The sequence below is a fragment of the Microbacterium sp. 22296 genome, from assembly GCF_052045385.1.
In the GTDB taxonomy this organism is placed as follows: domain Bacteria; phylum Actinomycetota; class Actinomycetes; order Actinomycetales; family Microbacteriaceae; genus Microbacterium.
Genome location: NZ_JBQEOS010000010.1, coordinates 7,458 through 119,840, shown reverse-complemented (window position 1 = coordinate 119,840; position 112,383 = coordinate 7,458). Strand labels below are relative to the sequence as shown.

At 69.4% G+C, this 112,383-nt stretch carries 101 protein-coding genes and 1 pseudogene; 54 read left to right on the top strand and 48 right to left on the bottom strand.

Annotated features, from left to right (window positions below):
• From ACTJJP_RS15690 to ACTJJP_RS15640, 11 genes are all read right to left on the bottom strand, one after another.
• On the bottom strand, positions 1-551 hold a 551-nt coding region (locus ACTJJP_RS15690; RefSeq protein WP_440775914.1), incomplete at its 3' end, for a hypothetical protein.
• A gap of 209 nt (positions 552-760) precedes the next feature.
• Positions 761-4,666 (bottom strand): LamG-like jellyroll fold domain-containing protein, encoded by a 3,906-nt coding sequence (locus tag ACTJJP_RS15685; protein WP_440775913.1) that lies wholly within the window; start codon positions 4,664-4,666, stop codon positions 761-763.
• Between the two features lie 341 nt (positions 4,667-5,007).
• Positions 5,008-7,335: a type II toxin-antitoxin system prevent-host-death family antitoxin gene (locus ACTJJP_RS15680; protein ID WP_440775912.1), complete on the bottom strand. Its 2,328-nt coding sequence runs from the start codon at positions 7,333-7,335 to the stop codon at positions 5,008-5,010.
• Positions 7,332-9,113, bottom strand: a complete 1,782-nt coding sequence (locus ACTJJP_RS15675; protein WP_440775911.1) for an amylo-alpha-1,6-glucosidase — start codon at positions 9,111-9,113, stop codon at positions 7,332-7,334. The genes ACTJJP_RS15680 and ACTJJP_RS15675 overlap by 4 nt, the downstream gene beginning before the upstream one ends.
• Positions 9,114-9,138: 25 nt before the next feature.
• A complete protein-coding gene (locus ACTJJP_RS15670; RefSeq protein ID WP_440775910.1) occupies positions 9,139-9,954 on the bottom strand; it encodes a carbohydrate ABC transporter permease in 816 nt (271 codons plus the stop codon).
• A complete protein-coding gene (locus ACTJJP_RS15665) occupies positions 9,954-10,931 on the bottom strand; it encodes a carbohydrate ABC transporter permease (protein ID WP_440775909.1) in 978 nt (325 codons plus the stop codon). Before ACTJJP_RS15665 ends, ACTJJP_RS15670 begins: the two co-directional genes overlap by 1 nt.
• A 28-nt stretch (positions 10,932-10,959) precedes the next feature.
• Positions 10,960-12,210, bottom strand: a complete 1,251-nt coding sequence (locus tag ACTJJP_RS15660; protein WP_440775908.1) for a sugar ABC transporter substrate-binding protein — start codon at positions 12,208-12,210, stop codon at positions 10,960-10,962.
• A 100-nt stretch (positions 12,211-12,310) separates the two neighbouring features.
• Complete coding sequence (locus ACTJJP_RS15655) at positions 12,311-13,312, bottom strand: LacI family DNA-binding transcriptional regulator (protein WP_440775907.1); 1,002 nt, start codon at positions 13,310-13,312, stop codon at positions 12,311-12,313.
• 108 nt (positions 13,313-13,420) lie between these two features.
• Complete coding sequence (locus ACTJJP_RS15650; RefSeq protein WP_440775906.1) at positions 13,421-14,302, bottom strand: carbohydrate ABC transporter permease; 882 nt, start codon at positions 14,300-14,302, stop codon at positions 13,421-13,423.
• A gap of 14 nt (positions 14,303-14,316) precedes the next feature.
• Positions 14,317-15,204 carry a carbohydrate ABC transporter permease gene (locus tag ACTJJP_RS15645; protein WP_440775905.1) on the bottom strand — a complete coding sequence of 296 codons (888 nt, stop codon included), beginning with the start codon at positions 15,202-15,204 and terminating at the stop codon, positions 14,317-14,319.
• 61 nt (positions 15,205-15,265) lie between these two features.
• A complete protein-coding gene (locus ACTJJP_RS15640) occupies positions 15,266-16,567 on the bottom strand; it encodes an ABC transporter substrate-binding protein (protein ID WP_440775904.1) in 1,302 nt (433 codons plus the stop codon).
• A 186-nt stretch (positions 16,568-16,753) separates the two neighbouring features.
• On the opposite strand from ACTJJP_RS15640, the gene ypfJ reads away from it, so the two are divergent.
• Together ypfJ and ACTJJP_RS15630 are read left to right on the top strand one after the other, a co-directional pair.
• Positions 16,754-17,626, top strand: a complete 873-nt coding sequence (gene ypfJ / locus ACTJJP_RS15635) for a KPN_02809 family neutral zinc metallopeptidase (protein ID WP_440775903.1) — start codon at positions 16,754-16,756, stop codon at positions 17,624-17,626.
• A 272-nt stretch (positions 17,627-17,898) separates the two neighbouring features.
• Positions 17,899-18,831 (top strand): hypothetical protein, encoded by a 933-nt coding sequence (locus ACTJJP_RS15630; RefSeq protein ID WP_440775902.1) that lies wholly within the window; start codon positions 17,899-17,901, stop codon positions 18,829-18,831.
• Positions 18,832-19,158: 327 nt separating this feature from the next.
• On the opposite strand, the gene ACTJJP_RS15625 is transcribed toward ACTJJP_RS15630, so the two are convergent.
• The 8 genes from ACTJJP_RS15625 to ACTJJP_RS15590 form a co-directional block, all read right to left on the bottom strand.
• A complete protein-coding gene (locus ACTJJP_RS15625; protein WP_440775901.1) occupies positions 19,159-20,529 on the bottom strand; it encodes a carboxylesterase family protein in 1,371 nt (456 codons plus the stop codon).
• Positions 20,526-22,250, bottom strand: a complete 1,725-nt coding sequence (locus ACTJJP_RS15620; protein ID WP_440775900.1) for an ABC transporter ATP-binding protein — start codon at positions 22,248-22,250, stop codon at positions 20,526-20,528. The genes ACTJJP_RS15625 and ACTJJP_RS15620 overlap by 4 nt, the downstream gene beginning before the upstream one ends.
• Positions 22,247-23,185, bottom strand: coding sequence for an ROK family protein (locus ACTJJP_RS15615; RefSeq protein WP_440775899.1), 939 nt, complete (start codon positions 23,183-23,185; stop codon positions 22,247-22,249). Before ACTJJP_RS15615 ends, ACTJJP_RS15620 begins: the two co-directional genes overlap by 4 nt.
• 49 nt (positions 23,186-23,234) lie before the next feature.
• Positions 23,235-25,715: a glycoside hydrolase family 2 protein gene (locus ACTJJP_RS15610; RefSeq protein ID WP_440775898.1), complete on the bottom strand. Its 2,481-nt coding sequence runs from the start codon at positions 25,713-25,715 to the stop codon at positions 23,235-23,237.
• Positions 25,712-26,614 (bottom strand): carbohydrate ABC transporter permease, encoded by a 903-nt coding sequence (locus tag ACTJJP_RS15605; RefSeq protein WP_440775897.1) that lies wholly within the window; start codon positions 26,612-26,614, stop codon positions 25,712-25,714. Before ACTJJP_RS15605 ends, ACTJJP_RS15610 begins: the two co-directional genes overlap by 4 nt.
• A complete protein-coding gene (locus ACTJJP_RS15600) occupies positions 26,611-27,555 on the bottom strand; it encodes a carbohydrate ABC transporter permease (protein ID WP_440775896.1) in 945 nt (314 codons plus the stop codon). Before ACTJJP_RS15600 ends, ACTJJP_RS15605 begins: the two co-directional genes overlap by 4 nt.
• A 44-nt stretch (positions 27,556-27,599) precedes the next feature.
• Positions 27,600-28,898, bottom strand: coding sequence for an ABC transporter substrate-binding protein (locus ACTJJP_RS15595; RefSeq protein ID WP_440323367.1), 1,299 nt, complete (start codon positions 28,896-28,898; stop codon positions 27,600-27,602).
• A gap of 305 nt (positions 28,899-29,203) precedes the next feature.
• Positions 29,204-30,016, bottom strand: coding sequence for a LacI family DNA-binding transcriptional regulator (locus ACTJJP_RS15590; RefSeq protein ID WP_440775895.1), 813 nt, complete (start codon positions 30,014-30,016; stop codon positions 29,204-29,206).
• Between the two features lie 99 nt (positions 30,017-30,115).
• Between ACTJJP_RS15590 and ACTJJP_RS15585 the strand changes: the two genes are divergently transcribed.
• The gene (locus ACTJJP_RS15585) at positions 30,116-31,342 is read left to right on the top strand and encodes an ROK family protein (protein WP_440775894.1); all 1,227 of its coding nucleotides are present in this window, start codon (positions 30,116-30,118) and stop codon (positions 31,340-31,342) included.
• A gap of 6 nt (positions 31,343-31,348) precedes the next feature.
• On the opposite strand, the gene ACTJJP_RS15580 is transcribed toward ACTJJP_RS15585, so the two are convergent.
• Positions 31,349-32,350 carry a glycosyl hydrolase gene (locus ACTJJP_RS15580; protein ID WP_440775893.1) on the bottom strand — a complete coding sequence of 334 codons (1,002 nt, stop codon included), beginning with the start codon at positions 32,348-32,350 and terminating at the stop codon, positions 31,349-31,351.
• A gap of 354 nt (positions 32,351-32,704) precedes the next feature.
• Here ACTJJP_RS15580 and ACTJJP_RS15575 point away from each other — a divergent pair, with 354 nt between their 5' ends.
• The 4 genes from ACTJJP_RS15575 to ACTJJP_RS15560 all read left to right on the top strand — a co-directional run bounded on the left by ACTJJP_RS15575 (position 32,705) and on the right by ACTJJP_RS15560 (position 39,131).
• Positions 32,705-35,977, top strand: a complete 3,273-nt coding sequence (locus tag ACTJJP_RS15575) for a cellulase family glycosylhydrolase (protein ID WP_440775892.1) — start codon at positions 32,705-32,707, stop codon at positions 35,975-35,977.
• A gap of 34 nt (positions 35,978-36,011) precedes the next feature.
• Positions 36,012-36,632, top strand: coding sequence for a hypothetical protein (locus tag ACTJJP_RS15570; protein WP_440775891.1), 621 nt, complete (start codon positions 36,012-36,014; stop codon positions 36,630-36,632).
• A gap of 107 nt (positions 36,633-36,739) precedes the next feature.
• A complete protein-coding gene (locus ACTJJP_RS15565) occupies positions 36,740-37,996 on the top strand; it encodes an alpha/beta hydrolase family esterase (RefSeq protein ID WP_440775890.1) in 1,257 nt (418 codons plus the stop codon).
• Between the two features lie 22 nt (positions 37,997-38,018).
• Positions 38,019-39,131: a WxL protein peptidoglycan domain-containing protein gene (locus tag ACTJJP_RS15560; RefSeq protein WP_440775889.1), complete on the top strand. Its 1,113-nt coding sequence runs from the start codon at positions 38,019-38,021 to the stop codon at positions 39,129-39,131.
• Between the two features lie 193 nt (positions 39,132-39,324).
• On the opposite strand, the gene ACTJJP_RS15555 is transcribed toward ACTJJP_RS15560, so the two are convergent.
• From ACTJJP_RS15555 to ACTJJP_RS15530, 6 genes are all read right to left on the bottom strand, one after another.
• A complete protein-coding gene (locus ACTJJP_RS15555) occupies positions 39,325-39,903 on the bottom strand; it encodes a copper resistance CopC family protein (protein ID WP_440775888.1) in 579 nt (192 codons plus the stop codon).
• Positions 39,904-39,905: 2 nt separating this feature from the next.
• Positions 39,906-40,652, bottom strand: a complete 747-nt coding sequence (locus ACTJJP_RS15550; RefSeq protein ID WP_440775887.1) for a YcnI family copper-binding membrane protein — start codon at positions 40,650-40,652, stop codon at positions 39,906-39,908.
• A 65-nt stretch (positions 40,653-40,717) separates the two neighbouring features.
• Positions 40,718-41,317 (bottom strand): hypothetical protein, encoded by a 600-nt coding sequence (locus ACTJJP_RS15545; protein WP_440775886.1) that lies wholly within the window; start codon positions 41,315-41,317, stop codon positions 40,718-40,720.
• Positions 41,318-41,423: 106 nt separating this feature from the next.
• Positions 41,424-42,677: a wax ester/triacylglycerol synthase domain-containing protein gene (locus ACTJJP_RS15540; RefSeq protein ID WP_440775885.1), complete on the bottom strand. Its 1,254-nt coding sequence runs from the start codon at positions 42,675-42,677 to the stop codon at positions 41,424-41,426.
• Between the two features lie 113 nt (positions 42,678-42,790).
• A complete protein-coding gene (locus tag ACTJJP_RS15535; protein WP_440775884.1) occupies positions 42,791-43,882 on the bottom strand; it encodes a VanZ family protein in 1,092 nt (363 codons plus the stop codon).
• Between the two features lie 36 nt (positions 43,883-43,918).
• Positions 43,919-44,551, bottom strand: coding sequence for a TetR/AcrR family transcriptional regulator (locus ACTJJP_RS15530; protein WP_440775883.1), 633 nt, complete (start codon positions 44,549-44,551; stop codon positions 43,919-43,921).
• Between the two features lie 95 nt (positions 44,552-44,646).
• On the opposite strand from ACTJJP_RS15530, the gene ACTJJP_RS15525 reads away from it, so the two are divergent.
• The 3 genes from ACTJJP_RS15525 (at position 44,647) to ACTJJP_RS15515 (ending at position 47,469) form a co-directional block, all read left to right on the top strand.
• Complete coding sequence (locus tag ACTJJP_RS15525; RefSeq protein WP_440775882.1) at positions 44,647-45,510, top strand: alpha/beta fold hydrolase; 864 nt, start codon at positions 44,647-44,649, stop codon at positions 45,508-45,510.
• Between the two features lie 41 nt (positions 45,511-45,551).
• Positions 45,552-46,547, top strand: coding sequence for an NADP-dependent oxidoreductase (locus ACTJJP_RS15520; RefSeq protein ID WP_440775881.1), 996 nt, complete (start codon positions 45,552-45,554; stop codon positions 46,545-46,547).
• Positions 46,548-46,608: 61 nt separating this feature from the next.
• On the top strand, positions 46,609-47,469 hold the full coding sequence (locus ACTJJP_RS15515; RefSeq protein ID WP_440775880.1) for an alpha/beta fold hydrolase: 861 nt from the start codon (positions 46,609-46,611) through the stop codon (positions 47,467-47,469).
• A 127-nt stretch (positions 47,470-47,596) separates the two neighbouring features.
• Here the strand turns inward: ACTJJP_RS15515 and ACTJJP_RS15510 are convergent, their stop codons facing one another.
• Positions 47,597-48,229, bottom strand: coding sequence for a TetR/AcrR family transcriptional regulator (locus ACTJJP_RS15510; RefSeq protein WP_440775879.1), 633 nt, complete (start codon positions 48,227-48,229; stop codon positions 47,597-47,599).
• A 132-nt stretch (positions 48,230-48,361) separates the two neighbouring features.
• Here ACTJJP_RS15510 and ACTJJP_RS15505 point away from each other — a divergent pair, with 132 nt between their 5' ends.
• From ACTJJP_RS15505 to ACTJJP_RS15490, 4 genes are all read left to right on the top strand, one after another.
• Positions 48,362-49,438, top strand: coding sequence for an alkene reductase (locus ACTJJP_RS15505; protein ID WP_440775878.1), 1,077 nt, complete (start codon positions 48,362-48,364; stop codon positions 49,436-49,438).
• Between the two features lie 25 nt (positions 49,439-49,463).
• On the top strand, positions 49,464-50,171 hold the full coding sequence (locus ACTJJP_RS15500; protein ID WP_440775877.1) for an SDR family oxidoreductase: 708 nt from the start codon (positions 49,464-49,466) through the stop codon (positions 50,169-50,171).
• A gap of 116 nt (positions 50,172-50,287) precedes the next feature.
• Positions 50,288-51,148: a serine hydrolase domain-containing protein gene (locus ACTJJP_RS15495; protein ID WP_440775876.1), complete on the top strand. Its 861-nt coding sequence runs from the start codon at positions 50,288-50,290 to the stop codon at positions 51,146-51,148.
• Positions 51,149-51,293: 145 nt separating this feature from the next.
• A complete protein-coding gene (locus ACTJJP_RS15490) occupies positions 51,294-53,387 on the top strand; it encodes an APC family permease (RefSeq protein WP_440775875.1) in 2,094 nt (697 codons plus the stop codon).
• A gap of 48 nt (positions 53,388-53,435) precedes the next feature.
• On the opposite strand, the gene ACTJJP_RS15485 is transcribed toward ACTJJP_RS15490, so the two are convergent.
• Positions 53,436-53,906 (bottom strand): hypothetical protein, encoded by a 471-nt coding sequence (locus ACTJJP_RS15485; RefSeq protein WP_440775874.1) that lies wholly within the window; start codon positions 53,904-53,906, stop codon positions 53,436-53,438.
• Between the two features lie 45 nt (positions 53,907-53,951).
• Here ACTJJP_RS15485 and ACTJJP_RS15480 point away from each other — a divergent pair, with 45 nt between their 5' ends.
• Positions 53,952-54,665, top strand: a complete 714-nt coding sequence (locus ACTJJP_RS15480; protein WP_440775873.1) for a Pr6Pr family membrane protein — start codon at positions 53,952-53,954, stop codon at positions 54,663-54,665.
• 42 nt (positions 54,666-54,707) lie between these two features.
• On the opposite strand, the gene arfB is transcribed toward ACTJJP_RS15480, so the two are convergent.
• Entirely contained in the window at positions 54,708-55,127 is a 420-nt protein-coding gene (gene arfB / locus ACTJJP_RS15475) for an alternative ribosome rescue aminoacyl-tRNA hydrolase ArfB (protein WP_440775916.1), read from the bottom strand.
• Positions 55,128-55,496: 369 nt separating this feature from the next.
• Between arfB and ACTJJP_RS15470 the strand changes: the two genes are divergently transcribed.
• The 7 genes from ACTJJP_RS15470 to ACTJJP_RS15440 all read left to right on the top strand — a co-directional run bounded on the left by ACTJJP_RS15470 (position 55,497) and on the right by ACTJJP_RS15440 (position 64,183).
• On the top strand, positions 55,497-55,661 hold the full coding sequence (locus ACTJJP_RS15470) for a hypothetical protein (protein WP_440775872.1): 165 nt from the start codon (positions 55,497-55,499) through the stop codon (positions 55,659-55,661).
• The gene (gene kdpF / locus ACTJJP_RS15465) at positions 55,658-55,747 is read left to right on the top strand and encodes a K(+)-transporting ATPase subunit F (RefSeq protein ID WP_440775871.1); all 90 of its coding nucleotides are present in this window, start codon (positions 55,658-55,660) and stop codon (positions 55,745-55,747) included. Before ACTJJP_RS15470 ends, kdpF begins: the two co-directional genes overlap by 4 nt.
• A 3-nt stretch (positions 55,748-55,750) precedes the next feature.
• Complete coding sequence (kdpA, locus tag ACTJJP_RS15460; RefSeq protein ID WP_440775870.1) at positions 55,751-57,436, top strand: potassium-transporting ATPase subunit KdpA; 1,686 nt, start codon at positions 55,751-55,753, stop codon at positions 57,434-57,436.
• A complete protein-coding gene (gene kdpB / locus ACTJJP_RS15455; protein WP_440775869.1) occupies positions 57,436-59,817 on the top strand; it encodes a potassium-transporting ATPase subunit KdpB in 2,382 nt (793 codons plus the stop codon). The genes kdpA and kdpB overlap by 1 nt, the downstream gene beginning before the upstream one ends.
• Positions 59,818-59,827: 10 nt before the next feature.
• On the top strand, positions 59,828-60,418 hold the full coding sequence (gene kdpC / locus ACTJJP_RS15450) for a K(+)-transporting ATPase subunit C (protein ID WP_440775868.1): 591 nt from the start codon (positions 59,828-59,830) through the stop codon (positions 60,416-60,418).
• A 487-nt stretch (positions 60,419-60,905) separates the two neighbouring features.
• The gene (locus ACTJJP_RS15445; protein WP_440775867.1) at positions 60,906-63,515 is read left to right on the top strand and encodes a DUF4118 domain-containing protein; all 2,610 of its coding nucleotides are present in this window, start codon (positions 60,906-60,908) and stop codon (positions 63,513-63,515) included.
• A complete protein-coding gene (locus ACTJJP_RS15440; RefSeq protein ID WP_440775866.1) occupies positions 63,512-64,183 on the top strand; it encodes a response regulator in 672 nt (223 codons plus the stop codon). The genes ACTJJP_RS15445 and ACTJJP_RS15440 overlap by 4 nt, the downstream gene beginning before the upstream one ends.
• Positions 64,184-64,213: 30 nt before the next feature.
• Here the strand turns inward: ACTJJP_RS15440 and ACTJJP_RS15435 are convergent, their stop codons facing one another.
• Entirely contained in the window at positions 64,214-65,137 is a 924-nt protein-coding gene (locus ACTJJP_RS15435; protein WP_440775865.1) for an ROK family protein, read from the bottom strand.
• Between the two features lie 83 nt (positions 65,138-65,220).
• On the opposite strand from ACTJJP_RS15435, the gene ACTJJP_RS15430 reads away from it, so the two are divergent.
• From ACTJJP_RS15430 to ACTJJP_RS15390, 9 genes are all read left to right on the top strand, one after another.
• Positions 65,221-66,159, top strand: a complete 939-nt coding sequence (locus ACTJJP_RS15430; RefSeq protein ID WP_440775864.1) for a peptidyl-prolyl cis-trans isomerase — start codon at positions 65,221-65,223, stop codon at positions 66,157-66,159.
• 42 nt (positions 66,160-66,201) lie between these two features.
• Entirely contained in the window at positions 66,202-69,297 is a 3,096-nt protein-coding gene (locus ACTJJP_RS15425; RefSeq protein ID WP_440775863.1) for a discoidin domain-containing protein, read from the top strand.
• A gap of 88 nt (positions 69,298-69,385) precedes the next feature.
• Complete coding sequence (locus ACTJJP_RS15420) at positions 69,386-70,009, top strand: hypothetical protein (protein ID WP_440775862.1); 624 nt, start codon at positions 69,386-69,388, stop codon at positions 70,007-70,009.
• Between the two features lie 299 nt (positions 70,010-70,308).
• Entirely contained in the window at positions 70,309-71,643 is a 1,335-nt protein-coding gene (locus tag ACTJJP_RS15415) for a carbohydrate ABC transporter substrate-binding protein (protein ID WP_440775861.1), read from the top strand.
• A gap of 68 nt (positions 71,644-71,711) precedes the next feature.
• The gene (locus ACTJJP_RS15410) at positions 71,712-72,617 is read left to right on the top strand and encodes a carbohydrate ABC transporter permease (protein WP_440775860.1); all 906 of its coding nucleotides are present in this window, start codon (positions 71,712-71,714) and stop codon (positions 72,615-72,617) included.
• The gene (locus tag ACTJJP_RS15405; RefSeq protein WP_440775859.1) at positions 72,617-73,564 is read left to right on the top strand and encodes a carbohydrate ABC transporter permease; all 948 of its coding nucleotides are present in this window, start codon (positions 72,617-72,619) and stop codon (positions 73,562-73,564) included. Before ACTJJP_RS15410 ends, ACTJJP_RS15405 begins: the two co-directional genes overlap by 1 nt.
• Positions 73,561-73,767 carry a DUF6903 family protein gene (locus ACTJJP_RS15400; RefSeq protein ID WP_440775858.1) on the top strand — a complete coding sequence of 69 codons (207 nt, stop codon included), beginning with the start codon at positions 73,561-73,563 and terminating at the stop codon, positions 73,765-73,767. Before ACTJJP_RS15405 ends, ACTJJP_RS15400 begins: the two co-directional genes overlap by 4 nt.
• On the top strand, positions 73,764-75,209 hold the full coding sequence (locus tag ACTJJP_RS15395; protein ID WP_440775857.1) for an alpha-L-fucosidase: 1,446 nt from the start codon (positions 73,764-73,766) through the stop codon (positions 75,207-75,209). Before ACTJJP_RS15400 ends, ACTJJP_RS15395 begins: the two co-directional genes overlap by 4 nt.
• 47 nt (positions 75,210-75,256) lie before the next feature.
• A complete protein-coding gene (locus tag ACTJJP_RS15390; protein WP_440775856.1) occupies positions 75,257-76,279 on the top strand; it encodes a LacI family DNA-binding transcriptional regulator in 1,023 nt (340 codons plus the stop codon).
• 59 nt (positions 76,280-76,338) lie between these two features.
• Here the strand turns inward: ACTJJP_RS15390 and ACTJJP_RS15385 are convergent, their stop codons facing one another.
• The gene (locus ACTJJP_RS15385) at positions 76,339-78,150 is read right to left on the bottom strand and encodes a glycoside hydrolase family 35 protein (RefSeq protein ID WP_440775855.1); all 1,812 of its coding nucleotides are present in this window, start codon (positions 78,148-78,150) and stop codon (positions 76,339-76,341) included.
• A gap of 118 nt (positions 78,151-78,268) precedes the next feature.
• On the opposite strand from ACTJJP_RS15385, the gene ACTJJP_RS15380 reads away from it, so the two are divergent.
• A complete protein-coding gene (locus ACTJJP_RS15380; RefSeq protein ID WP_440775854.1) occupies positions 78,269-79,039 on the top strand; it encodes a glucosamine-6-phosphate deaminase in 771 nt (256 codons plus the stop codon).
• Positions 79,040-79,055: 16 nt separating this feature from the next.
• Here ACTJJP_RS15380 and ACTJJP_RS15375 read toward each other — a convergent pair whose 3' ends face one another.
• On the bottom strand, positions 79,056-79,760 hold the full coding sequence (locus tag ACTJJP_RS15375; protein ID WP_440775853.1) for a FadR/GntR family transcriptional regulator: 705 nt from the start codon (positions 79,758-79,760) through the stop codon (positions 79,056-79,058).
• A 27-nt stretch (positions 79,761-79,787) separates the two neighbouring features.
• Between ACTJJP_RS15375 and ACTJJP_RS15370 the strand changes: the two genes are divergently transcribed.
• Positions 79,788-80,753: an amidohydrolase family protein gene (locus tag ACTJJP_RS15370; protein WP_440775852.1), complete on the top strand. Its 966-nt coding sequence runs from the start codon at positions 79,788-79,790 to the stop codon at positions 80,751-80,753.
• Here the strand turns inward: ACTJJP_RS15370 and ACTJJP_RS15365 are convergent.
• Positions 80,654-81,472 carry an SDR family NAD(P)-dependent oxidoreductase gene (locus ACTJJP_RS15365; protein WP_440775851.1) on the bottom strand — a complete coding sequence of 273 codons (819 nt, stop codon included), beginning with the start codon at positions 81,470-81,472 and terminating at the stop codon, positions 80,654-80,656. The genes ACTJJP_RS15370 and ACTJJP_RS15365 overlap by 100 nt on opposite strands.
• Positions 81,469-82,326, bottom strand: a complete 858-nt coding sequence (locus ACTJJP_RS15360; protein ID WP_440775850.1) for a fumarylacetoacetate hydrolase family protein — start codon at positions 82,324-82,326, stop codon at positions 81,469-81,471. The genes ACTJJP_RS15365 and ACTJJP_RS15360 overlap by 4 nt, the downstream gene beginning before the upstream one ends.
• A 102-nt stretch (positions 82,327-82,428) precedes the next feature.
• On the opposite strand from ACTJJP_RS15360, the gene ACTJJP_RS15355 reads away from it, so the two are divergent.
• The 4 genes from ACTJJP_RS15355 (at position 82,429) to ACTJJP_RS15340 (ending at position 86,075) form a co-directional block, all read left to right on the top strand.
• Positions 82,429-83,715 carry an L-fuconate dehydratase gene (locus ACTJJP_RS15355; RefSeq protein WP_440775849.1) on the top strand — a complete coding sequence of 429 codons (1,287 nt, stop codon included), beginning with the start codon at positions 82,429-82,431 and terminating at the stop codon, positions 83,713-83,715.
• Entirely contained in the window at positions 83,702-84,670 is a 969-nt protein-coding gene (locus ACTJJP_RS15350) for an aldo/keto reductase (protein ID WP_440775848.1), read from the top strand. The genes ACTJJP_RS15355 and ACTJJP_RS15350 overlap by 14 nt, the downstream gene beginning before the upstream one ends.
• A gap of 25 nt (positions 84,671-84,695) precedes the next feature.
• Positions 84,696-85,106, top strand: a complete 411-nt coding sequence (locus ACTJJP_RS15345) for an RbsD/FucU family protein (protein WP_440775847.1) — start codon at positions 84,696-84,698, stop codon at positions 85,104-85,106.
• Between the two features lie 66 nt (positions 85,107-85,172).
• Positions 85,173-86,075 carry an N-acetylglucosamine-6-phosphate deacetylase gene (locus tag ACTJJP_RS15340; protein ID WP_440775846.1) on the top strand — a complete coding sequence of 301 codons (903 nt, stop codon included), beginning with the start codon at positions 85,173-85,175 and terminating at the stop codon, positions 86,073-86,075.
• Between the two features lie 99 nt (positions 86,076-86,174).
• Here the strand turns inward: ACTJJP_RS15340 and ACTJJP_RS15335 are convergent, their stop codons facing one another.
• Positions 86,175-86,651, bottom strand: coding sequence for a hypothetical protein (locus ACTJJP_RS15335; protein ID WP_440775845.1), 477 nt, complete (start codon positions 86,649-86,651; stop codon positions 86,175-86,177).
• Positions 86,652-87,275: 624 nt separating this feature from the next.
• Positions 87,276-87,536, bottom strand: a complete 261-nt coding sequence (locus tag ACTJJP_RS15330; protein WP_440775844.1) for a hypothetical protein — start codon at positions 87,534-87,536, stop codon at positions 87,276-87,278.
• A 295-nt stretch (positions 87,537-87,831) separates the two neighbouring features.
• Between ACTJJP_RS15330 and ACTJJP_RS15325 the strand changes: the two genes are divergently transcribed.
• The 4 genes from ACTJJP_RS15325 (at position 87,832) to fdhA (ending at position 91,219) form a co-directional block, all read left to right on the top strand.
• A complete protein-coding gene (locus ACTJJP_RS15325; protein WP_440775843.1) occupies positions 87,832-89,094 on the top strand; it encodes an aminotransferase class V-fold PLP-dependent enzyme in 1,263 nt (420 codons plus the stop codon).
• The gene (gene sufU / locus ACTJJP_RS15320; RefSeq protein ID WP_440775842.1) at positions 89,091-89,546 is read left to right on the top strand and encodes a Fe-S cluster assembly sulfur transfer protein SufU; all 456 of its coding nucleotides are present in this window, start codon (positions 89,091-89,093) and stop codon (positions 89,544-89,546) included. The genes ACTJJP_RS15325 and sufU overlap by 4 nt, the downstream gene beginning before the upstream one ends.
• A 76-nt stretch (positions 89,547-89,622) precedes the next feature.
• Entirely contained in the window at positions 89,623-89,814 is a 192-nt protein-coding gene (locus ACTJJP_RS15315) for a hypothetical protein (protein WP_440775841.1), read from the top strand.
• Between the two features lie 187 nt (positions 89,815-90,001).
• Positions 90,002-91,219, top strand: coding sequence for a formaldehyde dehydrogenase, glutathione-independent (fdhA, locus tag ACTJJP_RS15310; protein WP_440775840.1), 1,218 nt, complete (start codon positions 90,002-90,004; stop codon positions 91,217-91,219).
• 140 nt (positions 91,220-91,359) lie between these two features.
• Here the strand turns inward: fdhA and ACTJJP_RS15305 are convergent, their stop codons facing one another.
• Entirely contained in the window at positions 91,360-92,337 is a 978-nt protein-coding gene (locus ACTJJP_RS15305; RefSeq protein WP_440775839.1) for an SRPBCC family protein, read from the bottom strand.
• 145 nt (positions 92,338-92,482) lie between these two features.
• A pseudogene (locus ACTJJP_RS15300) lies at positions 92,483-92,821 on the bottom strand (ArsR/SmtB family transcription factor); the annotation flags it as partial.
• 305 nt (positions 92,822-93,126) lie between these two features.
• Between ACTJJP_RS15300 and ACTJJP_RS15295 the strand changes: the two are divergent.
• Together ACTJJP_RS15295 and ACTJJP_RS15290 are read left to right on the top strand one after the other, a co-directional pair.
• Positions 93,127-94,344: an ATP-binding protein gene (locus tag ACTJJP_RS15295; RefSeq protein WP_440775838.1), complete on the top strand. Its 1,218-nt coding sequence runs from the start codon at positions 93,127-93,129 to the stop codon at positions 94,342-94,344.
• A gap of 383 nt (positions 94,345-94,727) precedes the next feature.
• Positions 94,728-95,327: a DUF305 domain-containing protein gene (locus ACTJJP_RS15290; RefSeq protein WP_440775837.1), complete on the top strand. Its 600-nt coding sequence runs from the start codon at positions 94,728-94,730 to the stop codon at positions 95,325-95,327.
• A gap of 69 nt (positions 95,328-95,396) precedes the next feature.
• Here the strand turns inward: ACTJJP_RS15290 and ACTJJP_RS15285 are convergent, their stop codons facing one another.
• From ACTJJP_RS15285 to ACTJJP_RS15275, 3 genes are all read right to left on the bottom strand, one after another.
• The gene (locus tag ACTJJP_RS15285) at positions 95,397-95,705 is read right to left on the bottom strand and encodes a metal-sensitive transcriptional regulator (protein WP_440775836.1); all 309 of its coding nucleotides are present in this window, start codon (positions 95,703-95,705) and stop codon (positions 95,397-95,399) included.
• A complete protein-coding gene (locus ACTJJP_RS15280; protein WP_440775835.1) occupies positions 95,702-97,366 on the bottom strand; it encodes an FAD-dependent oxidoreductase in 1,665 nt (554 codons plus the stop codon). The genes ACTJJP_RS15285 and ACTJJP_RS15280 overlap by 4 nt, the downstream gene beginning before the upstream one ends.
• Positions 97,367-97,618: 252 nt before the next feature.
• Positions 97,619-97,963: an ArsR/SmtB family transcription factor gene (locus ACTJJP_RS15275; RefSeq protein WP_440775834.1), complete on the bottom strand. Its 345-nt coding sequence runs from the start codon at positions 97,961-97,963 to the stop codon at positions 97,619-97,621.
• Between the two features lie 84 nt (positions 97,964-98,047).
• Here ACTJJP_RS15275 and ACTJJP_RS15270 point away from each other — a divergent pair, with 84 nt between their 5' ends.
• The 3 genes from ACTJJP_RS15270 to ACTJJP_RS15260 are packed head-to-tail and all read left to right on the top strand — an operon-like array spanning position 98,048 to position 100,111.
• Positions 98,048-99,325: an NAD(P)-binding domain-containing protein gene (locus tag ACTJJP_RS15270; protein ID WP_440775833.1), complete on the top strand. Its 1,278-nt coding sequence runs from the start codon at positions 98,048-98,050 to the stop codon at positions 99,323-99,325.
• Between the two features lies 1 nt (position 99,326).
• On the top strand, positions 99,327-99,839 hold the full coding sequence (locus tag ACTJJP_RS15265; protein ID WP_440775832.1) for an N-acetyltransferase family protein: 513 nt from the start codon (positions 99,327-99,329) through the stop codon (positions 99,837-99,839).
• Complete coding sequence (locus ACTJJP_RS15260; protein WP_440775831.1) at positions 99,836-100,111, top strand: hypothetical protein; 276 nt, start codon at positions 99,836-99,838, stop codon at positions 100,109-100,111. The genes ACTJJP_RS15265 and ACTJJP_RS15260 overlap by 4 nt, the downstream gene beginning before the upstream one ends.
• On the opposite strand, the gene ACTJJP_RS15255 is transcribed toward ACTJJP_RS15260, so the two are convergent.
• Genes ACTJJP_RS15255 through ACTJJP_RS15245 form a run of 3 tightly spaced genes read right to left on the bottom strand, consistent with a single transcriptional unit; the run spans position 100,108 to position 102,620 of the window.
• The gene (locus ACTJJP_RS15255) at positions 100,108-100,503 is read right to left on the bottom strand and encodes an arsenate-mycothiol transferase ArsC (protein ID WP_440775830.1); all 396 of its coding nucleotides are present in this window, start codon (positions 100,501-100,503) and stop codon (positions 100,108-100,110) included. The two genes, ACTJJP_RS15260 and ACTJJP_RS15255, sit on opposite strands and share 4 nt — an antisense overlap.
• Complete coding sequence (locus ACTJJP_RS15250; RefSeq protein WP_440775829.1) at positions 100,500-101,885, bottom strand: FAD-dependent oxidoreductase; 1,386 nt, start codon at positions 101,883-101,885, stop codon at positions 100,500-100,502. Before ACTJJP_RS15250 ends, ACTJJP_RS15255 begins: the two co-directional genes overlap by 4 nt.
• Before the next feature lie 15 nt (positions 101,886-101,900).
• A complete protein-coding gene (locus ACTJJP_RS15245) occupies positions 101,901-102,620 on the bottom strand; it encodes an aquaporin (protein ID WP_440775828.1) in 720 nt (239 codons plus the stop codon).
• A 49-nt stretch (positions 102,621-102,669) separates the two neighbouring features.
• Here ACTJJP_RS15245 and ACTJJP_RS15240 point away from each other — a divergent pair, with 49 nt between their 5' ends.
• From ACTJJP_RS15240 to ACTJJP_RS15230, 3 genes are all read left to right on the top strand, one after another.
• Positions 102,670-103,335, top strand: a complete 666-nt coding sequence (locus ACTJJP_RS15240; protein WP_440775827.1) for an arsenate reductase/protein-tyrosine-phosphatase family protein — start codon at positions 102,670-102,672, stop codon at positions 103,333-103,335.
• Between the two features lie 14 nt (positions 103,336-103,349).
• Positions 103,350-103,751 carry an arsenate reductase ArsC gene (locus ACTJJP_RS15235; RefSeq protein WP_440775826.1) on the top strand — a complete coding sequence of 134 codons (402 nt, stop codon included), beginning with the start codon at positions 103,350-103,352 and terminating at the stop codon, positions 103,749-103,751.
• A gap of 82 nt (positions 103,752-103,833) precedes the next feature.
• Entirely contained in the window at positions 103,834-105,030 is a 1,197-nt protein-coding gene (locus tag ACTJJP_RS15230; RefSeq protein ID WP_440775825.1) for a Fic family protein, read from the top strand.
• A 52-nt stretch (positions 105,031-105,082) separates the two neighbouring features.
• Here ACTJJP_RS15230 and ACTJJP_RS15225 read toward each other — a convergent pair whose 3' ends face one another.
• Complete coding sequence (locus ACTJJP_RS15225; protein ID WP_440775824.1) at positions 105,083-105,835, bottom strand: DUF429 domain-containing protein; 753 nt, start codon at positions 105,833-105,835, stop codon at positions 105,083-105,085.
• Between the two features lie 101 nt (positions 105,836-105,936).
• Here ACTJJP_RS15225 and ACTJJP_RS15220 point away from each other — a divergent pair, with 101 nt between their 5' ends.
• Complete coding sequence (locus ACTJJP_RS15220) at positions 105,937-106,308, top strand: hypothetical protein (protein ID WP_440775823.1); 372 nt, start codon at positions 105,937-105,939, stop codon at positions 106,306-106,308.
• 32 nt (positions 106,309-106,340) lie between these two features.
• On the opposite strand, the gene ACTJJP_RS15215 is transcribed toward ACTJJP_RS15220, so the two are convergent.
• A complete protein-coding gene (locus ACTJJP_RS15215; protein ID WP_440775822.1) occupies positions 106,341-107,528 on the bottom strand; it encodes a citrate/2-methylcitrate synthase in 1,188 nt (395 codons plus the stop codon).
• Between the two features lie 52 nt (positions 107,529-107,580).
• Between ACTJJP_RS15215 and ACTJJP_RS15210 the strand changes: the two genes are divergently transcribed.
• From ACTJJP_RS15210 to ACTJJP_RS15200, 3 genes are read left to right on the top strand one after another with little or no spacing between them, the layout of a single operon-like run.
• Complete coding sequence (locus ACTJJP_RS15210) at positions 107,581-108,759, top strand: citrate/2-methylcitrate synthase (RefSeq protein ID WP_440775821.1); 1,179 nt, start codon at positions 107,581-107,583, stop codon at positions 108,757-108,759.
• A 37-nt stretch (positions 108,760-108,796) separates the two neighbouring features.
• Positions 108,797-109,048 carry a type II toxin-antitoxin system Phd/YefM family antitoxin gene (locus ACTJJP_RS15205; RefSeq protein ID WP_440775820.1) on the top strand — a complete coding sequence of 84 codons (252 nt, stop codon included), beginning with the start codon at positions 108,797-108,799 and terminating at the stop codon, positions 109,046-109,048.
• A complete protein-coding gene (locus tag ACTJJP_RS15200; RefSeq protein ID WP_440775819.1) occupies positions 109,045-109,440 on the top strand; it encodes a type II toxin-antitoxin system VapC family toxin in 396 nt (131 codons plus the stop codon). The genes ACTJJP_RS15205 and ACTJJP_RS15200 overlap by 4 nt, the downstream gene beginning before the upstream one ends.
• A 46-nt stretch (positions 109,441-109,486) precedes the next feature.
• Here the strand turns inward: ACTJJP_RS15200 and ACTJJP_RS15195 are convergent, their stop codons facing one another.
• Complete coding sequence (locus ACTJJP_RS15195) at positions 109,487-110,320, bottom strand: DUF6457 domain-containing protein (RefSeq protein WP_440775818.1); 834 nt, start codon at positions 110,318-110,320, stop codon at positions 109,487-109,489.
• Positions 110,314-111,501 (bottom strand): molybdopterin molybdotransferase MoeA, encoded by a 1,188-nt coding sequence (locus tag ACTJJP_RS15190; RefSeq protein ID WP_440775817.1) that lies wholly within the window; start codon positions 111,499-111,501, stop codon positions 110,314-110,316. The genes ACTJJP_RS15195 and ACTJJP_RS15190 overlap by 7 nt, the downstream gene beginning before the upstream one ends.
• 366 nt (positions 111,502-111,867) lie before the next feature.
• Here ACTJJP_RS15190 and ACTJJP_RS15185 point away from each other — a divergent pair, with 366 nt between their 5' ends.
• Positions 111,868-112,353: a DUF1990 family protein gene (locus tag ACTJJP_RS15185; RefSeq protein WP_440775816.1), complete on the top strand. Its 486-nt coding sequence runs from the start codon at positions 111,868-111,870 to the stop codon at positions 112,351-112,353.
• Positions 112,354-112,383 lie beyond the last annotated feature (30 nt).

The following is a 112,383-nucleotide window of genomic DNA, read 5'->3' as shown; positions in this document are numbered from 1 at the left end:
GCGTCGGCGGTCCACGAGGACTCCCCGCCTTCCTTCACGGTCTTCGACTCGAGAGCGGTGTACAGCAGCTCCTTGTCGACGAGGCCGACCGCGTCGTCGCCGGTGTCCTCGGAGGTGCCGACCGGCTCGCCCTCGGTCACGAGACCGGTGTCGCCCCCGTCGATGAGCTTCGGGGTCCAGCCGAGGTGGTCGGGGGAGATCGTGGCGCCACCGGGGCCGGTGAACGCCGAGGCCTGACCGACGACGTACCAGAAGTGATCCGCCGGGATGTCGGCGACGTCACGGGTGTCGGTGACGGTCACGGTGGGCAGGGCACCGTCGAACTGGCGCACCTGGGCGTCACCGGATGCCGACTCCGTCAGCGTGGCGGAGGTACCGGCCACCGTCAGGCTCAGGCTGCCCGGGCCCACGACCGGGGCGATCTGCACGTTGACGTCGACGTCGGAGCCGTCGACCTCGGCGGCGAACGCCGCACCCGCCGTGCCCACGAGCACCAGACCACCGGCAGCGGCCACGGCGATACGAGCCGCGGCACCCTTGGAAAACTTCATTGTGTACTCCGTTTCTTCGTCCGACACCGACGTCGAACGATTCGCATCCTCACCGGACGATCCGGCCACTCCAGAAAAACCAGGCACCCCGCCGTACGTCACCGCACCCAGCGGGGCACAGACCACCGCCCACCCGCACGCCGCCGACGTGCGGGGGGGCGGTGGTTCACAAGGGGTGAGGGCGTCACCAACGCCCCCACCCCCATCTCTCAGTTCTGCGCGTTGTAGGCCGCGTCGACGCTCGACGTTGTCTTCTTCCCGTCGATCGTGGCCGTGGCCGTAACCGTGACAGTGCCGGCGGGGATCGTCGCCTTCCCCGTGCCGATGGCCGCGCTGACCGTCTGGCCCGGCTGAACGGTGGCGAACGACTTCTTCCCGTACGCCGTCACGACGTCCATCTGCACCGGCACCGCCGAACGATTGACCGAAGTGACCGTGACATACGCCTTGCCCGCGATCTTCCGGGTGGATGCCGTGGCATCCACCTTCAAAGCGGGCGCGGCCGGACCCGGCTTCATCGCGGTGAAGGTGAGCTTGTCCATGTTGGGTGCCCACTGCGAGCGCAGCCCCAGGGTGGGGAACCGCTCGGAGATGAAGGTGGTGCCGTTGAAGTCCGGCGCCTCCTTCGACGCGAACGACACGGTGTTCTCCCCCGCCTTCAGCTGCACGGGAACGGTCAGCTCCCAGAACTGGTTGGCGTTGTAGCTCTGGGGGAAGAGCACCTGCTGGACGGGACCGCCGTTCACCGAGATGTCGGCTCGTCGCGCCACCGGGTCGGGGTTGTAGTGCGATGCCGGCGACTGTTCCTCGTTCGAGTAGCGCACCGTCATCGCATAGGTCCCCGCCTGCGCCACCGTCACCTTGTGAGTGAGGGTGTTGACGTTGTTCTGGGCACCGCCGATTCCGACGACCGCCTTGCCTCCACTCGCGAGCGAGAGGTCCTGCACCTTCGCGGTCCCGGCCACGACGCCCGCCTCCGCCTCGATCGTCTGCGACGCGAGCTTGCCGCCCGATGCGCCGACGGCGATGCGGTCCAGCGCGAGGGTCCCCGTGCCGCCGACGACCTCGACCTTGTTGACGCCACCGACGAGGAATGCCGGGACGCCCGCGGTGTCGGTGACATCGCCGAGTTCCACGCCGTTGACCTTGACCTTCCCGGTGCCGCCGCCGAGGGTCTTCACCTCGAGCGACTTCTCCGAGTCGTCCTTGTTGTAGATCCAGAAGGTGGCCGACTGCCCGGCGCCGACGGAGACGTAACCCGATCCGGACACGCCACCGCGGTCGTAGGCCGCTTTCGCGTCGTGGAGAACCGCGTTCTCAGCCTCGTAGATGGGCGTGTGGTTCGGGTTGGGCAGGGTCACGTCGATCTTGTCGATGATCGCGGCCCCGGTGGTCGCCTTCGTCCCGTCGAGGCTGCGCGCCGCGAGGGTGATCGTGTTCTTACCGGCGTTGAGGGCGACCTTGGTGTCGGTGTGATCCCAGACGACCCACTTGTAGCCGAGGTCGGCGTAGATCTCCTGCTCGGCCGCGCCGTTGACGCGGAGGAACATGTTGACCGGGCCCTGGGCTTCGTTGCGGGCTTCCTTGTTGTAGGCGTTGGCCAGGACGCTGAGGTCGTAGGTTCCGGCCTGCGGGACGTCCACCTCGAAGTTCAGCGTCAGCGTCGAGTTGGTCTCGATGCCTCCGACGTTTCGCTCCCCCGAGGTGTAGAACTTGCCGACATCCGCCGGCGAGCCCTCGGGACCGTTGTTGTAGTACGGCGCACCCGTGTGAGGCGCGGTCTCCGCTTCGTAGACGCCGCGCCACGAGACGGAGGGCTCCGACGGGGACGTGGTGTCGGTTCCCGGGGTGACGATGATCTCGTACGCCGAATCGGTGCCGAGCGCCGGGAGGTCGCCCTCGCCGAACCCGAGTTCGACCGAACCGTTGCGCACCGGCGCCTCGAATTCCTTCACCGTCTGGGGCTCGGCGGAATCGCCGATCTGCCCCGTCCAGCGGATGTCGCGGATGAGGACGTGGGCGCTGGTCCCGACGTACGACGGCACGTTGTCGACGTACACCTTCTGCGCACCGGCGGATCCGCCGATGAGGGCCTTCACCTGCTGCTTGGCGTCATCGATCGTGGCGACACCCTGCAGGGTGTAGCTCACGTCCGGCTGCGGTGGCGTGACCCGCACGGTGTCACCGGTCATGTTGCCGTAGGAGTTGAGCAGCCACCACTGGCCGTTGCCGCGGTTGGCCTCGACCGCGGAGTCGGAGAGGTTGCCGTCGATGTTCCAGTAGGCGATGTCTGCGTCGATCTTGCTGTCCTCGATCGCGGAGATCCACTGGATCATCTGCGCGGGGACCGAGGTGTGGTAGTTGAAGGCGTACTCGTTGACGTTGATGGGGAGCTCCGTGCCCTCCCACTTCGTCCCCGCGAAGAACCCTCTCTCCCATGTCCGGTAGCGGTCGACGCTGGAGCGGATGGTGGCGGGGTTGCTCAGCTCGTGCCAGGTGACGACCTCAGGAACGGTGTCGTTGGCGACGGCGTGCTTCATGAAGCCCTCGACCTGGTTGTAAAGGATGCTGGTGTTGGGACCGGCGATCCGTGCGTCCGGCAGTTCGGCCTTGATAGCGCGGTACAGATCGTCCCATGCACGGAAGAACCGATCGGGGTTGTCCAGCCAGCTGTACCCCCAGAAGTTCTCGCCTCCGCCGCCGTACATGTTGCCCTCGGGCTCGTTGAACGGCACGAAGACGATGTTGTCCTGGTACTCGGCGGGCAGCTGCTTGACCTGCTTCACCTGGTCGATGACCGACTGCTTGTACCAGGCCTCCTTCTCTGCGCCGGTGTTTCCCGGTACCTGGTAGGGGAAGCCGCGGTTGATGTCGGTCATGTAGATGTACACGTCGCCGTCGGACGAGTCGGCGAGCGGCTTCACGACCTCGAGCGCGTCAGCACCGGGGTGCTGCGGCCCGTCCTGCGCCTTGGTCGAGACGGTGCGGAGCTGGATGCCGTCGATGAGATTGTTCGACGGGAGGCCGGGGCCGTAAAGGCCATACAGCGTGCCCGACGCACCGCCCATGAAAGCGCCGGTGCGATCCGCGGCGTCGATCGACAGCTCGCCCGGGATGACGACCCGCACCTTCGCCGTGACGATCGTGTCCGTTCCGTCGACGGTGCCCTCCACGGTGAACGAACCGCGCTGGGCGTATGCCGTGGCGGGCACGGCGGCCCAGGTGACGGAGGCCAGACGTTGCTGGCCGTCGCTGTACGTCGCTCGCACGCCCGGGAGCGTGGGTGCCGTACCGACATCGGTACGCACCTGCGTCGACGTCTCGAGGACCTCGGTGAGCGTCGGGGCGGCCGATCCCGCCAGATCCCGCACCTGCTGCGGCGTCAGGACGGTGTCGTAGACCTGGAAATCGTCGATGGACCCCTTGAAGAAGGGGTGCACCCCGGTCCAGAAGGGCTGACCGATGTAGCCCGAGTTCGCCGCCGACGCTTCGTACAGCACCTGAGCCACGTCGATACCGACGTTGGTACGGCTGACTTCGAGGCCGTCCAGGTAGTAGATGACGTTGTTCTCGTCGACGGTCGTCGTGACCAGATGCCATCCGTCGGTGGGGAGGGGCGTCGTCGCCCGTGCACCGACCTCTTGGCCGTCCGCCGTGGGCTTGGCGCTGGAGCGGGCCGTGCCGTCTTCGAACTTCGGCGTGTAGAACGTGGCGTTGTTCCGGTCTTTGCCGAGGGTGTAGAGCCATTCGAAGACTTCACCGCCCTCCCACTTGATCCACGACGAGATCGTCGTGCCCTGCAGGTCCTTGAACAGACCCGCGGGGACCGTGATGTACGGCGCTGTGGTGGAAGTGCGCGGTCCGCCAGAGAGCTGCAGGGCCTTTCCGCCGCCCTGACGGTCGACGAGCTTCGCCGAACCGGGGTTGACGAGGGTGCCGTTGCGCCCGTCGCCGGAGGTGTCCTGGACGGTCGCGGAGACGGAACCCGCCCCGTCGAAGTCGTAATCCAGAATCAGGTGGTCCGCGGCCGAAGCCGCCGCCGGAGCAGCCTGCGCGGCCTCGGGAACGGCCGGCTGGCCGATGGCGAGAGCGGCGACCGCCAGTCCCGCTGTCACTACGGCAATGGGCTTGCAGGAGGCAAGCCGCGGAGATGACCTCATGGGGGATTCTCTTCCTCGTCGTTGAGTAGTTCCGGATTCATGACATCGAACCGGTTCGACATTACGATAAACGAGGATGCGGATCCTCGCAAGGAAAACTGTCCAGCTCGAGGAAGCCCCCGCGTACGACTGACCGGTCCACCCGGTCACATTCCGCCCGCCAGCTGCGGAGACTCTCCGCGGCGACGACGATGGAGCGCGACGGTGGCACGCCGGGCGGAGGTCCGGGCGATCGTCCGACGGGACGTCGAACGCGTCCTTTCGAACCGCTTCAGGAGGGCATCCCGCACGGCTCCTCAGACTGCGTCACCTCCGCCGACCGCAGTCGATCCACCGGTGGCGACCCTGTCCCCGTCACGCGATCGCCGGCGATCGGCCAGCCCCTCCGCAGCGAGCAGCACCTCGTACTGCTCGATCGTGATGACCGCCGCAACCGGTCGTCCGCGACGGGTCAACAGCACGGGCTGCTCCTGAACGCTGTCGACGACCGTCGACAACCGCCCGCGCGCCGCCTCGATCGCGAGGCGATGCGCGCTCGCCCCCCTTGCCGACGCGGGTGCACGGGTCATGGCCGAAGAGCCCCCAGCGTTCGACGCGCTCCGTCCCAGGCGTGGGCCGCCTCCCTCGCGGACGAAGAGCGGGATGCGATCGATCGGGGCGTCCACCTCGACCTCGCCGCCCCCGCTCGCCTGCGCACCGGTCCAGAGATCACGCCAATCGACGCCCGACGGCAGCACGACACGGCGCGACCGCGCCCCCGCCTCCATGATCGGGGCGACGAGCAGGTCGGGCCCGAGCAGGAACTGGTCCCGCACCCGCCAACTCCGCGCATCGTCGGGGAAATCGTGGAACTGTCCGCGCAGCACGGGCTGCCCGTCCGTGTGCGCCTCGCGCATGACCGTTCGCAGGTAGGGACGCAGCGCCTCGCGGGTGCGCAGGTAGCGCTCCAGCACGGGGGTCGCGGCATCCCCGAAGCTCCACACCTCATTCGCGCCGCCGGAGGGGGAACGCCGGGAGCCGTCGGCCGCGTGCACCGGGGTCAACGGCATCCGATCGCCGTGCAAACGCATGACCGGGCAGAACGCGCCGAACTGGAACCACCGCACGAGCAGCTCACGGAAGCCCTCGTCATCCGGATCGCCCTGGTGGAAGCCGCCGATGTCGGTGGTGAACCACGGGATACCGGCGACGCCCATGTGGATGCCGGCGGTGACCTGGGCGCGGAGCGCGGCGAAACTCGAGGCGATGTCACCCGACCACACCAGGGCGCCGTAGCGCTGGCTCCCCGCCCACGCGGTGCGCAGCAGGTTGACGACCTCGTTCTCGCCGTCGGCCCACTGCCCCTCGGCGAACGCCCGCGCGAAGTGCTGCGGGTACAGGTTGCCCACCTGCGGGACGGAGCCGGCGTGGTAACGGTAGTTGTCGTAGTCGTAGAGGCCGTACTCGGGCTCGGCCTCGTCCAGCCAGAAGGTCCGGATGCCGTGTCGGCCATAGTTCTCGCGACAGCGCTGCCACACGAACTCCCGCGCGCGGGGGTTCGTCGCGTCGAGGAACGCGCTCGGGCCCTCGAACGACATGTGCACGTCGAGCCCCCGCTCGGCGCGCACGAGAAGGTTCTCCTTCTTCATCACCGCGTAGTTCTCGCTGTCGAGGGCCACTTGCGGCCAGACCGACACCATCAGCTCCACACCGAGTTCGTCGAGCTCGCACACCATCGCGGCCGGGTCCGGCCAGAACTCCTCTTCAAAGCGGAAGTCGCCCATCCGCGGCCAGTGGAAGAAGTCCGCGACGATGACGTCGAGCGGCAGCCCGCGCCGCACGTGTTCGCGCGCGACCTCCAGCAACTCCTCCTGCGACGAGTAGCGCAGCTTGCACTGCCAGAAGCCCAGCCCCCGCTCCGGCATCATCGGGGGGTGCCCGGTGGCGTCGGCGTAAGCGCGGGCGATGTCGCGCGGCGTGGCGCCCGCGGTCACCCAGTAGTCGAGCTGCTCGGTGGACTCCGCCGACCACTGCGTGCCGTTGGCCGCGAAGGTCGCCCGGCCGATCGCGGGGTTGTGCCAGAAGAATCCGTAGCCCCGGCTCGACATCACGAACGGCACGCTCGACTGCGAGTTGCGATGAGCGAGCTCGAACGTGCAGCCCTTCAGATCCAGCACGTCCTGCTGATACTGCCCCATGCCGAAGAGATGCTCGTCGGGGGCGCTGTCGAACGACGCGGTCAGGCGCACGTCTCCCCCCGGGATGGGTCGATGCTCGCGCGCCACCAGAGCGAGGGAGCCACCGGCATCCCTCTCCTGGAAGAGCAACCGCCCGTCGGTGTCGTAGAAGGCCAGATGACAGAAGTTGCGGTCGTACCCCGTCTGCAGCTGGATACCGCTACGCGAGGTCGCCACCACGCGCAGTCGGCCGCACGTCAGCGTCGCCCGGGCGCCGTCGATCTCGATCGTGGCCGCGGTGTCGGACGGGGGCAGGAGCGCCCAGTCGTGGTCGATGACGTCGTGCATGAGCCGCGCCCGCACGCGCACGCTGTCGCGTCCCCAGGCCTCCACGACCACGGTCTCGCCGTCGCCGCGCCACGTGAGTCGTTCGCCCTCGCGACGGAAGTGGGCGAGATCCGACGTCACGCGCGGAACCCGACGCCGGTCCCCGCCCCGCCGACCGCGTCGACCTCGACCTCGGGATGCGGCCGGGACCCGCTTCGGCGCACATGGTCGTCGGCGAAGACGAGGTAGACGCTCGCCGTCCAGGTGTATGCGCGGTCGCGCAGTCCCTCTCCGGTGATCGCGTCGAAGTTCTCGGCGAAGCCCGACTCCTCGCACAGGGCTCGGAAACGCTGATTGACCGTGTCGGCCAGGGCGACGTGCCCGCCACGGCGCAAGCCCTCCTCGATGATCATGGTCGACGGCGCCCAGATCGGTCCGCGCCAGTACCCGTCGCTCTCGTACTCCGGAGTGCCGATCAGCTGCGTGGCCGGGCCCCACGAGGTCAGGTGGTGCGCAATCTGCTCCGCCAGCTGCGTCCCGACCTCGGCGGGGAAGCGGTCGGAGGCGAGGACGGGCAGCAGGGTGAGAAGACTGGTGCGCTTGCTCTCGCGGCGGCTGTGACCGCCGACCGCGAAGAAGCCCTCGGTGTCGCGGAGCTCGGCGAGCAGCGCCTGCTGCACGCGGTCGCGCTCGGCCCGCCACAGGTCACCGTCGAGGCCCAGTTCGTCGGCCAGCTCTGCGACGACGTCGAGTTGGATGACGAGGAAGGCCGCGAGGTCGGGGGCTTCGATCACCCGGTCGTGATCGAAGGTGGTCGCGTTGTCCCAGCCGCTGTCGTTGCCGTGCTCGTAGGACGGCAACGCGCGACCGGGCGACGTCCGGTGATCGAGCCAGAACCGCGACCAGCGCACGAGGTGGCCGTAGACGGTCTCGAGCTCGTCGCGGGTCAGCGGTCGGCCGAGTCGTTCACGCAGCCGCTGGAACGCCCAGCCGTGGATCGGCGGCTTCACGAAGTTGTAGAGCACCTCCGAGTGCGTCACGGAATCCGGCATGGCTCCCGCGGCATCCTGATGGTCGAAGGGGGTCAGGAACTGATCGAGCGCCAGATCGGGCAGACCGGGAGCCAGGGCGAGGGCGTTGAAACAGTGGTCCCAGCTCCAGACCTTGTCCATCCAGTGCTTCGACATCAGGACGGACTCGCGGGTCAGGAAGCCGGCGGGCGCGACCGTCGCCGACCACAGCGTGTATGCGGCCAGGGTCGCCGCCGGGGTCTCGCCGGTGCGCCATCCCGCGACGGCGCCGAGGTAGTCGCTGAACTCGGTCGCCACCCGCTCCGCCACCGCGTCGAAGGACTCGGTCGTCGCGTAGGGGACAGCGGCGGATTCGATCTGCTGGATCGCGACCTCCCACGCCCCGTCGCCGCCGAGAGTCAACGCGCGCGCGTCGTCGCCCAGCGCCTCGGCCCCCCGTGCCGCGCCCGTGCCCGTCAACACGGTGATGCGGTAGCGACGCCCCGTCTCGTAGGAGGTGAAGACGAACGCTCCGTCCGAGGGAGCGCGGAAGAAGTAGGAGCCGGAGAAGGGGGTCAGCACCTCCGCGGCGTCGGCGATGGTGAACTCCCCCGCGTCGCCGGAGAGGCGAATCACGTCGCCTGACTCGAAGACGGCCCGCGCGACCACCCGACCGTTCACCCGCCACGTCAGCACGGCCGGGTCGGCCTCGACGACGGCGGGGAGAACCTCGCCGGACAGGGTGGGGACGAGTCGCAGGACGGCATGCATCCCGGTCACGTGCGAGACGAGGTGCACGTGCTCGGAGTGCGCGTGCAGACCGATCACCGGGGAGAGGTTCATCCACGATCCGCGATAGCTGAAGGGGATTTCCCGCACGTCGAACGAGGGCAGGGTCGAGGAGGTCACGGGGGCCTTTCGGGAGAGGGTGCGGTCAGTCCTTGACGGCGCCGGCGGTGACACCGGCGGCGACGTAGCGCTGGGCGAGGACGAGCAGGACGGCGGCGGGGATGGATGCCACCACGGCGGTGGCCATGATCGCGTTCCACTCCTGGTTGTTGTTGCCGATGTAGCGGTAGATGCCGATGGTGATGGGCTGGAGCTTGCCGCCGCTGTTCAGCGTCGAGGCGAAGATGAAGTCCGACCACGACCACAGGAAGGCGAACAGAGCGACCGTCACCATCGAGTTGCGGCTGACGGGAAGGACGATCGAGCGGAACGTGCGCCACGCGCCGGCGCCGTCGATGCGGGCGGCCGCGAGCAGTTCGTCGGGGATCCCCCGCATGAACGCGGTGAAGATGAGCACGCCGAACGGCACGGCGATCGTCGAATCGGCGAGGATCAGCCCCGGGATCGTGTTCAGGATGCCGAGGTTGAGGTAGATGGCGTAGAACCCCATCGCCATGATGATCCCCGGGATCATCTGCGCGATCAGCAGCGCGAAGCTCAGGGCGTTCCCGCCTCGCGGGCTCAGCTTCGCCAGGGCGAAGGCGGCGGGAGCCGACAGCGCGAGGGTCAGGAGAACCGTGCCGACGCCGATGACGAAGCTCGTGCCGAGGAAGGGCAACTGGTCCGAGAGCACTTTCTCGTACCCCTCGAGGGTGGGGGTGAGCGGAAAGAGGTCCGGGGGCGACTTGCGCATATCGCTCTGCGGGGTGAGCGAGACGTTGACCATCCAATAGACGGGGAACAGCATGATCGCGGTCAGGATCACCCCGACCAGCGTGATCCACCAGGGACGACGTTTCATCAGACTTCCAGACGGCGCTGAGCGCGGATGTAGATGAGCCCGAACACGAGCGCGATGACGATGAGCAGGTTGCCGACGGCGGCCGCAGGGCTCAGGTCGGGCAGGGCCGAGCCGAACCCGAGTCGGTACGACCAGATGGCGAACGTGGTGGACGTCGAGCCCGGGCCGCCCCGGGTCATGATCCAGATGATGTCGAACACCTTCAGCGTGTACACCAGGCCGAGAAGGATCGTGATGGCCGACACCGGGCGCAGCAACGGAAACGTGATGCGCCAGAACTTCTGCCACGCGTTCGCCCCGTCGATGGATGCCGCCTCGTAGATGTCGGTCGAGATGTTCTGCAGCCCGCTGTACAGGATGACGAGGTTGAACGGGATGCCGATCCAGATGTTCGCGATCAACACCGAGATCAGCGACCACTGGGGAGAGGTGAGCCAGTTCACCTGCCCGAGCCCGATCGAGGTGAGGAAGAAATTGACCACGCCCGATTCGGAGTTCAGCATCCACGACCACGCGGAGGCCGAGACCAGCAGGGGCAGGAGCCACGGCACGAGGAAGAGCGCCCGGAGCGTCGCCGACAGGGGGAAGCGCTGGAAGAAGAACACCGCCAGTGCCATGCCGATGGAGTACTGGAAGACGATCGACACCAGGGTGAAGGTCGCCGTGTTCATGAGGGCCGGCCAGAACGTGGCATCCGTGAAGACGGCGATGTAGTTCGCGAACCAGACGAATGGCGCGTTGCCGTCGATGAACGAGCGCACCGTGTAGTCGCGCAGGCTCAGATCCAGGTTGCGATACAGCGGGTAGGCGTAGAAGACGGCCAGGTAGATCACGACCGGGGCGATGAACGCCCAGGCCGCCCACTGGCCCCGCCGCCGAGAACGGCGGGCGGGGCCCGGGAAGACGCCGGCTCCCGCCGACGTCCTCCCTCGACCACCACGAGCCGCTGACTCAGGAGGAGACTGCGTCAGGGTCATGTCGGTTCTCGATTCTCGTGCGGACGGATCAGCCGGCGTCGGCGCTCTGCTGCGCCGCCGCGAGAGCGTCTTGTGCGGACTGCGTGCCCGTGAGGGAGTTCTGTACTGCCGTCCACAGCTGCTCCGAGATCACCGGGTACCGGGTGCCCAGGTTGTCGCCGGTGCGGGCCTGGGCGGCGTTGACCGCTTCGATCCACGGTTCGAGCGTGGCGTCATCCGCCAGTTGCGCCTCCTGCGCGTCGGGCGTCGCCGCGATGTAGTTCAGCGCGTTGTCAGTGGCGACGACGTTGGTGGTGTCGGTCAGGCACGACACGATCTGCGCCGACTTCTCGTAGCGGCCGGTGTCGCTCTGCACCGGGAGGGTGAGGAACTCGCCACCCGTGGGAGCGGCGGCGGGGCCACCGTCCTTGGCGGGGATCGGAATGACCTCGTAGCCTGCCTCGGCGGCCGCGGCCTTCTGCCACGTGCCGTTCTCGGCGAAGGCGAACTCGCCGGTGAGGAACTCCTCCCAGCTCGTGGTCTGGGTGTTGTTGATCACCGAGTTCGGCGCCAAGCCCTTGTTCACCCAGTCCGTCCACAGCTGGACGGCGGAGACGGCGTCGGCTGAGTCGAGCTCGGTCAGCTCCGCGCCCGACCCCCAGAACCAGGGGAGGAACTGGAAGCTGCCCTCCTCGGTACCGATGCCCGAGAACGTGATGCCCTTCTTGCCCGCGGCGACGACCTTCTCCAGGGCCGCGTTCAGGCTCGCCCAGTCCGTCACCGACGCGATGTCCACGCCCGCGGCGCTGAGCACCTGCGGGTTGTAGTAGAGCGCCAGCGTGTTGGCGCCGATCGGGACACCGTAGGTCTGTCCGTCGACCACCGAGGCGCCCAGTATGTTCTCGGCGACATCGCCGGCGTCGAGACCGTTGTCGGTGGTCGACGTCAGCAGACCGGCCTCGACGAGCGTCGACACCGCGGGATTGTCGATCAGCAGAATGTCGGGCGAGTCGCCCTGCTGACCCGACAGCAGCGCGCGGCTGGTCAGGTCGCTGGTGTCGAAGCCGGTGCGCTCCACGGTGACGCCGGCGTCGGCGGCGCACTGGTCGATGACCTTGGCCCACTCGGACGTCTCGTCGTACTGGGGGTACGGGTCCCAGAACGTGAATGCCTCGGCGGAGCCCTCGGTGCTGTCGCCTCCGCCGGCGCCTCCACCGGCGCAACCGGCCAGGACGCCGATGGCGACGGCGCCGAGGGCGACGGTGCGGAGAGCCCGGGTACGGGTGATTTTCGTGCTCACTGCGATTCCTCTCTGAATGTGACTGCGTTGTCGTTCGAGCAGGTGACGCGTTGAACCGGTTCGACGCGGGGCGAAGAGCAGGGACGCGCTGAACGCCTTCTCAGGCGGTGCTCCCCCTGTCGGTGAGCTCCGGCTCGATGAAGCGAACGACGGGCGGCCCGTAGTTCGGATCAGCGATTCGCCGAACCAGATGCTGAACCGCTTTGCGGCCCAGTCGGTCTGGGGACGTCTCCACCGCCGTGTACGGCAGGAGGAAGGTGCGTCCGAAATCGCGGGAGTAGAGGCTGACCACCGACAGGTCGCGCGGGACGACGGTCCCGCGCTCGCGCAACACGGCGGGGAGCGCCGCGATCGATGCGTCGTTGTGCACGATCAGGGCCGTCGCCTGCGGCCGGGCGTCGAGGATGGCGTTCAGACTGCGTTCGATGGCGGGCTGCTGGGATTCGCCGTAATGCACGTGCAGCGACATGCCGTATCGCGCGGCGCGTTCCAGAGCGGCGTCGCGGAAGCGCCAGCTATACGCGCCGCCGCGATCGAAGACGTGCCGGGGCGGGGTGACCAGGATGAGGTCTCGATGGCCGAGTCCGTGCAGGTGATCGACCAGCTGCCGCGCCGCCTCGCCGAAATCGAGATCGAAGACGTCGACTCCCTCGGTGTCCTTCGGCAGACCGACTAGAGCGCCGGGTTGGCGGGCGGCCCGGAGGGGAGGAAGGCGCGGATCGTCGTGCGCGACGTCGAGGAGCACGACTCCGTCGACCATGTTCGACGACGTGATCCGCCGCACGGCGTCCGGCCCGTGATCGTCCGTGACCATGAGGATGTCGTAGCCCAGCTCACGGGCCGCCGTCGACACAGCGAGGATGTACTGCAGCATGGCCGGGGGGAACTCGTCGTCATGGAACTGCAGCAGCAGACCCAGCACCATGGTCTGCGCCGTCGCCAGAGCCCGCGCTCCCGCGTTGACGGTGAAACCGAGTTCGGCGATCGCGGCGTCGATGCGTGAGCGCGTCTCCTGCGAGATGGGACGGTTGCCCGAGAGGGCGTACGACACCGTGCTGCGGGAGACGCCGGCGGCCTTGGCGACATCGGCGATGTTGACCACGCGCTCTCCTCCCGCATCATCGTCGAACTGGTTCGATCAGGCTAGCGGGAGACCTCGAAGAGCGCAACACATCCCTCGCTCGCGCAGACCCGCCCGTCTTCGACGCCCCTACTTGATCCCGCTGCGCGCGAAGCCCGCGACGAAGTACCGCTGGAACACCAGGAACACGATCGCGATGGGCACGACGTTCAGCAGCGCGTAGGCCATCGTCGCGCCGTAGTCGCTGCCGAACTGGCCCTGCAGGTACAGCAGGCCGATCGGCAGGGTGAACAGCCGGTTCTCGCGCAGCGCGATGAGCGGCCAGGCGAAGTCGTTCCACGACGACAGCAGGCTCATGAACACCAGCACGGCGATGAGCGGCTTCGACAGCGGCAGCACCACCCGCGTGAACGTCTGCAGGTGCCCCGCCCCGTCGAGGCGCGCGGCCTCGATGAGTTCGCGCGGGATGCCGAGCATGAACTGCCGCGCGAGGAAGAGCCCGAACGCGGATGCCGACACCGGCAGGATCACCGCCCAATAGGTGCCGTAGAGCCCCGTGGCGGTGACGATGCGGAACAGCGACACCATGATCACCTGCACCGGCAGCACGAGGGTCGCCAGCGCCAGGAAGAACAGCGCCGTCGACCCGCGGAAGCGCAGCTGCGCGAACGCGTAGCCGGCGAGCAGGCTCGTCGTCACGGAGATGAGGGTCACCACGACCGCGATCGCGACGGAGTTGCCGAACCAGGTCGCCACCGGGAACGAGGCGAACACCCGCTCGAAGTTCTCGAGGGTGACCTCTCGGGGCCAGAGGCGCAGTTCGCGCCCGCCCAGCAGCTCGGCGCGCGACGAGAAGGCGACGGCGAGCATCCAGTACAGCGGCGAGACCGCGGCGAGACCGACGACCGCGACGATGAGCGTACGCACCAGCATCCCGCCGCGACGGGAGCGGGTGGCTGCGCGTCGGCCGGCGCTCACGGTCGGCGGCGCGACGGGGGACGCGGATGGCATCCGCTCGTCGACGCTCACTCGACCACGTCCTTCGTGTTGCTGGCCCGGTACTGCGCGGCGGCGAACACGAGCGCGAAGACGAACAGCACCATGCCGATCGCGGCCGCGTAGCCCTGGTCGCGCGTCACGAAGCCCGTCTCATAGGCGTAGGTCACGAGCACGCTCGTCGCTCCCCCCGGCCCGCCCCCGGTGAGGACGAACACGATGTCGAACACCTGGAACGAGAAGATGACGTTCAGCACGACGAGGAAGAACGACGTCGGTCCCAGCAGCGGCACCGTCACGTGGCGGAAGCGCTGCAGACGGTTCGCACCGTCGAGTTTCGCCGCCTCGTACAGGTCGGGGCCGATGCCTTGGAGCCCCGCGAGATAGATGAGCATGTTGAAACCGGTGCGCCACCACACCGTCGCCAGCACGATCGTCGCGAACGCCGGCACGGCATCCGATTGCCAGGTCACGGGCGAGAGCCCGACGGCCGACAGCAGGCGGTTGAGGATGCCGGAGTTCTGATCGAACACGAGCACGCCGATGAGGGCGGTGGCGACGCCCGACACCGCCATCGGCAGGATCAGCAGCGAGCGCCAGAGCGGGCGCGCCGGCAGGGCCGAGTTGAGAAGTGTCGCCGTCACGAGCCCCAGGATCATCGACAGGGGCGTCACGAGCGCGGTGAACAGCACCGTGTTGCCGAGCGCCCGCCAGAACAGCGGGTCGCCCGCGAGACGCGCGTAGTTGTCGACACCGGTGAATGTGCCCGCGCCGAAGCCGTCGGTGCGCTGCAGGCTGACGATGAACGCCCCCACCAGCGGCACGAGCACGAAGACGAGCAGCAGCAGGTAGTTCGGCGCGATGAACCCGTAGGCGGCGAGCATCTCGCGGCGCGCGCCCGGGCGGCGGGTACGCATCTTCTCCCCCGCGCCCGGGTCAGCCGATCGTGGCACCGTGCCGGGCCGGGCGACCGCGGTGTCAGCCACCGGTGGCCGCTCCGATCCCCGACTGCAGGTTCGTCACCGTCGTCGCGGCATCCTGCGCCCCGGTGAAGGCGAGGTCGAGCTGCTCCTTCAGCACAGGGATGATCGCCGACATCGACGGGCTCGCCACCTGCGCGACGTCCTGCGGCTGCACGAGCGAGGCCTGGCCCGCGAAGACGGGACCGAGGTCGGGCCGCACGTCGAAGGTGAGGTCGTCGGTGAGCAGGTCGGTGCGGGTGGGGAGGAGGGATGCCGCGCGGCAGAAGTCGCGCATGGGGTCGGCGTTCGTGACGAACTCCAGGAACGCGGCGGCCAGCTCGGGCTGCTGCGTGTTCGCCGTGGCGACGAGCGCGTTGCCCCCGAAGTCGCTGCCGGCGCGGACGTTCCGCGGGGCGAAGGTCGCCGTCCATTCGAAGTCGGCCGTCTGCTCGGCATCCGGGATCTGGAACGCGCCCGACCACACCATCGCCACCGACTGCGAGAACCACGACTCGGCCGCGTAGCTCGACGAGGCGATCGTGTTGTTGGCGGGGACGTAGTTCTTGGTGAAGAACGAACTCGAGAACTCCACCGCCTCGCGCGCGGCGTCGGAGTCGATCGCCGGGGTCTTCTGGTCGGATTCCAGGAAGGCGCCGTCGGACTGGAACAGCAGGCTGAGCCAGCGGGTGACCCCATTGCCCTGCCAGTTGTACGCCCACGGCCACCGGTCGGCGGGCAGGCCCGCCCGCAGGCGCGCGCCGAGGGCGTCGAGCTCGTCCCACGTCCAGGCCTGGTCGGCCGAGGTGGGGATCTCCGACGGGTCGATGCCGGCCTGTCGGAACATGTCGAGGTTCACGAGGATCGCCGAGGTGTCGGTGTGGTGCGGGAGGCCGAACGTGCCGTCGCCGTTCTGCACCGCGGCCCACGCCTGCGGGGTGAACTGGCTCTCGCGATCGGCCGAGAGCAGGGGCTTGAGGTCGAGCAGCTGCCCGCGTCCGGCGTAGGCGCCGAAGGTGTAGTACGGCACGCGGAAGATGTCGGGCGGGTTGCCCGCCTGCAGCTGCGCGTCGATGTTCGTGAACATCTGCTCGTACGGCACCGCGTTGAGCTCGATGGTCGAGCCCTCGTTCGCCGCCTCGAACGCGGCGATCGCGGAGCGGAAGCCGGCGAGCTCGGCATCCGTCCCCCAGGTGGTGAAGGTGAGTGTGCCCTGGCGTCTCTCGGCGGGGGCGGTCTGGACGAATCCGCAGCTCGCGAGGAGGAAAGGCAGCGCGAGCGCTCCGGATCCGGCGAGGAAGGTACGGCGTGTCAAAGGCATGACGGGCTCCGATGGTTGTCGTCGAGAAGCGGACGCCGGGGCTGCGATGCTTCTCGCGGGCGACGGTACCCCCGTCGATTTCCCAGATCAGGGGGTTGCGCCGACGGCTTCCGCCTGCGCAGACACCGCTTCTGCGCGAAGTCCAGCCCCATTCCGCCCGGTCGACGCGCGCGTAACGTGACCACCGTGACGTTCAACGACAATGCGCGCGTCGGCGGCAATTCCGCCAAACGCCGGGGCGGGACCGTAGCGGCAATCGGCGGCGGAACGGTCGGTATCGGCGCGATCGTGGTGCTGCTGTTCTCCGCTCTCACCGGCACCGACCTGACCGGGCTCCTGGGCGGTCAGCAAGCCGCCGGCCCGTCGACGGGTGGCGAGTCGGTCGCGAACTGCGAGACGGGACAGGATGCCAACCGCGACGACGCCTGCCGCCTGGCCGCGGCCTCGCTCAACATCGACCAGTTCTGGGCGGAGCGCCTCGAGGGCTATCGCGAGCCGCAGCTCGTCATCGTCGACCAGGCGACGGGGAGCTCGTGCGGCACGGCATCGAACTCGACGGGTCCGTTCTACTGCCCGCCCGACGAGACGGTCTTCGTCGACCCGACGTTCTTCTCCATCCTGCGCGAACAGTACGACACGACCGCCGGCCCCCTGGCGCAGCTGTACGTGCTCGCACACGAGTACGGCCACCACGTGCAGAACCTCACCGGCGTCTTCGAGCAGTACCCGAACAACGGCACCGGCCCCGACAGCAACGGCGTCCGCACCGAGCTGCAGGCCGACTGCTACGCGGGTGCCTGGGTCGCCGCCGCGGGCGAACAGGTCGACGAGAACGGCACGCCCTACCTGCAGCCGCCGACGCAACAGCAGATCGCCGATGCCCTCTCGGCGGCATCCGCGGTGGGCGACGACCACATCCAGGCCGAGTCGGGCGGTGTCGTCAACCCCGAGAGCTTCACGCACGGCTCCAGTGAGCAGCGCACGCGCTGGTTCGACGTCGGCTACGACAGCGGCGTCAACGCCTGCGACACGTTCTCGGTGCCGGGTCAGGACCTGTAACCGAATCGGCACCATCAAGAGCCAGGACCGCCTGGGGGAGAGGTTGAGCCGATACGAGAAGCGCTTCGGGGCGACGCCTCTGACCCGCAGGGCGCGTTCAGCGGTCAGTCAAAGTTCGGACTTACGGCGAGACATCCGCTATACGATCTCAGGTCAAACGCTCGGGCTGAACTCTTTGCGGCCCGTGCCGTTCTGTGGAACGGGCGGCGGGATCAACGACCTCCGCGGTGGTGGCTTCGTCGGGGCTTTCGGAATGCGACTGCGGTGATCACATGAATCAGATTCGACGTGACGCGGATCTCCTCCTCGCGGAGTGGTTGAACGACGAGGACCGGCTCAGCTGTGGCCTGGGTGTCTCCGACGAGGAGAGCGCCCTGCCGGACTTCGATGAAGACGCCCCCGAAGCGTGGCCCTACTACGCAGCAATGCTCGACCTCACATCGAGTCCAGCGGTAGCTGAGTGGCTCGGGTGGCAGCGCATCATGTACTACCTCTGGGACGGGATGAGGGAGTGGCCCCAGCGAGGAATGGAAATCGTTCACGAGGTCGCAGTCAGCGCATCAGAATCACCGCGTGTGGGCCAGTTCCTAAGCCAGCGCCTCCTCCTCGACCTTGCGGAGACCTCTCCCGGTGTCGCCGCATTGGCCGTAGAGGTCCTCGACCATCACTACCAGTGGAGGATGGCCGAAAATCTCCTCTCCATTCGCGACAGTCTTCTCAGCTCACCGGACCCGGTTCTGCGCCACAAGCCGCACTGTGACTTTGCATCTCGCGGACTGCGCGCGTCGATTGTGAGACCTTTCGACACTCTCTCAAATCTGCCGGGCCTCGACTTTCCTGACATGACGTCGTCCCTCCGATGGTCCGCAGCAGTAGCGAACTCCATCGACGCGAAACCCACGGCACCATCCGCGCAAGATCTGGTGCGGTCTCTCGCTCCGGCACATGACGGAAAGCTCGACCCTCTCACACGGGACCAGATCGTTGCGGACGCCCTCGAGGCAGGCATTCAGAGATTCTATCTCGATGAGGCCTTCCTGGCCGTGCTGGCCGACGCAGTGGAATCCTCCGACCTGGGGCCCGGCCTTGTAACGGGGCTGGCTCTGGCCGAGCTACTGCGGCAAATCTCGACAACGCAGAGACGTTCTGCCAACCCAGGCTGGTCAACCTGGCGGGTATTCCATCCGCGAAAGCAAGGCGACTGAGCGTCCTACGAGGGGGACGTTTGGTGTTCGCCGGGCACGCATCACGCCCGCCATCGGATGCTCAGACCACAAGATCTGACGCTTAAAGTGACCCGCTCGCCCGGGGGTCGCTGGAAACGGACATTGCAAAATGGCGACCGAGAGGCCTGGTTTGGTCTCGTTCGATACACGCGACGCGAGGCAGGACCGCTTAGAATCTACAACGCTTGGCTGACATATCGATCATTATCGGCTTAGGTGCGCGTGTGAGTTCGGTACTCGGCAACAAGCCGCGGCGGACCGCAGACCGTGCTTCGGGCGCGGTCAATCACCCGCGGTAAACACGCGTTAGATTCGGTCGCACGATGCTCCGGCGGCCATCAGCTGGGCACGCACTTCGGGGTCGCTCGCGCGCAGCATTCCGGGGTCTCGTCCCCAATGAAAGATGCCGTGCTGTGCGACGTGCCATTCGGACTCACTAGACGGGCGTCCGTCGCGAGCGAAAGCGCCCCAGGCGTTCATCATCCGCTGCGACAGCTTGGCCCCCTCGGCCGAGAGATTCGGCGCCGTCCCGAAGACGAGCGGTAACTCCCCGGAGTGCCCCGGGTCGACACCGTCGATGTCAGCCGGGTCGAAGACGTAGGCGAACGTCGCCTGGCCCCGACGTGCGGCGACGACACGTTCGATGGGCGAGCGATACATGACTTCCGACAGAACGGCCTCCCGCAGGGCCCGCGCCGTCGGCGTTCTCCCGCGGTCACGTTCGAACGCCAGCGCGAGATCGTGGGCCCTGGCCTGTGGCGCCACTGCCTCGAGTAGGGCGAGAACGGCGCCAGGCACCTCCGGCTCGTCACCCATCCACGGAAGGGCCTCCCGCCGGTTCGCGCCGATCAGTAAGGGAATGGTGGAGGCCGTCCCGTCTCGGAGCGCCTGCAGCGGGGTCTGGTGCAGGAGGCGGTGATCGATGACCGGACGGAAAGGGAGTGAATCGATTGCCGCGGACGCCTGCCGCCGTTCGATGACGTGGGTCTGTGCCGTCACAAGGGCATCGACGGAGAGCGCGCGCAACGCGCGGACGGACCGCAGGTCGGCGGCATGGAGAAGCTCGTCGCGCACGAGGAGTGCCTGGTCGGCGGTCAGCGTGCGTTCGGCGGTACAGCTGTGCGCGATAACTCGATGCACGAGGGACTCGCCTTCTGTCACGACGAGAAGTGCCAACACGTCTACGCCCCCGGCTGACTGCCCCATGAGGGTCACGGCGCCGGGATCACCGCCAAAAGCGGCAATGTGCCTCTGCACCCAGTGGAGGGCGGCGATCTGGTCATGAAGCGCCGCGTTCCCCGCGTCCGTTTCGCTGTCGTCATCACTGTCGACGAGCAGATGCCCCAAAGCGCCGAGTCGGTACTGCGCGGCGACGACGACCACGTTCTGGCTGCCTGCCAGTCGCGCGCCGTCGGTGACGGGGTCGGCCGCACTTCCAACGATGTGCGCGCCGCCGTGGATCCAGACAAGCACGGGTAAAGCATCAGCTCCCCGCGGAGACCAAATTGTGAGATGTAGGCAATCCTCTGCTCCCGCCGCGTCCGGTTGCGGTGCCGGTGCGGTGACGCGCTCGGCATGGAGCGGCTCGAGCATAGGGAGCTGGAATCGCTCGGCCCGGGCGTATCGGATGCCGCGGGCCACATTCACGCCCGCCGCCCATCGATCGTTGCTGTTCATCTCGACGATGCGGCTCGCTTCAGCATCGTGCGATAGTAGCCGTCGACCGAGGCGAGCGACTCATGATCACCCTGTTGGAGGATCCGACCGCCCTCGAGCACCACGATCCGATCGGCGGCGCGGACAGTCGACAGTCGGTGGGCCACGATGAGGGTCGTGCGGCCGGCGCGGAGGGCGCCGAGGGCGTCGTGCACCGCGGCCTCGGACTCTCCGTCGAGCGCGGCGGTCGCCTCATCCAGGAGCAGCACGCGCGGGTCGCGCACGAGTGCGCGCGCGATCGCGAGACGCTGGCGCTGACCTCCCGAGAGGCTTCCGCCTCGCTCCCCTACAAGGGTGTTCCATCCCTCGGGCAGTTCGCGGACGAACCGGCTCGCATAGGCTTCCGTCAGAGCGCGCCAGACGGCTGCATCATCGAGATCAGGGAGCCCGTATGCGACGTTCTCTCGAATCGTGGCCGCGAACAGCACCGGCTCCTGCGGCACGACGGAGACGAAGCGGCGGTAGGTTCGTCGATCGATTTCGCGCAGGTCGTGGCCGTCGATGCGGATTCGTCCGCGGTCGGGTGCGATTAGTCCCAGAGACAGATGGAGCAGTGTCGACTTCCCTGAGCCCGACGGCCCGATGAAGGCAACGGTCTCGCCGGGGTGGATGGTCAGATCGATCTCGCGCAGGGCGGGGTCTCGCTCATAGGCGAACGTCACGGCTTCGAAGCGGATCTCACCCGTGACGTGGTCGAGGGCGGGCTTGCCCTCGTTGTCCTCGACCTCGTCGGCGGTGAGCAACTCCTGTATGGAGGAGACGGACTCGCGGCCGCGGGTGAGCAGCGGTGCCAGTTGGAAGACCGCGACCGTGGTTGCCGTGAGGAGCCCGAAGTAGCTGCTCAGCAAGATGACGTCTCCGGCGGAGACCCGCACGACGCCGGTGAGCGCCGCCACCGCCGCGCCGAACAGGCATACGAGGCTGAGGATTTGGAAGCTCGCCCATGACATCGCCCCGAAGCGACCGTTGATTCGATCGAGGTCGAAGCCGGCGGCGCGGACGTGCTCGGCGCTGGACGTGACCCGCTCCACGGCGACGGCCTCGAGCCCATGAGCGCGCGTGACCGGGAGCAGCGAGCCCATCTCGCTGATCCGCGTCGACAGGTGTTCCACTTCCCGTCGGAACCGCTCGTTCGCGGCACCCGTTCGCAGACGCAGCCACCGGATGAGCATTACGGCGAGAGGGACGGTGATGGCGAAGAAGATCAGGAAGATGGGCGCGCGCACGGCCATCGTGGCGCTCGCTCCGACGAGTACGGAACCCGCAGTCAGAACGGGTCCGAAGCCCTGCTGCAGCATGAGTTCGACATTCTCGACATCTCGGACGAGCTTGGTTTGAGCGAGCGCGCTTGCGGATCGGGAGTGGTAGCTCAGCGACAGCGTCTGCAGGCGATGGGTGAGGCTGCGGCGCAGGTCGGCTCCGAGTCCGCGCACAGCGGAGAAGTAGGCCCGGACGTAGATCGCGTTCGCGCCGACGTTGACGGCGACGACGGCGACGGCGAGGACTCCCCACGGCAGGAGCGCATCGGGCTCGGCGTCCGCGATCAGGAGGTCGATCACCTCCGCGGTGACGATGGGCAGCACCCACAACGGGCTGTCCTTGACGACGAAGGCCAGGGCCGCCAGCGCAACCCGGATCCTGTGCGGTCGCAGGTAGGGCCCCAGAGCGCGCGCGGCTGTCACGACGTCACGGGTTCGAGCATGCCTTCGTCGACGCGCAGGGCGAGGGCCGCGGCCCCCAGCAGTGGTCCCTGGTCCCCCAGTCCGGACGCGGTCACCTTGACGCGGCGCGCGTACGGGAACACCGCATTCGCGTGGGCGGCGTCGCGCACGATGTCGATGTAGTCGGACCGCACCCGTGAGAATCCGCCCCCGACGGCGACCGCTTCCAAATCGAGCAGGGTGGTGACGCTGGCGATGGCCTGGCCGACCATCTGCGCCGATCGACGCGTCGCCCGCTCCGCCACGGGGTCACCTCGGACGACGTCTCGCGCGAGCTCCTCCCCGGTCGTTCCGTCCCACCCATGACCTCGTGCCCAGCGGACGGTGGCGGGGCCCGACGCCACCGCCTCGAGCGTGCTGCCCTCGGCGGAGTCGGTGGGCTCCCCCAGATGCACATGCATCTGTCCGATGTGCCCGGCGTTGCCCGACGCCCCCGCCAGAGCCCGACCGTCGGCGATGATCCCGCCGCCGACGCCCGTGGACACGACCATGCTCATCGACACCTCACTCCCCCGGGTCGCCCCGCGCCAGCTCTCGGCCAATGCGATACACGTGCCGTCGAGGCGCATCACCGCGGGGACACCGGCGGCCTCCTGCACGATCTCCCGCACCGCCAGACCGCGCAGGAGCGGCAGGTTGTGGGGGCTGATGGTCCCGGCGATCAGGTCGACAGGACCCGCCGAGCCGATCCCCGCCGCAGCGATCGGCGCCGATGCCGCCGCCATGCTCGCGGTGACGCTCTCGGACAGGGCCGCGACGATCTCAGCGCGATCGCGTGACCGCCCCGTCGGACGGCGCGTACGGGTACCGGAGATGATTCGCCCGTCGCCGTCGACGACGGCTGTCTCGAGTTTGGTGCCGCCGATGTCCACGGCCAGGACGAAGGTGTCGTGCATCATCTCTCCTCGGATGACGCGGGGAGGAGGGAACTCTCCCCGCGTGCGATCAGTTCCAGTCCGCGACGAGCTGGTTGGAGGTTCGCAGGACATCGGGGGCGCAGAAGCGCTCCGGCTCCCCGTCCCAGTCGCTGCGCACGTGGAAGGTCACGGTCTCACCGGGAAGCAGGGTGACGAGCATGTCGTCGACCACCGCCTCGGGATCGACCTTGTCCACCAGCAACGCGAGGTCTCGCACGAGGTTCGATGCCTTCACCGTGACGTCGTAACCGGATGCCGTGCGTCGCGCATCCGTGACCACCTCGGCCCGCGCGAGGGACGACACGCGGTGCTCGGCGAAGAACCACAGCGCCCGCACACCATCGGATTCGACGACGATCACCTCACTCGCAGCATCCGTCGGCTCGGCCACGTCGGCGGGCAGAGCGAGGGTGACCTCCCCGCGCGCATCGATGTCCAGTGCGAAGCTCGCCTCGGCCAGGACCGTCCCGTCGTAGGACATCCGTCGGGTCACGATCGGTCCGTGCCACGGAGCGCCCGCGTCGTTGACGGCGATCGCGGCGAGACCTCCATCGCGCGGTTGCACGGTCAAGAGACGGTCGGTGTACACGTGACGCAGGGCGTACAGCAGCGGCTTCGCGCGACCGTAGCCGTCGACGGCTGCCCACGATGTGACCGGCCAGCAGTCGTTGAGCTGCCACACCACCGAACCCATGCAGCGCGGTGACTCCGAACGCATGTGCTCGATCGCCACCGTCACCGCCAGCGCTTGGTTGAGCGACATCGCCCAGTGCCAGTCCTCGGTGTCGTCCGGGAGGGGCAGGTGGGCGACGAGTCCGTCGGTCAGTTTGTCGTTGCCGTCGGTCGCCTTCTGGTGGTGGAACATTCCCGGCGATTCGGGGGTGAGGGGTGAGTCCGAGATGGCGTGGGTGATGCTCGACCAGGTCGCCGGACCTTGCCACCCGAACTCGGCGACGAAGCGCGCGTGGATGTCACGGTAGGCGGGGTAGTCGACGCGGTTCCACAGTTCCCAGAGGTGCACGGAGCCGTGGTCGGGGTCGTTCGCGAAGATCTCCGGATCTCCGGACCACGGGCTCGCGGGGGTGTAGGAACGTGCCGGGTCGAGTTCCGCGACGAGCCGGGGCAGGAGGTCGAGGTAGTAGCCGAGGCCCCAGGTGCGGCCCTGCAGACGCTTCGCCCAGCCCCATTCTTCGTAGCCCCAGACGTTCTCGTTGTTGCCGTTCCAGAGCGCGAGGCTGGGGTGGGGCATGATGCGGGTGATGTTGTCCCGTGCCTCGGCCTCGACTTCGGACCACAGCGGCTCTTCTTCGGCGTAGCTTGCGCATGCGAAGAGGAAGTCCTGCCAGACGAGGATGCCGCGTTCGTCGCAGAGGTCGTAGAAGTCGTCCGACTCGTAGTATCCGCCGCCCCAGATGCGAAGGAGGTTCATGTTCGCGAACTCCGCCTGGTCGAGACGGTGGGCGAGGCGTTCTCGCGTGACGCGGGTGATGAAGGCGTCGTCGGGGATCCAATTGGCCCCGCGGATCCAGACTGGTTCGCCGTTGACGACGAACCGGAAGGATGTGCCCTCGTCGTCGCGCTCGAGTTGCACGTCGATGGTGCGGAATCCGATCCGGTGCGTCCGCTCGGCAAGTGTCGCCTCCTCGTGCTCGAGAGTGACGACGAGGTCGTAGAGCGGCTGATCACCGAACCCACGCGGCCACCACAGCTTCACATCGGCGGCCCGCAGCTCGACGACACCGGAGGTTGCGCCCGCGGTGAGATCGATCTGGGCCGTGCGGCCGTCCTCGAGCGCGACGACGACGCGGTAGTCGGCGTCGTCGGCGCGCTCGATCTCCACCTGCACGGCGACGACACCCGTGGTGCCCTCGACCGTCACCACGGGACGGGTAGCTGCCAGACGTGCCCCCGACCATGCCTCGAGACGTGCCGACTTCCAGATGCCGGAGGACGCGGCATCCAGACCCCAGTCCCATCCAAAGTTGCACGCAGCTTTTCGGACGGCGTTGAACGGGTGGAAGTAGGTGTGGGGGCGGTAGCCGATCTCGAGGCTCGCCCGGTCGGCTTCGGCGACGGGTGAGGCGAACGTCACGACGAGCTCGTTCTCGCCCTCGCGCAGCGCCTCGTCGATGCGGAGGCGGTAGGTGCGGTGCTGGTTGCGCGTGCGCCCGAGCAGGTGGCCGTTCAGAACGATCTCGGCGAAGGTGTCGAGACCGTCGAAGACGAGATCGTGCCGGTCCTGCCCGTCTGCCTGCCAGGTGAAGGTCGTGGCGTACTCCCACGCGCTCTGCCCGATCCACGTGACCTGAGTTTCGTTGCGGTCGAGGAACGGGTCGGGGATGAGCCCAGCGTCGAGGAGGGCGACGTGGACCAGGCCGGGCACGTTGGCGGGAATGGTCCGGCCCGCGATGTCGACGGGCACGGGGCCGTCGAGGGCCCGCAGGTTCCACACCTCGGGGAGGGCGATGGTGCTGGCGGCGACGGGTCGTGCGGTGGTGACGTCGGTCATTTGGTGGCTCCAGAGGTGAGTCCGTTGTAGATGAATCGCTGCAGGAAGAGGAAGGCGACGAGGGTGGGGACGATGACGAGGATGGTGCCCGCGGCGATGACCTCCCACTGCGACCCGAAGGGCCCCATGAAGCGGAACAGCGAGGTGGAGATGACTCCGAGATCCCGCGAGGGCATGTACAGGAATGGGATGTAGAACTCGTTGTAGACCGCGATCCCCTTGATGATGACCACGGTGGCGATGGCGGGCTTGAGCAGGGGGAGGATGATGCGCCAATAGACGGTGAAACGGTTGGCGCCGTCGATCATCGCGGCCTCGTCGAGGGCGACGGGGATGTTCTGCATGAACTGCAGGAAGATGTAGATGGCGATGATGTCGGTGCCGGTGAACAGCACGATCGCGGCCCATCGGGTGTTGAACAGGTCGAGGGCGCTGATGACCTGGAACGTCGCGACCTGCGTGGTGATCGAGGGGACGAGCGTCGCCAACAAGAAGACGCCCGTCACCAGCGCGCGGCCACGGAAACGGAACCGATCGACGGCGTACGCCGTCATCGTGCCGATGAAAATGGTCCCGGTGATCGAGACCACGAGGATGATCGCGGTATTGATGAACCCGGTCAGCATTCCGCCCTGTGTGAAGGCGATGACGAAGTTGTCGAAGTTCAGCCAGTTCGATGGCGGGTCCAGCGGACCCGTCGAGCGGTATTCAGCGGGCGTCTTGAACGCCAGGGCGAAGATCGTAACGATCGGGAGCAGCGCGAAAAGGCACGCCACCACGAGCGCTGTGTACTTCAGCACCGTTGCCACCCACCCGCCATCGACCCGTCGGCGGCGCTTTGGCGCCGGCACCGACGAGACCCGAGGGGATGTGGCAGTCGGGGTGAGGACGCCGGTCATTGCACGCTCGCTTTCTCGTCAGGGAAGAACCGCCGCTGGACCGCGGTGATGGTGAGCACGATTACCAGGAGCACCACGGCCATCGCGGAGGCCAAGCCGACCTGGGCGAAGCGGAAGGCGGTGTCGACGGTCTGGATGACGAAGGTCTCGGACCCGTTCGCCCCGCCGGTCATGATGTACGGCATCTCGAACGCGGACAGCGCTCCCGAGACGGCGAGAATCAGCGACAGTCCGAGAATGCGCCGGATGCTGGGGAGGATGATGAAGCGGAACTTCTGCCAGGAGTTCGCGCCGTCGAGATCGGCAGCCTCGTACTGCTCCGAGGGCACCGATTGAATGGCGCCGAGGAACAGCACGAAGTTCAGCCCCATGTAACGCCAGACCGAGGTAGCGGCGAGCGAGACGTTCACGATGGACGGGTCGCCCAGCCACTGCGGCGGGTCGACGACTCCGACGGCGGCGAGGATGCTGTCGAGGGTGCCGCCCGGCCGGAAGAAGAACAGGAACATCAGCCCGATCGCGACCCCGTTGATGAGGTACGGGAAGAAGATGACGCCCTTGAAGAAGTTCTTGAACCGCGTGCGGAAGCTCAACAGCACGGCGAACAGGAGCGCCAGTCCGAGCTGGGCGATCGCGCCGACCAGGTAGTACAGGCTCACCGCGAACACCTGGAAGTACTCGGGGCGCGTGAAGATCTGGATGTAGTTCTCGAGTCCGACGAAGTTCTGCTGCGGGTCGAGTCCGTCCCAGTCGGTGACGCTGTACCAGAACGAATTGGCGACGGGGATGTACGTGAACAGGACGAGGAACGCTAACGGCACGAGCAGGAACAACCACGGGGTGACCCGCCACCCGCGGGCGGCGGAGCGACGGGGGCCCGCTCGCCGCAAGCGCCGGCGGGCGGGGAGGGTCTCGAGGGGGGTGCCTTCGGCAATAGCCATCACGCACTCCTTTCCGTCAGGGTGGTGNCCCCGCACCGGGGGTATCACTTGCTGGCTTCGACCGCCTGACCCCAACGCGAGTTGAGGTCGGCGAAGATGGAGTCCTTGTCGCCGTCGCGGGCCCCGCGGGCGGTGTCGATCAGCTCCTGCCGGTACTTCTCGCCGAACAGCGTGATTTCGGCCGTGTTGGCGATGTCGGTGATCAGGCTCTCCTCGCCCTTCGGGCGCGGGTCGAGTTCGACGTACTGCACGCCAAGCTCCGTGAAGTCGGAAAGGGTGGCGGGAGCCTCATCGGCCTTGAGCGGGCTGATCGCGCCCTGGCTCTCGGCAAAGCCCGACTTCGTCTCGAACCAGTCGACCCAGGCCTTCGCGGCGGGCTTGTTCTCGGAGAACTTGCTCACGGCAAGCAGCTTGTCGGTGGCGGTGACGGAGGTGAACGCACCGTCTGTCTGCCACGGCATGGGCCAAAAGCCGATCGAGTCGCGCGCGTTGCCGGCGGCTTCCGCGGCGTCCTGCATCTGCGTCACGGCCCACGATCCGAGGATCATCGAGCCGATCTGTCCGGAGGCGAGGAGGTTCTTCGATTCCTCCCAGTTCGTCGTGGTGGGGTCGGCTTCGCTCAGGCCGGCGGCGACGGTGTCGTAGAGCAGACCGTCGACGTCGTAGATGTCGTTGCCCGCGCTCCAGGGAGCGTCCTCGCCCGTCATGGCGTTCAGGGCGCCGGCGCCGGTGACACCGCCGATGTTGCCGGCGAGCGTCGAGAGGGGCCAGCCGTCTTTGTAGTTCGTGTAGTACGGGGTGACGCCGGTGTCTTTGACCTTCTGGAGCGCAGCGAGGTACTCCTGTTCGGTTGTCGGAGGCGTGGTCACGCCAGCGGCCGTGAACACGTCGCGGTTGAAGACGTAGCCCATCGCCGATCCGAAGGTCGACAGCCCGTACACGGTGCCGTCATAGGCGCCGTCGTTGGTGAAGCGGTACGTCTGCGAGAGTTCCTGCTCGTCGCCGAGCGGCTCGAAGAACTCGGGGTACTGGTCGCGCGTGACGTTCGAAGTCGGAATGAGCAGGACGTCGCCGTAGTCGCGTGAGTTCAAGCGGATGCGGACATCACCCTCGTAGTCGGTGAGGGCTTCGAACTTCACTTGCACGTCGGGGTAGGTCTTCTGGAATTCCGTGACGTAGTCCGCGAAGACGGTGTCGACGATGTCGGTGCGGTTGGTCAGGACCGTGATCTCCCCGGACGGGTTCTCGTCGGTGCTGGCCGAGCCTCCGCCCGAGCAGCCCGCGAGGGCCAGCGCGGCCACGGTGGTCAGGCCCGCGGCGGTGATGGCATGCCTTTTCATCATTGTTTCTCCTTTGAAGGGGTGCGGCGGCGGCACCGAAGCCGCACCAGATGGGGTGGTCGGGGAATGAGGACGCGAGCGCTACCACGCGCGCGAACGGACCCGTCTAGGGCAGGCCCGTCAGCTTCGGCTGCGCATAGCCGGGCGCAGCGGCAGCAACCCGCAAGCATCTGCGGCCGGGAAGCCGAGGGCGGACGTTCGAGAACGAGGCAACCGAGCTCCTTCGACCGGCGGGTGGGTTTCGCCGTTCGGCGATGAACCCAGCATCCGCGAGGTCGCTCAGGAGGTCAAGAGGTTAAATAAGTTATTTATGTAACAGCTTGATCACGGCTCGAGCTGTGCCGGATTCGCAGATCCGCGTCGGCGGCGTGGCGCACGGTCGCGGGGGCGCCGGCGAGCACGTCGAGGACGGCGTGACCGATGAGGCGTCCTACCGCGCGCGTATCGCGCGCAATTGCACTCAGGGGCGGCGTGGACAGCTGCGCCTGGATCGAGTCGTCCCAGGCGATAATCGCGAGGGAATCCGGCACGGCTCGATGCGCGGTCGCTGCCGCGTCCAGCCCTCCCAGCGCCATCAGGTCGCTGTCGTAGAGCGCCGCGGTGATTCCGGGGTGCTCCGCGAGCGCTGCTGCGGTTGCTTTGAGGCCGGAGGCGCGCGAGTAGTCCCCCGTGGCGACCCGTGCCACGACGTCCCCCTCCGCGCAGGTGGCTTCGAACGTGCTGCGGCGCGACGCAGAATGCCGGATGGAGGGCGGCCCACCCACGTGAAGGATCTCCTTATGCCCCTGCCCGATGAGATGCTGAGCTGCGAGCCGCATCGCGGTGTCATCATCGGTCCAGACCGTCATGAGGTCTTCCGCAACCGGAGGCCCGACGACGACGGCCGCGAGGCCGAGATCGACGGAAAGTGCAGGCCGCGGGTCGTTCTCCTGGATGTCGACGAGGAGGACGGCGGCTACCGCCTCCGCCGCGGCCCAGGCTCGATACAGCCGGTTCTCGTCGGTGGTTGATGCGAGAACCCGCAGGAGCACTGGATGCCCCTGAGGCAGCGTCACCTCTTCGATACCGGCGATGAGGTCGTGGAAGTACGGTTCCGCGCCGAGGATCTCGGTGTCGCGCACGAGCGCGAGACCGATGGGGGGTCGCAAGTGCGTCACGGGTACGATCCTCTCGGGGTTCAACCGGACCCCAATCTACTCAGCGCCACAGGAGGCGACCCGATGGCACGGCCGCAGGCGACCCCGGAGTCTCCCGGCAGCCGGGCGCTGGTCGTCGATCTCATTCGCTCCGCCGGCCCCATCAGCCGGACGGAGCTGACCACAGCGACCGGCCTGACGCAACCGGCCATCTCGCTCATCGTGCGCAAGCTTCTTGACGACGAAGTGATCGTAGAAGCGGGCACCGTGCCCTCCACAGGGGGGAAACCCCGGCGACTGCTCGACATCAATCGACGGGCACGCCACGGCGTCGGCATCCAGCTGGGATTCGAGTCGGTGACCCTGGTCGCCACCGACACCAATGGCGGGGTTATTGCCCGCGAACGTCTCCCCGGCGTGGGCACCGAGCAGCCGACAAAGGTGATCGCGCGTCTCACCGAGTCGGTGCGAGCCTTCATGGACGCAGCGGACATTCCGGTGACGAGCGTACAAGGCGTCGCGGTCGTGATCCCCGGCCCCATGCGGTCGAATGCAGGGATCATCACCGAGGCGCCCGCCCTCCCCCATTGGCGAGAGGTGTCTCTGCAGGAGGAGTTCGAAGCTGCCCTTCGGATGCCGGTCCTGGTGGACAATGACGCCAGCGCTGCGGCTCTAGGCGAGTTCTGGAGCCGCGGGGTGTCGCGCTACAGCGCCTTCGCGTGTGTCTACATCGGTTCTGGAATCGGGGCTGGCGTGGTCGTGGACGGGGCGCTCTTCCGCGGGTCGAGCTCCAACGCGGCCGAGGTGGGACACATCACTATCGATCGGCGCGGGCCGGCCTGTTTCTGTGGAAACGTCGGATGCTTGGAGGTCATAGCCGCGCCGCGTATCGTCGTCGCGCGAGCCCTCGATGACGAAGACATCACCGATTCTCTCAGCCTCGACAAGCATGCGCCGGTTGCGCAGAACTGGGAACTCCTCTCCCGCGCAGCCGTCGGAGGTCATGTGAAGGCGCAAGCCCTCGTGACCGACAGTGCTCACGCGGTCGCCGGAGCCGTTCTCACCCTCACCAACTTGTTCGACCTCGACGAGATCGTCCTCTCGGGACCCGGTGTCGCCACGGCCGGCTCGATCTTCGTACGGGAGGTGCGCACCGCCCTCGAGCGAGCCTTCGCCCGTAACGCGCATTCGACCCTGGTCGATCTGTCCATCAATCCGACCGACTCGGCAGCCATCGGTGCTGCGGCGTTAACCCTGCAGGGGCAGCTCGCCCCCGGCCACGGCCCGGCGCTGCGCTTCGCCGGGCCGTGACGGCAATCAGGGCAGCGCAACCTCCCCCTGATTGAGTACCCGCGGGTGGAAGTACGCTGCCTGGATCTCAGCATTGGAGTTCCTCTGGCGCAGCTGTTCAGACCAGACCATGAAATAGGACCATCGCGTCTGCGACGTGAGCAGGTTGGACGACGGGACCTTGCCCATCTCCGCGATCGCGATGGGCTTGCCCCCTGCGATGCTCTGCATCTGCGAGTAATCGCTCGAGCTCGGGTAGTCCTTGTACCAGACGTCCAGTGAGACGACGTCGACGTAGGAGGAGCCGGGGTAGTAGCTGGCCCAGTTCGCGTTCGGGTTGTCCTGCACGTTCCACACCCAGATGAGGTTGCTGAGCCCCTGCGCGTCGAAATAGTCCTTCATCTGTTGGAAGATCTTGGCGCCGCCGTTGACTCCCGGTCGGCCGCCCCACCAGTTCCAGGTTTCGTTCATCTCGTGGAACGGGCGGAACAGCACCGGTACCCCCGCGTCACGCAGCTGTCGCAGGTAGGGCACCACCTCGGCCATGCGCTGGCGCCACGTGGCGTTCAGGGCGGTACCGCCCGTAACGATCTGCTGGAATTGCGCGTCGGAGATGTTGCTCTTGACCCCACCGTCGAAGGAGCAGGTGCTCGGACCGGTGGGCGGACAGGCGTGCCACGCGATTGTCACCAAGGAGCCGTTCTTCCACTCCGTCTTCGCTTGATCTACCACCCGCTGGCGGTTGGCTGCGTCCGTGGCGGTGAAGAACAGGTCGCCGCCCCAGAGCCCGGGGTACTGGCCGGTGATGTCCTTGACTTGCTGCGTGTACTGCGCCGGCTGCGATGCGGGTTCTTTGTTGTGCTGGCCGGAGACGATGTTCGTACCCGTGATGGAGTTCAGATACTGGATGACCGCCGTGCGCGTGGAGGGCTGGAAGGCCTCCGCGGCAGTGGGCGGCTGCACGACAGCGGTAGCGCACAGCGCCGCCAGGGTCATTCCGAAAACACCGAACACTCGTGATCGTTTCATGGGCGAAGCCCCTCCTCGTCGTTGAGGCTTTCAGCATGCCGGTAAGACAGCGCCCCGTCCAGACTTACATAAGCAACTAATTTTATTGTCGCGGGGCCAGATCTGACCCCGCGGACATCGATTGCGAGAGACCCAGGGACGTCGCGCGCGCACATGGGGTTCAGCGCCATCCGCAACAAAATAAATAATTGATGAAACTCTTGACGAGCCACACACTGGGGCGGGATGGTGGAGCATCCGTTCACCAGGCGACCCGAGCGCAGGGTGCGCAGGAGCTCACACATTCCCGTGTGCTGCGCGCCTGGCATCTCTGTTTCAGAACGCCGCACGCCCCTGCCGTCATAGGAGACGCACATGCGCACATCGAGACAACGTCGAGGAGCGGTCGTTTCGATCGCAACCATTGCGGTCATCGCCAGCCTGTTACCCAGCTGGTCCGCCTCCGCCACACCGGTGCCGCAGGCGACGGAGAGCGAGGCGGGGTGGGTAAATCAAAACCACAGCTTCGTCGAGAGGGACGGGGCACGCCTCACCCTCGACGGCGAAACTTTCCGGTTTAACGGGACCAACGCCTATTGGCTTGGTCTCGACGAGAACGTCGGTGGCATCGACTACCCGACCTTTTTCCGCATCAAAGATGCGATCGACACCGCGGACGAGCTCGGTCTGACCGTGGTGCGCTCGCACATGATGGCCTCCACGTCCCAGGACAACGCCAACCCGCTGGCGATCATGCCGCGCCTCGGCGAGTACAACGAAGACGCGTTCCGCACGATCGACTTCGCCGTGGCGTATGCGGGGAGCCGCGGCATCCGCCTCATCCTTCCGCTGACCGACGAGTGGGCGTACTACCACGGCGGTCATCGTGACTTCACGACTCCCCTGGGCCTGCAGTCCGCCGACTTCTACACCTCCCCCGCCGCTATCGCGGCATATCAGCAGTACGTCGACGTGATCCTCTCCCGCACGAACGCTCTCACCGGAGTCAAATACGTCGATGACCCCACCGTGCTCGCGTGGGAGCTCGGTAACGAACTCGAGGGCATGACCCTCGACTGGATCAATGCCCAGGTCGACTTCATCTCCGAACGCGCACCCCAGCAGCTCATCGCGGCCGGACGCCGCTTCGACATCGACCCAGACACTCTCGCTGCGCCCGAACTCGACATCGTCGATGTGCACTACTACCCCCCGACCGCGCAGAAGGTGGCATCCGACGCCGCAACCGTCACCGATGCCGGAAAGGCATACATCGCCGGCGAGTACGGCTCCCCCGCAGCCTCAAGCGAGCTGTTCACCCCCCTCGTCAATAACCCCGACGTCACCGGAATGATGTTCTGGTCCCTCTTCCCGCACAACGACCGGGGCGGGTTCGTACCGCACGATGACGGATTCACCCTGCACTACCCGGGCGAGAGCGAACCGTCGCGGGCGGCGAACAAGGCGATCAAGGACTACTCGCGCGCACTCGGATCCGCCACGGACACCGTCCCCCTCGCAAAGCCCCTCATCACGGAGATCAAGTCCACAAACGGGATCAACTCCATTGCCTGGCGTGGCGCAGCAGGAGCCGGAAGCTACCTCATCGAACGCTCCACGGACGGCAGAACGTGGTCGACCATCACAACCGCCCCCGCAGAAGCATCCCCCATCATCGACCAAGCGGGCGGCGGAGATGTCCGTTACCGGGTGACAGGGCAGAAGCAAGACGGCTCCATGGCGACGTCCGACGAGGTCGCAGTACCTCGGGGAGCGGCGGTGCTGGTGGACCCGCTCGAGAACCTTCGACTCAGCAGCGGTTCCAGCAACGTCAAGATCATCGCCACGACGTCTGGAGGTCGAGCCGTTGCCACAACCGACACCGGTTCGCTGACCTGGACTTTCCCCGGCGCAAAGACCGCATCGTTCATTCTCAGCGCCGGCGACGCGGCACGCGTGCGCATCTCATCGAGCCCCGACGGTGCCACGTGGACCGATGCGACCACAACCGCCACCGACTCAGACGGCCAGACGGTCCTCACGGCCACGGGCTTGGCCGGCAAGAACGTTCGAATCACGTTCCCTGCGGCAGCTGGCGTAGAACTCACACGTGCCACTTTGACGGGCGCCCCCGACGGAGCAGCTCTTGTCGACCCCCTCAACGACTTCTCGCGCATCTTCGCAAAGACAGGAGCCCTGTCGATCGATTCCGGAAATCCTGCGCAGTTCGGCGGGGACACGAGTCGGGTCAAGCGAGACAGCGCTGACCCGAGCAGCCTGACCTGGAAGTACGAAGACATCTCGGGTGCAGCATTCACCGCGTGGTACTGGCCCGACCAGCCCGTCATTCCTCTCACCGTCTCCGGCTCCGCTGACGGAACGAACTTCACCACGTTGACCCCCCAGATCACTGGGGGAACCGGCAACTGGAAGAAATACGACTACTCCGTCGAAGGACTCTCCGACGTGAACTATCTGCGCGTGTCGTGGGACGGCGCACAGGGTCAGCCATGGACTCCCCAGATCGGTGAGCTCACACTGTTCTCGCCGAAAACTCCCGCACCCGCCGCGCCTGGAGCCTTCACGGTGACCGAGCCATCCTCCACCTCACCCGTCACCGGCGTGCCCAAGCTCGCGTGGTCCGGCTCATCCAACGCAGTGTTCTACCGCGTTGTGCTCGCCACCGATGCGAAGCTGACAAACATCGTGGAGAAGTCGGACACGGTGACCACAACCGCGTTCACTCCGCGGACGGCATTGCAGCCCGGAACCACGTACTACTGGCAGGTGGTCGCCGTGAACGGCTACGGAGAAACCCAAGCGTCACCCGCGGTCTCCTCTTTCACCACAGCGGCACTGCCCACCACCACGCTCATCGTCGATGACTTCGAGGCCTACGCCGACAATGCGGCCCTCGCCACCGCATATCCGCGGAACACCGGCGGCGGATCGGTGACAGCGACCCTCACGACCAATCCGAAGACGAAGAGCAAAGCCGCGAACTTCGCTTACGACCTCACCGGCCCGGGGTACGCCGGCGTTGTACGCACCCTCACCGCTCCCCAATCATGGTGGGGTTACAAGCAGCTGCAGTTCGACGCACAGGCCACGCCCGGGCAGACCCTGAGCGTCCAGTTCGTGGCGGCCGGAGCCTACTGGGAGGCCGCGGTTCCGGTCACCGAAGCCGGTTGGCGAACCTACTCGGTCGACTTCACCGCCTTCAAAAACCCCCCGTGGGCCGCAGGAAGCACGCTCGATCTCAGCTCCATCACCCAGTACGCGTTCTACCTCGGCGGAACGGGTACCGGAACGCTGACGGTCGACGATGTTCGAGTTCAGCCAGCCAAGGCCGCTCCCCAGCTCGACGTCTCTGGCGTCGCAGGAACGCGCTGCATCGCAGGGAAAGCATTCGTGACCCTCAACCTTGTCAACAACAACGCCTTCCCCGTGGACCTCAAAGCCACCAGCTCGTACGGAACCAAGACGTTCGCCTCGGTTCAACCGAAGAAGGATGCCTTCCACTCCTTCACGACGCGATCGAAGACCATTCCCGCCGGCACCGTGACGGTCGACATCGCGGCCACCGTCGACGGCCAGAAGATCACCTCGACCGTCAAAGCGCCCTACGCCGCAAAGACCTGTGGCTGACGCGTCACCCGATCACCCTCATCAGGAGAACACCATGAAGAAAATCGCGAACGTCTGCATCGCCGCCGTCGCACTCGGCCTCCTCGCCTCAAGTGCAGCCACCACCGCTGCCGTCGCCGAAACGCAGTACGGCGACGACAGTGACGTCACCGTCAACGTCGAAATCCCTCGCGCGCCCGGCACGGGAACACTGTCTCTGACCGTCGCCGGAACCAGCACCACCCTCACGGAAAACGGCTCCACGGGAACCGTGCGCCAGTTCACCGGGAAGCTCCCCACGGTCACTGTCACCGACACCCGCGAAGCAGCCGACGTCCCCGGCGGCGCGTTCTGGTACGTGCTCGGATCGGCAACCGACTTCGTCTCCAGCGACGGCGACATCATCACCGCCGACCACCTGGGATGGTCACCGATGCTCACCGGTGCCACCGATCCCGGTTCGGTCGCCGCCGGCGACCCTGTCGACACCGTCCTCGACGGAGGACCCAACGGTGTCGGTCTTGTTGACCGCGAGCTCCTGGCCATGGCCAGCGACTCCGCCGAAATCAACCCAGAAGGCCAGTGGTCGGTCTCCGCTGACTTGTTCCTTCGAACGCCTGCAAGCGTGACCACCGGCAGCTACTCATCCACAATCACGCTGTCGCTCTTCGAATAACAGCTGCTGTCAACACGGGGAGCGGCCTCTGCCGCTCCCCGTGCCCCGTCTTTGCCGCGTCCCTGCTCGAGAAATGAACGACGATGTCCAACCCACCCCTCCGCCTGATGACGGCGCTCACCGCAACGATGGCCCTCGCCCTCGCTCTCTTCATCCCCGCGTCACCCGCAACCGCCGCCACCTCCCCTGACGCCAACTGCACGCTCCCCCCGGGCACGTCGTCGCTGCCGATCGAACTATCAGGCACCACCTATCAGGTCCGTGTCCATGCCCCCGCGGGAGGTGTGACCGCCCCGGCGCCATTGGTGCTCGACCTGCACGGCACTGACAGCACCGGCTCTTCTCAGGCCGCGATCTCCGGCTTCGACGCTCTGTCGGACACGAAGGGGTTCATCGTCGCAAACCCCTCAGCCGGTGTTCCCTTCGGTGCTGGCACGTTCGCCTGGAATGTTCCCGGCGTGCCCCTCACTTCAGGCGCCAACCCACCCGCCGGCTCACGCGATGAGGTCGCCTTCCTCAGCGCGCTCATCACCACACTCATCGACGCAGGCTGCGCCAAAAGCGGCTCGGTAGCCGTGACCGGGTACTCCGGAGGCGGTCGCATGGCATCTGCACTGGCCTGCGCACGCGCCGATCTGATCTCTGCCGTCGCACCGGTCGGAGGAGTTCGCGCCGGTCGCGCCAACCCGACCAACGTGTCCGTCATCGAAGCCGGCTCCTGCACCCCGAGCGCACCTGTATCCGTCCTTGCCGTGCACGGCACCGCGGATTACACGAACCAATACAACGGCAACACAGACCGACGCTGGGGATACAGCGTCGACACGGCCATGGCCGCATGGGCCACGCTTGACTCCTGCGACACACCAGCGACCATCAGCACCGTCACCAGTACCGTCACCGAACGCAGCTACCCAGGATGTGCTGCTGGTACCGACGTAGCGTTGCTCACCGTCGCCGGCGGCGGCCACACCTGGCCCGGGACGAACGCCCGACAAGACGGAGTCATCGACCGCAGCATCAACGCCTCAGCACTGATCTGGGAATTCTTCGCCGCCCACCAGCGCACCGCCCCGCCGAAGGTGCAGGTCACCGCGACAGCAGGAACCCGTTGCGTGACCGGGAAAGTCTTCCTCACCCTCAACGTGAAGAACGACGACGTCGTCCCCGTGCAAGCAACCCTCAGCAACCCGACTAAGGAGCTCGGTGAGATCGCCGCGAGGCAGACGGCCTTCAGCGTCATCACCACCCGCCAGTCATCAGTAGCCAGCGGAACGCTCAACATCACAGTGACCAGCGAAGCTGCGGGTCAAGAGAGCACGACGCAGGTACCCGCGTCCTACGACGCACGCACCTGCTCCTAACCTGAGAGAAGCGAGATCGCCCATGGTTCCCTCCACCCCAGCTTTCATCGCGCGGATGGCAGCAGCTGTTATCGCCGCGATGCTGCTGCTCGGGTGGGGGGAGTCAGCCGCCTTCGCCGGCACCAACGACGTCACCTGGTCAGTGAGTCCCGCTGACTCCACCGGCCCTGACGGCCGTCGATGGGTAGACGCAACTGTCGACCCCGGCCAGACCCACGCGGACCACTTCGCGGTCACCAACAACAGCGCCATAGAAGTTACCTTCGCCCTTGCGGCTGCGGATGGATACATAACCGATACCGGCCGCTTCAACATGCTGCCCGCGAACCAACCGTCAGTCGATGCTGGCAGTTGGATCACCGTCGAACCCAGCGTCACGGTTCCGCCGAACTCCACTGCCGTGATCCCCTTCACCCTTACTGTGCCTCAAAACGTCACCCCGGGAGATCACGCAGCCGGAATCGCAGCCACCGTGGCAAACGTGGGCAACGCCGCCGACGGAAGCGCCATCACCGTCCAGAGCCGGGTCGGATTTCGAGTGATGACTCGCGTCACCGGTCCCCTCAATTCAAGCGTGAGTGTCGAGAGCCTCGACGCCACCTACAGCGGATCGTGGAACCCTTTTGCTGCCGGTGCCGTCGACGTAACGTTTGAGGTACGCAATGACGGAAATGTGGCCGCCGTGATTGATGGTGCCGTGACAAGTGGGGACGGTGAAGCCGCGGTGCAGTCAGACCAGGGAACGTTGCTCCCTGGTGATGAGACACGGTCCGTTGCGCACGTGCACCCCGTCTGGCCTCTGGGCATAACGGCGGGCGAGGTCACGATCATCGCCAGAACAGTAGAAGAGGACAGCACTGGAGGTATCAGCTTCCCCGCTGTCGTGCAGAAGTACACCGTCTGGGCGGTGCCATGGCCTCAGATGGGAGCAGTATCCGTCACCGTTCTCGTTGTGCTCGCGATCTGGATGTTTCGAGCTCACTCACGCAGGAAGATTGCCCGTCTCATTGCGCGAGCCCGCGACGCGGGGTACGCCGAAGCTGATGCACGCTCCACCCAGAACTCGGGCCCACGCGATCAACCTGAGGGCAGGTCGCAACAGTCGCATGCCGCGGCAGCGGATGTCGGGGGCTGACATATCCGTTGATTATCGGCTTATTCGTCCGGATGGGGCGACGTTTGCACTCAGACCACAGCTCCCCACGCGGCGAGCGCACTGTGCCGCGCGCCTGTCGGCCCTGGGGAGCGCCCGCCGGTGGCGGCTCCTCCGCTCGGCCCATGACCCGGCCGCCACTCGGGCGCACCGGGCCATGGCACGAGGTCGCCGGTCAGTCCTCCCGCGAGCGGGGGCGCAGGATGAAGACGAGCAGCACGCCGACGAGCACGACCACTCCGCCTCCGAGCAGCAGGCCGAGGGTGAGACCCGACATCCCGCCGGTGCTCGCCGGTTCAGCCGCCGCCTCGGTCGCTCCGGCTGCGCTCGCGCAGGGGGAGGTCTCCGCGCCCGTCGAGACGCTCTCGCCCGTGTACGCGAACGGGATGACACCCGAGACCGGGTGCCCGTCGGAGGAGACGGCCCGCCACTCCACGGAGTACGCGCCGGGATCGCCGAGCGCGACGGGAAGAGTCAGGGTCGAGCCCGCGAGCTCCGCGCACGCGTTCTCGTAGTGACGCCCGTCGGGCCCGACGACGATGACGATGTTGCCGCCGTCGGCGCCGAGCAGGTTGGCGCTGAAGTCGAGGCGCACGTCCGACAGCGCCGCGACCGTGTCGCCCTCCGCGGGTGACGACGACACGAGGGAGTCGTGCGCCGAGGCGGCGGTGGCCCCGCCGAGGGCGGCGGTGATCGCGGCGACGACCACCACCGCCCCGGCCAGAGCCCGCCGCAGCGCGTCGCGGGACGCCACGGTCAGCTCCGCTTCGGGCGACGTGCGAAGGCGAGGGCGCCGAACACGGCACCCGCGGCCGCGACGACGAGCGCGGCGATGCTGAGGCCCAGGGCGACGCCGGACGAGTCGGCGGACGACGCCGAGGTCGTCGTCGTCTCATCGGCATCCGGGGCTGCCGTCGCCGTACCGTGACCGCTGTGGCTGTGCTCGCCGCTGGGCGGGGTGTCGTTGATGTACAGCACCGGCGCGGGCTCGAGCGTGTCGTCCGCCGCCACCTCGTCGGGCGTCGCCGCCCAGTCCACGACCTCGCCGTCGGAGTAGGTCTGCGTGGCGGGGAGGACGATGCTGCCGGTGTCGGGCACGGGCCCGAGCACCGCGGAGAAGATCTGGAACTGGTCCTGACCGATACCGACCCCGGGATCGGCCTGCCACACGATCTTCAGCGCGGCATCCGAGATGGTGTTGCCCTCGACCTCGACCGGTGCGGGCAGTGCGCCCTTCTCGACGGTGGCGGTCCAGCCGGAGACGGGCTGAACGAGCACGGCGCTCAACGGGGTGTCGGTGGGCAGTGTCACCTCGAGCTTGACGGTGGATGCCGTCTCGCTCTCGGTCGGCACGCGGAAGTTCACGGTGGCGTAGCTGCCGGGGGTCGCGGTGTTCGGGTTGACGGTGACGTGGGCGGATGCCGCGAGGGGAACGGCGATCGCGAGGGCCGCGCCGGCGGTGAGACCGACGAGGGCGCGACGAAGGATGGTCTTGCGAGACATGATGCTGCTTTCGGAGAATGCGCACGCCGAAGAGACGTTCTGCGCTGTCGATGAGGGTGGGGGTGTCACGCCGCGCGCGGCGGACCCCGATGCCTCATCGGCGATAGCACGGCGAGTGCCCGCGGCAGCTGCAGCGGCGCGGGCGCCGTGGGAACGGCATCCGTCCGCGGGCCGAGTCCGCGCAGGGGACGGATCATCGACACGGCGGCGACGACGAAACGCGCGATCGCCTGCAGGGCCCGCTCCCCGCGACCGAGCGCGAGGATCGTGACCACGGCGGCGAGCGCGTGCGCCGCCCACATCCACGGCGAGTGCCCCGCGTGGGCGGCGACCTCGTGCGTGGCGGCGGCGTCGAGGAGCGCGATCGCTCCCCCGTGATGAGCGCCCCCGACGGCGACGCCGTCTCCGCGCAGGTCGAGGGTCAGGATGCCGTGGAACAGCGCCTGACTCAGCACCACCGCGGCCGACAGTCGCCACCACGACATCGCGCGTCCGGCCAGCAGCACGCACACGGGCGCGGCGAGGCTCATCGCGAGCGCGACGTTCGTCACCGGCGGCAGCTGGGAACCGACCGAGGCGTGCGAGACGGTCGCGAAGAAGGTCGCCACCGCGGCTGCGGCGACACCGCGACCCACGCGCTGCGCGCGCCCTGCTCTCGACGACATGCGACTCCTTCCCTCCCAGACTAGGCGGCGGCGCGGTGGTCGGGCGGGACGGTGCTCCGCCGTCGAGACACGCCGGCACGGCGGCGAGCCGTCGCGGCTCGTCCGATCAGCACAGGCTCGCGCGCAGCGCCTCCCACGCGTCGTGCGCCGCGTCGGCGAGCGACTCGACGTCGGGCACCGCGTCGGGATCGACGCAGAAGCCGACCCCGAGCCACCGGTCGTTCGAGATCGCCGCGACCCGCAGAGCGTGACGCGGCCCCGGCTCCGACGAGGTGTAGACGTGTCCGACGCGCCGCCCTCCGACGGCCACGGGAACCCGCGGACCGGGCACGTTCGAGATCGCGAGCGCGAACTCGCGGGGATCGTCGGCGAGCACCCGCGCCAGCGCCCCGACGGGCCCGGCCGCGGCGAGCGCACGGAACAGCTCGTCGAGGGATCGGGCGTCGCGGGCGTGCTTGCGTGCGCGCATCTGCGCGCTCAGCAGATCGAGGCGACGCAGGTCATCGGGTTCGTCGAGATGCAGGCCCACATCGACGAAGGAATCGCGATTGCCGGATGCCGCGGCATCCTCTCCCCGTTCGTGCAGGCTCACCGGAACCTGGGCGTTCAGGCGGGGCGCGTGGCCGCGGTGCAGGAACCGTCGGCGCAGGGCCCCCGCGATGACGGCGAGCAGCACGTCGTTCACCGTGGCGTGTTCGTGCCGAGCCGCGCCGACGGCCCGCGCCTCGGCGAGGGGGACGTCGACGAAGGCGAGCGCACGGCGGGCGGTCAGCGGGCGATCGAACGGCGAGCGGGAGCCGGGGTGTCCGAGTTCGCGGGCGAGGGTGAGCGGCATCCGTTCCCACTCGCTCCACCGCGTGGGACGAGCGTCGGGGTCGCGGAGGCCGACCTCGTGGGCCGGGGCGTCGTGCGGCTCGAAGAGCACCGACTCCAGGAAGCGCACCGCCGTGAGACCGTCGGCGAGCGCATGATGAAGGCGCACGGCGATCGCCTCCCGGCCGTCGGCGAGCGGGCCGACCAGGTCGATGCTCCACAGGGGCCGCGCGCGGTCGAGGGGTTCCGACATGAGTCGGCCCACGACGGCTCGGAGCTCTGCGGGGTCGGCTGCGACGTGCCTGCGCACGTGATGCTGCACCTCGATCTCGGCCGCCTCGACCCAGGCGGGGCCCTGGCCGTCGTCGACCACGACCTGACGCCCGCGGGGGAAGGCCGCCAAACGTGCGACGACGCTCGCCCGCACCGCGTCGAGGTCGAGGGGCGCGCCCGGTTCGAGCACAAGCAGCTTCAGCGCGTGCCCGCGCACGACCTCGGACTCGAGCGCCAGGATGCGCGCATCGGCCGGCGACAGCGGCTCTCCCATGCGGTTACGGTAGCGCTCGTCGGGCCTCGCGGTCGATCAGAACGGGAGTGGAGCCAGAGGGCACTCAGTCCCTGAACGGACGCGCCGACGCTCCCCCAGACGTCGAGCGCATCTCACCGCCGCGCGGCGTCGCGGTCGACCGTCGGGCTCACCACGCCCGCGCGGTCGTCGACGAGTCTGCGGCGACCGAGCCAGCCGGTGAGTCCGCGCCCGTCACGCCACACGAACAGCAGCGCCACGGTCGCCGACGCCAGCGCCACCGCGGTCAACGACCACGGCGCCGGCAGAGCGCCGAGCAGCACGAAGGCCCCCGCACCGGTGACGAACCGCAGGGGCCGCGCCACCCAGGCGGGCAGCACGCCGTCGGTGAAGCGCACGCGCGTGGCGATGTCGCCGACCGACCGGCCCGTCACCAGCACCACCACGAACCAGAGTCCCGTCGACACCGCCGTTCCCGCGAGCGAGGCGACCTCGTCGGTCGAGAAGGTCGCGGCCTCCCCCAGAGCGAGGGTGATCACCGCCTGCACGACCACCGACACCGCGAAGCCCACCAGCCCGATACCCACGACGTCGCAGACGATGCCCAGGAGGCGACGCCGGCGGGTCACCGGACGGGGGGTCTCGGCATCCGGGGCCTTCTGCGCCCCGCGGTGCCGCGCCGGCACGGCGAACGCCACCAGCGAACCGAGCAGCGCGCCGGACGTGTTCGCGATGAGGTCGTCGACGTCGAACACGCGATAGGCGCACGGGAACAGGCCCCAGACGCCGGTGAGCTGCGTGGTCTCGATGATCCCCGAGATCGCCAGGCCCGACAGCCCGGCGATCAGGATGCCGCGCCCTCCGAGCACGCGCAGGAAGAAGCCGAGGGGCAGGAACAGCAGCACGTTCAGCGCCACCTGCAGCACGACGGGATCGGTGAGGTAGCGCCCCGAGACGGCGACGGCGGAGCGGATCTCGTCGACGAACTCGAACGGCCGCAGGTTCAGTCCGCGGCAGCGGTAGTCGTCCGACTCGGGCATCGGGATGAGCGTGTAGGTCCAGATCGCCCAGAAGTACACCGCCGCACCCGCCCACAGAGCCGTGCGCCACAGGGTCAGACCGCCGCGTCGGCGGTAGCTGATGGCCACGAAGGGGATGAAGGCCAGCACCGCGACGATCGCACCCGCCACGACGGCGAGGACGCCGGATCCCACGATGTTGTCCACTCGGCGAGCATAGGTAATGCGGGCAGACGTCCGCGTTCACCCCCCGGTTCGTGCGGGCGACCGCAGCACGGCGGCGAGCTGCGACCGCACGACGGCCTTCACCTCTTCCGGGGTGTCGTCGAGGTGGAGGGTCGCCGTCATCGTGACGTGGATGACCGCCGTGATGACCCGCGCGAGGGCGGTCTGCGCGTGCTCATCGACGTCGGGGAGCATGCGCAGGAGGTCGGCGATGGATGCCTCCAGCCGCCAGGCCTCGGCGAGGCCCGCGCTCCGGTGCTGCTCCCGCGGGTCGCCGAAGACCAACTCGTGCAGGTACTGACGACCGTTCTCGGGCTGTTCGCGCACGCAATCGATGACGGGCGAGAGAAGAGCCATGACGACATCCTCCGTCGACGCGCCGCTCAGCGACGGTGATCCGGATGCCGCGAGGCCGTCGTCGATGGCGGCGCGGAACTTCTCGTTCTGCACCATGATGAGCAACTCCGCCTTCGTCGCCGCGTACCGGAACAGCGTCCCGATCGCGATGTCCGCGCGTTCGGAGACCTCCTGGGTGGTGACGCGGCTGACCCCGCGCTCCGCGAAGAGAGACCGCGCCGCATCCAGGATGCGCTTCCGCTTGTCGGCCATCGCTCTCTCACGCCGTCCGACCGAACCGGATTGCGGGTCCATGTCGTCTCCTTGACAGTATGACTGAGTTGAGTCAATAATGAGTCTACTCGCAAAATGCGGGAACGACACGTCCTCATCGGACCACGGGAGCAGACATGACCACGGGCTCGCACAGCGACCGCCACACCCCGTCGCTCGTCGACGCCGAGACGCGGACGGTTCACGTCGACGGGGCCGACATCGCCTACCGCGAGATCGGATCGGGCGACCGGCCGCCTCTCGTGGCTCTGATGCACCTCGGCGGGAACCTGGATGCCTGGGATCCCGAGGTGATCGACGCCCTCGGGCAGGATCGCCGGGTCATCGTGCTCGGCTACCGCGGCGTGGGTCGATCGACCAGCCGGGTGCGCGACACCTTCGACGAGATGGCGCGCGACACGATCGCCGCCGTGCACGCGCTGGGACTCGGCCGCATCGACCTCTTCGGCCTCTCGATGGGAGGCATGGTCGCCCAGGCGATCGTCGAGCAGGAGCCGGCCCTGGTGGACCACCTCGTGATGTCCGGTGCGGGCCCACGTGGCGGCGCCGGCCTCACCCGGATGACGGGGGTCATGCTCCGCGGCATCGCGCGCAGCGTCGTGACCGCGCGGCCCGCGACCTCCGTCCTCTTCTTCCCCCGCACGGACGGCGGGACGCGCGCCGCGGCCGCGTATCAGCGCCGCCTGAAGCGCCGCCGCACCGACCGCGACGCGCCCGTCACCCCGGGGGTCATGCGCGCACAGCTCCGCGCCGTCGCGAACTGGGGAGCCCAGCCCCGTCCGGTCCCCGCGTCGACGAGCACGCCGACGCTCGCCTTCCACGGCGAGGACGACATCCTCGTCCCGGTGGCCAACGCAGAGCAGCTGCGGACGGCGCTCTCCGTGATCGACGTGGTGACTTTCCCGGATGCCGGGCACGGCGTGGTCTCGCAACACCCCGACGCCGTCACCGGCCGGATCCGATCTTTCCTGCGCGCCTGACGCAGGACCCGAACCCCTCTCCCAGAAAAGGAAATCCCGACATGCGTGCATTCGTCATCGACGGCTACAAGAAGCCCCTCCACGAAGCAGACGTCCCCGAGCCCACCGTCGGCCCGAACGATGTCCTCATCGCGGTGGCCGCGGCCGGGCTCAACAGCCTGGACGAGCGAATTCGCGTCGGCGACTTCAAGGTGTTCCTCCCCTACCGACCGCCGTTCACGCTCGGCCATGACGTGGCCGGGACGGTGATCCGGGTGGGTGCGCAGGTGCGCTCCTTCTCGCCCGGCGACGAGGTGTTCTCCCGGCCGCGCGATCACCGGATCGGCACCTTCGCCGAGCGCATCGCGGTCGACCAGGCGGACGTCGCCCGCGTCCCCTCCTCGATCGATCTCGTCGAGGCGGCATCCCTTCCCCTCGTCGCCCTGACCGCGTGGCAAGCCCTCGTCGAGAAGGGCGGGGTGAAGGCCGGGCAGAAGGTCCTCATCCACGGTGGGGCCGGGGGTGTCGGGACGATCGCCATCCAGCTGGCGAAGCACCTCGGCGCAGAGGTGGCGACGACCGCCTCGGCGAAGAACGCGGAGTTCGTACGCTCCCTCGGCGCCGACGTCGTGATCGACTACGCCCGCCAGGACTTCTCGGCGGAGCTGTCGGGGTACGACTTCGTGCTCGACAGCCTCGGCGGTGAGAACCTGGCGAAATCGCTGCGGGTGCTGCGCCCCGGCGGTATGGCCGTCGGCATCGCCGGCCCGCCGACGCCCGCGTTCGCCCGACAGATCGGCCTGAACCCGGTCCTGCGTCTCGTGACCGGCGCGCTGAGCAGCAAGGTCAACGCGCAGGCGAAGAAGCTCGGCGTCACCTACGAGTTCCTCTTCATGCGCGCCGACGGCGAGCAGCTACGTAGGATCGCCGACCTCGTGGATGCCGGGGCGATCCGCCCGATCGTCGGCGCCACGTCGCCCTTCGACGACGCACCGAAGGCGCTCGAGTCACTGCACCGCGGTGGCATCCGCGGAAAGTCCGTCCTCCGCGGCGCGTGATCCCCCCTCCCCCACCCTCCGGCATCCCTCGCACTCATCACTGAACCCAAGGACGTCTCCCATGAACGAAGAGATCATCACCTCCTACGCCCAGGCCCCCGCGAAGACCGTCACGGTCGGTCCGGACACCTTCGCCTACCGCGAACTCGGTCCGAAGGAGGAGATCCCCGTCGTCTTCTTCGTCCACCTCGCCGCGACCCTCGACAACTGGGACCCCCGCATCATCGACGCGATCGCGAAGACCCGTCACGTCATCACGTTCGACCAGCTCGGCGTCGGAGCCTCCAGCGGCCGCGTGCCCGACACCATCGACGCCGCCGCCGATGACGCCTACCGGTTCATCACGATGGGTCTCGGCCTGGAGAAGATCGACGTGTTCTCGTTCTCGATGGGCGGGATGATCGCCCAGGACCTCGTGGTGAAGCACCCCGACCTCGTTCGCGGCCTCATCCTCACCGGCACGGGTCCCCGCGGCGGAAAAGACATGGACAAGGTCGTCGGCACGACGTACTGGGACATCCTCCGGTCGGTCATCACACGCTCGGACCCGAAGGAGTTCCTGTTCTTCAACCGCGACGCCGAGGGCAAGCGGGCCGGGAAGGCGTTCGTCGAGCGGCTCACGGAGCGCACCGTCGACCGTGATGAGAAGATCTCCACCAAGGCGTTCAGCACGCAGCTCAAGGCGATCGTGGCGTTCGGCCGCTCCGCGCCGTCCGACCTCTCGGTGATCACGTCGCCCACGCTCATCGCCAACGGCGACAACGACCGCATGGTCCCCAGCGTCCTCTCCGAGGACCTGCACCGCCGCATCACCGGTTCCGAGCTGATCATCTACCCGAACTCCGGGCACGGCGGCATCTTCCAGTACTGGCAGAAGTTCGCACCGGTCGCCGCGAAATTCCTCGACGACGTCCGCGCCTGACCCTGTGTCGGGCGGCGTGAGCCTCCCGCCTCCGGAGAGCTGACGCCACGCGGCGCCCTCGGCGCAGCGACCGGCGTGATCTCGAGCGGAAACGACCGACGCGGCGCGATCACGAGGCGGGTGCGGGCTAGGTGCCCGGCACCCGCTCCTCGCGCCCGACGCCGGAGAGGATCGCCTCGACCTGGGCGCGGACGACCGCGAGGATCTCGTCGACGCTCGTCTCCGCCGTCGGCGCCGAGGCCATCGCGACCAACAGCCCGGAAGAGATCACCCGCGCCAACACCGCCGCATCGGCCTCGCTGCGACCGGCGCGCGTAACGATCAGGTCGATGAGGGTCTGCTCGCTCTCGCCGACGACCCGGAGCGCCTCCGCGTGGTGCGGTTCCGCCGCGTCACCGAAGATCATCTCCCTCAGGTAGGTACGGCCGTTGTCGACCTGCGTCCGGTTGCACGCGACGACCGGCGCCAGCAGCGCGAGGACACCGTCGACCGCCCCGGATGCCGCGGCTGCGGCGCTGCGACCTTCGTCGAGAGCGCGGGAGTAGTGGGCGTTCTGCACGAGGAGGAGCAGCTCCCCCTTGGTCTTGGCGTAGAGGAAGAGGGTGCCCGTGCCGATGTCGGCGGCGTCGGCGATCTCCTGCGTCGTGACGTCGTCAACGCCGCGCTCGGCGAAGAGCGCACCCGCGGCGGCCATGATGCGCTCGAGTTTCTCCTGCTTGTTGCGCTCGCGACGCCCCACGGGCGGTGAGGTCGGTGACATCTTCGCTCCTCCGGGAATGAATGCTGAGTAGCCCCGGTTATGAGCGTAGTCACTAACGTCGGCGGCCTCCTCGATTCTCCCACCCTCGACCCGGTGACGACCTGTCCCACAACACAAGGAACGACGCTCACGATGACTCTCGACACCCTCTGGCAGCCCTTCACACTCGGCCGCCGGGAACTCCCCCACCGCTTGGCCCTCGCCCCGATGACGCGCAACCGAGCGGATGCCGACGGCACCCCGGGCGACCTGGTCGCCGAGTACTACGGTCAGCGCGCATCGCTCGGGCTGCTCATCGCCGAGGGGACCCAGCCGTCCGCAGACGGACAGGGATACCTGAACACCCCCGGCATCTACACGGACGCGCACATCGCCGGCTGGCGGAAGGTCGCCGACACCGTGCACGACGGGGGCGGCCACCTCTTCATCCAGCTCATGCACGTGGGCCGCGTGTCCCACCCCGACAACACGCCCCACCACCGGCAGTCCGTGGCGCCGTCGGCGATCGCCGCGGGTCAGGACATGTTCACGGCATCCGGCCCGCAGCCCATGCCTGCGCCCCGCGCCCTCGCCACCGACGAGATCGCGGGCGTCATCGCGGAGTTCCGCCACGCGGCGGCATCCGCCGTCGCCGCCGGAGCGGACGGCGTCGAGATCCACGCCGCCAACGGCTACCTCCTGCACCAGTTCCTCTCCCCCAACGCCAACGAGCGCACGGACCAGTACGGCGGATCGGTCGAGAATCGGTCGCGCTTCGTCGTCGAGGTCGCCGCGGCCGTCGCCGACGAGATCGGCGCCGATCGCACCGGCATCCGCATCTCCCCCGCCTTCCCCCTCGGCGGCATCGACGAGGGAGCGCGCGAGGACGTCCACGCCCAGTACCTCGACCTCGTCGCGCGGCTCGCGCCCCTGAACCTGGCGTACCTTCACGTGCATCACCTGGGCGACGACGAGCTGCTCGCCGCGCTGCGCGAAGCCTGGCCGACGGCCGTGCTCGTCGTGCGCTACGGCCGCACGCGCGAGCAGATCGCGGACGACATCGAGGCGGGTCTGGCCGACATCGCCCCGCTCGGACGCTTCGCGCTGGCGAACCCCGACGTCGTGGAGCGGCTGAAGACCGACGCCCCGCTCGCCGAGGTCGACCCCGCGACGCTCTACACCGGCGGCGCCCGCGGGTACGTCGACTACCCCACCCTCACCCACGCCTGACCCGGAACGGAAAGAGAACACACCCATGACCTCACTCAACGGAGCCACCGTCCTCGTCACCGGCGCGAACGGGGGCATCGGCACCCACTTCGTGCGCGAGGCGCTCGCCCGCGGGGCGGCGAAGGTCTACGCCACCGCCCGCACCCCCCGCACCTGGGACGACGAGCGCATCGTCCCCCTGCAGCTCGACGTGACGGATGCCGCATCGATCGAGGCCGCGATCGCCGCGGCCCCCGACGTCACGATCCTGATCAACAACGCCGGCGCATCGCCCTCGAGTTTCGGCATCCTGAATCACACCGACGAAGAGATCCGCAGCAACATCGAGACGAACTTCGTCGGACCTCTCATGCTCGCGCGCGCATATGCTCCGCTGCTGTCGGCCCAGGCCGGCGAGACCGCGATCATCGACATCCACTCCGCGATGGCCTGGTACGCCGTCGGCGGCATCTACTCGGCGACGAAGGCGGCCCTCTGGTCGGCGACGAACTCGATGCGCCTCGAGCTGCACCCCGCCGGCGTGCAGGTCGTGGGCGTGCACGTCGGCTGGGTCGACACGGCGATGGCCGCGGGATCGACCGACCCGAAACTCGACCCCGCCGTGCTCGTCGCGAAGGTGTTCGACGCCACCGAGGCGGGCGAGTACGAGGTGCTGGCCGATGAGACCTCGGTCCAGGTGAAGGCGGCGCTGTCGGCGCCCCTCGAGGCGCTGTACCCGCAGCTCGCGAAGTAGGGATCCGACGTAGGGGAAGCGGGGGGCATCACGCGATGCTCCCCGCCTCCGCATCGTCTCGGGGGTTCGACACGCACGACACAGGGAGGCCATCACCCCCCGCGTACCCTGTGCACATGCTCCAGGCCGACGACCTCCGCGACGCGCTCGTAGGCCACATCGCCGAGGTCGGTTTCGACGCCCACGGCCTGCACGTCCGTGTCGGCGACGACGTCGCCACCCACCGGTGGGCGCCCGACGTGCGGGAGGAGATCCACTCCGTCGCCAAGGCGGTCGCGGTGCTGGCGGCGGGGATCGCGGCTGACGAGGGGCTCGTGTCGCTCGATACCCCGGTGAGCGACCTACTGCCCACCGCCACGGATGCGACCCTGCGACATCTCCTGTCGATGTCGAGCGGCATCGACTTCCCGTACTCCGAGACGATGATGACCGACTGGCCCGACCTTTCCGCCGAGTTCCTCTCGCGCCCCTCGAGTGGTCGTGTCTTCCAGTACTCCAACGCCAGCACGTACACGGCGATGCATGCCCTGTCGCAGCGCACCGGTGACGTCGAGGAATACCTGCGCCCGCGGCTGCTCGCCCCGCTCGGACTCGGCGACGTCTCGTGGCGACGCTGCCCGAACGGTCGGGTGCTCGGCGGTGAGGGTCTCGCCCTTCGCACCGAGGAGATGGCGCGCCTCGGGCTCCTCATCCGCGACCGCGGCGTCTTCGAGGACCACCGCCTGGTCTCGGCCGGAATCGTGGATGCCATGCACGCGGGGTGGATCGGCACGGGCGGCACCTCCGATGGGTACCGCCGCTACGCCCTCGCCGGATGGGAGGGTCCCGGCAGTACGTGGCGCCTGCACGGGGCGTACGGCCAACTGATCGTGTTCGCCGGCGACGCGGTCGTCACGATCTCGGCGGACGACCATGGCGGCGCCGACGGGGTCGCCGCGTTCGTCGCCGCGCAGGCGGGAGCTGACGCCGGGTGCTGAGCCCGTCGAAGCACCCCCCGATCGAGCTCAGGGACCTCGCGCCGTCGTCCGCGACGGTGACCGTGCGGGTCCCACGCACCCCCGCCGAGCGACGAGGAAATGAACGACGAGCGCGTCACATTGCGCACGGCCCCCAGTGCGCGTAATGTCGCGCGCCGTGACTGACGAAAGTCGCGGGGACGTCGAAGAGACTCCGATCGCGAAACGCATCCTGATCGGCGAGCCCCTGACGTCGGAGAAACTCGACGAACAGCTCCTCCCCAAGAAGATGGCCCTGCCGATCTTCGCCTCCGACGCGCTGTCGTCCGTGGCCTACGCGCCACAGGAGCTGCTGATGATCCTCCTCATCGGCGGAACGGCCCTGCTGACCCTCAGCCCGTGGGTCGCGGTGGCCGTCGTCGTGCTGCTGATCGTGGTGGTGCTCAGCTACCGGCAGCTCATCAAGGCCTACCCCTCGGGCGGTGGCGACTACGAGGTCGCCAGCAAGAACCTCGGCGAGGTTCCCGGTGTCGTGGTGGCCGCCGCCCTGCTCGTCGACTACGTGCTCACGGTGGCCGTGTCGGTGGCATCCGGGGTCGACAACATCATCTCGGCGTTGCCCGGACTCAACCCGTTCCGCGTCGAGATCGCCGTCGGCTTCGTCATCCTCATCGTGATCGTGAACCTCCGCGGCGTCCGCGAGGCGTCGAGCGTCTTCGCGATCCCCACCTACCTGTTCATCGGCTCGGTCGCGGTCATGATCGTCGTGGGCCTGGCGCGGACGCTCGCCGGCGACGCCCCGATCGCCTCCAGCCAGCAGTACGACGTCCAGGCCGAGTCGCTCACCCAGGCCGCGCTGATCCTGCTCGTGCTGCGGGCGTTCTCCAGCGGATGTTCCGCCTTGACGGGTGTGGAGGCCGTGTCGAACGGCGTCCCCGCGTTCCGCAAGCCCAAGATCCGCAACGCCCAGACGACGCTGAGCCTCATGGGCGGCATCGCGATCCTGCTCTTCGCCGGCCTGACCGCCCTCGCTCTCATCGCCGGCGTGCACTACGCCGAGAACCCCTGCAACCTGATCGGCTTCGACTGCGTGAACAACCCGCAGCCGAGCCTCATGGCCCAGGTCGCGGCCGCGACGTTCGGGTCGGGGAGCGTCTTCTTCTTCGTGATCCAGGCCGCCACCGCGTGCGTCCTGCTGCTGGCCGCCAACACGGCGTTCAACGGCTTCCCGCTGCTCGGCTCCGTTCTCGCGCGCGACGGCTACGCCCCGAAGGCGCTGAACACCCGCGGCGACCGGCTCGTCTACTCGAACGGCATGATCATCCTCGGCATCGTCGCCATGGGCGTGCTGATCGTGTACCAGGCCAACCTCACGACACTGATCCAGCTCTACATCATCGGCGTGTTCGTGTCGTTCTCGCTGGGTCAGATCGGCATGGTGCGGCACTGGCGGCGCACGCTCCGCGGGCTGCGGGAGCTGACGCCCGAGGCCGCGAAGCAGCAGTCGGCCGCGATCGAACGCCGCTCCGCCATCTCGGGCCTGTGGATCAACTCGGTCGGCGCCGCGATGACCGTGCTGGTGCTGCTCATCGTCACGGTCACGAAGTTCACGCACGGCGCGTGGCTGGTGTTCATCGCGATCCCGATCCTCGCCGTGCTCATGGTCGGTGTGAATCGCTATTACCGCGACGTCGAGCACGAGATCCAGATGGATGACGACGTGCACTTCGGTTCCTCGGGCGACGTCGCGATCGTTCTGGTGAACCGCCTGCAGAAGCCCGTCATGAAGGCGATCGACTACGCCCTCGCGGCCAACCACGACAAGACCCTCGCCGTGCACGTGGCGATCACCGACGACGATGCCGCGAGGCTCCAGAAGGAGTGGGCCGCGCACGACATGCCCCTCCCCCTCGTCATCATCGACTCGCCCTACCGCACCTACAGTTCGCCGGTGTCGACCTTCATCAAGAAGTACCGCGAGAACAACGGCTCGGCCGTCGTGACGGTGTACCTGCCGCAGTTCATCGTCGGCCACTGGTGGGAGTCGATCCTGCACAACCGCCGCTCGCGCCGCCTCGCGCAGCAACTCATGCTCGTGCACGGCGTCTCGATCACGCTGGTGCCGTGGCTGCTGGACTCGTCGGAGCTCATCTACGGCCGCCGCTCGCGCCCCCTGCCCGGCCAGCAGCGCAGCGGTCGGCCCGTCGCCGAGGTGCCGGCGACCAAGACGAAGAAGACCCCGCCCGGCTCGGCATCCTGAGTCCTTCCCGAACGCCCGCGCCCTCCGGCGGGGGCGTTCGGAGCGCGCTCACACCCCGGCGCAGTTGCTCCTCAGCCACGTATTCAGGTCATCGGCGGAGGAATCGATGAGATCGGGCACCGATGCCCCGACGCGCGGCGCGGGCGTCGCTGTCGTCTCCCGCGCAGAGGGGAACGCCGGGGAGGCCGTCCCGGACGGTGCCCGGGTGGGCGACGCGTCGATCTCGGCGATCAGGCCCTCGATGGCGGCCTTCGCCGAACGGTAGGAGCGCGTCAGCGACTGAGGCGCCAGCGCCTGACGTTCTTCGAGCTCCTCCAGGATCGCCTCACCCCCCTCCCGGTCGAGGCCCACTTCCACCGAGCCCCTGATCGTGCGGAACGTGATGAGATCGTCGGCCACTCCCGCGCAGGCCTGTGCCAGATCGTCGTATCCACCCGGTCCGATGGCCCGACCCGGCGAGGACGTGGGGGAAGGGGATGCCGCCGGGGCGGAGCTGCAACCGGAAAGCGAGAGAGTCACGGCGACGACGCTCAGAGCGATCACCCGTCCCTTAGGCTCGCATCCGTGAGGGGGCTGGCGCCGGATGGATCGGCCGAAGAGGCGGGTTCTCATCGCGCGGCGCCTCGCACGCCCGTCGTCACCATTCGCGTCATCTCCATCGCCGCCCGCACGGCCGCGCTCGTCACGACCGCGTGGGCGCTGATCTCTCGCGCCGACTGCGTCTTCGCATCCCGCACCTGTCGAGCCACCAATCTCTTGAGCTACTTCACGATTCAATCGAACATCGCCTTCGTCCTCGTGACCAGCCTCCTCATCGTCTGCACGATTCTCGGACTCCGTGAGCGGACCTGGCTTACCACGCTTCGCGTGATCATCACCAGCTACCTCATCATCTCCGGTGTCACCTTCGCGATCCTGATCGAGACGGCCGGACTGAGCGATCTGGCCTTCCTCGTGCCGACGTCGTCCAAGGTTCTGCACTTCGTCGTGCCCGTCTACGCGGTCATCGACTTCCTCGTCCTGCCCGGGCGCCGCCGACTCGCGCTTCGCCTGTCCCTCTGGGCGCTCGTCTACCCGTTCGCCTATACGATTCTCACGGCCGTGCGCGGGCGGGCGCTGAACTGGTACCCCTACGTGTTCTTCGACCCGGCGTGGGTCGGAAGCTATGCCGGCGTCGTCGCCTACAGCGCCGTGCTCGCCGGCGCGCTCCTGACGGTGACCGGGCTCCTGACACTCGCGACGAGGCTCCCGGTCGTCTCCGCATCCGACCGCCGATGAGGATCCGGGCCCAGCGTGTCGCGGCCCGTCTCCCCTCGCGCGTCAGTCGGTCGGCCGCTGCCGCATCCGCTTGACGTCGGTGCGACGCTGCTTCGCCTTCAGGCGGCGCTCCTTCGACCCGCGGGTGGGCTTCGTCGCGCGACGCGGCGGCGCCGGCGGCCGCACCGCATCAGCCACGAGGGCGGCGAGGCGGGCGCGCGCGGCGTCGCGGTTGCGCAGCTGGGCGCGCTCCATCGACGCCGCGATCGTGATCACCCCGTCGACCAGGCGGTTGCCGAGCCGTTCGAGGACGCGCTCGCGCTGCACCGTGGACAGAACGGCGGATGCCGCGGCATCCCACATCAGCTCCACCCGGGAGTCCGCCGTGTTCACGCCCTGACCGCCCGGACCCGACGAGCGCGAGAACCGCCACGACAGCTCGGCCGCCGGGATGGTGAGTCCCGCGGTCACGCGCACGTCCATGTCGGCCATGCCTCCATCTTGCGTCCGCCGGTCCCGCCGTGCGATCCGTGGCGCCGGGACACGACGCAGGAGTTCCGACTCCGGGCCGCCGGCGCCGACCCGGACCGCGGCACCAGCTCGACGGAACTCCTGCGTCGTGTCGCCCGCGTGACCCTGCTTGCGACACGGAAGCGGGCATCGCGCTGACGGCGGCGCACGGCGGGGGCTCGGGCTCGCGACCGTCAGCACTCCGTATGCGTCCGTCAGCGAGCCGTAGGGAAAGCGTTAGGGCCCGCGGATGCCGCGGCGCGGCGGAGTTGTATCGACACACGTGCCGCCCCGCGGCGCCCGCGGTGCTGCCGCGGTTCTGCATCCGATCCTGGAGTCGTCGTGCTCGATGCCGTCTTCCTCGCCGCGACCGTCGCGCTGTTCGCGCTGGTCGCCCTCGTCGCCAAGGGGGTCGAGAAGCTGGGTCCCGAAGCCCGCCCCTCGTCCGCCCGCACCCCCGGCCCGTCCGCTCCCGCGGCATGCCGGAACGGGGGCGACCGGCCGTGATCTTCTTCTCGATCCTCGCCGCGGTCCTCGCGGTCGCCGCCGTGGTGTATCTCGTGGTCGCCCTCGTCCGTCCCGAGACGTTCTGACCCATGGATGCCGGAACCCTCTGGTCGATCGTCCTGACCAGCCTCACCCTCATCGTCGCCCTGGGCCTGGCCTACCGCCCCCTCGGTGACTACATCGCCCGCATCTACACCGGCGAGCGCGACCTCGCCGTCGAGCGCGGGCTCTACCGCCTGATCGGCGTCGACGCGCGCAGCGCGCAGACGTGGCAGGCCTACCTGCGCTCCGTCCTGCTGTTCTCGGTCGTCGGCGTGGTCTTCGTCTACGCGCTGATGCGCCTGCAGCCGGTGCTGCCGTTCGCGCTGGGGCTCGAGGCCCCGAGCGAAGCACTGTCGTTCAACACCGCCGTCTCGTTCGTCACCAACACCAACTGGCAGTCGTACGCGGGCGAGTCCACCCTGGGCTACACGGTGCAGTTCGCCGCGCTCACGGTGCAGAACTTCGTCAGCGCCGCGGTCGGCATCGCCGTCGCCGTGGCCCTCGTCCGCGGGTTCGCGTACCGCCGCAGCGGCGTGATCGGCAACTTCTGGGTCGATCTCGTGCGCGGCACCTTCCGCCTGATGCTGCCGTTCGCGGCCGTCGCGGCCGTCGTGCTGCTCGCGGGCGGCGTCGTGCAGAACCTCACCGGATTCACGGATGCCACGACCCTCACGGGTGCGGCCCAGTCGATCCCGGGCGGGCCGGTGGCATCCCAGGAGGCGATCAAGCTGCTCGGCACCAACGGCGGCGGCTTCTTCAACGTCAACTCCGCGCACCCGTTCGAGAACCCGACCCCGTGGACGAACCTCTTCGAGATCTTCCTCATGCTGGTGATCCCGTTCTCGCTCCCCCGCGCCTTCGGCCGCATGGTCGGCGACGACCGCCAGGGCTACACGATCCTCGGCGTGATGGCGGCGATCTTCGTGGCATCCACCGCTCTGCTCACGTGGGCCGAGACGGTCGGCGCGGGAACCGCGCCGGGGCTGGCCGGCGCGGCGATGGAGGGCAAGGAGGTGCGCTTCGGCATCTTCGGCTCGACGCTGTTCGGCTCGACGAGCACGCTCACCTCGACCGGCGCCGTCAACTCGATGCACGACAGCTACACGGCATTGGGCGGCATGATGCCGATGATCAACATGATGCTCGGCGAGGTCGCCCCCGGCGGGGTCGGCTCGGGCCTGTACGGCATGCTGATCCTCGCCGTGATCGCCGTGTTCGTCGGCGGACTGCTGATCGGCCGCACGCCCGAGTACCTCGGCAAGAAGATCGGGCCGCGCGAGATCAAGCTCGCGAGCCTCTACATCCTCGTCACGCCCACCCTGGTGCTCGCCGGCACCGCGCTGAGCTTCGGCATCCCCGCGATCCGCTCCGACGTCGAGTCGACGTCGATCTGGAACCCCGGCGTGCACGGACTCAGCGAGGTGCTCTACGCCTTCACCTCGGCGGCGAACAACAACGGCTCCGCGTTCGCGGGCCTCACCGCCAACACCCCGTGGTTCAACACCGCGCTCGGGGTGGCGATGCTGCTCGGCCGGTTCCTGCCGATCGTGTTCGTGCTGGCCCTGGCCGGTGCCCTCGCAGCCCAGGATGCCGTGCCCGCGACCGTCGGGACGCTGCCGACGCACCGCCCGCAGTTCGCGGGCCTGCTCGCCGGTGTCGCCGTGATCGTCACCGCCCTGACCTACTTCCCCGTCCTCACTCTCGGACCCCTCGCTGAAGGACTGACCCGCTGATGTCCACACTCACCTCCTCCTCGCCGGTCCCTGAGCCCGTCGAAGGGTCGACCCCTGAGCCCGTCGCAGGGTCCGACGCCCCCGCCCCGCGCCGGGCGTTCAGCGCCGCGCAGATCGTGGCCGCCCTCCCGGGCGCCGCGAAGAAGCTCAACCCCGCCGCCCAGTGGCGCAACCCCGTGATGTTCCTCGTGTGGGTGGGCGCGGCGCTGACCACGCTCATCGCGATCGCCGAGCCGTTCCTCGGGGACGCTTCGACGGGCTCAGCGTCCGACCAGCAGCTGCCGTTCGGGTTCACCTGGGGCATCGCCGTCTGGCTGTGGCTCACGGTGTTCTTCGCGAACATCGCCGAGTCGGTCGCCGAGGGCCGTGGCAAAGCGCAGGCCGCGACCCTGCGCAAGACCCGCACGACCACGTCGGCCCGCCGTGTCGTGTCGTACGACGACGCGGCCGACCCCGCGGCATCCGGAGCCTCCACCGAGGACGTGCCCTCGGGCGACCTCCGCGTCGGCGACATCGTGCTGGTGGAGACCGGGGAGCTCATCCCCGGCGACGGCGACATCGTCCACGGCATAGCGACCGTCGACGAATCGGCGATCACGGGCGAGTCCGCCCCGGTCGTGCGCGAGTCGGGCGGCGACCGCAGCGCGGTGACCGGCGGCACCCGCGTGCTGAGCGACCGGATCGTCGTGAGAATCACGTCGAAGCCCGGCGAGACGTTCGTCGACCGCATGATCGCCCTGGTCGAGGGCGCATCTCGCCAGCGAACGCCCAATGAGATCGCGCTGAACATCCTGCTCGCGAGCCTGTCGATCGTGTTCGTCGTGGTCGTGCTCGTGCTGAACCCGATCGCGTCATACGCCGCGACGCCGGTGTCGATCCCCGTGCTCGTCGCGCTGCTCGTGTGCCTCATCCCCACGACCATCGGGGCACTGCTGAGCGCGATCGGCATCGCCGGCATGGACCGTCTCGTGCAGCGCAACGTCCTGGCCATGTCGGGCCGCGCCGTCGAGGCCGCGGGCGACGTCACGACCCTGCTGCTCGACAAGACCGGAACGATCACCTACGGCAACCGCCGCGCGTCGGCATTCGTGCCTCTCGACGGGGTCGGTGGGCCGATGCTCGCCGAGTTCGCCTCGCTGTCGTCGCAGGCCGACCCCACGCCCGAGGGCGTGTCGGTGGTCGAACTGGCGGCCGCGCAGGGCATCGTCGCCGAGATGCCCCGCGGGGCCGAGCCGGTTCCGTTCACGGCGCAGACGCGCATGTCGGGGCTCGACCTCGTCGACGGCACGCAGGTGCGAAAGGGCGCCGCGTCGGCCGTGGTGGCGTGGCTCGCGGCATCTGGTTCCCCCGTCCCCGAGGCGCTGCGGGCGCAGCTGCAGAGCGCGACGGATGCCATCTCGCAGTCGGGCGGCACGCCCCTGGTCGTCGCGACCTGGACTCCGGCGGGACGCCCGGTGGCTTCGACGAGCTCAGCCACCTCCCCTGCAACCGAGGTCCCTGAGCCTGGCACCCCGCAACGCCCCGTGGCTTCGACGAGCTCAGCCACCTCCCCTGCAACCGAGGTCCCTGAGCCTGTCGAAGGGACCGGCACCCCGCAGCTCCCGGTGGCTTCGACGAGCTCAGCCACCTCCGCCGGCGTCGGCCGCGTGCTCGGCGTCATCCACCTCAAGGACGTCGTCAAGGACGGGCTGCGCGAGCGTTTCGGCGAGCTGCGGGCCATGGGCATCCGCACCGTGATGATCACGGGCGACAACCCGCTCACCGCCAAGGCGATCGCCGCCGAGGCCGGAGTCGACGACTTCCTCGCCGAGGCCACCCCCGAAGACAAGCTCGCCCTCATCCAGCGCGAGCAGGAGGGCGGCAACCTGGTCGCGATGACCGGCGACGGCACCAACGACGCCCCCGCTCTGGCGCAGGCCGACGTGGGCGTGGCGATGAACACGGGCACCTCGGCCGCGAAGGAGGCCGGCAACATGGTCGACCTCGATTCCGACCCGACCAAGCTCATCGACATCGTGCGCATCGGCAAGCAGCTGCTCATCACGCGCGGCGCGCTGACGACGTTCTCGCTCGCCAACGACATCGCGAAGTACTTCGCGATCATCCCGGCGATGTTCATGGGCGTCTTCCCCGGACTCGCCGTGCTGAACGTCATGGGCCTGCACTCGCCAGCATCCGCCGTCACCAGCGCGATCATCTTCAACGCGATCGTGATCATCGTGCTGATCCCGCTCGCCCTCCGCGGCGTGAAGTACCGCGCGGCGAGCGCGTCGAGCATCCTCAGCCGCAACCTGCTCGTCTACGGACTCGGCGGCGTCCTCGTCCCCTTTATCGGCATCAAGCTCATCGACCTCGTCGTGGGCCTCTTCCCCGGTTTCTGAAAGGCCCCTCATGCGCACCACCCTGCGTACCGCCGGCGTCGCCGTCCGCGCGATGCTCGTCTTCACCGCCCTGCTCGGCGTCGGTTACATGCTCATCATCACCGCCGTCGGACAGGTCGCCCTCCCCTTCCCGGCCAACGGCTCGCTCGTGCGCTCCGCCGACGGGCAGGTCGCGGGCTCGCAGCTGATCGGTCAGTCCTTCACGGATGCCGACGGCGCGGCGCTGCCGGAGTACTTCCAGTCGCGGCCGTCCGCCGCCGGCGACGGCTACGACTCCGCCGCCTCGAGCGGATCGAACCTCGGCCCCGAGAACGACGACCTCATCTCGTCGATCGAGGAGCGTCAGGCCGAGTCCCGCGAGCTCGACGGCTCCGGTTCGATCCCCGCCGACGCCGTCACCGCCTCGGGTTCGGGCCTCGACCCCGACATCTCGGTCGCCAACGCCGAGCGCCAGGCGGCGCGGGTCGCCGAGGCCCGCGGCATCCCGGTCTCCGACCTCGAGGCGCTCGTGCAGCAGCACGTGCAGTCCCGCGACCTGGGCTTCCTGGGCGAGGCCCGCGTGAACGTGCTCGAGCTCAATCGCGCGCTCGACGCGCTCTGACGACGAGAATCAGGGACATGCGTCTGTCACCCGCCGCCGTCGCGCCTCTCGCGCGGCGGCGGCGCCAAGCGCCCGGAGCGGCCGCCGCGCGCAGAGCGGTCGCTGAGCCTGTCGAAGCGCCCGCGGAGGCACCGGTCTCTTCGACGGGCTCAGGGACCTGGGTTCCGACCGAGCCAACTGCCCACCAGGTGGCGGAGCCCGTCGAAGCCACCGGGACCCCAGCCACGCCGGTCCCTTCGACAGGCTCAGGGACCTGGGTTCCTACCGAGCCACCTGCCCACCAGGTGGCTGAGCCCGTCGAAACCACCGGGACCCCACCCACGCCGGCCCCTTCCACAGGCTCCGGGACCTGGGTTCCGATCGAGCCCACTGCCCACCAGATGGCGGAGCCCGTCGAAGCCACCGGGACCCCACCCACGCCGGTCCCTCCGACAGGCTCAGGGACCTCACGCCGCGCGGGGTCAGCCTCGCGGGTGGGAGGCGCATCGTGAAGCGCGGGCGGCTGCGCGTGCTGCTGGGCATGGCCCCCGGTGTCGGCAAGACGTACGAGATGCTCGAGGAGGGCCGCCGGCTCCGCGACGAGGGACGCGACGTCGTGATCGCCGTCGTCGAGACGCACGGACGCGCCGCCACCGCCGCCCAGGCCGAGGGGCTCGAGGTCGTCGCCCGGCGAACCGTCGCCCATCGCGGGGTCGCGCTGGAGGAGATGGACCTGGATGCCGTGCTCTCGCGCGGACCGCAGATCGCCCTGGTCGATGAGCTCGCGCACACCAATGCGCCCGGCTCGCGCAACGACAAGCGCTGGGTCGACGTCGAGGAGCTGCTCGCGGCGGGCGTCGATGTCATCACGACCGTCAACGTGCAGCACATCGCCTCCCTCAATGACGTCGTCGAGAAGATCACGGGCGTCGTGCAACGCGAGACGGTCCCGGATGCCGTGGTGCGCGCGGCGGATCAGATCGAGGTCGTCGACCTCGCACCCCAGTCGCTGCGCGACCGCCTGGCCGCGGGCTCCGTGTACCCCGCCGAGCGCATCGACGCGGCCCTGTCGAACTACTTCCGTCTCGGCAACCTCACGGCGCTGCGCGAACTCGCGCTGCTGTGGCTCGCCGACGAAGTCGACTCCGCCCTCCAGCGCTACCGCTCGGAGCACGGCATCGAGGGGTCGTGGCAGGCGCGCGAGCGCGTGGTCGTGGCCCTCACCGGCGGACCGGAGGGCGAGACGCTGCTACGCCGCGGCGCGCGCATCGCCGCGCGGTCGGCGGGCGGCGAGCTGCTCGCCGTGCACGTGTCGACGCAGGACGGCCTGCGCGCGAGCGCCCCCGGGGCCCTCGCCGAGCAGCGCGCGCTCGTCGAGACGCTCGGCGGCACGTACCACCAGGTGGTCGGCGACGACCCCGCCACCGCGCTCGTCGACTTCGCCCGGTCGGTCAACGCCTCGCAGCTCGTCATCGGCGTGAGCCGCCGCGGTCGGGTGGCGGCCGCCCTCACCGGTCCCGGCATCGGCGCGACCGTCATCCGTCTCTCCGGCGACATCGACGTGCACATCGTCAACCACGCGCGCGCCGGCGGTCGGTTCGCCCTCCCCCGCCTCACCGGTCCCGCGCTCAGCGCGAAGCGTCGCATCCTGGGCTTCGTCACCGCGCTCGTGGGCGGACCGCTCATCTCCCTGCTCCTGCTGTCGACCGGCAGCGACGACTCCGTCGCCGCCGACGTGCTCGTCTATCAGTTGCTCGTCGTGATCGTGGCGCTGATCGGCGGGATCTGGCCCGCGGTGTTCGCGGCCGTGCTGTCGGGTGTCACGTTGAACTTCCTGTTCATCGAGCCGCTCTACACCGTGACCATCAGCAATCCGGCCAACGCGATCGCCCTCGCGCTCTACGTGATCATCGCGACACTCGTGAGCGTCGTCGTGGATCAGGCCGCCCGTCGCGCCCGCGCGGCCCGCCGTGCCGCCGCCGAGGCGGAGCTGCTCGCCACCGTGGCCGGCAGCGTCCTGCGCGGCGAGAGCGCCGTGCCGGCTCTGGTGAGCCGTGCCCGCGAGGCGTTCGGGCTCGCGGGCGTGCGGCTCGTGGCGTCCGATGGGTCGACGCTGGCCACCGACGGCGAACCCGTCCGCGACGGCCGCTCGACCATCGTGCCCGTCGGCAACGACCGCGCGCGCCTCGAGCTCCACGGCAGCGACCTGGATGCCGGCGAGAGGCGCCTGCTCGACGTCGTCGTCGCACAGCTCGCCGCCGCCCTCGAGCGCACCGACCTGGCCGAGACCGCCGCCGAGGCCGGCGCCCTCGCCGAGACCGACCAGGTGCGCAGCGCCCTTCTCTCGGCCGTCAGCCACGACCTGCGCCGCCCGCTCGCCGCCGCCGTCGCCGCCCTCGGGGGCCTGCGCGCCGCGGGCGACAACCTCTCGGCCGACGACCGCCGCGAGCTGCTCGAGACCGCCGACGAGAGCCTCGCGACCCTGTCGGTGCTCGTGACCGACCTGCTCGACGTCAGTCGCGTGCAGGCCGGCGTGCTCGCGGTGTCGCTCACGGCGGTGGATGCCGCCGGGGTCGTGCTCACCGCGCTCGACGAGCTCGACCTGGGCCCGGATGCCGTGGAGCTCGCCCTCGATCCCGATCTCCCCGCCCTGCGCGCCGACCCGGTGCTGCTGCAGCGCGTGCTCGTGAACGTGCTGACCAACGCCGAGCGCTACACGCCCGAGGGTCGACGCGTGCGCATCGCGACGAGCCGCCTCGGCGGCACCGCCGAGATCCGCGTGATCGACCACGGCCCGGGCATCGCCGCCGAACGCCGCGAGGACATGTTCTCGCCGTTCCAGCGTCTCGGCGACACCGACAATACCGCCGGCCTCGGGCTCGGTCTCGCCCTGTCGCGCGGGTTCGCCGAGGGGATGGGCGGAACCCTCACGCCCGAAGACACCCCCGGCGGCGGCCTCACGATGGTGATCGCGCTGCCGGTCTCCGACGACGGCCCCGCCGACGACCCGTACACCGGCGTCGCCGAGCCCGCGCCCATGCCCCCGGCGTCCGCGCGGCCGTTCTCCACGCCCGCGCCGCGGCCCACGGCATCCGGAACCCGAGAGGACGCCCCGTGAAGGTCCTGATCGCCGACGACGACCCCCAGCTCGTCCGTGCCCTGCGCATCACCCTTGCCGCCCACGGCTACGACGTGGTCGCCGCCGCCGACGGCGCCGCCGCGATCACCCTCGCGGCCCAGGCGCACCCCGACATCGTGCTGCTCGACCTGGGGATGCCGCACCTCGACGGTGTGCAGGTGATCCAGGCCCTGCGCGGCTGGACGACCGCGCCGATCATCGTCGTCTCGGGACGCACGGGCTCGGCCGACAAGGTCGAGGCCCTCGACGCCGGCGCCGACGACTACGTCACCAAGCCGTTCCAGATCGACGAGCTGCTCGCGCGGCTGCGGGTGCACGCCCGCCGGTCGGTCCCCTCCGGCGGCGAGTCGGTCGTGCGCTTCGGCGACGTCGAGGTCGACCTCGCCGCCAAGGCCGTGCTGCGGGAGGGGACCCGTGTGCACCTCACCCCGACCGAGTGGCGGATGCTGGAGTTCCTCGCCCGCAACCCCGGGTCGCTCGTGACGCGCCAGACGCTGCTCAAGGAGATCTGGGCGAGCGAGCAGGTCGCCGACAGCGGGTACCTGCGGCTGTACATGTCGCAGCTGCGCAAGAAGCTCGAGGCCGACCCCTCGGCGCCGGTGCACCTGCTGACGGAGCAGGGGATGGGGTACCGGTTGGTCGTGTGACCAGGGTTTCCCGCCGCCGGCTACCGGCGCTCAGGCGACGTTCGACGGCTCCCGCACCCAGTTCGCGGCGCCGTCGGCTGCCGACGACGACGTGTCCTCGACGATGCGCAGGCGCTCCGTGATGCCGAGGTCGCGGAGAAAGGACGATGACGCGGCCTGGTCGTCGATGAGGGCGCGCACCCGCGGCATGAAGGCCTCCTGCGAGGCGAAGACGCCGCCCCCCAGGACCACCGTGTCGACGTCGTAGGCCTGCACCACGATGCGCAGGCCCAGCGCGAGCGCCGCGCAGAACGCGTCGACGGCTGTCGCGCTGGACGCCTCCCCCGCTGCGGCGTCGGCGAAGAGCTGGGGGACGCTGCGTCCTCCCGCAGCGCGGGCGAGGGCACTCCCGGACGCCGAGAGCTCCAGGCATCCGATGAGCCCGCATCCGCATCGGCTCCCCCGCGGGTCGAAGGGGAGGTGACCGATCTCCCCGGCCGCGCCCCGGTGCCCGCGCAGGGCGGCGCCGTCGAGCACCACGCCCACTCCGAAGCCCGTTCCGAGGTTGATCAGTGCGAGCGAGGACTCTCCGAGAGCGTGCGCGAGACCCTGCGCGGCCAGGGTGACGTCGTTGTCGACCCGCACGGGGACGCCCAGCGCGGCCTGCGCGGCGTCGGCGAGCGAGAAGCCGTCGAGGCCGATGTTGACGGCGCGACCCACGAAGCCGCGAACGGGGTCCACCGCCCCCGGCACACCGACACCCGCCGCGCGCAGCGGTGCGGTGGTGCCGGCGACCCGCCGCGCGTCGGCGACCGCCCCGACGACCGATGCGACGACCCCCGCCCCGCCGGGTCGGGTGGGCCGACGCGCGCGCCCGAGCACCTCGCCCCTCTCACCCATGATCACCGCGGCGGTCTTGGTCCCCCCGACGTCGACGCCGGCGTAGACACCCCGCCCGGATCCTCGGTTTGTCACGGGCCGCTCCTCACGCCACTTGTTCAAGCATTGTTATCCATATCATTCTGTGTCATTATCATGCCACCCTTGGAAGGACGAAGATGCCCCCTCTCACCTCCCGACCTCTCCGTTCTGGCCGCTCGACCCGGACCGTCGTCGGGGTCGCCCTCGCCGCAGCGAGCCTCGTGGCTGTGATCGTCGGCGTCGGTGCCGGCAGTGCGGCGTCCGGCGCGGGCCCTCGGATCGACGACATGCAGCTGTCCGACGCCGAGCTCGCGCTCGGCACCGTCCGCGCCGAGCGCACCGGTGCCGACACCACCGACCCGAACGCCGGTCTCGACGCGCTCCGCGACGACCTGGCCCTCTTCACCGTCGCACGATCGGTCGGCGCGAGCGACGTCACCCGGCCCGATGACATCCTCGGCGTCCTCGACGAGGTGAACGCCCAACGCGAATCGAGCGCGACCGCCGGCGAAGTGCTGTACGGGCCGGTGACCTACGAAGCCGCGTCGTTCTACGGCAAATCGCTGACCGACATCCGCCAGGCAACGCTCGCGCGGCTGGAGTCGGGCGCGGCCGGGGTCGACGTGACCGACGCCGAGGTCCGCGACCGCTTCGACGCCGATCCCGCGCAGTGGGCCGACGCCGCCACGAGCTATCACCTCACCCGCGTCGAGGTTCCCACCGCCGCAGACGGCGGCCCGGACGCCGCCGTCTCCGAGGCGATCCGCGACGGAGACGCCGCGCGGACGTTCGGTGCGTCCGCGGGCGAGGCGGTGACCGTGACCGCCGAAGAACTGGCGGCGGCGGCGCTGAGCCCCGACGCCACCGCCGCCCTCGTCGCAGCCCCCGACGGAGCCCTCCTCGGCCCGTTCGCCGAACGCGGCGGCTGGGTCGCCTACCGCCTCGACGGGCGATCGGTCGACACCGAGGCCGCGTACGCGCACTACGCGACCCGCATCCGCTCGGTGCTGGTCGACGAACACCTCGACGCCCTCATCGCCGACGCCCGGTCCGCCCAGGTCGTCGCCACCCCCTGACCCGCTCCACCCGCACCACCCCTACCCCGAAGGAGAAGTCCCGTGACACACGCACGACGACGGAGCCACTGGTTCCGTTACGCCGTCGCCACCGCCGCCGCCTCAGCCCTGATCTGGGGCGCCGTCGTCCCCGCGGCCAGCGCCGCCGGGCGAGACGACGCAGCCACCTGGGCCGGCAATGTCGCCAACCCCTACGGCGGCACCGACTATTTCGTCGACGCCAGCACCGGCGTCGACACCGCGGCGGGCACCGCCCGCGATCGGCCGTGGAAGAGCCTCGCCCGGGTCAACTCGACCACCTTCCAGCCGGGCGACCGCATCCTGCTCAAGGGCGGCGAAACGTGGGCCGACCAGCAGCTCTGGCCCAAGGGCTCGGGCACGGCGGCGAAGCCGATCGTCATCGACGCCTACGGTGACCAGGCGGCGGGACTGCCCTACATCCGCACGAACGGCAAGGTCACATCCCCGTTCTCGTCGAACGGCCTGAAGAACCCCGACACGGTGGGCCTGACGGGCGCGGTGAACCTGCGCAACCAGGAGTACGTGCACATCGCCAACCTCGAGTTGTCCAATGACGACGACTTCGCCACCAACATCACGAGCGGTAGCTTCGTTCGCGACGGCGTCTCGGTGTCGATCAACGCCGACAAGCTGGCCCCCGGTGCAGACACCGTGATGGACGGCATCCGCATCTCCAACCTCGACGTGCACAACATCGACGGCCCCAGCAGCTGGCAGCGCATCCACTACGGCGGCGTCAACTTCCAGGTCTTCGGATCGCAGCAGTGGACCGCGTACGGCAAGGGCGGCTACCACTTCCAGGACATCCGGATCGAGAACAACACCTTCACCGACGTGGAGCTGCACGCGGTGCAGTTCGCCTTCAACTGGTTCGGCGACGCCCAGGGCACGACGGATTCGACGGGCAAGTTCCACGAGGGATGGGAGCAGCTGTGGGTCCGCGACCAGGACCTCTACAGCCGTGACGTCTACATCGGCCACAACTACGCCGAGAGCATCGGTCAGGGCCCGTACCAGTTCGCCGACACGCAGCGCCTGCTGGCGGAGTACAACGAGGCCAACGGCTGGCTCCAGCGCTACAACCAGGTCTCGGCCGGTCTGTACCTGTGGGCCGGTGCCGACTCGACCATGCGCTTCAACGAGATCTACGGCGGCCCGGCCAACGAGTACGACGCCACCCCGTGGGACCTCGAATTCACGAACTTCAACGTCACGTACGAGTACAACTACTCGCACGACAACCAGGGCGGCTGGATGTCGTACATGGGCAACAGCAGCAACTCCATCGCGCGGTACAACCTGTCGGTGAACGACAACGGCGTGATCTGGAAGAACATGCTGTCGACGAATTACTCGCCGACCTACGTCTCGAACAACGTCTTCGTCTACGACGGCAGCAAACTGCACCAGTTCCACGACGAGGTGCTCAAGAGCCGCGTCTACTTCTTCAACAACGTCTTCTACAACACCTCGACGACGCCGACCACCTGGTACCGCAAGGACGGCGCGCTCGACCTGGGCGTGTTCTCCCACAACGCCTACTTCGAGACCGGGGGCGTCGCGTCGCCGCAGCAGCCGAAGGATGACGCCGCTATCACCGCCGACCCGCAGTTCACGGGCAAGGTGGCCGACTACGCGCGCAATGCCGGAGTGGAGAACATCCGCCAGTCGGCCGGGCTCTTCACGCTGAAGGACACCTCGCCCCTCATCGACAAGGGCCGCTACAACGAGCGCATCGGCACGACGGACTTCTTCGGGAACCCCAACTACCGAGGGTCGGCGCCCGACATCGGCCTGTTCGAAGCCGCTCGCGGTGCCGTCGTGACCGCGCCGGTCGACACCGACCCGATCGAGAACGTGGGCGTCGACACGCGCACGAACCTCGCGCTCGGAAAGACCGCGGTAGCCAGCTCCACCCACCCGCACAACAACTTCTCGCTCAAGGCGGCCAACCTCGTCGACGGCGATGCGAGCACGCGGTGGGCAGCGGCGGACAACGCCACGTACCCCCTCACGATCGACATCGACTTCGGCGCACCGACACGCTTCGACGAGGTCGACCTGGCGGAGTACACCGACTCCGGCACGGACGCGCGCATCGCGGGCTTCTCGCTGCAGCGGTGGGACGCGACGACCGGCTCGTGGGTGACGTTCACGTCCGGCGACGGCGTGGGCACCAGCAAGGTCGTCCGCTTCGACGCGCAGACCAGCAGCAAGCTGCGCCTGTCGATCGCGGGCATCAAGGCCGGCCAGATCTACGCACCGACCATGCGCGAGATCAAGGTGTTCAACAACGGCACGGTGCAGACCAACCCGGTGGTGACGCCCACCGCCGGCTTCTACGACCGCAACGCCTCGCAGGCGTCGTCCGCGCGCAACACCGTGTCGTACCGGGTCGACCTCGGCGGAGACACCGTCCGCTCGCTCGGCTACGTCACGACGTCCGGCGCCCTCGTGGGCAGCTTGGATGCCGCGGACTACACCGTCTCCGACGACGCCGGGACGAAGGTGTACACGCTCACGCCGGCGTTCTTCGCCGACAAGGAACTGGGCACCTCCGGCATCGTGTTCGACTTCACCTCGAACAAGACCACGCGCGTAACGATCGAGATCGGCGACACCACCGCTCTCGAGAAGTCCCTGGCCGCAGCGGCCGCCGTCGCGCCGGGCACCTCCGCCGCGCACGTCGCCCTGCAGACGCAGAAGCAGGCGGCTCAGAGCGTCCTCGACGCCGCGAACCGCACCCGCGCCGGATCGGGCAACGACACCGTGACGCAGACGGCCATCGCGAACGCGACGACCGCCCTGAACGCGGCGATCGCGGCCGTGAACCCCCTCTCGGTGGAGGCGACGGCATCCACCCGGAAGCTCGCGGGCAAGGCGTACGTCACGGTCACCGCCGTGAACCGTTCGACCGTGCCGGTGCGCATCGTCGTCACCACCGCGTACGGCAACAAGTCGTTCGCCACGGTGCAGCCGGGGGCGAAGGTCAGCGTGTCGATCAACTCGACCAAGTCCGCGATCCCCGCGGGCGCGGCGACCGTGACCGCCTCCGCGACCGTGGACGGCACGAAGGTCAGCACGAGCGTCCAGGCGTCCTACGGGGCCCAGAACTGAGAGAGCGGGCGGGGGCCGGCGACGCCCCCGCCCGCTGCTCCGGACGGGCACCCGAGCCCGTCCGACACCCGAGATCGAAGGAGAGAACATGAAGAACACCACACGGGCGGGAATCGCCGTTCTGGCAGCCGCACTCATGACGACCGGCGGTGCCGCGATCGCCGCGGTCGCGGCCGACCCGGTGGGCACCGGTCAGATCGGGGTCGACGTGGCGGTCACGCCGCAGGAGGGCCCCGGGACCCTGGCCCTGACCGTCGCCCCCGGGCGCGCGACGCTCACCGAGCAGGGCTCGAGCGGGGATGCCCGCCAGTTCACGGGCGTCCTGCCTGAGGTCACGGTCACCGACACCCGCGATCCGGAACAGACGGCCGGCGGAGCCAGGTGGTCGGTGCTGGGCTCGGCCAGCGACTTCACCAGCGAGGACGGAGACGTCATCGAGGCGAAGTACCTCGGATGGAGCCCGCGCCTGGTCAGCGGGGAGGACGACGCCGTCTCGGTCGGCGGCGACGTCGATGGAGCACTGCAGGGCGAGGCGGGCAGCGCCCAGAGCCGCGGGCTGAAGGACCAGGAACTGCTCTTCCTCCGCGACGCCGACGTCCTGCCCGAGGGCGGCGTCACGACGACCGCGACGGCGGATCTGACCCTGCGGGTTCCCGCGAACGTCAGCGCCGGTCAGTACTCGTCGCTCATCACCCTGTCGCTGTTCCAGTGACCCACCTGTGAGGCCCGGTCGATGCGTCGATCGGGCCTCACGCATGAGATCCGCCGTGTTCCCTGCCCTCCCCCAACGCCCGTAGATCACGGGGAGCAGCGGAAACCCCGTGCCTCGTTTCCGTTGCGTAACGGTGGAGGCACAACCATTTGTCACCAGTTGTCATCGATGCCAATTGCTGCCATTATGATCGGACCCGAGCACCACTGGGGCATGCGACAAAGAAGTTCATCGCTGACACACAGCACCAGCGGGGGCCGACACCCGAGTCGACCACCGCATCACCCGAAAGGAATCTCGTGAAGAAGACGACACTCGCCGGAGCGGTGGCGATGCTCACCACCATCGGCCTCCTCGCCGGATGCGCCGGCGGACAGACCGACGCCGAGGGCGGCAGCTCGACGGGCACGCTGAAGATCGCGGCCTTCGAGGGCGGCTACGGCTCCGAGATGTACCAGCAGGTCGTCGACGCGTACAAAGAGGTGGCGCCCGACGTCACCATCGAGCTGACGACGAGCAAGACCCTCGCCCAGGAGCTCACGCCCCAGGTGGCCGCCGGCGACTTCCCCGACGTGGTGATCCTCGGCCAGGGCGCCAAGGAAGGCTTCACCGAGGGCTTCATCCGCGACCGCGGACTCGAGGACCTCACGAGCGTCCTCGACGAGACCGTGCCGGGCGAAGACGTGACCGTGGGCTCGAAGCTCACCGAGGGCATCGTCGGAAACCTCAACACCAACCCCTACGGCGACGACCAGGTCTACCTGATGCCGATGTACGCCTCGCCGACCGGCCTGGTCTACAACAAGGGCCTGTTCGACCAGAAGGGCTGGGAGGTGCCGACCACGTGGGACGACTTCTTCGCGCTCGGCGACACCGCCAAGGCCGAGGGCATCTCGCTGTTCACGTACCCGACCGCGGGCTACCTGGACTCGTACTTCTTCGCGCTCCTGTCGTCCATCGGCGGCGACGACTTCTACCGCGACGTCGTCACCTACAAAGAGAACGTGTGGGAGCAGCCCGAGGCGCGTGAAGCCCTCGAGCTGACCACGAAGCTGCTGACCGACTACACCGCGCCCTCGACCGTCGGTTATGCCAACGGCCAGGACTTCACGAAGAACCAGCAGACGATCCTCGACGACACCGTCCTGTTCATGCCCAACGGCACCTGGATCGCGAACGAGATGAAGGACGCTCCCCGCGCCGACGGCTTCGCCTGGGGTCTGGCCCCCGTGCCCGCGCCCGAGGCCGGTGGCGACCGCTACCTGACCACCTTCGTCGAGAACGCCTGGATCCCCAGCGGCGCCACGAACAAGGATGCCGCCAAGGACTTCATCGCGTTCCTGTACTCCGACAAGGCCGCGGCGATCTCCGCCGAGACCGGTGCCGTCCAGCCGATCACGGGCCTCGCCGACACGCTGTCGGGCGACTCGGCCGAGTTCTACGCCTCGTACAGCCTCCCGGACGTCAAGGCGCTCGTCGGCGGCTTCGCCGCCACCGAGCCGGTGCCCGGCGTCGACTTGAAGGCGACGCTGTTCGACACCGCCAACAGCATCATCAACGGTACGGTCACTCTCGACCAGTGGCAGGACCAGGTGAACGAGGCGAGCAACCGCCTCGGCGCCGCCGCGAAGTAGTCTCCTGCACCGGTCGCCCGCCGTTCACACCGGCGGGCGACCGGTGTTCGCTCCCCCGAGAGGCCCCCATGTCCCGTCGTTCCTCCGCACTCACGCGGGGTCGAGGTCGCTTCATCTTCCTCTGCCTGACCCCGGCGTTCCTTCTCTACGTCGTGTTCATGGTGATCCCCACCGTCGACGTCTTCCGGATGTCGCTGTTCCAGTGGACCGGCTTCACCGGCACGGCGCGGTTCATCGGACTCGACAACTTCATCGCCCTGGCCGGTGACACCCAGTTCCTGCGATCCCTGCAGAACACCCTGCTGCTGCTGGTCGTCGTGACGATCGTCACCATGGCCGGCGCGCTCGCGATCGCCGCCCTCCTCATGAACCCGCGCCTCAAGGGCCGGAACTTCTACCGCTTCGTCCTGTACCTGCCGAGCGTGCTGTCGATCGTCGTGGTCGCGGCCATCTTCTCGGCGGTCTACGACCAGCAGAGCGGCCTGCTCAACAACTTCCTGTCCGCGGTCGGGCTCGGTCATCTCACGCAGGTGTGGCTCGGCAACGAGGGCATCATCATGTACAGCATCGCGATCGCGATGCTGTGGCAGTCCATCGGCTACTACGTGCTGCTCTACCTGGCCGGCATGAGCTCGATCCCCGCCGAGGTGTACGAGGCCGCCTCGATCGATGGATCGGGCCCCGTGCGCACGTTCTTCACGATCACCCTGCCCCTGGTGTGGAGCACGCTCCGCACGACGCTGACGTTCTTCATCATCTCGTCGATCAACCTGGCGTTCGTCCTCGTGCGGGCGCTGACCGACGGCGGCCCCAACGGCTCGTCCGACGTGCTGCTCAACTACATGTACCGCCAGGCGTACACCAACTCCAGTTACGGCTACGGCATGGCGATCGGCGTGGTGATCTTCGTGTTCTCGTTCGTGCTCGCGCTGATCATCAACCGCGCCACCAAGCGAGAGGTCTACCAGTTCTGATGGCTCTGAACCTCACCCCCGTTCGTCAAGACGCGCCGACGCCGGCTCCGCGCCGACGATTCACCCCCGTGCCGCCCGGCTCCACCCGGTCGGGCGGCCGTGTGAGCCGCACGATCGTCAACGCGATAATGATCGCCCTGTGCGCGGCGATCATCGTGCCCACCGCGTGGATCTTCATGGCATCCATCAAGACCCGTCCCGAGTTCTACGGCGACCCGTGGGCCCTGCCCCTCGGCGTGCACATGCAGAACTTCGTCGACGCCTTCGTCAACGCACGCATGGGCGATTATTTCGTCAACTCGATCTTTGTGACGGTCCTGGCCCTGGCCATCTCGCTCGTCGTGGCCGTTCCGGCGGCCTACGTGCTCGCTCGCTTCGAGTTCCGCGGCAAGTCCGTGCTCGAAGTCGCGATCCTCGCGGGCCTGTTCATCAACGTGAACTACATCGTGGTGCCCATCTTCCTGCAGCTGCTGGGATGGGACCGCGCGCTGCGCGGGCTCTTCCCCGAGGGCGTCTTCATCGACAACCTCGCCGTGCTGGCCCTCGTCTACGCTGCTACGTCGCTCCCCTTCACGATCTACCTCCTCTCGACCTTCTTCCGCACCATCCCGGTCGAGTACGAGGAGGCGGCGATGCTCGACGGGAGCTCGCGCTTGCGCACGATGGTGTCGGTGATGCTGCCCCTGGCGCTGCCGGCTATCAGCACGGCGCTGCTGTTCAACTTCCTGGCCTACTGGAACGACTTCATCATCTCGTTGACGCTCGTGCCCGGCGACTCCAAGACGCTTCAGGTGGGTCTGCTGAACCTCTTCCAGGCCCAGCGCGCCGCCGCCGACTACGGCGTGCTGTACGCCGGCATGGTGATCGTCATGGTCCCCGTCATCGTCTTCTACGCGATCATCCAGCGCCGGCTCCTGCAGTCGGTCGGAGGAGGAGGAATCAAATGACCGCCCCCGATCCCCGCCCCCGCCGGAGCATCGACGTCCGCGAGGTCCTCACCGGCTTCGTCGCGATCGTCGTCTTCGTGGCCTGCGTCGTCATCGTGATCGTCAACCAGCAGACGGTCGGCTGGCCGAACTTCCTGGCGATGATGGCCGGTCTGGCCGGCTTGATCGCTCTGCTCGCCCTGTACAACCGGAGATTTCGGTGACCGCACCCCTCTCGACCCGTGTCCGCGAAGCCGCCGGCGTCCTTCCCTCCGCCCGTCAGCTCGCCTGGCAGCAGCGGGAGTTCACCGCCTTCATCCACGTCGGCATGAACACCATGACCGACCGGGAGTGGGGACTCGGACACGAGGACCCCGCCCTGTTCGATCCGTCGAACGTGGACACCGACCAGTGGATGCAGAGCATCGCCGCCTCGGGGGCGAGAGGGGTCATCCTCACGGCCAAGCACCACGACGGGTTCTGCCTGTGGCCGAGCGCCCTCACCGCGCACACCGTGGCGGCGAGCCCCTGGCGTGACGGACACGGCGATCTGGTGCGCGAGACGGCCGAGGCCGCAGCCCGTCACGGGCTCGCCTTCGGCGTCTACCTGTCGCCGTGGGATCGCACCGAGGCGTGCTACGGCAGCGGTGCCCCCTACGACGACTTCTTCGTCGCCCAGCTGACCGAGCTGCTCACCGGGTACGGCCCGATCTCCACCGTCTGGCTCGACGGCGCCAACGGCGAAGGGCCCGACGGCCGCGTCCAGACCTACGACTGGGACCGGTACTACGAGGTCGTGCGCAGGCTGCAGCCCGACGCGGTCATCAGCGTCTGCGGCCCCGACGTCCGCTGGTGCGGCAACGAGGCCGGCCACACACGCCCCGACGAGTGGAGCGTGGTGCCGGCGTCCCTCCGCGACGCCGAGCGGGTGGCATCCCGCTCCCAGCAGCAGGACGACGCCGCGTTCGCGCGCATGGTGCGTTCCGACGAAGAGGATCTCGGCTCGCGCACCGCGCTCGAAGCCACCGATGACGAGCTCGTCTGGTACCCCGCCGAGGTGAATACCTCCATCCGTCCGGGGTGGTTCCACCACCCCGCCGAGGACGATCAGGTGCGCCCGGCGCGCGAGCTGTACGACATCTACCGTCGCAGCGTCGGCGGCAACAGCGGGTTCCTCTTGAACATCCCCCCGGAGGCGAGCGGCGTGATCTCGGCCCCCGACGTCGAGGCACTCCGTGGACTGGGTGCGCTCATCGCAGAACTCGCCGAGCGGGACCGGGCCCCGCGGGCCCGAGCCACCACGTCGGGTCGGACGATCCCCCTGCCCACCCCGGAGGCGACCCTCGACCTGCGCGAGGGCGACACCGTCACGGTGAGGTGGGACGAACCGGTCGAGATCGACGGAATCATCCTCGACGAGGACATCAGCCGCGGCCAGCTCATCGAGCACCTGGAGGTCGACCTCGAAGACGTCGACGGCACCACCCGCACCGCCCTCGTGGTGCACGCCGTCGGGTATCGGCGGATCGTCGATCTCCCGCGACGACGCGTGCGCGCGGCGCACCTCCGCGTCGTCGGCGCCCGCGGGACCGTGCATCTGAGTCGGCTCTCCGTTCTCACCCCCTCTCGTCTTCTCGCGGGCGCCCATGACGCGCGGCTAGCATGAGAGTTCTGGTCGCCGCAGGGCGCGCCGCGAAGGGGGGCATCGGGCACATGACCACGGAGCAGGGCGTCAACCGACGCATGCGCGCACCCACGATGGCCGACGTGGCCACCGTGGCGGGCGTCTCTCCGCAGACCGTGTCGCGCGTGCTCCGCGGCCACCCGAACGTGTCGGACGTCACCCGCCTGCAGGTCGAGGAAGCCGTCGAGCGGACGGGCTACCGCCGCACCGGCCTGGCCCGCGCCCTCGTCACCGGACGCAGCATGACCCTGGGTGTGCTGACGCACGAGTCCGACCAGTACGCCCCGGCCGCGATCATGCTCGGCGTCAACCGGGCCGCACGCGAGCGCGGCTACTTCGTCAGCGCGGCGGGAACGACGTCCGTCTCACCCGCCGCCATCACCGACGGGGTCGAGCACCTGCGTGACCAGGGCGTCGACGGCCTGATCGTCGCCGTCCCCATCTGGGACGAGCTCGCCCTCGGCCGCGTCACGAACGGCCTGCCGACCGCGGTCATCGACGGCTCGAGCTCCTCCGAAGACGACGTCGTCGCCCTCGACCAGGAGCAGTCCGGACGCCTCGCCACCGAGCACCTGCTCGAACTCGGACACGAGACGGTCTGGCACCTCGCCGGACCCTCGTCGTGGCGGGACGCCTCGGGACGCACGACCGGGTGGGAGGCCGCCCTGCGCGACGCCGGCCGGTCCGTGCCCCCCGTGCTGCACGGCGACTGGACCGCCGAGTCGGGATATCGCAACGGCCTCATCGTCGCCCGCATGCCGGATGCCACCGCCGTCTTCACCTCGTCGGACGAGATGGCGTTCGGCCTGCTCCGGGCGCTCGCCGAACAGGGGCGCCGCGTTCCCGAAGACGTCTCGGTGGTGTCGATGGACGACATCCCCCTCGCGCAATACGCGCACCCCCCGCTGACGACGATCCGTCAGCCGTTCGAGCAGATGGGACGGATCGCCGTCGAGCACGTGCTCGCGGCCATCGACGACCCGAGCGTCGAGCGGACGCGGGTGACCGTCTCGCCCGAGCTCGTCATCCGCGCCAGCACGGCTCGTCGCTGAGCCGAGCGGCTCCCGCAGGGGCCGTGTCGGTGCACCGCCGTCTCGGCGCACCGACACGCTCAGAAGTGCTCGATGTACTCCTCTTCAGGACCGAGCTCGGGGCGATCGCGGAGTTCGAGGCGGGTGCCGCGTCGCTCCAGCTCGAGCACGGTGACCACGTTCGCACCGGCGTGCAGCAGAGGCGCCGGCACGTAGAGGGTCTGCTGCGGGCCGATCTCCCAGTACCGGCCCAGCAGGAAGCCGTTGATCCACACGAACCCGCGCGCGAAACCGGGCAGGGCGAGGTGCGCGTCGGCGGACTCCGGCAGGTGGAAGATCGCGGTCGCGCCACCCGCCGCATCCGCTTCTCCGGGGATTCCGAGTCGAGCGATCGTCGCCTCGTCGGCCGCGGCGACGTCGATCGGCGCGGCCTGCCACTTCTGCACGATGCGGCGCTGCACCAGCACCGGGTCCAGCAGGCCCTTGCGCTCGCCCAGCGACCATCCGTAGTTGACGCGGCCCAGGTTGTCGATGACGACGTCGATGCGCGCGGCGGCGCCCGTTCCCGTGACGGTGACGGTGCCCGACTCGGCCACCGTGCCCACGGGCCGGCCGTCGACCCGGACCATCGCCCGGTCGGCGACGCGGGGGAAGACGAGGTCGATCTCGCCGGTCGGCAGCATCACGTCGGCCGACAGCAGCAGCATCCCGGAGTCCTGACCGAGTTCTTCGAAAGCGACGGTGGATGCCACGGGCCGCGGCGCCCGGGCCAGCGCGGCGAGCGCCTCGTCGAGGCCCGCGCCGAGGAGGATCTCGACCTGCTGCGGGGCGACCATGCGCGGGGGCAGCGAGACGATCGGCGCGGTCGCGCCGAGGACCTCGCGCATCGCGTGGAATTTCTCGGTGAGGGTGCCGTCCTCGGCGATCGGGGCGTCGGAGTCGTAGCTGGTCACCGTGCCGCGGAGCTCGCCGTCGACGCGGTTGGCACCGGCCCACAGCCCGAAGTTCGTGCCCCCGTGGGCCATGTAGAGGGCGACGCTGCCGCCGTCCTCGACGATCGCGGCCAGGGTCTCGGCCGCGTTGACCGATCCGCGCACGTGGTGGGGGTGCCCCCAGTGGTCGAACCAGCCGTTCCAGTACTCGGCGACGAGGAGGGGCTCGTCGGGACGCCGGGTGCGCGCGAGATCCCGCGCGGCGCCGACGCGTGAGCCCAGGGTCAGCCCCTGCAGGATGCCGTCGACCGCTCCGGCGTCGAGCATGAGCTCGGTCGGCCCGTCGGCGGTGAACAGCAGCTCGGTGATGCCGTGGTCGCGCAGTCCGCGCGCGATCGTGGCCGGGTACGAGCGATCGTCGCCGAAGCTGCCGAACTCGTTCTCGACCTGCACCGCCACGACCGGCCCGCCGACGTTCGCCTGCAGGGCCGCGATACGCGGCAGCAGGTGCGCGAACCATTCGCGCACCGGTGCGAGGAAGCGTTCGTCGGAGGATCGCAGGGGGATGCCGCGAGCAGTGAGCCACACCGGCAGTCCGCCGTTGGACCACTCGGCGCAGATGTAGGGACCGGGGCGCACCGTGGCGTCCAGACCGAGGTCGGCCGCGATGAGCAGGAAGCGCTCGAGATCGCGCCATCCGGTGAAGTCGGGGGCCTCGTCGGGACGGGGCTGGTGGAAGTTCCACGGCACGTAGGTGTCGACGGTGTTGAGCCCCAGGTCCTTCACCCGCTGCAGACGGTCGCGCCATTGATCGGGGTGGATGCGGAAGTAGTGCACGGATCCGGACAGCAGTCGGGTCGGAGCGCCGTCGCGCATCAGGCGGTTCTCGGCCCACGTCAGCGTGGGCGTCGGAGCAACGGGGGCTGCAGCGGCGAGAGGGCGAGGGAGAGTGTCAGTCACGGTGGCCAATCCTGTCGGAACCCGGCCAGTCTGACATATTATTGGCATCGATGCCATAAATCTCCACGGCTGACATCCCATCCGTGAGACCAAGAGAATCCCGACCGGAGGGACACCCATGCAGGTCGTCATCACCACCGACCAGAGGGCCGCGGGCGAGTACGCGGCCGACATCGTCCAGCGACGCGCCGAGGAGGGTGCGCTCCGCGTCATCGGCGTCGCGACGGGGTCGTCTCCCCTCCCGGTCTACGAGGCGCTCGAGCGTCGCGCCCTCCCGGCGGTCCGCGCCGCCCGCGCCTTCGCGCTGGACGAGTACGTGGGACTCCCGCCGGGCCACCCGGAGAGCTATCGATCGGTCATCGCTCGCGAGGTGACCGACCGGCTGGGCCTCGATCCCGCCCGCGTCGAGGTCCCGGACGGCGCCGTCGAGGGCTTGCGGACCGCGGGCGCGCGGTACGAGGAGCTCATCGCGGCGGCGGGTGGAGTCGATGTGCAGATCCTCGGCATCGGCACCACGGGCCACATCGGCTTCAACGAGCCGACCTCGTCGCTGGCATCCCGCACACGCGTGAAGACCCTCACCGAGCAGACCCGGCGGGACAACGCCCGGTTCTTCGACTCCCCCGACGACGTGCCCCGCCACTGCGTCACCCAGGGCCTCGGCACGATCCTCGACGCCCGAGAGATCGTGCTCGTCGCGATCGGTTCGCGCAAGGCCGCGGCGGTGGCCGCGGCCGTCGAGGGCCCGGTGACGGCGATGTGCCCCGCGTCCGTGCTGCAGATGCACCCGCACGTGACCGTCGTCGTGGACGACGCGGCCGCAGTAGACCTGCGCCTGCGGGCGTACTACGACGAGGTGTTCGCCCACCGCCCGGACTGGCAGGTGTGACGACCATGGGAGACGATCAGCGCGCGGATGCCGCCGGGGGCTCTCCCCCGGTGGCCGCGCGACGCAACCACTCCTCCACGCCCGACACGTGGGCGCTCGCGAGCACCGACGCACGCTCGACGTCATGGGCCGCGAGCGCCTCGACGAGGGCCCGATGCTCCACGAGCGTCCGCTCCGCCGCACCCTCCTGCGTCAGACCCCGCCACACCCGCGCGCGGACCGTGTTCGCCGACAGCGACTCGATGAGCCCCGCCAGGTACCGGTTGCCCGAGAACGTCGCGATCAGGCGGTGCAGACGCACGTCGTGGGCGACGAGCTCGTCGAGCGAGGTGGCACCGTCGACCGCGTCGACCTCGTCGACGAGGGCGGCGATCTGCGCGGCATCCACTCTCTGGGCCGCCAGTCCCGCGGCGTGCGACTCGAGGATCCGCCGGACCGCGAAGAGCTCGAGCACCGACCGGTCGTTGTGCAGGTCCAATCCGAACGAGATGGCCTCCAGGAGCAGGGCCGGCTCGAGGCTCGTGACGTACGTACCGTCGCCCCGCCGCACGTCGACCACGCGGATGACCTCGAGCGCCTTGACCGCCTCGCGCAGCGAGTTGCGCGACAGCCCGAGCCGTTCGGCCAGGTCCTTCTCGGGCGGCAGGCGGTCGCCGGGACGCAGCTCACCGCTGACGATCATGGCTTTGATCTGGGCGATCGCGTCGTCGGTCAGGGACATTCCGCAATGATAGGCCGCAGACATCCGATGACCGGGCCGCGCCCGTCCGCCCTCACCACCGCGGTCCTCGACACGCACCTCCACCTGTGGGACCCCGCGCTCCTGCCGTACCCCTGGCTCGAGGGCGAGCTCGACCGCCGTTTCGGGCCCGACGAGTATCGGGCCGCGTGGGCGGGCGCGTCGACCCCGACGGCATCCGTCTTCGTGCAGGCGGAGTGCGACCCCGCTCACGCACTCGACGAGGTCGCGTGGGTCGCGTCGATCGCCGGTGACTGCGGAGTCCGCGGCATCGTCGCGCACGCCCCGCTCGAACGCGGCGGGCGAGCCGGCCACGACCTCGACCGCCTCCTCGCTCAGCCCCTGGTCGTGGGGGTCCGCAGGTCTCTGCAGGGCGAGGCCGCCGGCTTCGCGCGGCTCCCGGACTTCGTCGCGGGCGCCCGACTCCTCGCCGAGCGCGGCCTGCCCTTCGATGCGTGCGTCCGGCCGTCGCAGCTGCCCGACGTGATCGCCCTCGCCGACGCCGTGCCGGAACTCGCCATCGTGCTCGACCACCTCGGCAAACCCGACGTCGGCAGCGCGCGCCGGCCGAACGACCCGCGGTGGTCCGACTGGCACCGCGATCTCGATGAACTCGCGCAGAGGGCGTCGGTGCACGTCAAGATCTCCGGGCTACCGGCGCAGGCCGACGGGCCGTGGAGCGTCGCGCAGGTCGAGCCGTTCTTCGACGTGGCCCTCGACGCCTTCGGTCCGGAGCGGCTGCTCTACGGCGGCGACTGGCCCGTGTCCGAGCGGACCCACCCGCACCGGTGGCTCGAGGCGGTCGGCGCGTGGGCGCTCGACCGCCTCGGAGCCGAGGGGAGGGATGCCGTCCTCTCCCGCAACGGCGAGGACTTCTACTTCTCGGCGACGGGACGCAGTCTCAGCCCCGAGACGCCGCCGTCGACGTCGAGCACGGTGCCGGTGGTCGACCCGGACAGCGGGCTGACCAGGTAGAGCACGGCGCCGGCGACCTCGGCCGCCGAGACGAGGCGACCGTGGGGTTGCCGCGCCTCGAGGGCCGCCCGCTCGCGCACCGGGTCGTCCGCCGCCTCGAGCAGTCGGCGCACCCAGGGTGTGTCGGCGGTGCCGGGCGACACCGCGTTCACGCGGATCCCTTCACGGATGTGGTCGGCCGCCATCGCCCGGGTCAGTGCGGCGACGGCGCCCTTCGACGCGCTGTACAGCGCGCGCTGCGGGAGCCCGGCACCCGCCGCGATCGACGCCACGTTGCACACCGCGGCGGCCGGGGAGCGGCGGAGAGCGGGCAGGGCGGCCGCCGTCACTCGCGCGACGCCCGTGACGTTGATCGACAGCACGCGCGCCCACTCGTCGTCGTCGTTGGCGGCGATGTCGCCCTGCGCGCCGATCGCGGCGTTGTTGACGACGATGTCGATTCCGCCCCACCGCTCCTCGATCGCGGCGACGGCGGCCTCGACGCTCGCGCGGTCCGACACGTCGGCCCGAAAGGCGGCGATGCGCTCTCCGGTGTGATCGCGATCGTCGGTCGACGCGGATGCCGCGATCCCGGCGTTCGCGTCGACGTCGCGATCGAGGATCGCCACCGACGCTCCGGAGTCGGCCAGCAGCTCGGCGATGGCGGCGCCGATCCCCGACGCCCCGCCCGTGACGATCGCGCGGAGACCGTCGAGCTGCCCGCGCACCGCCGCGGTCACGACCGGCTCCACGCCGAGAAGCGCTGGCGCTGCGCGCCGAGACCGTCGATGGAGATCTCGACCTCGTCGCCGGGCTGAAGGTACGGGAAGCGTCCCGACAGGGCGACGCCCTCGGGGGTCCCGGTGAGCACGAGATCTCCGGGTTCGAGCGTCATGAATTGCGACAGGTGCCAGATGATATGCGCGACGGAGAAGATCATGTCGCCCGTGTTCGAGTCCTGCCGCGGGGCGCCGTTGACGAAGCTGCGGAGACGGAGGTCGCCCGTGTCGACCTCGTCGGGCGTGACCACCCACGGCCCCGTCGGGGTGAACCCCGGGGCGCACTTGCCCTTCGACCACTGTCCGCCCGAGACTTCGAGCTGGAACCGGCGCTCGGACAGGTCGTTGACGAGGACGAAACCCGCGATATGCGCCTCGGCCTCGTCGGGCGAGTCGAGGTAGGACGTCTCCCGCCCGATCACGATCCCGAGCTCGACCTCCCAGTCTGTCTTGTCGCCGTCACGGGGGAGCTCGACGTCGTCGTTCGGACCCGACACGGTGTTGGGCACCTTGAGGAAGATCACCGGCTGCTCGGGCGGGAGGGAGCCGGATTCGGCGGCGTGGGCGGCGTAGTTCATACCGACGCACACGACGGCTCCCGGTCGCGCGATCGGCGCACCGATCCGCGTATCGGCGGCATCCGGGAGCTCGGGGAGCGTCCCCTCGGCGAGGGCGCGCGAGACCAGGTCGACGGGGTCGCTCTCCCAGAAGGCGGCGTCGATGTCGAGCGTCAGGGACCGCAGGTCCCGGTACCGACCGTCGACCACGACCACGGGCACCTCGTGCCCCCGCTCGCCGATGCGTGCGAATCTCATGCGTCCTCCTCGTCTCGACCGACGATGCACCGTCGGCGTGTGCCAGTATAGACATCGGATGTTTAGCCCGCACGGGCCGCCGCCCCCGCCTGAAGGAGCACCATGAGCCGTATCGTCGCGCTCGAGACGACCGACGTCCGATTCCCCACCTCGTTGAGCCTCGACGGCTCGGACGCCATGAACCCCGATCCCGACTACTCGGCGGCGTACGTGCGCGTCGTGACCGACGAGGACGAGGGCCACGCGTTCGTCTTCACGATCGGGCGGGGCAACGACGTGCAGGTCGCGGCCATCGACGCGCTCGCGCCCTTCCTGGTCGGTCGCGAGGTCGAGCCGCTGCTCGACGACATGGGCGGCGTGTGGCGCGAGCTCGTCGGCGATTCGCAGCTGCGGTGGCTGGGGCCCGAGAAGGGCGTGATGCACATGGCCATCGGCGCCGCCGTCAACGCCCTGTGGGACATCAAGGCGAAGAGGGCGGGCCTCCCCCTCTGGCAGCTGCTCGCGCGCATGACCCCCGAGCAGATCGTCGCGCTGGTCGACTTCCGCTACCTCACCAACGCGCTCACGCCCGACGAGGCCCTCGGCATCCTGAATAGGGCGGAGCCCGGGCGCGCGCAGCGCGAGGCGCAGCTGCTCGAGAGCGGCTACCCGGCCTACACGACCTCGCCGGGGTGGCTGGGGTACTCCGACGAGAAGCTCGAGCGCCTGTGCCGCGAGGCCATCGCCGAGGGCTTCGGCCAGATCAAACTCAAGGTGGGTGCCGACCTCGACGACGACGTGCGGCGGTTGCGGATCGCGCGCGAGACGTGCGGCCCCGACTTCCCGATCGCCATCGACGCGAACCAGCGGTGGGAGGTCTCCGAGGCGATCGCGTGGGTGAACGCCCTCGCCCCCTTCGGACCGGCGTGGATCGAAGAGCCCACCAGCCCCGACGACGTGCTCGGCCATGCCGAGATCGCCCGGGGCGTCGCGCCCATCCGTGTGGCCACCGGCGAGCACGCGCAGAACCGCGTGATCTTCAAGCAGTTGCTGCAGGCCGGAGCGATCGGCGTCATGCAGATCGACGCCGCGCGCGTCGGCGGGGTCAACGAGAACATCGCCAATCTGCTGCTCGCCGCCAAGTTCGGCGTCCCCGTCTGCCCGCACGCCGGCGGAGTCGGGCTGTGCGAGGCGGTGCAGCACCTTTCGATGTTCGACTACGTGGCCGTCTCCGGCGAGCGCGAAGGGCGCATGATCGAGTACGTGGACCACCTGCACGAGCACTTCACCGTCCCCGTGGTGATCGGCGAGGGTGCGTACCGCGCGCCCTTGGCGCCGGGGGCGGGCATGGAGATGCTGCAGGCGAGCCGCGAGGCGTACACCTGGACGGGGAGCCATGTCGCCGTCTGACCTTCCGCTCCGCGACGGCGCGGCCCTCGCCTACGGCGCGGCGAACGTCGGCAACCTGCACCGCGTGCTGAGCGACGATGACGCGCACGCCGTCCTCGCCGCGGCCTGGGATGCCGGCATCCGGGCGTTCGACACCGCACCGCACTACGGCCTGGGTCTGTCCGAGCGACGGCTCGGGGCGTTCCTGCGCGACAAGCCGCGCGACGAGTTCACCGTGTCGACGAAGGTGGGGCGCCTGCTCCGATCGAATCCGACCGACGACGGCGGACTCGATCTCGAGAACTCGTTCCACGTCCGCACCGACCTGCGGCGGGTGTGGGACTTCTCCGCCGCCGGCATCGCGGCCAGCCTCGAGGAGTCGCGGGAACGACTGGGACTGGAGCACATCGACACGCTCTACCTGCACGATCCCGAGAAGCACGATCTCGACCAGGCGCTGAGAGAGGCGCTCCCCGCGCTCGAGGCCCTGCGCGCCGAGGGGCGGGTCGACCGCATCGGCGTGGGGTCGATGGATGCCGCCGCTCTCGCGGCCGCGGTGCGCGGCGCCGATCTCGACGAGGTGATGGTCGCCGGGCGGTACACCCTGCTCGAACAGCCCGCCTCGGCGGAGGTGCTCCCCGCGTGCCGCGAGCGGGGCACGACGATCGTGGCGGCCTCGGTGTTCAACTCGGGCCTCCTCGCGAACGACACGCCGTCCCGAGACGCCCGGTACGAGTACGGCGGGGTCCCGGATGCCGTGTGGACGCGACTCGAACGGATCCTCGAGGTGTGCCGGGCGCACGGGGTTCCGCTCCCCGTCGCGGCCCTCGCCTTCGTCGCGCGCGAGCCGCTCGTGACGACAGTGGTGATCGGCGGGAGCCGTCCCGCGCAGCTGCAGCAGAACGCCGACTCCTGGCGCGCGGAGGTTCCCGAGCGGTTCTGGGACGACCTCACCCGCGCCCGACTGATTCCCTGACCCCTCGACGACCAGGAAGGCCCCCATGCTGTCCGGCATCCATCCCCTGCTCACCGGCGAGATGCTTCTGCACCTCGACCGGATGGGCCACTCCGACGCGGTCGTCGTCGCCGACGCGCACTTCCCCGCCTTCACCGTCGGCGCGCGGGTGATCGATCTGCCGGGCACCACGTCTCCCGCGGTGCTCGGCGCGATCCGCAGCGTGATCCCCGCCGACGATGAGCCCGCGCTCGACCTCATGCGGTCGGCCGACGGCGCGGTCCTCGACGTGCAGCGAGAGCTCATCGAGGCCGCCGCTGTCGGCGCGGAGGGCACGCGCTTCGTGGAACGCTTCGCCTACTACGACGTCGCCCGCACCGCGTACCTGATCGTGCGCACGGGCGAGACGCGGATCTACGCCAATGCCCTACTGCGCAAGGGCGTCGTCTCCGGCTGACCCCGGGCGCCCGCACCGATCGCCCGCCCGTCTGCCAGACCGCCCGCCCGCCAAGGAGCATCACGCATGAGCACCCCGGAACGCCCCGCCGCGATCGAGGTCGTCGACCTGCACTGCCACGGCGCGCTCGGGCACGCGTTCGACGACGCCGACCTCGAGGGCGTCGAGGCCGCGGTCGCATTCCACCGCGCGCACGGCACGTCGACGCTGCTGCTCAGCCTGGTGAGCGCACCGATCGATCGACTCGAGAAGCGTCTGAGCGAGATCCGCGGGATGACGTCCTCGCTGCCGTCGGTCGCGGGAGTGCACCTGGAAGGGCCGTTTCTCGCCGACGCGCGCCGGGGAGCGCACGATCCGCGCGCCCTCGCCGCCCCGACGGCGGAGACGGTCGATCGGCTACTCTCGGCGGCCGACGGCATCCTGCGCCAGATCACGATCGCTCCCGAGCTTCCGGGGGCGATGGATGCCATCGAGACCCTCGTCTCGGCGGGGGTCACCGTCGCGGTGGGGCACACGCAGGCCGACCACGACACCGCCGCCGCGGCGTTCGACCGCGGCGCGCGGTTGCTCACGCACGCGTTCAACGCGATGCCGGGTCTCGGCCACCGTGCCCCCGGCCCGGTCGGCGCCGCACTGGAGCGGGATCACGTCGTGCTGGAAGTGATCGCCGACGGTATCCACGTCCACCCCGTGGTGATCCGCACGCTGTTCGCCGCCGCACCGGGCCGCATCGCTCTCGTGACCGACGCGATGTCGGCGACGGGGCTGGGCGACGGCGGCTACAGCCTCGGCGGTCTCGAGGTCGAGGTGCACGACGGGCGCCCCGTGCTCGCCGGCACGGACACCCTCGCCGGCTCCACCCTGACGATGGAGCGCGCGATCGAGGTGGCGACGGCCGCGGGCGTCCCCCGCGACCTCGCTCGCGCCGCGGCCTCCACGGTGCCGGCGCGGTTGCTCAGGGCAGACTGAACGGTCGAGGCGCTCGCTCGTCCTCGTCATCCGCGCCGGCGTCGACCTCCGCCTGAACCCGCGCGCAGCGGCTCGCGAACACGATCGAGTGCAGCAGCATCAGCGCACCTCGCCGAGGGTGTGGCATCCGGGGCAGGGAACGGCGATGCGGTCGCCGACCTTCACGTCGCCGGGGAGCACGACCGTGGCGCACGCCTCGCTGCCGTGCGCGTCGATCACGGCGAAGGGCTCGTCGTACGCGTGCGACACGCGGCCCAGCAGACGCGCTTCGCGCCACACCACATCGAGTCCCGCGGCGCACGCGTCGAGGCGCAGCGCGTCGGCGGTGGCGTGCACCACCGTCGCCACGATCACGGTCGTCGAGAGCGTCGCCGATGCCACCCCGCCCGACGCCGGGATGACGGCGGGTCCCGTGCACACGCAGGGTGTGCCGCAGATGTCGGCATAGCGTCCGATCGACATCGCGCTCACGGTGACGTCGTCGAGCGTGGGCGCCGAGCCGGCCGGCCACGCCGCCGCATCGAAGGGCGCCGGGATGCTGGATCTGAGGGTGGGAAGCAGAGCGGTGAGGGTCATGGCATCCGGTCTACGCCGCGGTGGCCGCGGCGCCCGTCGTGCTCACGATTCCCATGCGGAGGTGAGGGTGCTCCTCACGCCTTTCCGCGGGCGACACGCATCGCGTCGCCGCGGGAGCGGGCTCGCCCGGTGCGAAGCGGTGCCATCAGCGGGGAGGAAACTTTCCGTCGGCGGCGGGTATGTCGGTGCGCGCGGCGCGGATCCACCGGTAGGGATGCAGATCGAATGCGGTGTGAATGCGCACCAGAGTCTCCAGCGTGGGGTTGACCCAGGCGGTGTGTGTGAATCTCGCACGTTCGATGCGTCCGAAGGCCGGTGCGGCGATGCCCGCAGCGTGCGCGGCTTCTTCTTGGCTGTATCCCAGACTCTGGCGGGCTTCGTGAACGTGAAATCCGAAACTTCTCGATAGTCGTGCGCAAATAACGTCGTTATCGGATCCGGCTGAGGGTCGAGTCAAGGTTGTCCCGGTGTTATGCATAAGGCGAGTCTTTCCACCTTAACCGAGCACCCGATGCCCACCCAGACCGTATAAGTATCGCCGTCTCGACGGCGCGCCCGCACGGGCGAGACACGCCTGCGACGGATACGCCTCGGAGGAAAAGCCGCCGATCGATGATCCGGACATCACGCCGGTGACGGACGCTCGCTGTCGGTGTTCGGCTCGGCCTGTGCGAGGAAGTCCCGGACGGCGATCTCGTCGGGCAGGACGAAGGACAAGCCGCCGATCTTGAGCGCGAAGGTCGCATCGGCCCCGGGGATCAGACGCGCGGAGCGCAACCGCCTTCCGGTCTCCCACCCCGATCCGCGACGTCGCCGACGCCACCCTCGAGCACGTAGGAATTCGTCGAGACCCGGCAGGTTTTGGTTGTTCTCTGATTCTTCCACGCGGGCATATTAACCGTGGGGATTTACGTCCGTATTTCCTGTCCCGTCACCGCCGGACGGCAGCGTCCGTATTCGGCGAGGAATTCCCCGGACATGACGTCTCGGTTTATGCCATCGGGCGAAATTGCGGCGACGCTCCCCCGACGAACAGCAATTCACATGCGACAATTTATGTACTGCGAAGGCCGGGAGCCCCGCTCGATCGCGCCGGAGGCGGCTCCCACCGTCGGCGAGCGGACGAGCGCACGCCGGGCTCCGCCGCGCCGGATCGACCCCCGCGCCGTAGCCTGGAAGGGTGACCCTTTCCTTCGACGTCGCCGCCGCGCGTGCCGACTTCCCGATCCTCGAGACCGAGATCGACGGCCGGCCCCTCGTGTACCTCGACTCGGGGGCGACCAGCCAGAAGCCGCGCGCCGTGCTCGACGCCGAGCGCGACTTCCTCGAGCGGGCGAACTCGGCCGTGCACCGCGGCGCCCACACGCTCGCCGCCGAGGCGACCGAGCTGTTCGAAGACGCCCGCATCACGGTCGCCGAATTCGTGGGCGCCGAGCCCGAGCAGCTCGTCTGGACGAGCGGCGCCACCGCCGGCCTCAACCTCGTCGCGGGTTCCCTCGGATACGCGGGGCGCCTGCGCGAGGGCGACGAGATCGTCGTCACCGAGGCCGAGCACCACGCCAACCTCATCCCGTGGCAGGAGCTCGCCCGGCGCACCGGCGCGCGCCTGCGTCACATACCCGTGCTCGACGACGGCATGCTCGACATGCACGCCGCGGCCGACCTCATCGGCGAGCGCACGAAGGTCGTCGCCTTCCCGCACGTCTCCAACGTCCTCGGCATCGTGAACCCGGTCGCCAAGCTCGTCACCCTCGCCCGCGCCGTCGGCGCTCTGACCGTGCTCGACGCGTGCCAGTCGGCTCCGCACCTCGCGCTCGACCTGCCGGCATCCGGGGTCGACCTCGCCGTGTTCTCGGGACACAAGGTCTACGGCCCCTACGGCATCGGCGCCCTCTGGGGTCGCGACGAGGTGCTCGAATCCCTGCCGCCGTTCACCACCGGCGGGTCGATGATCACCACCGTCACCCTCGATGAGGCCGAGTACCTTCCGCCGCCGCAGCGCTTCGAGGCCGGGACGCAGCCGGTGTCGCAGGCCGTGGCCTTGGCCGCCGCGGTGAGATGGCTCGGGGAGCACGACCTCGCCGCCGCCCACGCGCACGAGGCCGTGCTCGAGACGAGAATGCGCGAGGGACTCCGCTCGATCGACGGCATCCGCCTGCTCGGAGACACGGATGCCGCTGAGCGCGTCGCCCTGCAGGCCTTCGTCGTCGAGGGGGTCCACGCGCACGACGTAGGGCAGTTCCTCGACAGTCGCGGGGTCGCCGTGCGCGTGGGACACCACTGCGCGCAGCCCCTGCACCGCCGCTTCGGTATGACCGCGTCGGTGCGCGCGAGCGCCGCGATCCATACGACCGAGGCCGAGATCGACACGTTCCTCGACGCCGTCTCCGGCGTTCGCGGGTTCTTCGGCGTCGGCGCCGGCACGACGGGAGCACGCGCATGAGCGGGCTCGAGTCGCTGTACCAGGAGCTCATCCTCGACCACGCGAAGAACCGCCGCGGCTTCGGTCTCGCCGAGCCCGGAGCGCACAGCGCCACCGTTCACCAGCGCAACCCGATCTGCGGCGACGAAATCACGCTGCGCGTCGACGTCGAGGGCGACCGCGTGGCATCCGTCACCTGGGAGGGCGCGGGATGCTCGATCTCGCAGTCGTCGGCATCCATGCTCGTCGCCCTGCTGCAGGAAGACGGTGGAGAAGACGGGATGCCGACCGCCGACGTCCAGGCCCTGATCGAGCGGTTCCGCGAGTCGCTGCGCTCGCGCGGCAAGATCCCTCTCGATGAGGAGACCTTCGCCGACGCCGCCGCCCTCTCGGGGGTGTCGAAGTACACCGCGCGTGTGAAGTGCGCGATGCTCGCGTGGGTCGCACTGGAAGAGGGGCTGCGGAAGGCCTGATCCGCGGAGCGTCGGGCGCGGCGTGCTCGCGGTGCCCGGTCTAGGCGTAACTCCCGCGCGCGGACGAGTTCGCCGTATGCAACCTCAGCGATCCGCACGAGCTCAGGCATCCACGTTCAAGACCCGCTACGGCACGGTGAGCTTCGACGACACGGGCCAGCTCGATGACGGACCGATGTGGCCGGTGTCGTACGCGGTGGTCGAGGTCACGCCCCAGGTCGAGGAGACGATCCGCGGTCTCGTGCGGCGGGCGGCACCCGGAGCCTGACACTCCGGAACCCTGAACCTTACGCCTCGCGGCACGAAGCCGCACCCGTCTTGTCCGAAGCTCGACCGCGGCGTTGTCTGAACCTAGACGCCGCGTCGATGCACCCCACCGGATGCCGCGCGGCGGGGGTCCATGGATCCCGTCTGCACGACACGATCGGTCGGGCGACCGGCCGGAGAGGACGAAGATGTCAGGGAACAGAGCAGTCGCGTACAAGGAGCCCGGAGTCGTCGAGGTCATCGACACCGACTACCCCGAGTTCGAGCTGAAGGACGGGCCGGGCGTCAACCCGGCGAACGTAGGCCGCAAGGTCCCCCACGGTGCGATCCTGCGCACCGTCTCCACCAACATCTGCGGCTCCGACCAGCACATGGTGCGCGGGCGCACCACGGCTCCGGCCGGGCTCGTGCTCGGTCACGAGATCACCGGCGAGGTGGTCGAGGTCGGACCCGACGTCGAGTTCGTCAAGGTCGGCGACATCGTCTCGGTCCCGTTCAACATCGCGTGCGGCCGCTGCCGCAACTGCAAAGAGGGCAAGACCGGCATCTGCCTCAACGTGAACCCCGACCGCCCCGGCAGCGCCTACGGCTACGTCGACATGGGCGGGTGGGTCGGCGGCCAGGCCGAGTACGTGCTCGTGCCCTACGCCGACTGGAACCTGCTGGTCTTCCCCGACCGCGAGCAGGCGCTCGAGAAGATCCTCGACCTCACGATGCTGTCCGACATCTTCCCCACGGGCTTCCACGGCGCCTACACCGCGGGCGTCCGCCCTGGATCGACGGTCTACATCGCCGGCGCGGGACCGGTGGGCATCGCCGCCGCCGTCGGCGCGCAGCTGCTGGGTGCGGCCGCGGTGCTCGTCGGCGACCTCAACCCGGAGCGCCTCGCGCAGGTGCGCTCGCTCGGGTTCGAGAGCGTCGACGTGTCGAAGGGCGACCCGGGAGAGCAGATCGAGCAGATCCTCGGCGTCCCCGAAGTGGATGCCGCGGTCGACGCGGTCGGGTTCGAGGCACGCGGCCATGGGGCCGATGCGGGCCACGAAGCCCCGGCGACGGTGCTCAACTCGCTGTTCACGGTGACCGCGGCGGGCGGCGGGGTCGGCATCCCGGGTCTGTACGTCACGGGCGACCCCGGCGGGGTCGACGAGGCCGCGAAGGTCGGATCGCTGTCACTGCGACTCGGTCTCGGCTGGGCGAAATCGCTGTCGTTCACGACCGGTCAGTGCCCCGTCATGAAGTACAACCGGCAGCTGATGATGGCGATCCTGCACGACAAGGTGCAGATCGCGAAGGCCGTCAACGCCACCCCGATCGGACTCGACGAAGCCCCCCAGGGCTACGCCGACTTCGACAAGGGCGCCCCGCGCAAGTACGTGCTGAACCCGAACGGGTACATCACGAGCTGACGCTCGCCCCGGAGCTCGCAGAACGGCGCGGTGCTCGCAGACCTCCCGGCGGAGTCCGCGAGCACCGCGTGCGACTTCGAGCTTCGACCGGGGCCCGATCGAGGGCGGGATGCCGCGGCCTCGGCGCCGCGGCATCCCCCTCACCCCATGACCACGCGCTCCATGCGGCGGTAGCTCTCCTCCATGCCGTCGATCATGCCGGTGGCCAGGACCATGTCGCGGGTCGTGGCATCCGGATACTCGATCAGCAGCGTCAGCAGCGTCGCCCCGTCCTCTTCGTAAAGCGACAGATCGTTCACGGTCGAGGGGAAGTCGGTGCCGGTCATGTGCTCGGTCTGCACCATGCGCCGGGGATCGTCGAGCAGCAGGATCTCACCGTCGAAACCGAAGGGCTCCCCCTCGGTGCCGGGTTCGGGGGCCCAGGCGATGCGGTATCCACCCCCGACGCGCCGATCGACCTCGTGCGTGGTCATGCGCCAGCCGTCGGGGCCGAGCATCCACTGCCGCATCAGGTCGGGGTCGACGTGCGCGCGCCACACCAGCTCGCGCGGGCCGTCGATCAGGCGTGTGATGCGCACGTGCTGGTCGTCGAGGATCTCGAGCCGCGTCCCCTTACCCTGGGCGAACTCCCGCAGGCCCTGCAGCACGGCGTCGAGCTGGTTCATCGCGAGGGTCGAGCCCTCGACGGCGCCCATCGCGACGACCTGCTCGAGAGCCTCGACGGAGTCGAAGCGGCTGACGTTCGTCATCCGCGAGCCCTCGGGCGTGGCCTCGAACGAGAAGACCATGCGCATCGACGGCATCCCCTCGAGGGGCTCGCCGTTCTCGTCGGCGAAGGAGTCGATGACCTCGAACCCGCGGGGTTCGTCGATCGCGGTGAACTCCCACGCTCCGCCCGCGCGCTCACCCTGCGGAGACGTCATGTGGTACTTCGCGTGCCCGCCGACCGTGAAGTCGAACGCGTCGAACGTCGCCGGCCACCCGGGAGGACCCCAGAAGCGTTCGAGCTGACGCGGGTCGGTGAACGCCGCCCAGAGGCGGTCCGGGCCGACGGCGAAGTCGGCGATCAGGGTCATGGTGAGCGCTTCGGTGTCGCTCTCGACGGATGTGACGGGCATGACGGACTCCTTCGTCGGGTCAGGGCGCGGGGGTTTCGGGGACGGATGCCGTGGCGGGCGGGGCCCCTTGGGGCGGAACCGCGGCGGGTCGAGGGGTGGATGCCGCTCCACCCGGTGACGCTGTGGGCGGGACCGCTGTGGATGCCGCGGCATCCGCCTCTTCGGACAGCAGCGCGTCGAGCCGGTCGACGCGCCCGCGCCAGAGGTCTTCGTACGAGCGGAGCAGCTGCTGCGCCCGGGCGATCGCGGACGGATCGGCACGCACGAGCCTCACCCTCCCCTCCGCGCGCTTGGTGATGAGCCGCGCCTCGGCGAGCACGGCGATGTGCTTCGACACCGCCGCGAACGACATCGCGTAGGCCGCCGCGAGCTGGGTCACCGACTGCTCGGAGACCAGCGTGCGCCGCACGATGTCGCGCCGCGTGGCATCGGCGAGGGCGTGGAACACCCGGTCGATGTCGGCGTCGCTCTGTTGTTCAACCATTTGGTTGCACGTTAGCGGTGATCGAAGGGCGTCGCAAGAGGGTTCGACACCGGCTGTCGGGGACGCGTCCGGGCGACACAAACCGGCCGTGCGTGACATGCGCGGGTGGTCGAACTACACCTGGCGCCACAACGCCCCGCCGCCGACGGGTTGCTCTTCGCCGGGGAAGAGGAACGCACCCGGATAGAGGGACCCCGCCGGGCCCCTCCTACCCTCGCCGCCCGCGGGGATCTACCTATTTTTTGGAGTCTTAGACTGTTTTATTTAAATCTAATAAAGCACAGTAAGGCTGCTAAGATCCCACCGTGGACAACCTTGACAACCCGTACACACCGAACGCGGGAGCCTCACCAGAGGCCCTGATTGGACGCGACGATCAGACCGCGTCATTCGAAGTTCTTCTCCGTCGACTCCAGCGCGGGCGTTCGGAGCAATCGATGATCATCACGGGACTGCGCGGCGTCGGTAAGACCGTCCTCCTGAACAGGTTCGAGCAAATTGCGCGGGGCGCCGGATGGGAGGTCGTCGAGTTCGAGGCCAGCAAACACGAAGATGGGAAGTTCCGACAGGCTCTGTTCTCGCAGCTGAAGGCGGCGCTCTTGCGGCTTTCTCCCCGCGCGCGTTGGACAGCCCGCGGCCGCAGGGCAGCCGAGGTCCTGAGCGCGTTCGCGGTATCCGTCGACCAGCAGGGAACATGGTCGATGTCATGGGATGTTCCTCCGGCTGAGGGATTGGGCGACCACGGCGACCTGGGCATGGACCTCACCGATGTCCTCACCGCTATCGGGGAAGCCGCGGCCGAAGAGGGCAAGGGTGTCGCGATACTCATCGACGAAGTACAGTTCCTCGCCGCAACGCAACTCGAAGCGCTCATTCAATCCATCCACAAGACCGTGCAACGCAAGCTCCCGGTCACGTTCGTCGGCGCCGGCCTGCCGCAGATAGCCGAGCTTGCTGGCGATGCGAAGTCGTACGCCGAGCGACTCTTCAAGTTCCCGCGGATCGATTCGCTGGATGACGCTGACGCACGCACCGCACTCACCGAGCCGGCCGCCGCGGAAGGGGCCGTCTACGACGGGGACGCTGTCGATCTCGCCGTCGATATCACTCGCGGCTACCCCTATTTCATCCAAGAGCTCGGGTATCAGGTGTGGAACATCGCCCGGAACAACCGGATCACACGAGAAGACGTGACACTGGCGCAAGAAGCGTATGAAGCCAAGCTCGACAGCTCCTTCTTTCGAGTTCGCCTCGATCGCGCTACACCTCTTCAGACCGCGTACATGCGCGCGATGGCCGAACTGGGCCCCGAGCCCCAAAAGGCCTCGGATGTGGCGCGATTGCTCGAGCGCGACTCGACCCAGCTCGGTCCCACTCGCGCGGAACTCATCGAAATGGGACTGCTCTACACGCCGGAGCATGGATATGCAGCGTTCACGGTGCCCGACTTCGACAAGTTCATGCTCCGCGCGGTTCCCAAACTCGAGGTACCCCCGGTCCAGCGCCGCCGCCCCAAGATCTGATGACGTGCGTGCGACTCACCCCGTCGCGCTCGTTTCGTCGACGACCGTCACCCGCGTCCGGAAAATGTCACGACAAAGTCCGCCAGCATTCGCCTGAAACGCCTGCTGGTCTTGACGACCAGTGCCATCTCACCGCGTTCTCGACAGTCCGCGGGCGGCGGCATCTCGATGATCCCCGACCGACGATTGAGATCACAGGAAGCTCCCGCCGCAAGGCTGCCTTCCAATACCCCCATGGGGTATACGCTCGTCGGGTCAGCAGGGAAGGAGGGCCCCTGAACGACCCTCACATCGGCGTTCCCCACGCCACGCACACGCGGCGCTCGAGACTCTCCGCGATCCCCCTCCACCCGCACGCGGGTGAACGACGAAGGAGCAACCACATGAAGATCCGATCCGCAACCGCAGCCGCCCTCCCCCTGGCCGCCGTGCTCGCCCTCGCGGGATGCTCCGGCACGAGCGGATCCGGATCCATGCCCAGCATGGATCACGGCTCCGGCCCGATGGCGACGGCCACCACGGCCGCCGAGGCGTCGGAGACCGACATCCTGTTCCTCACGATGATGATCCCGCACCACGAGCAGGCCATCGAGATGTCGGACACCCTGCTCGCCAAGGCGGGTGTCGACGACCGTGTCACCGCCCTCGCCGAGCAGATCAAGGCCGCCCAAGGCCCCGAGATCGAGACGATGAAGGGCTGGCTCTCGGACTGGGGCGTGTCGATGAGCGAGGGCATGAGCGGCATGGACCACGGCGGGATGATGTCGGAGTCCGACATGCAGGAGCTCGCGGATGCCGAGGGCGGCGACGCCGCCCGTCTGTACCTCGAGCAGATGATCGAGCACCACGAGGGTGCCGTCGACATGGCCCAGGACGAGATCGACGACGGACAGGACAGCGAGGTCGTCGACCTGGCCCGCTCGATCGTCGACGGCCAGACGGCCGAGATCGCCACGATGAAAGATCTGCTCGCCTCCCCGTGAGCAGCGGTGGGGGCGGGGCGCCGTGGCGCTTCGCCCCCACCCTCCTCGGTCGACGGGGGCGGGGCCCGCTCAGGCGAGCGTGAGGAAGAGCTTCTCGAGCTCCTCGACCGTGAGCCGGCCGGGGGCGTCGGCGTCGGCCGAGGCCTCGGCATCGTCGGCATCCGGTTCGGTGATGCACTGCTTCATCGCCGTGGAGATGATCGCGAAACCCGCGCGGTCGATCGCGCTGCTCACCGCGGCGAGCTGGGTGACGACCTCGCGGCAGTCGCCGCCGCCCTCGACCGCCGCGATCACGGCGGCGAGCTGCCCCTGTGCGCGGCGCAGGCGGTTGGCGACCTTCTTGACGGCCTGGGGATCGTGGAGGCTGCGGTCACTCATGCGTGTTCTCCTTCAGCGAGGGTCGAGGACATCGCCTCGCGGCCGGCGAGCCAGGTGCGGTATCCGCCGTCGAGATTACGCACGTCGTACCCGAGCTGTGTGAGCAGCCGCGCGGCCGTGTGCCCGCGCTGCCCGACCTGACAGTGCACGATCACCGGGCCGTCGGCGATCTCGCCGTGCCGTTCGCGCAGTTCGTCGAGCGGTAGGTTGACCGCCCCCGGGATGGCCCCCGCGGCGAACTCCGCGGGGGTGCGCACGTCGACGAGGGCGGCCCCGGCGTCGAGCGCCGCCGGAAGCTCGTGCCACTGCACGGCATCCGTCGTCCCCTCGGCGAGGTTCTGCGCGACGTACCCGATCATGTTGACGGGGTCCTTCGCCGAGCCGTACTGCGGAGCGTAGGCGAGTTCGAGCTGCGAGAGAGCGGATGCCGTCAGCCCCGCCGCCATGGCCACGGCGATCACGTCGATGCGCTTGTCGACGCCGTCGCCACCGACGATCTGCGCCCCGAGGATGAGGTCGGACGCGGGATCGACGAGCAGCTTCATCGCCATCGCCTGCGCCCCCGGGTAGTAGGTCGCGTGCGAGGCCGGGTGCGTGTGGATGACGCGGTGCGCCCGCCCATCGGCGATGAGTCGGCGTTCGCTCCACCCGACGAAGGCGACGGTCGCGCCGAACAGTCCCAGCACGGCGGTGCCGAGCGCGGGACGCGCCGGGGCCGGCTCGAGGCCCGCGATGTCGTCGGCCACCGCCCGGCCGTGGCGGTTGGCCAGGCCCGCCATGGTCACCAGCGCAGGCTCGCCGTCGACGTGGTCGCGCTTCTCGACGCCGTCGCCCACGGCCCAGACGTGCGGGGCGGAAGTCCGTTGCCGTGCGTCGACGGCGATCCCGCCGGTCGGACCGACCTCGAGACCGGCGGCCTCGGCGAGGCCACGATCGGGGCGCACTCCGCTCGCCTCGACGACGAGCACCGCCTCGACGGTCCCGCCGTCATCCAGGAGGACGCGCCCCGGCTCCGCACCAACGATGGTCGCGCCGAGCCGTACGTCGACGCCGTGCTCACGGAGGAGGGCCAGCAGCGGCGCGGCCATCTCGGCATCCAGGGGCGACAGCACCTGCCGACCGCGCGTCACCAGGGTCACTCGCGCGCCGCGCGCGACGAGGTTCTCGACCGCCTCGAGCCCGATGAAGCCGGCTCCCGCCACGACGACGCTCGGTTGCGGACCGGCGTCGGCGAGCACCTCGAGCACGCGGTCGACGTCGTCGACACTGCGCAGCGTATGCGTGGGAACGGCCCCCGCGGACGGCCCCGGAGCAGCTGCGGCCCCCGTGGCGATCACGAGGTCGTCGTACGTCTCGACGCTCTCGGTGGCCGCATCGATATCGCGCACGGTCACCGTTCGAGTGGCCGTGTCGATGGCGACCACCTCGTGCCGCACGCGCACGTCGAGGGCGAAGCGGGATGCGAGCGATTCCGGCGTCTGCAGAAGGAGCGACGAGCGCTCCGCGATCACCCCGCCCACGTGGTACGGCAGTCCGCAGTTCGCGAACGACACGTACGCGCCGCGCTCGTAGACCGTGATTTCGCGGGTCTCGTCGAGTCGCCGCAACCTCGTCGCCGCACTCATTCCCGCCGCGACCCCGCCGATGATGACCGTCTTCATGTCATCCACTTTATACCCCCGGGGGTATAGTCGAGGCCGGTCGCGACCGCGGCCGAGAACGGAAGGATGCCGAAGATGTGCCGACAGGTGACGTGCAAGACGTGTGGGAAAGCGACGTGGGCCGGGTGCGGTCAGCACGTCGATCAGGTGATGGCCGGCGTTCCCCGGCGCGACCGCTGCGAGGGGCACGAGAAGCAGGCCGCCGCCGAGGGCGGCGGGTTCTTCTACCGGCTGTTCGGGCGCTGAGTCGACTCAGGCGTCGATGCGCAGCGCCCCGGCGACGGCATCGAGTGCACCGGGCACGAGCCGGTAGTACGCCCACGTTCCGCGCTTCGAGCGCGTGAGGAACCCCGCCTCGGTCAGCACCTTGAGGTGGTGCGACACCGTGGGCTGCGACAGCCCGACCGGCTCGGTGAGGTCGCACACGCAGGCCTCCTGCTCGGCAGCGCTCGCGACGATCGACAGCAGGCGCAGCCGCGTCGGGTCACCGAGGGCCTTCAGCCGCCCGGCGAGCCCTGCGGCGTCGGCGACCGACATCGGGGCGCCCCCGCTGGACACGCAGCAGGCAGCGGACGGCAGGAGCGGCAGCGTGGTCATACATCGATAGTAGTCGATATTGACATCCATCGATGGATACGGGCACGATGGGGCATCGACAGTCATCGATGCACGAGGAGTCTCATGTCGACGCTCACCCTCACCCCGCGGCCCCGCACGACGGACCGCCTCGCGGCCCTTCCCGTGGTCGTCATCGGCGCGGGGCCCGTGGGCCTCGCTGCCGCCGCGCACCTCGCCGACCGGGGAATCGACTTCGTCGTCGTGGAGGCGGCATCCACTCCCGCGGCTGCCGTGCAGCAGTGGGGCCACACCCGCCTGTTCTCGGCCTGGCGCGAGGTCGTCGACCCCGTCGCCCGCCGCCTGCTCGAGGCCACCGGCTGGACCATGCCGGCCGAGGGTCGCGCTCCGACGGGCCGAGAGCTCGTCGACGACTACCTGCGCCCGCTCGCCGAGCTGCCCGCGATCGCGGCGCACATCCGCTACGGCGCCCGCGTGACCGGGGTCGCGCGCGAGGGGATGGACCGCACGCGCTCCGCCGACCGCGAGAACACCCCGTTCCTCGTGCGCACCCCGGAGGGAGAGCTTCTCGCCCGCGCCGTACTCGATGCCTCGGGAACGTACGACTCGCCGAACTCGCTGCTGTCGACGGGCCTGCCCACCATCGACGACGCGCGGATCTCGCACGCCCTCCCCGACGTACTTGGCCGCGAGCGCGAACGCTTCGCGGGCCGGCACACGATCGTCGTCGGCGCCGGGCACTCCGCCGCGAACACCCTCATCTCGCTCGTCCGCCTGCAGCGCGACGCCCCCGGCACGCGCATCACGTGGCTCATCCGCAACGCCGGCGCCGTGCGCGTGTCGTCGTCGGCGGACGACGAGCTCGTCGGTCGCGCGCAGCTCGGCGCGCGCGTGGACCGGTACGTCGAGGCCGGCGCCGTCGACAAGATCGACTCCTTCGAGATCGGTCGCGTCGAGTCCCGACCGGATGGCATCCACCTCTCCGGAACACGACGCGGCGAACTCGCCGAGGTGACCGCCGACGTCGTGGTCAACGCGACCGGATTCCGGCCCGACCTCGCCCCGCTGCGCGAGATCCGCACCGACCTGGATGCCGTCGTCGAGGCGCCGCGCCTGCTCGCCCCGCTCATCGACCCGAACGTGCACTCGTGCGGCACCGTCGAGCCGCACGGATTCCGGGAGCTGACGCACCCCGAGCACGGCTTCTTCCTCGTCGGGATGAAGTCGTACGGCCGCGCGCCCACGTTCCTGCTGGCCACCGGGTACGAGCAGGTGCGCTCGATCGTGGCGTGGCTCGCGGGCGACATGGCCTCGGCTTCTCGCGTCGAGCTGACGCTGCCGGCCACGGGCGTGTGCTCGACGGATGCCGGTGGGTGCTGCTGACATGACGCTCGTGCGCGCGCTCGAACGAGCGGACTGGGCCGCGGTGGAGGACATCTACCGCGAGGGCATCGAGGGCGGCAACGCCACCTTCGAGACCGAGACGCCGACCTGGGACGCGTTCGATCAGGCCAAGGCCCGGTTCGGTCGACTGGTCGCCGTCGATGACGCGCACGCGGTCGTCGGGTGGGTGGCGGCGTCGCCGGTATCGGCCCGCGCCGCGTACCGCGGTGTCGTCGAGCATTCCGTGTACGTCGCGGCTCGCGCACAGGGACGGGGCATCGGTGCCGCTCTCGTGCGGGCGTTCATCGCCTCGGCCGAGATGAACGGGGTCTGGACGATCCAGTCCAGCGTGTTCCCGGAGAACACGGCATCCCTCCGCCTGCACGAGGGCCTCGGCTTCCGCGAGCTGGGCCGACGCGAGCGGATCGCACGCTCGCTCGTGGGCCCGTGGGCCGGGCAGTGGCGCGACACCGTGCTGATCGAGCGGCGCAGCGTGATGAACGGGCGCGGATGACCGAGATCGACGTCGCACGACACCTCACCGCCGTGCGAGCCCTGGTCCTGCAGATCCTGTCCGCCATGGGCCCGCTCACTCGCGAAGGGATCCTTCGCGAGTGGGAGCGTCGACGTCCCGACCTCGGCGCCGGACACCGCGACCGGTTGCCGAGGATGCGGGATGAGACGCTGTGGCGCCTGACGAACCTCGGCTGGGTCGCCCGCGAGGGGGCGGAGTACCACCTCACGGGCGACGGTGAGATCGCGCTGCGGTGCGCTCGGACCGTCTAGCGCAGACGCCGCTCGAGATCTTCCACCGCGCTCTTGACCGCGTCGCGCATTCCACGGGCGCCGTCGGCATCCCACTCAGCGGGGTCGGGGAAGCTCCACTGCACGTGCTCTCCGCGAATCGGACCGGGAAGGTCGAGGTCGGGCTTCATCGTCACCACCACGTCGGCGGTGGCGAGGTCGTCGGCCGTCACGGCCCGGGGCGTGGCGTCAGTCGTGTCGATCCCGAGCTCCGAGAGGGTGGTGGCGATCGCGGGATTGATCCGGTCGGCCGGGGCGACACCGCCGCTGATGGCGCGCACCCTCCCCTGTGCGACGTGGTCCATGAGGTGCGCGCCGAGCTGCGAGCGTCCGGCGTTGTGCGTGCAGATGAACAGGACGGTGGGGGCGGTCATGCGTGTACTCCAGAGGAATGCTGCTGACGCGACCAGGCCTGGGTCGCGAGCTGGACGGCGTCCCACGGGGATCCGAGGGGCGGGGTGTAGGAGAGGTCGAGATCGCTGACCTGCTCGACGCTCAGGCCGGCGAACAACGCGGTGGCATACGTGTCCACGCGTTTCGCGGTCTCGGTGCCCAGGCGCCCGACCAGCTGCGCGCCGAGGAGCAAGCCGGTGTTCTCGTCGCCGGTGATGCGCAGGGCGATCGGCTGCGCGCCCGGGTAGTAGCGCTTGTGGTCGTCGGCGACGCTCTGCGTGGTCGACGGCGCGTATCCGGCGGCCGCGGCCTCGTGATGGCGCAGACCGGTGCGGGAGGCGACGAGATCGAACACCTTCACCACCTGCGTGCCGACCGAACCGGCGAAGCGGGCGGTGCCGCCGAGCGCGTTCTCTCCGGCGACGCGCCCCTGCTTGTGTGCGGTGGTGCCGAGGGGGAGATAGGTCTCACCGAGCAAACGGTGGTGGGTGACGACGCCGTCGCCGGCGGCGAAGACGTCGGGCAGTCCGGTGCGCATGGACGCATCGACGGCGACGGCCGAGCCGCTGCCGAGAGATGCTCCGGCGCGCTGCAGCAGCTCGGTGTTCGGGCGAACCCCGACGACGGCCAGGACGAGGTCAGCCGTATACGCGCGCTCCTCGCCGTCGGTGAGAGCGTGGACGGTGAGTTCCGTCCCCGACTTCTCGATGCCCCGGACGACGGTCGAGGTGCGCACGATGACGCCGTGCGCGATGAGCTCGTCTCGCACGAGCGAGCCCAGCTCTGCGTCCAACGTCGACAGCACCTCGGGTCCGCGCTGCAGCTGGGTGACCTGCATCCCCCTCGCGGTGAACGCCTCCGCCATCTCCAACCCCACGTAGCCCGCGCCGATGATGATGGCGCTGCGGGGGCTGCGCGCGTTCAGGTCGTCGTCGAGGGCGAAGGTGTCGCCCATGGAGTGGATGACATGCACACCGTCCGCGGGCCCCAGGGCGCCGAGCCCCTCGATCCCCGCGTGCGACGGGAGAGCGCCGGTCCCCACGACGAGGGCGTCGTAATCGAGGTGGCTCAGCGCGCCGTCCGGCCCCCGCAGGTGCAGGCGGTGACCCTCGACGTCGATGTCGGTGGCGAGGGTGTCGAGCCGGAGGCGCATACCGGTCGCTTCGAGGTCGGCAGCGGTGCGATGCGCGAGCGACTGCCAGGGCGTCACCTCTCCGGAGAAGAAGTAGGGGATGCCGCAGATGGAGTAGTTCGGATAGGCGTCGGCGACCACGACGGTGACGTCGACGGACGGGTCGAGCTCGCGGGCGCGGAGCGCGGCCGAGATGCCGGCGTCACTCCCGCCGATGGCGACGATGTGCATGAGGGGTCCTTCGGGTCAGAGGGATGAGACGACGGGAGCGGCGACGGCGTCGCGTGGCACGCGCGGGGGCCACGCCAGGAGCAGGGAGGCCACGGCGACGCCGACGGCCGCGCCGAGCAGTTGCGCCAGCACGAAGGGGGCGGCGGAGGCGGGGGCGATGCCCGCGAATGTGTCGGTGAAGATCCGCCCGACGGTGACGGCGGGGTTCGCGAAGGAGGTGGAGCTGGTGAACCAGTAGGCGCTGCCGATGTAGGCCGCGACCCACAGGGCGACCGCGCGTCCCGCGCCGTGGCGTGCGGCGAGCAGGATGACGACGATCAATCCGGCCGTCGCCACCACTTCTCCGAGGAGCACCCCGAGCCCGCCGCGGTCGGTGGTGGACAGCGCCTGGGGGACATCGAACATGGCGTTCGCCAGAACACTTCCGCCGATCGCCCCGACCAGCTGTGCGGTCACGTAGAGCGCGGCGCGGCCCACGCGGCCCGAGAGAGCGCTTCCCGGCCGGAACAGATCGACCACCGTGACGGCCGGGTTGAGGTGAGCACCCGAGACGGGACCGAGGACGGAGATGATCACGAACAGGCCCATGGCCGTCGCGATGCTGTTGGCCAGGAGCTGAAGACCCGCGTCATCCGTCAGGGATGACGCGGCGATCCCCGAGCCCACCACGACGCAGACCAGCGCTGCGGTGCCCACCGCTTCCGCGAAGACGGGGGCGATCGTCTGTGAATTCATGTCTCTCCTACCTTGACGGCGCCACACTACATCAATCAAGATTGAGACAATGAACGGTGAGCAAACAGACCTCGAGAGGCGCGCCGCACGGCACGCCGCCCTCGCCGACCCCGCACGACTGCAGATCGTCGACCTGCTCGAGACGGGCGACCTCTCCCCCCTCGAGATGCTCGCGCGCATCAACATCGCCTCGAACCTGCTGTCCCATCACCTCAAGGTGCTCGAGCGGGCGGGCATCGTCGCCCGCTCGCGCTCCGAGGGCGACCGCCGCCGCACTTACGTCTCTCTCCTCCCGGACGCCGCCGATCCGACGTCCGGGAGCATCGTTCTGACGACGCCGCGAGTGGTGTTCGTGTGCACGGCCAACTCCGCCCGCTCGCAGCTCGCCGAGCACCTGTGGCGCGCCCGCAGCGACGTCCCCGCCGCCTCAGCCGGAACCACCCCGTCGCCGACTGTCGCGCCCGGAGCGATCGCCGTCGCCGCCCGGCACGGCCTCGATCTGCACGACGCCGCGCCCAAGCTGCTCGCCGACATCCGCCACGACGACGACCTGCTGATCAGTGTGTGCGACAACGCCCACGAGGCTCTCGAAAGAACCGACCTCCACTGGTCGGTTCCCGACCCGGTTCCCGCGAACACCGCGGACGCCTTCGAAAAGACCTACCGACACCTCGCCCGCCGTATCGACGGGCTCCTCCCCCATCTCGCCGCCTGACCCCGGAGTGCACCATGACACGCCCCACCGTCCTCTTCGTCTGCGTCCACAACGCCGGACGCTCGCAGATGGCCGCCGGCTACCTGCAGCAGCTCGCCGGCGACCGCATCGACGTGCTCTCCGCCGGCTCCGCGCCGAAAAACACCATCAACCCCACCGCGATCGACGCGATGGCGGAGGAGGGCATCGACATCTCGGCGAACCAGCCCAAGGTGCTCACGGTCGACGCCGTGAAGACGTCCGACGTGGTCATCACGATGGGCTGCGGCGACGCGTGCCCCATCTTCCCGGGCAAGCGTTACGAGGACTGGGAGCTCGACGACCCCGCGGGTCAAGACCTCGACGCCGTTCGCCGCATCCGCGACGAGATCAAGGGGCGCGTCGAGGAGCTGATCGCGAGCTTGTCCGCCGCGTGACGGGTTCTCCGATCGGCCGTAAGGGCAGAGTCGGAGGGAAATAAGCAAAGGCTAAGGCCTTATCCTTTGCTTAAATGGGTTCATGAGCACCACAGGCGCAGGCGGTTGGCCCGCTATCGGGCGCGAGTCGCGACCGTGGGAGCGCTCAGAGGATCGGATCGGCTCACGTCGTCAGCTGCGTCGTGCTGCCGGTCCGTACGTCGCCGCCGTGCCACCGATGATCGCCCAGGTCGAGGTCTCGCTCGCCCCGGAGGTTCTCGCCGCGGCTGATGAGGCGAGCCACGCCCTTGCGCGCTTCGACGTCGAGGCTGCCGCTCTCCTCGCCCCCTTTCCGGCGATCCTGCTCCGCACGGAGTCCGCTTCGAGCTCCGAAGTAGAGAACCTGACGGCGGGGGCACGACAGGTGGCACTCGCCGAGATCGGTGCTGCGCGATCCGAGAATGCACGGCTGATCGTCGCGAACACACGCGCGATGGATGCCGCTATCGCGCTCAGCACCGACCTGGACGAAGACGCGATCATCGCCATGCAGTCGGCACTCCTCCGAGATGCCGCTCCGGAATTCATCGGGGGGTGGCGCACGGAACAGGTGTGGATCGGAGGAGGCGCGATCTCGCCCCACGATGCAGAGTTCATTCCACCCCACCACGAACGGGTGCCCGAGTTGATGCGGGACCTGATCGATTTCGTCGACCGTACCGACGTCCCCGTGCTCGCACAGGCGGCGATCGCGCACGCGCAATTCGAGACCATCCATCCGTTCCCCGACGGCAACGGCCGCACGGGCCGCGCCCTCATCCATGCTCTGCTCCACCGCGGCGGACTCACCCGCAACCTGACTGTCCCCGTGTCTGCGGGGCTGCTGCACGATCCGCGGGCCTACTTCCGGGCCCTCACCGATTACCGCGCCGGGAATGTGGATGCGATCGTCCACGCCATCACCGAAGCGAGCTTCTCCGCAATCTCGAACGGTCGTCACCTCGCCGCCGACCTCATCGGCATCCGCGACAGATGGAATGCGGTTCTCACGGCCAGGTCGGACTCATCCGCGCACCGCCTGATGGAGCTCCTGCCGGCAAAGCCGGTCGTGACCGCGGCGTCGGTCGCGTCCGCCCTCGACATCAGCACGGTCGCCGCGGGCACGGCGATCACCAAGCTCGCCGCAGCAGGAGTGCTGACCCAGGTCGGCGGCGGAAGCCGCAACCGTATCTGGCAGGCATCCGAGATCCTGGATGCCGTGGACGCGTTCGCCGCGCGCGCACGGCGGGGCCGCGTATGAAGCCTTCGATTCTCGCCTGAACAACAGCGCCGACGTCGCCTCGACGCGCCGCTCACGCGCCGGCCATCAACCCCTCCAGGGGACCGCTCGGGAGCACGACCCACCCCTCCCGTCTCGCGACGGCGAGCACCTCGGGGGCCGGCCGCGCGAATAGGCCGAGTGCTCCAGCGCGCGTCGCGAGCGCCGCGACGACGGCGTCGAACGCATCCGCTTTGCGGATCGCGAGCGGTGCGAAACCGCCGACGTCGAACCACGGCGCCCGCTCGCGGAGAGCGTCGAGAAGGATCGCCCGACGATCGGCATCCACTCGATATCCCGTCGTGTCGAAGCCCCAGAGGCGCAGTGATCCTCCGGGGTAGACCTCGAACAGGCGCCCCTCGGCGGCGCGGTCGACGCCCACGCCCGCCTCGGCGAGCCGTCGCAGCAGGCCCGCGCCCCGCAGCGCGGTGACCCCGAGCCGGTCGGTCGACACGCTCAGCGGCCACCGCCCGATGCGCTCGCGCACGACATGGTCGGTGTGGCGGTAGACGAGCGGTCGACGCCACTCGGCGTGCCCCTCCACGGGCCCGAGCTCGGGCTCCCCGGCGCTCTGATGCGCGCGCACGAAGTCCACGAAGGCGTCGGGCCACCCGAGCGGACAGTCCACCCCGAGCCACGCCTCGCCGGAGCCGACGAATGCCACGATGTCGGCATCCTGCACCCCGATCTCCAGCCGCGTCAGGCGGGCAGCACCGTCGGCCCAGACGATCTCGGCGAGGGCGGTGCCCGGTGCTCCGGCGGCGAGGTCGACTCCCACGGTTCTCATCGGGAGGAGCCTATGCCGCCGGGCCGGGTGCGCGCGGTGCACATCCGCATCCCCCCGACAATGCGCCCCCACTGTCCCGCATGACCTGAGAGGATCGGCCCATGGCAGACGACGATCTCCCCGATTCGCTCGAACCGGCGACCGACGTCCCGCCGCGCGACGAGCCGCCCCCGCCGCCGACGCCGAAGGGCGACCTGCGTGTTGCCTCGGTCATCGCGCTCGTCTCGGGGATCGTCGTGATCGCGTGGTACCTGTTCGTCGTGACCGCCAGCGCCATCTCCGAGCTCGACAACCTGGCCGCCATCCAGATCAGCATGTGGGTGCTGGCGGGGGTGTCGTTGGTCTTCGGCATCCTGAGCCTGAACGCCCGGATGGCCCGCGAACTCGCCGCCGCGGGATTCATCGCCGGGGTCGCGGCGGCGCTGCTGTCGATCTCGATCGGCTTCTTCAGCGGGCTCGAACTGCTGAACTGACGCGCGGCGCAGAAGGCGGCACCGCTCGCGGCTCACCCCGCGAACGCCGGCCCCACGTACCGCGCCGCCGGCCGGATGATCTTCGGGTCACGGGCCTGCTCGAGCACGTGCGCCGTCCAGCCGATCGTGCGGGCGAGCGCGAAAGTGGGCGTGAACATCCCCCGCGGGATGCCGCACTGCTCCATCACGACCGCAGCGTAGAACTCGACGTTCGCGTGCAGCGGCCGCTCGGGATGCCGGGCCGCGAGCTGCCGCTCCGCCTCCTCCTGGAACGCGAGCGCCTGTACGACGCGGTCGCCGCCCAGACCGCGGGCGACCTCGCGCAGCAGCTCCGACCGCGGGTCTGCCGTGCGGTACACCGCGTGCCCGAATCCCATGAGTCGCCGCCCGGCCGTGAGCTCCGCGGCGATCCAGCGTCCCGGGTCGTCGCCGGCACGGTCGAGGCTGTCGAGCGCGCGGGCGGGGGCGCCCCCGTGCAGCGGTCCCGACAGGGCGCCGAGCGCGCCGGTGAGACAGGATGCCATGTCGGCTCCGGTCGAGGCGACGACGCGAGCCGTGAACGTCGAGGCGTTGAAGCCGTGGTCCATCGCGGCGATGAGATACGCCGACAGCGCGCGCACGTGCGCGTCGTCGGGAGTCGCCCCCGTCACGCGTTCGAGGTAGTCGGCGACCACCCCTGCGCTGGCCGAAGCCCTCCCTATCGAGGCGCCGCCCGTCGAGCCGCCACCCAACGACCCGCGGTCGGTCGACACACCGCTCGTCGCCCCACCGCCCGTCGACGCGCCTGTCGAGGCACCGCCCGGCGCCAGGGCGAGCGGCGCGATCGCCGCGAAACGGATCGCCTCGTCGAGCCGCGCATCGTCGTCGAGGTCGTAGAGCGCCGACGAGCGGCGGACGGATGCCGTGAGCGTCCACACGGCGCGCAGCCTCGCGAGCGGCTGGTCGGTGCGTGCCGCCGACGCGGCGATGAGGTCCGGCATCCGGGGGTCGGCCTGCGCTGCGCGGATGCGGTCGGCGAACGCGGCGCGGCGAGCGTCGTCGGGAAGGTCGCCGACGACGAGCAGGTGCCAGACGTCCTCGAACGAACGTCCCCGTGCCAGGTCCACCGCCGAATGCCCGCGGTAGTGGAAGAACCCGGCCTCGCCGTTCACGTCGCCGATGCTGGTCTCGGCGGCGACGACGCCGTTCAAGCCGCGGGGCACGTCGATCAGGTCGCTCATGCGCCCAGTGTGCGAACATGACGAACTCAGCGTCAACGTTGATCGGATCATCATGACCGCGCCCCTCCCCCGCCTCACCGCGCCGCAGGCCGCCGCGCGTCTCGGGGTGAAACTCCCCACGCTGTACGCCTACGTCTCGCGCGGACTTCTGACCCGCGAACGCGATGCACGCGGTTCGACCTTCGACGCGCTCGAGCTCGAGTCGTTCGCCGCCGGGCGGCGACGCACGACCACACGAACCCCGACCCACCCCACCACCGGCATGCCGTTGGGCGTGCTGCAGACCGACATCGCCGACATCGAGGACGGCGAGCTGCTGTACCGCGGCCGGCGCGCCCGCGACCTCGTCGACCAGCCGTTCGCCGACGTCGTGGCGTGGCTGTGGGATGCGGAGCGGACCGACGCCCCCGACACCGCGATCGGCAGCGCTCGCGCGATGGTCGAGGCTCTTCCCCCGCACGCGGGGGCGATGGACCGTCTGCGCGCCGCGCTCACCGGGTTCGCCGCCGACGACCCGCTCCGGCACGACACGGCGCCGTCCACGCTGCACCGCATCGGCTGGACCCTGCTCACCGGACTCCCCGTCGCCCTCGGCGGTGACGCGCAGGCCGACGTGGCGCGCTCCGTCGCCGGCACCTGGGGCGTCGGCGACGACGCCACCGTCCGCGCGATCAATGCGGCGCTCATCCTGCTGATCGACCACGACCTGGCCGTGTCGACCTTCGCCGCGCGAGTGGCCGCCTCGGCCCGCGCCGACGGATACGCCGCGGTCGGCGCAGCCCTGGGAGCCGCCGACTCCCCCCTGCACATCGCCGCCAGCATCCGCACCTCGCGCCTTCTCACGCAGGTGCGCCGGGGCCGCGACCCCGAGAGCGCGCTGGCCGCCGCGGTGCAGGACGGTAACGGCATCCCAGGCTTCGGACACCCCCTGTACCCCGGCGTCGACGACCGCGCCGACGCGCTGCTCCCCCTGCTCGCGTCGCTCCCCGACGGCGAAGCAACGATGGATGCCGTGACCCGGCTCAGCGACGCCGTCGCGGCCCGCACGCACGCGCGGCCCAACGTGGATCTCGCGCTGGCCGCCCTGGCATCCGGAGCACGACTACCCGACGATGCCGCCGGCACGATCTTCGTCGTGGGGCGCCTCGCGGGCTGGATCGCGCACATCGCCGCGGAGTACGCGGAGCCGGCGATGCGCCTGCGGCCGCGGGGCGAGTACGTCGGGCCGTGACCGGCGATCTAGCCAGGTTCCTGGCTAGGATGCCCTCATGATGTACAACGTGCTGGAGGCGCGCAACAACCTCTCGAAGCTCATCGCCGACGCCGAGTCGGGGATCGAGGTCACGATCGCGCGACGCGGTGTGCCGGTGGCGCGGATCGTACCGATCGACGAGGCCCCCTCACGCACCCGCAATGCATTCGCGGAATGGTTGGCGAAGAACCCCGGCACCCCGGACCGGGCGCGGCCGGTCGACGAGATCGACGCGATCATCGCCGAGAACCGAGCTGCCGGGGCGTGATCTACGTCGACAGTTGCCTGGTCATCTACGCGGTCGAGCGCGATGACGACATCGGCGCGCGCACGCGCGCCGCTCTCGCGGGCGCGGACGGGCCGCTCGCGACGAGCCCCCTTGTCATGCTCGAGGCGCTCGTGAAACCGATGCGGGATGCCGACGCCAGGGCGCAATCGACCATGTGGAGCGCCTTCGACGCCTTCGAGCTGCTGCCGGTGGAGCCCGACGCCTATCTCGACGCGGCGTTGCTGCGCGCACGCCACCGGGGCCTGCAGACGGCGGATGCCCTGCATCTCGCGGTCGCCCGTCAAGCCGGGTGCACCGCCTTCTGGACGAACGACTCGCGTCTCGAGACCGCGTCGGGCGGCCTCGCCGTCGACATCGTGGCCCGCGGCTGAGGGAGGCTTCGAGGCCAGCGCCCCGACCGACGTCAGCGCGGTGCGCTCAGCGGTGCTCCCACCCGCGGGCCAGCTCCACGACCGCGGCGACCGCGGCCTCGGTGTCGGCGGGCGAGCCGCCCGCGCGGCCGGCGACCAGCCCCGCGACGAACGCGCTCAGCGGGGCCGCGGGCCGGGCCACGCCGTTGGCGACGTCGCGCGCGAGGTCGAGGATCAACGAGATGGGGATGTCGCCCTCGCCCAAGTCGAAGCGCGCGGCCAGTGCGGCGCTCCAGTCGTTGAGCGCCTCGGGCGGCAGGGTGCGGGATTCGGTCATGGCTGCTCCTCCTCGGGCTGCCTCAAGATCGTCCCACGTGTCGACGTCGTGCGTCAGGGCCGGGTCGACGGCCTTTGAGGTCACGACCAGCCCCCCGAGCAGGGCGCGCATCGACGCGTCGCGTCCGCGATCGGGGAGAGCGGATGCCGCTGCCCGCAGCGACGCGGTGCGGTACCGGCCGATGAGCCACTGGCGTCGGCCGTCGTCGAGGCACGCGCCATCGATCTCGGCGGGCAACGGCACGGAGAGAAGCGCGACCGCGGCGTCCGCGGTGGGCAGGTCGCACGCGATGACGTAGACCTCGTCGGCATCCACCTCGGCGAGGGCCGCGACGATCCCCGCGACCGGGCCCCCGAACGGCGGATCCTCGCGCACCCAGACGACGTCGAGCTCGGCGTCGAGCACGGGCGCGGCGACGACGACGCGGGCCGCGCCGCCCGAGCGGACAGCGGCGACCGCGGAGCGCAACAGGGTCGACCCGTTCACCTCGAACAGCGGCTTCACCGCTCCGTCGACCCGCGACCCGCGTCCGCCGGCCAGGAGGATCGCGTCGACGCTCACCATCGGGTCACCGTCACGAGGTCCCCGGCGACCAGATCGTCGGCGCTGGGCGGGATGACGGCGAGCCCGTCGGCGTCGCCGAGTCCGCGCGTCCCGTGGGCGGTCGGCGTTGCGGTCCAGCGGGCGGGATCGCTGCGGTCGACGCGCACCGGAACGTACTGCACGCGCTCGGGTCGGGCGCGGCGACCGACGGTGAGGGCGACGCGCGCCGCCTCGCCACCGAGGTCGGCGTCACCCTCCAGCGCCCGCAGCGCCGGACGCACGAACAGTTCGAACGAGACCGCCGCGCTCACCGGGTTGCCGGGCAGCCCGAACAGCAGGACGCCGCCGGGGGTGCGCCCGAATCCCTGCGGCTTCCCGGGCTGAATGCGCACGCGCTCGAAGCGCATGAGGTCGCCGAGCGTGTTCTTCACGACCTCGTAGGCGCCCGCGCTCACCCCGCCCGAGAAGACCACGACGTCGGCGCCGGCCTCCTCGGCGGCGGCGATCGCGCGGCGGGGGCCCTCCCCCTCATCGCCCACGCTGGTGCGCAGCACGACCTCGGCGCCGGCCTCTTCCGCCAGCCCGGCGAGCAGCACGCTGTTGGACTCGGGGATCTGCCCGCGTCGAGGCGCGGCGCCGGGGGCGACGAGCTCCGAGCCGGTCGACACGACGGCCACGCGCGCGGCACGCGACACCGAAACGGCGCCGACCCCGGATGCCGCGATGGCGCCGATCCGCGCCGCGTTCAGGCGCGTCCCCTGCGACACGACGAGATCGCCCGCGCGCACGTCGGAACCTCGCCGGCGGATGTGCGCACCCGGCCCGCGCGGCGGGAGGAGGACGGCGACCGGGTCGAGCCCCCCGGCGAGTCCGTGTGCCGTGTCTTCGAACGGGACGACCGCGGTGGCATCGGTCGGTACGGGCGCACCCGTCATGATGCGGGCGGCGTCCCCGGCATCCATTCGGGGATCCAGGTCGGTGCCGGCGGGCAGGTCGGCGATCACGCGCAGGGTGGCGGGTGCGGCCAGATCGCGCACCGCGAAGCCGTCCATCGCCGAGGAGTCGAATCCGGGCACATCGACCGCCGCGAACACCGGATGCCGCAGCACCCGCCCTCGCGCGGCCGCGACATCGCGCTGCGCACCGCCCAGGGGCTGGACCATCGCCAGGACGGCTGCGAGGTGCTCGGCGACCTCGATCACGCGATCGACCGGGCGGTGGGGGCGGGCATGGCTCCAGCGTAGGCGCGGCCACGGACATCGTTCCCGAACAGGGGCGCGGCGGGCCCGGGCGGCGGCGCGGCCGAGGAGATCCGGGCGACAACGCGGCCGGAGCAGACCCGCGCAACCGCGCGGCCGGAGGAGACCCCCGCAACGGAGGACGCGCGAGCGCCTCCCCGCCCTCCCCGGCCGAGTCTCCTCCGCCGCCACCCTCCTCCGGACCCCCGCGGCACCGGGCTATCGCCTCTCGCACCGACCCGCGCCCCCGCCGCCACCCCGCCGGTCGCACCGCCCCTCCACCGCCGCAACCCCGCCACCCCGCACGCCGCGCCCGGCTACCGTGAACGCATGGACGGCCTGACCTACGACGAGGTCGGCGCGACCGCCGGCGTGATGCCGCCCGGGTACCACCACGTGCGGGATCGGCGCATCATCGGGCACGGGCGAGCCGCGTTCGAGCATGCCGCCGATGCGCTCCTCGCCGGGGAGGTGCAGCGCCGTGCGGGCGCGCGGGTCGAGCTGTCGGAGACGCCGATGCGCACCGGCAGCCGCGTGACGATGCGGTTGGGGTTCGGCATCCTGAGCTTCCGCATCCCGTGTCTGGTCGTGTGGGCCGAGCGCACCGACACCGTGGCCGGCTTCGCGTACGGAACCCTGCCGGGGCATCCCGAGCGCGGGGAGGAGCGGTTCACGCTCACGCTCGAGCCGTCCGACGAGGTCGTGTTCGAGATCGCGGCGTTCTCGAAACCGGGCCGCTGGTTCACGCGTGTCGGCGCCCCGCTCGGGCGCTGGGTGCAGGCCTGGATGACGCGGCGGTACCTGCACGCCCTCTGACCTCGGGTTCTCCGTGGAAGCGCCCCTCCC

What these genes read in the sequence shown, in the direction of transcription:
- ACTJJP_RS15595 (WP_440323367.1), bottom strand. Translation starts at nt 28,898, where the DNA reads ATGATGAAAAGGCATGCCATCACCGCCGCGGGCCTGACCACCGTGGCC.
- kdpB (WP_440775869.1), top strand. Translation starts at nt 57,436, where the DNA reads ATGTCCACACTCACCTCCTCCTCGCCGGTCCCTGAGCCCGTCGAAGGG.
- ACTJJP_RS15335 (WP_440775845.1), bottom strand. Translation starts at nt 86,651, where the DNA reads ATGACCCTCACCGCTCTGCTTCCCACCCTCAGATCCAGCATCCCGGCG.
- ACTJJP_RS15205 (WP_440775820.1), top strand. Translation starts at nt 108,797, where the DNA reads ATGATGTACAACGTGCTGGAGGCGCGCAACAACCTCTCGAAGCTCATC.
- ACTJJP_RS15410 (WP_440775860.1), top strand. Translation starts at nt 71,712, where the DNA reads ATGTCCCGTCGTTCCTCCGCACTCACGCGGGGTCGAGGTCGCTTCATC.
- ACTJJP_RS15540 (WP_440775885.1), bottom strand. Translation starts at nt 42,677, where the DNA reads ATGGGAGAGCCGCTGTCGCCGGCCGATGCGCGCATCCTGGCGCTCGAG.
- ACTJJP_RS15215 (WP_440775822.1), bottom strand. Translation starts at nt 107,528, where the DNA reads ATGAGCGACCTGATCGACGTGCCCCGCGGCTTGAACGGCGTCGTCGCC.
- ACTJJP_RS15220 (WP_440775823.1), top strand. Translation starts at nt 105,937, where the DNA reads ATGGCAGACGACGATCTCCCCGATTCGCTCGAACCGGCGACCGACGTC.
- ACTJJP_RS15505 (WP_440775878.1), top strand. Translation starts at nt 48,362, where the DNA reads ATGACTCTCGACACCCTCTGGCAGCCCTTCACACTCGGCCGCCGGGAA.
- ACTJJP_RS15210 (WP_440775821.1), top strand. Translation starts at nt 107,581, where the DNA reads ATGACCGCGCCCCTCCCCCGCCTCACCGCGCCGCAGGCCGCCGCGCGT.
- ACTJJP_RS15525 (WP_440775882.1), top strand. Translation starts at nt 44,647, where the DNA reads ATGACCACGGGCTCGCACAGCGACCGCCACACCCCGTCGCTCGTCGAC.
- ACTJJP_RS15515 (WP_440775880.1), top strand. Translation starts at nt 46,609, where the DNA reads ATGAACGAAGAGATCATCACCTCCTACGCCCAGGCCCCCGCGAAGACC.
- ACTJJP_RS15400 (WP_440775858.1), top strand. Translation starts at nt 73,561, where the DNA reads ATGACCGCCCCCGATCCCCGCCCCCGCCGGAGCATCGACGTCCGCGAG.
- ACTJJP_RS15235 (WP_440775826.1), top strand. Translation starts at nt 103,350, where the DNA reads ATGACACGCCCCACCGTCCTCTTCGTCTGCGTCCACAACGCCGGACGC.
- ACTJJP_RS15550 (WP_440775887.1), bottom strand. Translation starts at nt 40,652, where the DNA reads ATGTCTCGCAAGACCATCCTTCGTCGCGCCCTCGTCGGTCTCACCGCC.
- ACTJJP_RS15275 (WP_440775834.1), bottom strand. Translation starts at nt 97,963, where the DNA reads ATGACCACGCTGCCGCTCCTGCCGTCCGCTGCCTGCTGCGTGTCCAGC.
- ACTJJP_RS15315 (WP_440775841.1), top strand. Translation starts at nt 89,623, where the DNA reads ATGCAACCTCAGCGATCCGCACGAGCTCAGGCATCCACGTTCAAGACC.
- ACTJJP_RS15240 (WP_440775827.1), top strand. Translation starts at nt 102,670, where the DNA reads ATGAACGGTGAGCAAACAGACCTCGAGAGGCGCGCCGCACGGCACGCC.
- ACTJJP_RS15585 (WP_440775894.1), top strand. Translation starts at nt 30,116, where the DNA reads ATGGCACGGCCGCAGGCGACCCCGGAGTCTCCCGGCAGCCGGGCGCTG.
- ACTJJP_RS15625 (WP_440775901.1), bottom strand. Translation starts at nt 20,529, where the DNA reads ATGAACAGCAACGATCGATGGGCGGCGGGCGTGAATGTGGCCCGCGGC.
- ACTJJP_RS15565 (WP_440775890.1), top strand. Translation starts at nt 36,740, where the DNA reads ATGACGGCGCTCACCGCAACGATGGCCCTCGCCCTCGCTCTCTTCATC.
- ACTJJP_RS15340 (WP_440775846.1), top strand. Translation starts at nt 85,173, where the DNA reads ATGAGCACCCCGGAACGCCCCGCCGCGATCGAGGTCGTCGACCTGCAC.
- ACTJJP_RS15360 (WP_440775850.1), bottom strand. Translation starts at nt 82,326, where the DNA reads ATGAGATTCGCACGCATCGGCGAGCGGGGGCACGAGGTGCCCGTGGTC.
- ACTJJP_RS15670 (WP_440775910.1), bottom strand. Translation starts at nt 9,954, where the DNA reads ATGAAACGTCGTCCCTGGTGGATCACGCTGGTCGGGGTGATCCTGACC.
- ACTJJP_RS15545 (WP_440775886.1), bottom strand. Translation starts at nt 41,317, where the DNA reads ATGTCGTCGAGAGCAGGGCGCGCGCAGCGCGTGGGTCGCGGTGTCGCC.
- ACTJJP_RS15355 (WP_440775849.1), top strand. Translation starts at nt 82,429, where the DNA reads ATGAGCCGTATCGTCGCGCTCGAGACGACCGACGTCCGATTCCCCACC.
- ACTJJP_RS15650 (WP_440775906.1), bottom strand. Translation starts at nt 14,302, where the DNA reads ATGCCATCCGCGTCCCCCGTCGCGCCGCCGACCGTGAGCGCCGGCCGA.
- ACTJJP_RS15665 (WP_440775909.1), bottom strand. Translation starts at nt 10,931, where the DNA reads ATGACCCTGACGCAGTCTCCTCCTGAGTCAGCGGCTCGTGGTGGTCGA.
- ACTJJP_RS15495 (WP_440775876.1), top strand. Translation starts at nt 50,288, where the DNA reads ATGCTCCAGGCCGACGACCTCCGCGACGCGCTCGTAGGCCACATCGCC.
- ACTJJP_RS15615 (WP_440775899.1), bottom strand. Translation starts at nt 23,185, where the DNA reads ATGCACGACACCTTCGTCCTGGCCGTGGACATCGGCGGCACCAAACTC.
- ACTJJP_RS15285 (WP_440775836.1), bottom strand. Translation starts at nt 95,705, where the DNA reads ATGAGTGACCGCAGCCTCCACGATCCCCAGGCCGTCAAGAAGGTCGCC.
- ACTJJP_RS15305 (WP_440775839.1), bottom strand. Translation starts at nt 92,337, where the DNA reads ATGCCCGTCACATCCGTCGAGAGCGACACCGAAGCGCTCACCATGACC.
- ACTJJP_RS15510 (WP_440775879.1), bottom strand. Translation starts at nt 48,229, where the DNA reads ATGTCACCGACCTCACCGCCCGTGGGGCGTCGCGAGCGCAACAAGCAG.
- ACTJJP_RS15270 (WP_440775833.1), top strand. Translation starts at nt 98,048, where the DNA reads ATGTCGACGCTCACCCTCACCCCGCGGCCCCGCACGACGGACCGCCTC.
- ACTJJP_RS15500 (WP_440775877.1), top strand. Translation starts at nt 49,464, where the DNA reads ATGACCTCACTCAACGGAGCCACCGTCCTCGTCACCGGCGCGAACGGG.
- ACTJJP_RS15225 (WP_440775824.1), bottom strand. Translation starts at nt 105,835, where the DNA reads ATGAGAACCGTGGGAGTCGACCTCGCCGCCGGAGCACCGGGCACCGCC.
- ACTJJP_RS15645 (WP_440775905.1), bottom strand. Translation starts at nt 15,204, where the DNA reads ATGCGTACCCGCCGCCCGGGCGCGCGCCGCGAGATGCTCGCCGCCTAC.
- ACTJJP_RS15600 (WP_440775896.1), bottom strand. Translation starts at nt 27,555, where the DNA reads ATGGCTATTGCCGAAGGCACCCCCCTCGAGACCCTCCCCGCCCGCCGG.
- ACTJJP_RS15530 (WP_440775883.1), bottom strand. Translation starts at nt 44,551, where the DNA reads ATGGACCCGCAATCCGGTTCGGTCGGACGGCGTGAGAGAGCGATGGCC.
- ACTJJP_RS15265 (WP_440775832.1), top strand. Translation starts at nt 99,327, where the DNA reads ATGACGCTCGTGCGCGCGCTCGAACGAGCGGACTGGGCCGCGGTGGAG.
- ACTJJP_RS15260 (WP_440775831.1), top strand. Translation starts at nt 99,836, where the DNA reads ATGACCGAGATCGACGTCGCACGACACCTCACCGCCGTGCGAGCCCTG.
- ACTJJP_RS15640 (WP_440775904.1), bottom strand. Translation starts at nt 16,567, where the DNA reads ATGCCTTTGACACGCCGTACCTTCCTCGCCGGATCCGGAGCGCTCGCG.
- ACTJJP_RS15245 (WP_440775828.1), bottom strand. Translation starts at nt 102,620, where the DNA reads ATGAATTCACAGACGATCGCCCCCGTCTTCGCGGAAGCGGTGGGCACC.
- ACTJJP_RS15605 (WP_440775897.1), bottom strand. Translation starts at nt 26,614, where the DNA reads ATGACCGGCGTCCTCACCCCGACTGCCACATCCCCTCGGGTCTCGTCG.
- ACTJJP_RS15230 (WP_440775825.1), top strand. Translation starts at nt 103,834, where the DNA reads ATGAGCACCACAGGCGCAGGCGGTTGGCCCGCTATCGGGCGCGAGTCG.
- sufU (WP_440775842.1), top strand. Translation starts at nt 89,091, where the DNA reads ATGAGCGGGCTCGAGTCGCTGTACCAGGAGCTCATCCTCGACCACGCG.
- ACTJJP_RS15350 (WP_440775848.1), top strand. Translation starts at nt 83,702, where the DNA reads ATGTCGCCGTCTGACCTTCCGCTCCGCGACGGCGCGGCCCTCGCCTAC.
- ACTJJP_RS15250 (WP_440775829.1), bottom strand. Translation starts at nt 101,885, where the DNA reads ATGCACATCGTCGCCATCGGCGGGAGTGACGCCGGCATCTCGGCCGCG.
- fdhA (WP_440775840.1), top strand. Translation starts at nt 90,002, where the DNA reads ATGTCAGGGAACAGAGCAGTCGCGTACAAGGAGCCCGGAGTCGTCGAG.
- ACTJJP_RS15185 (WP_440775816.1), top strand. Translation starts at nt 111,868, where the DNA reads ATGGACGGCCTGACCTACGACGAGGTCGGCGCGACCGCCGGCGTGATG.
- ACTJJP_RS15580 (WP_440775893.1), bottom strand. Translation starts at nt 32,350, where the DNA reads ATGAAACGATCACGAGTGTTCGGTGTTTTCGGAATGACCCTGGCGGCG.
- kdpC (WP_440775868.1), top strand. Translation starts at nt 59,828, where the DNA reads ATGCGCACCACCCTGCGTACCGCCGGCGTCGCCGTCCGCGCGATGCTC.
- ACTJJP_RS15630 (WP_440775902.1), top strand. Translation starts at nt 17,899, where the DNA reads ATGAATCAGATTCGACGTGACGCGGATCTCCTCCTCGCGGAGTGGTTG.
- ACTJJP_RS15520 (WP_440775881.1), top strand. Translation starts at nt 45,552, where the DNA reads ATGCGTGCATTCGTCATCGACGGCTACAAGAAGCCCCTCCACGAAGCA.
- ACTJJP_RS15430 (WP_440775864.1), top strand. Translation starts at nt 65,221, where the DNA reads ATGCCCCCTCTCACCTCCCGACCTCTCCGTTCTGGCCGCTCGACCCGG.
- ACTJJP_RS15560 (WP_440775889.1), top strand. Translation starts at nt 38,019, where the DNA reads ATGGTTCCCTCCACCCCAGCTTTCATCGCGCGGATGGCAGCAGCTGTT.
- ACTJJP_RS15280 (WP_440775835.1), bottom strand. Translation starts at nt 97,366, where the DNA reads ATGAAGACGGTCATCATCGGCGGGGTCGCGGCGGGAATGAGTGCGGCG.
- ACTJJP_RS15255 (WP_440775830.1), bottom strand. Translation starts at nt 100,503, where the DNA reads ATGACCGCCCCCACCGTCCTGTTCATCTGCACGCACAACGCCGGACGC.
- ACTJJP_RS15290 (WP_440775837.1), top strand. Translation starts at nt 94,728, where the DNA reads ATGAAGATCCGATCCGCAACCGCAGCCGCCCTCCCCCTGGCCGCCGTG.
- ACTJJP_RS15570 (WP_440775891.1), top strand. Translation starts at nt 36,012, where the DNA reads ATGAAGAAAATCGCGAACGTCTGCATCGCCGCCGTCGCACTCGGCCTC.
- ACTJJP_RS15610 (WP_440775898.1), bottom strand. Translation starts at nt 25,715, where the DNA reads ATGACCGACGTCACCACCGCACGACCCGTCGCCGCCAGCACCATCGCC.
- arfB (WP_440775916.1), bottom strand. Translation starts at nt 55,127, where the DNA reads ATGGACGTGCGCGTGACCGCGGGACTCACCATCCCGGCGGCCGAGCTG.
- kdpA (WP_440775870.1), top strand. Translation starts at nt 55,751, where the DNA reads ATGGATGCCGGAACCCTCTGGTCGATCGTCCTGACCAGCCTCACCCTC.
- ACTJJP_RS15390 (WP_440775856.1), top strand. Translation starts at nt 75,257, where the DNA reads ATGACCACGGAGCAGGGCGTCAACCGACGCATGCGCGCACCCACGATG.
- ACTJJP_RS15375 (WP_440775853.1), bottom strand. Translation starts at nt 79,760, where the DNA reads ATGTCCCTGACCGACGACGCGATCGCCCAGATCAAAGCCATGATCGTC.
- ACTJJP_RS15370 (WP_440775852.1), top strand. Translation starts at nt 79,788, where the DNA reads ATGACCGGGCCGCGCCCGTCCGCCCTCACCACCGCGGTCCTCGACACG.
- ACTJJP_RS15405 (WP_440775859.1), top strand. Translation starts at nt 72,617, where the DNA reads ATGGCTCTGAACCTCACCCCCGTTCGTCAAGACGCGCCGACGCCGGCT.
- ACTJJP_RS15490 (WP_440775875.1), top strand. Translation starts at nt 51,294, where the DNA reads ATGTCGCGCGCCGTGACTGACGAAAGTCGCGGGGACGTCGAAGAGACT.
- ACTJJP_RS15345 (WP_440775847.1), top strand. Translation starts at nt 84,696, where the DNA reads ATGCTGTCCGGCATCCATCCCCTGCTCACCGGCGAGATGCTTCTGCAC.
- ACTJJP_RS15380 (WP_440775854.1), top strand. Translation starts at nt 78,269, where the DNA reads ATGCAGGTCGTCATCACCACCGACCAGAGGGCCGCGGGCGAGTACGCG.
- ACTJJP_RS15420 (WP_440775862.1), top strand. Translation starts at nt 69,386, where the DNA reads ATGAAGAACACCACACGGGCGGGAATCGCCGTTCTGGCAGCCGCACTC.
- ACTJJP_RS15195 (WP_440775818.1), bottom strand. Translation starts at nt 110,320, where the DNA reads ATGGTGAGCGTCGACGCGATCCTCCTGGCCGGCGGACGCGGGTCGCGG.
- ACTJJP_RS15575 (WP_440775892.1), top strand. Translation starts at nt 32,705, where the DNA reads ATGCGCACATCGAGACAACGTCGAGGAGCGGTCGTTTCGATCGCAACC.